113 protein-coding genes, 2 tRNA genes, 1 other RNA gene and 4 other annotated features (2 of these 120 only partly in view) are annotated in these 115,343 nt (G+C 37.9%); of the genes, 20 read left to right on the top strand and 96 right to left on the bottom strand.

Translation table 11 applies throughout. The annotated features are described in order from the left end of the window. A protein-coding gene (locus NST46_RS17305; protein WP_341137513.1) for a replication-associated recombination protein A crosses the window boundary here: on the top strand, positions 1–236 show its 3' end. The gene continues 1,042 nt to the left of window position 1, outside the view; 236 of the gene's 1,278 nt are visible here — the last part of the coding sequence; its start codon lies beyond the left edge, outside the window; the stop codon is at positions 234–236. Positions 237–550: 314 nt separating this feature from the next. After that, a complete protein-coding gene (locus NST46_RS17310; protein WP_340001869.1) occupies positions 551–1,216 on the top strand; it encodes an RsfA family transcriptional regulator in 666 nt (221 codons plus the stop codon). A 60-nt stretch (positions 1,217–1,276) separates the two neighbouring features. On the opposite strand, the gene ssrS is transcribed toward NST46_RS17310, so the two are convergent. From ssrS to NST46_RS17330, 4 genes are all read right to left on the bottom strand, one after another. Continuing rightward, positions 1,277–1,471, bottom strand: a non-coding RNA gene (ssrS, locus tag NST46_RS17315) — 6S RNA. Between the two features lie 192 nt (positions 1,472–1,663). Then, on the bottom strand, positions 1,664–3,439 hold the full coding sequence (gene aspS, locus NST46_RS17320) for an aspartate--tRNA ligase (protein ID WP_303447337.1): 1,776 nt from the start codon (positions 3,437–3,439) through the stop codon (positions 1,664–1,666). A 1-nt stretch (position 3,440) separates the two neighbouring features. Beyond that, the gene (gene hisS, locus NST46_RS17325) at positions 3,441–4,724 is read right to left on the bottom strand and encodes a histidine--tRNA ligase (RefSeq protein WP_118889094.1); all 1,284 of its coding nucleotides are present in this window, start codon (positions 4,722–4,724) and stop codon (positions 3,441–3,443) included. Positions 4,725–4,787: 63 nt separating this feature from the next. Next, positions 4,788–5,009, bottom strand: a binding site (T-box leader). Between the two features lie 46 nt (positions 5,010–5,055). After that, on the bottom strand, positions 5,056–5,229 hold the full coding sequence (locus tag NST46_RS17330; protein WP_158586224.1) for a hypothetical protein: 174 nt from the start codon (positions 5,227–5,229) through the stop codon (positions 5,056–5,058). Positions 5,230–5,343: 114 nt separating this feature from the next. Between NST46_RS17330 and NST46_RS17335 the strand changes: the two genes are divergently transcribed. After that, on the top strand, positions 5,344–6,399 hold the full coding sequence (locus NST46_RS17335; RefSeq protein WP_095307149.1) for an N-acetylmuramoyl-L-alanine amidase: 1,056 nt from the start codon (positions 5,344–5,346) through the stop codon (positions 6,397–6,399). A gap of 80 nt (positions 6,400–6,479) precedes the next feature. On the opposite strand, the gene dtd is transcribed toward NST46_RS17335, so the two are convergent. The 7 genes from dtd to NST46_RS17370 all read right to left on the bottom strand — a co-directional run bounded on the left by dtd (position 6,480) and on the right by NST46_RS17370 (position 15,270). After that, positions 6,480–6,926: a D-aminoacyl-tRNA deacylase gene (gene dtd / locus NST46_RS17340; protein WP_303447342.1), complete on the bottom strand. Its 447-nt coding sequence runs from the start codon at positions 6,924–6,926 to the stop codon at positions 6,480–6,482. A 37-nt stretch (positions 6,927–6,963) separates the two neighbouring features. Beyond that, positions 6,964–9,165 (bottom strand): RelA/SpoT family protein, encoded by a 2,202-nt coding sequence (locus NST46_RS17345; protein WP_095307151.1) that lies wholly within the window; start codon positions 9,163–9,165, stop codon positions 6,964–6,966. 181 nt (positions 9,166–9,346) lie between these two features. Next, positions 9,347–9,859, bottom strand: a complete 513-nt coding sequence (locus tag NST46_RS17350; RefSeq protein ID WP_095307153.1) for an adenine phosphoribosyltransferase — start codon at positions 9,857–9,859, stop codon at positions 9,347–9,349. Beyond that, on the bottom strand, positions 9,849–12,164 hold the full coding sequence (gene recJ / locus NST46_RS17355; protein WP_303447344.1) for a single-stranded-DNA-specific exonuclease RecJ: 2,316 nt from the start codon (positions 12,162–12,164) through the stop codon (positions 9,849–9,851). Before recJ ends, NST46_RS17350 begins: the two co-directional genes overlap by 11 nt. A 56-nt stretch (positions 12,165–12,220) precedes the next feature. Then, on the bottom strand, positions 12,221–12,538 hold the full coding sequence (locus tag NST46_RS17360; protein ID WP_341137514.1) for a LapA family protein: 318 nt from the start codon (positions 12,536–12,538) through the stop codon (positions 12,221–12,223). Between the two features lie 122 nt (positions 12,539–12,660). Continuing rightward, the gene (gene secDF / locus NST46_RS17365) at positions 12,661–14,913 is read right to left on the bottom strand and encodes a protein translocase subunit SecDF (protein WP_341137515.1); all 2,253 of its coding nucleotides are present in this window, start codon (positions 14,911–14,913) and stop codon (positions 12,661–12,663) included. A gap of 54 nt (positions 14,914–14,967) precedes the next feature. Next, positions 14,968–15,270 (bottom strand): post-transcriptional regulator, encoded by a 303-nt coding sequence (locus tag NST46_RS17370; protein ID WP_095307157.1) that lies wholly within the window; start codon positions 15,268–15,270, stop codon positions 14,968–14,970. A gap of 115 nt (positions 15,271–15,385) precedes the next feature. On the opposite strand from NST46_RS17370, the gene spoVB reads away from it, so the two are divergent. Beyond that, positions 15,386–16,936: a stage V sporulation protein B gene (gene spoVB / locus NST46_RS17375; RefSeq protein ID WP_095307159.1), complete on the top strand. Its 1,551-nt coding sequence runs from the start codon at positions 15,386–15,388 to the stop codon at positions 16,934–16,936. Positions 16,937–16,969: 33 nt separating this feature from the next. On the opposite strand, the gene NST46_RS17380 is transcribed toward spoVB, so the two are convergent. Continuing rightward, positions 16,970–18,262 (bottom strand): ArsB/NhaD family transporter, encoded by a 1,293-nt coding sequence (locus NST46_RS17380; protein ID WP_303447349.1) that lies wholly within the window; start codon positions 18,260–18,262, stop codon positions 16,970–16,972. A gap of 149 nt (positions 18,263–18,411) precedes the next feature. Here NST46_RS17380 and NST46_RS17385 point away from each other — a divergent pair, with 149 nt between their 5' ends. Beyond that, positions 18,412–18,792, top strand: a complete 381-nt coding sequence (locus tag NST46_RS17385) for a TIGR04086 family membrane protein (protein ID WP_095307161.1) — start codon at positions 18,412–18,414, stop codon at positions 18,790–18,792. Between the two features lie 172 nt (positions 18,793–18,964). On the opposite strand, the gene yajC is transcribed toward NST46_RS17385, so the two are convergent. The 26 genes from yajC to NST46_RS17515 all read right to left on the bottom strand — a co-directional run bounded on the left by yajC (position 18,965) and on the right by NST46_RS17515 (position 40,349). Then, on the bottom strand, positions 18,965–19,225 hold the full coding sequence (gene yajC, locus NST46_RS17390) for a preprotein translocase subunit YajC (RefSeq protein ID WP_095307162.1): 261 nt from the start codon (positions 19,223–19,225) through the stop codon (positions 18,965–18,967). 29 nt (positions 19,226–19,254) lie between these two features. Then, positions 19,255–20,394 (bottom strand): tRNA guanosine(34) transglycosylase Tgt, encoded by a 1,140-nt coding sequence (gene tgt, locus NST46_RS17395; protein ID WP_341137516.1) that lies wholly within the window; start codon positions 20,392–20,394, stop codon positions 19,255–19,257. Positions 20,395–20,410: 16 nt separating this feature from the next. Continuing rightward, positions 20,411–21,439 carry a tRNA preQ1(34) S-adenosylmethionine ribosyltransferase-isomerase QueA gene (gene queA / locus NST46_RS17400; protein ID WP_341137517.1) on the bottom strand — a complete coding sequence of 343 codons (1,029 nt, stop codon included), beginning with the start codon at positions 21,437–21,439 and terminating at the stop codon, positions 20,411–20,413. 21 nt (positions 21,440–21,460) lie between these two features. Further along, positions 21,461–21,661 (bottom strand): DUF2905 domain-containing protein, encoded by a 201-nt coding sequence (locus tag NST46_RS17405; protein ID WP_168927290.1) that lies wholly within the window; start codon positions 21,659–21,661, stop codon positions 21,461–21,463. Continuing rightward, positions 21,658–22,659, bottom strand: coding sequence for a Holliday junction branch migration DNA helicase RuvB (ruvB, locus tag NST46_RS17410; RefSeq protein WP_341137518.1), 1,002 nt, complete (start codon positions 22,657–22,659; stop codon positions 21,658–21,660). Before ruvB ends, NST46_RS17405 begins: the two co-directional genes overlap by 4 nt. A gap of 17 nt (positions 22,660–22,676) precedes the next feature. Next, positions 22,677–23,282, bottom strand: a complete 606-nt coding sequence (gene ruvA, locus NST46_RS17415; RefSeq protein WP_095307168.1) for a Holliday junction branch migration protein RuvA — start codon at positions 23,280–23,282, stop codon at positions 22,677–22,679. A gap of 161 nt (positions 23,283–23,443) precedes the next feature. Continuing rightward, positions 23,444–24,175 (bottom strand): YebC/PmpR family DNA-binding transcriptional regulator, encoded by a 732-nt coding sequence (locus tag NST46_RS17420; RefSeq protein ID WP_095307169.1) that lies wholly within the window; start codon positions 24,173–24,175, stop codon positions 23,444–23,446. A gap of 115 nt (positions 24,176–24,290) precedes the next feature. Beyond that, positions 24,291–24,848, bottom strand: a complete 558-nt coding sequence (locus NST46_RS17425; RefSeq protein WP_095307170.1) for a YhcN/YlaJ family sporulation lipoprotein — start codon at positions 24,846–24,848, stop codon at positions 24,291–24,293. 67 nt (positions 24,849–24,915) lie between these two features. Further along, positions 24,916–25,656, bottom strand: a complete 741-nt coding sequence (gene nadE, locus NST46_RS17430) for an NAD(+) synthase (RefSeq protein ID WP_341137519.1) — start codon at positions 25,654–25,656, stop codon at positions 24,916–24,918. A 176-nt stretch (positions 25,657–25,832) separates the two neighbouring features. Further along, complete coding sequence (gene safA / locus NST46_RS17435; RefSeq protein WP_118889091.1) at positions 25,833–26,780, bottom strand: SafA/ExsA family spore coat assembly protein; 948 nt, start codon at positions 26,778–26,780, stop codon at positions 25,833–25,835. A 237-nt stretch (positions 26,781–27,017) separates the two neighbouring features. Beyond that, entirely contained in the window at positions 27,018–27,869 is an 852-nt protein-coding gene (pheA, locus tag NST46_RS17440; RefSeq protein WP_095307174.1) for a prephenate dehydratase, read from the bottom strand. 33 nt (positions 27,870–27,902) lie between these two features. After that, positions 27,903–29,183 carry a GTPase ObgE gene (obgE, locus tag NST46_RS17445; RefSeq protein ID WP_341137520.1) on the bottom strand — a complete coding sequence of 427 codons (1,281 nt, stop codon included), beginning with the start codon at positions 29,181–29,183 and terminating at the stop codon, positions 27,903–27,905. 17 nt (positions 29,184–29,200) lie between these two features. Continuing rightward, positions 29,201–29,734, bottom strand: a complete 534-nt coding sequence (locus tag NST46_RS17450) for a Spo0B domain-containing protein (protein ID WP_158586223.1) — start codon at positions 29,732–29,734, stop codon at positions 29,201–29,203. 219 nt (positions 29,735–29,953) lie between these two features. Continuing rightward, a complete protein-coding gene (gene rpmA / locus NST46_RS17455; protein WP_095307178.1) occupies positions 29,954–30,244 on the bottom strand; it encodes a 50S ribosomal protein L27 in 291 nt (96 codons plus the stop codon). 13 nt (positions 30,245–30,257) lie between these two features. Continuing rightward, positions 30,258–30,587: a ribosomal-processing cysteine protease Prp gene (locus NST46_RS17460; RefSeq protein ID WP_118889089.1), complete on the bottom strand. Its 330-nt coding sequence runs from the start codon at positions 30,585–30,587 to the stop codon at positions 30,258–30,260. An 11-nt stretch (positions 30,588–30,598) separates the two neighbouring features. Further along, complete coding sequence (gene rplU / locus NST46_RS17465) at positions 30,599–30,907, bottom strand: 50S ribosomal protein L21 (protein WP_095307180.1); 309 nt, start codon at positions 30,905–30,907, stop codon at positions 30,599–30,601. Positions 30,908–30,920: 13 nt separating this feature from the next. Beyond that, positions 30,921–30,991, bottom strand: a sequence feature (ribosomal protein L21 leader region). Positions 30,992–31,168: 177 nt separating this feature from the next. Continuing rightward, complete coding sequence (locus NST46_RS17470; protein ID WP_095307181.1) at positions 31,169–32,029, bottom strand: M50 family metallopeptidase; 861 nt, start codon at positions 32,027–32,029, stop codon at positions 31,169–31,171. Further along, positions 32,016–32,786, bottom strand: coding sequence for a M23 family metallopeptidase (locus NST46_RS17475; RefSeq protein ID WP_095307183.1), 771 nt, complete (start codon positions 32,784–32,786; stop codon positions 32,016–32,018). The genes NST46_RS17470 and NST46_RS17475 overlap by 14 nt, the downstream gene beginning before the upstream one ends. A gap of 163 nt (positions 32,787–32,949) precedes the next feature. Continuing rightward, on the bottom strand, positions 32,950–33,750 hold the full coding sequence (minD, locus tag NST46_RS17480; RefSeq protein ID WP_095307184.1) for a septum site-determining protein MinD: 801 nt from the start codon (positions 33,748–33,750) through the stop codon (positions 32,950–32,952). Next, the gene (gene minC, locus NST46_RS17485) at positions 33,743–34,429 is read right to left on the bottom strand and encodes a septum site-determining protein MinC (protein ID WP_341137521.1); all 687 of its coding nucleotides are present in this window, start codon (positions 34,427–34,429) and stop codon (positions 33,743–33,745) included. The genes minD and minC overlap by 8 nt, the downstream gene beginning before the upstream one ends. A gap of 70 nt (positions 34,430–34,499) precedes the next feature. Next, positions 34,500–35,039 carry a rod shape-determining protein MreD gene (mreD, locus tag NST46_RS17490; RefSeq protein WP_187393142.1) on the bottom strand — a complete coding sequence of 180 codons (540 nt, stop codon included), beginning with the start codon at positions 35,037–35,039 and terminating at the stop codon, positions 34,500–34,502. Continuing rightward, complete coding sequence (gene mreC, locus NST46_RS17495) at positions 35,039–35,920, bottom strand: rod shape-determining protein MreC (RefSeq protein ID WP_118889088.1); 882 nt, start codon at positions 35,918–35,920, stop codon at positions 35,039–35,041. The genes mreD and mreC overlap by 1 nt, the downstream gene beginning before the upstream one ends. A 16-nt stretch (positions 35,921–35,936) precedes the next feature. Next, on the bottom strand, positions 35,937–36,974 hold the full coding sequence (locus tag NST46_RS17500; RefSeq protein WP_095307189.1) for a rod shape-determining protein: 1,038 nt from the start codon (positions 36,972–36,974) through the stop codon (positions 35,937–35,939). Between the two features lie 224 nt (positions 36,975–37,198). Next, a complete protein-coding gene (gene radC, locus NST46_RS17505) occupies positions 37,199–37,882 on the bottom strand; it encodes a RadC family protein (RefSeq protein WP_095307212.1) in 684 nt (227 codons plus the stop codon). Between the two features lie 203 nt (positions 37,883–38,085). Then, positions 38,086–38,952 (bottom strand): SPOR domain-containing protein, encoded by an 867-nt coding sequence (locus NST46_RS17510; protein WP_095307190.1) that lies wholly within the window; start codon positions 38,950–38,952, stop codon positions 38,086–38,088. Positions 38,953–39,077: 125 nt separating this feature from the next. Beyond that, positions 39,078–40,349, bottom strand: a complete 1,272-nt coding sequence (locus tag NST46_RS17515) for a bifunctional folylpolyglutamate synthase/dihydrofolate synthase (RefSeq protein WP_341137522.1) — start codon at positions 40,347–40,349, stop codon at positions 39,078–39,080. A gap of 56 nt (positions 40,350–40,405) precedes the next feature. Between NST46_RS17515 and NST46_RS17520 the strand changes: the two genes are divergently transcribed. After that, positions 40,406–41,296, top strand: coding sequence for an ATP-grasp domain-containing protein (locus tag NST46_RS17520; protein WP_303447363.1), 891 nt, complete (start codon positions 40,406–40,408; stop codon positions 41,294–41,296). Continuing rightward, complete coding sequence (locus tag NST46_RS17525) at positions 41,293–42,144, top strand: ATP-grasp domain-containing protein (protein ID WP_340001862.1); 852 nt, start codon at positions 41,293–41,295, stop codon at positions 42,142–42,144. Before NST46_RS17520 ends, NST46_RS17525 begins: the two co-directional genes overlap by 4 nt. Before the next feature lie 48 nt (positions 42,145–42,192). Here the strand turns inward: NST46_RS17525 and NST46_RS17530 are convergent, their stop codons facing one another. Next, a complete protein-coding gene (locus NST46_RS17530) occupies positions 42,193–44,838 on the bottom strand; it encodes a valine--tRNA ligase (protein WP_118889083.1) in 2,646 nt (881 codons plus the stop codon). A gap of 60 nt (positions 44,839–44,898) precedes the next feature. After that, positions 44,899–45,133, bottom strand: a binding site (T-box leader). A gap of 120 nt (positions 45,134–45,253) precedes the next feature. Here NST46_RS17530 and NST46_RS17535 point away from each other — a divergent pair. Continuing rightward, entirely contained in the window at positions 45,254–45,472 is a 219-nt protein-coding gene (locus NST46_RS17535; protein ID WP_251659056.1) for a hypothetical protein, read from the top strand. Here the strand turns inward: NST46_RS17535 and NST46_RS17540 are convergent. From NST46_RS17540 to hemA, 8 genes are all read right to left on the bottom strand, one after another. Further along, entirely contained in the window at positions 45,469–46,476 is a 1,008-nt protein-coding gene (locus NST46_RS17540) for a phosphotransferase (protein WP_118889082.1), read from the bottom strand. The genes NST46_RS17535 and NST46_RS17540 overlap by 4 nt on opposite strands. Before the next feature lie 64 nt (positions 46,477–46,540). Next, a complete protein-coding gene (gene spoVID / locus NST46_RS17545; RefSeq protein WP_341137523.1) occupies positions 46,541–47,686 on the bottom strand; it encodes a stage VI sporulation protein D in 1,146 nt (381 codons plus the stop codon). A gap of 301 nt (positions 47,687–47,987) precedes the next feature. After that, a complete protein-coding gene (gene hemL / locus NST46_RS17550; RefSeq protein WP_341137524.1) occupies positions 47,988–49,277 on the bottom strand; it encodes a glutamate-1-semialdehyde 2,1-aminomutase in 1,290 nt (429 codons plus the stop codon). A 15-nt stretch (positions 49,278–49,292) separates the two neighbouring features. Next, positions 49,293–50,279 (bottom strand): porphobilinogen synthase, encoded by a 987-nt coding sequence (hemB, locus tag NST46_RS17555; protein WP_095307201.1) that lies wholly within the window; start codon positions 50,277–50,279, stop codon positions 49,293–49,295. Between the two features lie 6 nt (positions 50,280–50,285). Then, positions 50,286–51,041 (bottom strand): uroporphyrinogen-III synthase, encoded by a 756-nt coding sequence (locus NST46_RS17560; RefSeq protein ID WP_303447370.1) that lies wholly within the window; start codon positions 51,039–51,041, stop codon positions 50,286–50,288. Then, a complete protein-coding gene (gene hemC / locus NST46_RS17565) occupies positions 51,041–51,970 on the bottom strand; it encodes a hydroxymethylbilane synthase (protein ID WP_095307203.1) in 930 nt (309 codons plus the stop codon). The genes NST46_RS17560 and hemC overlap by 1 nt, the downstream gene beginning before the upstream one ends. A 31-nt stretch (positions 51,971–52,001) precedes the next feature. Further along, positions 52,002–52,811, bottom strand: a complete 810-nt coding sequence (locus tag NST46_RS17570) for a cytochrome c biogenesis protein (protein WP_303447372.1) — start codon at positions 52,809–52,811, stop codon at positions 52,002–52,004. A 110-nt stretch (positions 52,812–52,921) separates the two neighbouring features. Continuing rightward, positions 52,922–54,295: a glutamyl-tRNA reductase gene (hemA, locus tag NST46_RS17575; RefSeq protein WP_303447374.1), complete on the bottom strand. Its 1,374-nt coding sequence runs from the start codon at positions 54,293–54,295 to the stop codon at positions 52,922–52,924. A gap of 498 nt (positions 54,296–54,793) precedes the next feature. Between hemA and NST46_RS17580 the strand changes: the two genes are divergently transcribed. Beyond that, positions 54,794–55,279, top strand: a complete 486-nt coding sequence (locus NST46_RS17580) for a LiaI-LiaF-like domain-containing protein (RefSeq protein ID WP_285844516.1) — start codon at positions 54,794–54,796, stop codon at positions 55,277–55,279. 34 nt (positions 55,280–55,313) lie between these two features. Here the strand turns inward: NST46_RS17580 and NST46_RS17585 are convergent, their stop codons facing one another. The 17 genes from NST46_RS17585 to NST46_RS17665 form a co-directional block, all read right to left on the bottom strand. After that, a complete protein-coding gene (locus NST46_RS17585) occupies positions 55,314–56,054 on the bottom strand; it encodes an amino acid ABC transporter ATP-binding protein (RefSeq protein ID WP_303447375.1) in 741 nt (246 codons plus the stop codon). Positions 56,055–56,071: 17 nt separating this feature from the next. Beyond that, positions 56,072–56,734, bottom strand: a complete 663-nt coding sequence (locus NST46_RS17590; RefSeq protein WP_303447376.1) for an amino acid ABC transporter permease — start codon at positions 56,732–56,734, stop codon at positions 56,072–56,074. Between the two features lie 61 nt (positions 56,735–56,795). Continuing rightward, on the bottom strand, positions 56,796–57,605 hold the full coding sequence (locus tag NST46_RS17595) for a transporter substrate-binding domain-containing protein (RefSeq protein ID WP_187393139.1): 810 nt from the start codon (positions 57,603–57,605) through the stop codon (positions 56,796–56,798). A 513-nt stretch (positions 57,606–58,118) separates the two neighbouring features. After that, positions 58,119–58,706, bottom strand: a complete 588-nt coding sequence (gene yihA, locus NST46_RS17600) for a ribosome biogenesis GTP-binding protein YihA/YsxC (RefSeq protein WP_303447378.1) — start codon at positions 58,704–58,706, stop codon at positions 58,119–58,121. Beyond that, positions 58,693–61,023 carry an endopeptidase La gene (lon, locus tag NST46_RS17605; RefSeq protein ID WP_341137525.1) on the bottom strand — a complete coding sequence of 777 codons (2,331 nt, stop codon included), beginning with the start codon at positions 61,021–61,023 and terminating at the stop codon, positions 58,693–58,695. Before lon ends, yihA begins: the two co-directional genes overlap by 14 nt. A 532-nt stretch (positions 61,024–61,555) precedes the next feature. Beyond that, positions 61,556–62,833, bottom strand: a complete 1,278-nt coding sequence (clpX, locus tag NST46_RS17610) for an ATP-dependent protease ATP-binding subunit ClpX (protein WP_095307219.1) — start codon at positions 62,831–62,833, stop codon at positions 61,556–61,558. A 488-nt stretch (positions 62,834–63,321) separates the two neighbouring features. Continuing rightward, a complete protein-coding gene (tig, locus tag NST46_RS17615; RefSeq protein WP_095307220.1) occupies positions 63,322–64,611 on the bottom strand; it encodes a trigger factor in 1,290 nt (429 codons plus the stop codon). 135 nt (positions 64,612–64,746) lie between these two features. Next, positions 64,747–65,727 (bottom strand): tetratricopeptide repeat protein, encoded by a 981-nt coding sequence (locus NST46_RS17620; protein WP_095307221.1) that lies wholly within the window; start codon positions 65,725–65,727, stop codon positions 64,747–64,749. Between the two features lie 1,042 nt (positions 65,728–66,769). Then, positions 66,770–67,774, bottom strand: coding sequence for a metal-binding protein ZinT (locus tag NST46_RS17625; RefSeq protein ID WP_341137526.1), 1,005 nt, complete (start codon positions 67,772–67,774; stop codon positions 66,770–66,772). A 354-nt stretch (positions 67,775–68,128) separates the two neighbouring features. After that, positions 68,129–68,202, bottom strand: a tRNA-Arg gene (locus NST46_RS17630). Positions 68,203–68,212: 10 nt separating this feature from the next. Beyond that, positions 68,213–68,286: transfer RNA gene (locus NST46_RS17635), tRNA-Gly, on the bottom strand. A gap of 185 nt (positions 68,287–68,471) precedes the next feature. Next, positions 68,472–68,981: a metallophosphoesterase gene (locus NST46_RS17640; RefSeq protein WP_095307224.1), complete on the bottom strand. Its 510-nt coding sequence runs from the start codon at positions 68,979–68,981 to the stop codon at positions 68,472–68,474. Positions 68,982–69,020: 39 nt separating this feature from the next. Further along, on the bottom strand, positions 69,021–69,614 hold the full coding sequence (locus NST46_RS17645; RefSeq protein WP_095307225.1) for an XTP/dITP diphosphatase: 594 nt from the start codon (positions 69,612–69,614) through the stop codon (positions 69,021–69,023). A gap of 13 nt (positions 69,615–69,627) precedes the next feature. Next, the gene (gene rph, locus NST46_RS17650) at positions 69,628–70,383 is read right to left on the bottom strand and encodes a ribonuclease PH (RefSeq protein ID WP_095307229.1); all 756 of its coding nucleotides are present in this window, start codon (positions 70,381–70,383) and stop codon (positions 69,628–69,630) included. A 185-nt stretch (positions 70,384–70,568) separates the two neighbouring features. Continuing rightward, the gene (locus NST46_RS17655) at positions 70,569–71,636 is read right to left on the bottom strand and encodes a GerMN domain-containing protein (RefSeq protein WP_095307230.1); all 1,068 of its coding nucleotides are present in this window, start codon (positions 71,634–71,636) and stop codon (positions 70,569–70,571) included. A gap of 165 nt (positions 71,637–71,801) precedes the next feature. Next, positions 71,802–72,626: a glutamate racemase gene (gene racE / locus NST46_RS17660; protein WP_095307232.1), complete on the bottom strand. Its 825-nt coding sequence runs from the start codon at positions 72,624–72,626 to the stop codon at positions 71,802–71,804. Positions 72,627–72,647: 21 nt separating this feature from the next. Then, positions 72,648–73,064, bottom strand: a complete 417-nt coding sequence (locus tag NST46_RS17665; protein WP_445321743.1) for a MarR family winged helix-turn-helix transcriptional regulator — start codon at positions 73,062–73,064, stop codon at positions 72,648–72,650. A gap of 456 nt (positions 73,065–73,520) precedes the next feature. On the opposite strand from NST46_RS17665, the gene NST46_RS17670 reads away from it, so the two are divergent. Further along, positions 73,521–73,745 carry a helix-turn-helix domain-containing protein gene (locus tag NST46_RS17670; protein WP_010651078.1) on the top strand — a complete coding sequence of 75 codons (225 nt, stop codon included), beginning with the start codon at positions 73,521–73,523 and terminating at the stop codon, positions 73,743–73,745. Between the two features lie 59 nt (positions 73,746–73,804). Here NST46_RS17670 and NST46_RS17675 read toward each other — a convergent pair whose 3' ends face one another. The 4 genes from NST46_RS17675 to NST46_RS17690 all read right to left on the bottom strand — a co-directional run bounded on the left by NST46_RS17675 (position 73,805) and on the right by NST46_RS17690 (position 78,163). After that, complete coding sequence (locus NST46_RS17675; RefSeq protein ID WP_251661408.1) at positions 73,805–74,272, bottom strand: acyl-CoA thioesterase; 468 nt, start codon at positions 74,270–74,272, stop codon at positions 73,805–73,807. 696 nt (positions 74,273–74,968) lie between these two features. Then, a complete protein-coding gene (sdhB, locus tag NST46_RS17680) occupies positions 74,969–75,733 on the bottom strand; it encodes a succinate dehydrogenase iron-sulfur subunit (RefSeq protein ID WP_095307236.1) in 765 nt (254 codons plus the stop codon). Between the two features lie 16 nt (positions 75,734–75,749). Then, a complete protein-coding gene (gene sdhA, locus NST46_RS17685) occupies positions 75,750–77,501 on the bottom strand; it encodes a succinate dehydrogenase flavoprotein subunit (protein WP_095307238.1) in 1,752 nt (583 codons plus the stop codon). Between the two features lie 41 nt (positions 77,502–77,542). Beyond that, positions 77,543–78,163, bottom strand: a complete 621-nt coding sequence (locus NST46_RS17690; RefSeq protein ID WP_095307239.1) for a succinate dehydrogenase cytochrome b558 subunit — start codon at positions 78,161–78,163, stop codon at positions 77,543–77,545. A 385-nt stretch (positions 78,164–78,548) separates the two neighbouring features. On the opposite strand from NST46_RS17690, the gene NST46_RS17695 reads away from it, so the two are divergent. Then, positions 78,549–78,986, top strand: a complete 438-nt coding sequence (locus NST46_RS17695; protein ID WP_095307241.1) for a YslB family protein — start codon at positions 78,549–78,551, stop codon at positions 78,984–78,986. 86 nt (positions 78,987–79,072) lie between these two features. Here the strand turns inward: NST46_RS17695 and uvrC are convergent, their stop codons facing one another. The 12 genes from uvrC to zapA all read right to left on the bottom strand — a co-directional run bounded on the left by uvrC (position 79,073) and on the right by zapA (position 92,759). After that, complete coding sequence (uvrC, locus tag NST46_RS17700; protein ID WP_341137528.1) at positions 79,073–80,851, bottom strand: excinuclease ABC subunit UvrC; 1,779 nt, start codon at positions 80,849–80,851, stop codon at positions 79,073–79,075. Between the two features lie 96 nt (positions 80,852–80,947). Continuing rightward, positions 80,948–81,262, bottom strand: coding sequence for a thioredoxin (gene trxA, locus NST46_RS17705; protein WP_095307243.1), 315 nt, complete (start codon positions 81,260–81,262; stop codon positions 80,948–80,950). A gap of 252 nt (positions 81,263–81,514) precedes the next feature. Continuing rightward, complete coding sequence (locus NST46_RS17710) at positions 81,515–82,486, bottom strand: electron transfer flavoprotein subunit alpha/FixB family protein (RefSeq protein ID WP_340001856.1); 972 nt, start codon at positions 82,484–82,486, stop codon at positions 81,515–81,517. A gap of 217 nt (positions 82,487–82,703) precedes the next feature. Continuing rightward, positions 82,704–83,477: an electron transfer flavoprotein subunit beta/FixA family protein gene (locus tag NST46_RS17715; protein ID WP_095307246.1), complete on the bottom strand. Its 774-nt coding sequence runs from the start codon at positions 83,475–83,477 to the stop codon at positions 82,704–82,706. A gap of 32 nt (positions 83,478–83,509) precedes the next feature. Next, complete coding sequence (locus NST46_RS17720) at positions 83,510–84,283, bottom strand: enoyl-CoA hydratase (RefSeq protein ID WP_095307247.1); 774 nt, start codon at positions 84,281–84,283, stop codon at positions 83,510–83,512. Positions 84,284–84,330: 47 nt separating this feature from the next. After that, positions 84,331–84,915, bottom strand: a complete 585-nt coding sequence (locus NST46_RS17725) for a TetR/AcrR family transcriptional regulator (protein ID WP_095307249.1) — start codon at positions 84,913–84,915, stop codon at positions 84,331–84,333. A gap of 135 nt (positions 84,916–85,050) precedes the next feature. Beyond that, the gene (locus tag NST46_RS17730) at positions 85,051–86,754 is read right to left on the bottom strand and encodes an AMP-binding protein (protein WP_340001853.1); all 1,704 of its coding nucleotides are present in this window, start codon (positions 86,752–86,754) and stop codon (positions 85,051–85,053) included. A 241-nt stretch (positions 86,755–86,995) separates the two neighbouring features. After that, a complete protein-coding gene (locus NST46_RS17735) occupies positions 86,996–87,403 on the bottom strand; it encodes a DUF350 domain-containing protein (RefSeq protein ID WP_095307254.1) in 408 nt (135 codons plus the stop codon). 127 nt (positions 87,404–87,530) lie between these two features. Then, the gene (locus NST46_RS17740) at positions 87,531–89,876 is read right to left on the bottom strand and encodes an endonuclease MutS2 (protein ID WP_341137529.1); all 2,346 of its coding nucleotides are present in this window, start codon (positions 89,874–89,876) and stop codon (positions 87,531–87,533) included. 194 nt (positions 89,877–90,070) lie between these two features. Continuing rightward, positions 90,071–91,789 carry a DNA polymerase/3'-5' exonuclease PolX gene (gene polX / locus NST46_RS17745; protein WP_095307256.1) on the bottom strand — a complete coding sequence of 573 codons (1,719 nt, stop codon included), beginning with the start codon at positions 91,787–91,789 and terminating at the stop codon, positions 90,071–90,073. 151 nt (positions 91,790–91,940) lie between these two features. Next, positions 91,941–92,492: a CvpA family protein gene (locus NST46_RS17750; RefSeq protein ID WP_251661400.1), complete on the bottom strand. Its 552-nt coding sequence runs from the start codon at positions 92,490–92,492 to the stop codon at positions 91,941–91,943. Between the two features lie 3 nt (positions 92,493–92,495). Next, positions 92,496–92,759 carry a cell division protein ZapA gene (gene zapA / locus NST46_RS17755; protein ID WP_095307258.1) on the bottom strand — a complete coding sequence of 88 codons (264 nt, stop codon included), beginning with the start codon at positions 92,757–92,759 and terminating at the stop codon, positions 92,496–92,498. A 128-nt stretch (positions 92,760–92,887) separates the two neighbouring features. On the opposite strand from zapA, the gene rnhC reads away from it, so the two are divergent. Both rnhC and NST46_RS17765 read left to right on the top strand, forming a co-directional pair. Next, positions 92,888–93,829, top strand: coding sequence for a ribonuclease HIII (gene rnhC, locus NST46_RS17760; protein WP_341137530.1), 942 nt, complete (start codon positions 92,888–92,890; stop codon positions 93,827–93,829). 23 nt (positions 93,830–93,852) lie between these two features. After that, positions 93,853–94,548 (top strand): uracil-DNA glycosylase, encoded by a 696-nt coding sequence (locus NST46_RS17765; protein WP_303447387.1) that lies wholly within the window; start codon positions 93,853–93,855, stop codon positions 94,546–94,548. Positions 94,549–94,755: 207 nt separating this feature from the next. Here the strand turns inward: NST46_RS17765 and pheT are convergent, their stop codons facing one another. The 3 genes from pheT to NST46_RS17780 all read right to left on the bottom strand — a co-directional run bounded on the left by pheT (position 94,756) and on the right by NST46_RS17780 (position 99,390). After that, positions 94,756–97,185 carry a phenylalanine--tRNA ligase subunit beta gene (gene pheT / locus NST46_RS17770; RefSeq protein WP_303447388.1) on the bottom strand — a complete coding sequence of 810 codons (2,430 nt, stop codon included), beginning with the start codon at positions 97,183–97,185 and terminating at the stop codon, positions 94,756–94,758. Between the two features lie 26 nt (positions 97,186–97,211). Continuing rightward, positions 97,212–98,246, bottom strand: a complete 1,035-nt coding sequence (gene pheS, locus NST46_RS17775; RefSeq protein ID WP_095307264.1) for a phenylalanine--tRNA ligase subunit alpha — start codon at positions 98,244–98,246, stop codon at positions 97,212–97,214. A gap of 406 nt (positions 98,247–98,652) precedes the next feature. After that, positions 98,653–99,390: a TrmH family RNA methyltransferase gene (locus NST46_RS17780; RefSeq protein ID WP_341137531.1), complete on the bottom strand. Its 738-nt coding sequence runs from the start codon at positions 99,388–99,390 to the stop codon at positions 98,653–98,655. A gap of 96 nt (positions 99,391–99,486) precedes the next feature. Here NST46_RS17780 and sspI point away from each other — a divergent pair, with 96 nt between their 5' ends. The 6 genes from sspI to NST46_RS17810 all read left to right on the top strand — a co-directional run bounded on the left by sspI (position 99,487) and on the right by NST46_RS17810 (position 105,482). Beyond that, a complete protein-coding gene (sspI, locus tag NST46_RS17785) occupies positions 99,487–99,714 on the top strand; it encodes a small acid-soluble spore protein SspI (RefSeq protein ID WP_095307266.1) in 228 nt (75 codons plus the stop codon). A gap of 397 nt (positions 99,715–100,111) precedes the next feature. After that, positions 100,112–101,695: a DUF6583 family protein gene (locus NST46_RS17790; protein WP_340001848.1), complete on the top strand. Its 1,584-nt coding sequence runs from the start codon at positions 100,112–100,114 to the stop codon at positions 101,693–101,695. Between the two features lie 104 nt (positions 101,696–101,799). Next, on the top strand, positions 101,800–102,978 hold the full coding sequence (locus NST46_RS17795) for an ABC transporter permease (protein WP_341137758.1): 1,179 nt from the start codon (positions 101,800–101,802) through the stop codon (positions 102,976–102,978). Next, entirely contained in the window at positions 102,975–104,108 is a 1,134-nt protein-coding gene (locus NST46_RS17800; protein WP_303447394.1) for an ABC transporter permease, read from the top strand. The genes NST46_RS17795 and NST46_RS17800 overlap by 4 nt, the downstream gene beginning before the upstream one ends. Then, positions 104,101–104,772, top strand: a complete 672-nt coding sequence (locus NST46_RS17805) for an ABC transporter ATP-binding protein (protein WP_303447395.1) — start codon at positions 104,101–104,103, stop codon at positions 104,770–104,772. The genes NST46_RS17800 and NST46_RS17805 overlap by 8 nt, the downstream gene beginning before the upstream one ends. Positions 104,773–104,837: 65 nt before the next feature. Beyond that, positions 104,838–105,482, top strand: a complete 645-nt coding sequence (locus tag NST46_RS17810) for a lytic transglycosylase domain-containing protein (protein ID WP_118889058.1) — start codon at positions 104,838–104,840, stop codon at positions 105,480–105,482. Between the two features lie 201 nt (positions 105,483–105,683). Here the strand turns inward: NST46_RS17810 and NST46_RS17815 are convergent, their stop codons facing one another. From NST46_RS17815 to dut, 7 genes are all read right to left on the bottom strand, one after another. Further along, positions 105,684–105,878, bottom strand: a complete 195-nt coding sequence (locus tag NST46_RS17815; protein WP_095307273.1) for a hypothetical protein — start codon at positions 105,876–105,878, stop codon at positions 105,684–105,686. Positions 105,879–106,173: 295 nt separating this feature from the next. Continuing rightward, complete coding sequence (locus NST46_RS17820; protein WP_303447397.1) at positions 106,174–107,127, bottom strand: calcium/sodium antiporter; 954 nt, start codon at positions 107,125–107,127, stop codon at positions 106,174–106,176. Between the two features lie 299 nt (positions 107,128–107,426). Further along, positions 107,427–107,603, bottom strand: coding sequence for a hypothetical protein (locus NST46_RS17825; protein ID WP_341137532.1), 177 nt, complete (start codon positions 107,601–107,603; stop codon positions 107,427–107,429). Beyond that, on the bottom strand, positions 107,579–107,824 hold the full coding sequence (locus NST46_RS17830) for a hypothetical protein (RefSeq protein ID WP_341137533.1): 246 nt from the start codon (positions 107,822–107,824) through the stop codon (positions 107,579–107,581). The genes NST46_RS17825 and NST46_RS17830 overlap by 25 nt, the downstream gene beginning before the upstream one ends. A gap of 220 nt (positions 107,825–108,044) precedes the next feature. Beyond that, complete coding sequence (locus NST46_RS17835; protein ID WP_118889055.1) at positions 108,045–109,028, bottom strand: ring-cleaving dioxygenase; 984 nt, start codon at positions 109,026–109,028, stop codon at positions 108,045–108,047. Positions 109,029–109,237: 209 nt separating this feature from the next. After that, positions 109,238–110,323 (bottom strand): M42 family metallopeptidase, encoded by a 1,086-nt coding sequence (locus NST46_RS17840; protein ID WP_341137534.1) that lies wholly within the window; start codon positions 110,321–110,323, stop codon positions 109,238–109,240. 169 nt (positions 110,324–110,492) lie between these two features. Then, complete coding sequence (dut, locus tag NST46_RS17845) at positions 110,493–110,930, bottom strand: dUTP diphosphatase (protein WP_303447402.1); 438 nt, start codon at positions 110,928–110,930, stop codon at positions 110,493–110,495. A 244-nt stretch (positions 110,931–111,174) separates the two neighbouring features. On the opposite strand from dut, the gene NST46_RS17850 reads away from it, so the two are divergent. Further along, positions 111,175–111,570, top strand: a complete 396-nt coding sequence (locus tag NST46_RS17850; protein WP_095307282.1) for a sigma-w pathway protein ysdB — start codon at positions 111,175–111,177, stop codon at positions 111,568–111,570. Positions 111,571–111,633: 63 nt separating this feature from the next. On the opposite strand, the gene NST46_RS17855 is transcribed toward NST46_RS17850, so the two are convergent. The 6 genes from NST46_RS17855 to thrS form a co-directional block, all read right to left on the bottom strand. After that, positions 111,634–112,233 carry a TVP38/TMEM64 family protein gene (locus tag NST46_RS17855; protein ID WP_341137535.1) on the bottom strand — a complete coding sequence of 200 codons (600 nt, stop codon included), beginning with the start codon at positions 112,231–112,233 and terminating at the stop codon, positions 111,634–111,636. 93 nt (positions 112,234–112,326) lie between these two features. After that, positions 112,327–112,605, bottom strand: coding sequence for a DUF1294 domain-containing protein (locus NST46_RS17860; RefSeq protein ID WP_251661378.1), 279 nt, complete (start codon positions 112,603–112,605; stop codon positions 112,327–112,329). Positions 112,606–112,706: 101 nt separating this feature from the next. Then, entirely contained in the window at positions 112,707–113,063 is a 357-nt protein-coding gene (gene rplT / locus NST46_RS17865; RefSeq protein ID WP_095307286.1) for a 50S ribosomal protein L20, read from the bottom strand. Between the two features lie 64 nt (positions 113,064–113,127). Continuing rightward, positions 113,128–113,322: a 50S ribosomal protein L35 gene (gene rpmI, locus NST46_RS17870; RefSeq protein ID WP_095307287.1), complete on the bottom strand. Its 195-nt coding sequence runs from the start codon at positions 113,320–113,322 to the stop codon at positions 113,128–113,130. A 77-nt stretch (positions 113,323–113,399) separates the two neighbouring features. Next, positions 113,400–113,903, bottom strand: coding sequence for a translation initiation factor IF-3 (infC, locus tag NST46_RS17875; protein WP_118889054.1), 504 nt, complete (start codon positions 113,901–113,903; stop codon positions 113,400–113,402). Positions 113,904–113,967: 64 nt separating this feature from the next. Continuing rightward, positions 113,968–114,096, bottom strand: a sequence feature (ribosomal protein L20 leader region). A 157-nt stretch (positions 114,097–114,253) separates the two neighbouring features. After that, positions 114,254–115,343: the 3' portion of a threonine--tRNA ligase gene (gene thrS, locus NST46_RS17880; RefSeq protein WP_341137536.1), read on the bottom strand. Its footprint extends 854 nt past the window's final position; only the last 1,090 of its 1,944 coding nucleotides appear in the window; its start codon lies beyond the right edge, outside the window; its stop codon occupies positions 114,254–114,256.

A 115,343-nucleotide genomic window follows, 5' to 3' on the forward strand; every position in this document is an offset into this window, starting at 1 on the left:
GAAAAAGCGGTGATATCCCAGCACACTTAAAAGATGCACATTATACTGGCGCAGCAAAGCTTGGTCGAGGGATTGATTATAAATATCCACATAATTACGATGGGGCTTGGGTTCAGCAGCAGTATTTACCTGACTCTATCAAAAATAAAAACTACTACCAACCAAAAAATAGTGGTAAATTCGAACAAGCATTAAAGCAGGTTCATGATAAAATTCAGAGTGAGAGTAAAAAATAACCTATAAGTGCGTATTCAAAAGAAGGATGAAAAGTACGCTGCAGTTCGACCGGTGTAGCTTTGAGCAGACAATCTGACACAGGTAAAGAAAGCCAACGACCTTCCGCAAAATGTGGTAACTTCAACGTTCGACAAAGGACGTCTCGGGAGTTAGTCGAAGATCCTCTGTTCTCGAAGCGTCATTTTCACCGGACTTTTTGAACGACCTCTATAAGAGATTTTCCCAATATGTATAATTCCTTTTTTATGCGGTAATAATAGACTTAAAACATGCAATCTATTGTTGTACTACTATGAAAAAGGAGTTGAATATATTGGTTAAAGTTAGACAAGACGCTTGGTCACATGAAGATGATTTACTACTTGCAGAAACAGTGCTGCGCCATATTAGAGAGGGCAGTACACAATTAAATGCATTTGATGAGGTTGGAGACCATTTAAATCGCACATCTGCAGCTTGCGGTTTCCGCTGGAACGCCGAAGTAAGGTCAAAATATGAGAGTGCTATCGATCTTGCAAAAAGACAACGAAAAGAAAAGAAAAGAGCATTAAATACTTCGACAAAGAAAACAAGAGTACCTGCCATTTCATTGTCTCCAGTAACAGAAGTGGTAGAAACTAATCTTAATACGCATTCTATTGTTGCAGCAGAAGCACCAAGCTTAAACATTGATATGGTGATTCAGTACTTAAGAGAATTAAAAAAGGAATCGAATGCTTCCTCTCAATCAAAAGCAGTATCAGAGGCACTTGAAAAAGAAAATAACCTGTTAAAATCGAAAGTTCAAGAACTAGAAAAACAGCTTTCATCTACAGAGGATCAACTGGTCTCAATTCAAGAAGATTACCAGACTTTCATTCAAATTATGGACAGAGCCCGAAAAATGACTGTACTCGATGATAAAGAAAGTCGTACAGCTCCCACCTTCCGAATGGATAAGAATGGTAACTTAGAACAATTAGCTCATGGATCAAATTAATATAAACGAGAAAGGAAAAAGGACCCTTTGGTCCTTTTTCCTTTCTCGTTTATGTATTCGGTCAATCCCGATTGTGCCGTTCTATCTTGAGCTTTGATCCCGCTTCAGACAGGTGGGTGCCCAGTTTTATAGATATCATGCTTCCAGGAATGAATAATCATAAAGGCATGCATTCACTACAAAAACAAGAACGAGCTCCCAAGTATACAATTGTTCGGTCAAAATACTTATAATAGACGAACACATCAGGATTGAAATGAAATTTGCTGATTTGTAAATTTATCTTAACATACCAGATGATTTTTTTCAATATTTACAACTATTAAATTTGAACTCATCATTTCTTCCTTCCTAGTTTGAAAATGACTTGTTAGCCATGGTCAATCTAGGAAGGATTGCTTAATTGCTTTCCGTAATATCCGTACTCATTGTAAAAGTGCTTGTAAATTATTTAGTTGCACTTTTCTCTGAAAGCTTGATAGCAAGTTCATCTAGCTGTGCATGACTAACTTCACTTGGTGCATTTGTCATTAAATCAGATGCAGAGGCAGTTTTCGGGAAAAGAATTGTATCCCGCAGGTTCGATCTACCAGCAAGCAGCATGATAATCCGATCAAGACCAAGCGCTATGCCACCATGTGGTGGTGCTCCATACTCTAAAGCTTCAAGCAGGAACCCAAATTGTTCTTGAGCTTCTTCTTCTGTAAAACCTAACACGTTAAACATATGGTCTTGCTGTTCTTTCTGATAGATACGAATCGATCCTCCGCCTAGCTCATAACCGTTCAACACAAGATCATACGCATTTGCTTTAACATTAGCTGGGTCAGTTTCTAATTTACCTAGGTCTTCCTCAACTGGCGATGTAAATGGATGATGTGCCGCAAAATATCTGCCTAATTCCTCATCATACTCAAGTAACGGCCAATCTGTTACCCAGAGAAAGTTGAATTTTGATTCATCGATAAGCTCAAGCTGTTTAGCTAGCTTCAGGCGTAGTGCTCCAAGGCTGTCATATACGACAGAGGTTTTATCTGCTACAAATAAAAGCAAATCTCCATCTGTTGCTTCCGCTTTTTCCAAAAGACTTGATTTTTCATTCTCCGTGATGAATTTAGCAATAGGTCCTTTTAATTCGTCTCCTTCTACCTTCACCCAAGCAAGTCCTTTGGCACCATACACCTTTACAAAGTCCGTTAATTTGTCAATATCTTTACGAGAGAAGGTAGCAGCCTTACCTTTTACATTTAAGAGTGCAACCTTCCCACCTGATTCAATTGCCCCTTGGAACACTTTGAACGTTGAGTCCGCTAAAACATCCGATACTTGGACTAATTCAAGTCCAAATCTTGTATCCGGCTTATCAGAACCAAAACGCTCCATCGCCTCATCATATGGCAATCGAGGCAAAGGAAGTTCAATATCAATGCCTTTTACTTCCTTAACAACCTTCTGCATCATGCTTTCCGTCATTTCCATGATTTCGTCACTCGTCAGGAAGGAGGTTTCAATATCAATTTGTGTAAATTCAGGCTGGCGATCTGCCCGTAAGTCTTCATCTCGGAAGCATCTAGCAATTTGATAATACTTTTCAAATCCACTTACCATAATGAGCTGTTTAAATAACTGTGGTGATTGTGGTAATGCATAAAATTCACCTGAATGCACGCGACTAGGTACGAGATAATCCCTCGCTCCTTCTGGAGTGCTCTTTGTCAATATTGGTGTTTCCATTTCTAAAAATTCATGGTCATTCAAGAAGTTCCGAATGATTTGGGTTGTTTTGTGACGCAGCTTGAACGTTTCCTGTAATTCATTTCTTCTAAGATCTAAGTAACGGTATTTTAACCTTACATCCTCGGAAACATCAGTCTCATCTTGGATTGCAAATGGTGGTGTTTTCGCTTTATTCAAAATCGTCACGGATGAAGCAACAACCTCAATGTTTCCGGTCTTCATATTCGGATTTATTGTTGATTCATCACGTTTAACAACTGTTCCTCGTACTTCTACAACATACTCCGAACGAATCCGCTCCGCAATTTCTAATGCTTCCTGTGAGTTATCTGGATTAAAGACAACTTGAACTAGTCCTGATTTATCACGTAAATCAATAAAAATTAAACCACCTAAATCACGTCTCTTCTGTGTCCATCCTTTTAGGAGTACTTCCTGGTCTATCATTGCTTCTGTTAATTTTTCTGTATAAATTCTTTCATTCATTCTATTTTCCTCCTAAAAGCCTTTTTCGCAATTCTTCAATTAGATTCTCTACTGGCACTTCTAATTGTTGTCCGGTTTCCATTTCTTTCAAATTAATGGTTTTCTTTTCAAGTTCTTCATCTCCAAGTACTAAAACATATTTCGATTGGAAACGGTCAGCAGCTTTGAATTGTGCTTTCATTTTTCGACCTTGATAATCTTTATCCACTTGGATTCCGTTCGTTCTTAGTTCATGTACGAGTCGTGTTGCTTCTTTTTCAACTTCACCTGATCCGGTTGCAACAACAAAGCAGTCAAGACTCTCATCAATTGGAATTTCAATGTTTTCTGCCTCAAGTGCCATAAGTAGACGTTCAAATCCCATACCAAACCCTATTCCAGGGGTTTCTGGTCCTCCAAGATCCTCGATTAAACCATTGTATCGCCCACCACCTGCAAGCGTTGTAATAGCACCAAAACCCTCTGCTTCACTCATAATTTCAAATGCAGTATGGTTATAATAGTCAAGTCCACGAACAAGATTTGGATCAACTACAAAATCGATATTCATTATCGTTAAATATTCTTGAACTTGCTCAAAATAGGTTTTCGATGCCTCATTTAGATAGTCAAGAATTGAAGGAGCTGTTTTCATTGTTGGGTGATCACGATCTTTTTTACAATCGAGCACACGAAGTGGATTTTGCGATAATCGTTTTTGACAATCCGAACAAAGCTCTTCTTTATATGGTTCAAAGTGATTGACAAGCGCTTGTCTGTGGTTATCTCTACTTTCTTTATCTCCAAGTGAATTAATCACTAATTTTAATGATGTTAATCCGAGCTCTTTATATACTGTCATCGCAAGGTCGATTACTTCTGCATCAACTGCTGGATCAGCACTACCAAGTACCTCTACACCAAATTGATTCAATTGACGCATACGCCCTTTTTGGGGACGCTCATAACGAAACATTTGAGCAAAATAGTATAGTTTAACTGGCTGATTTGGATCCCCGAACAATTTATTTTCAACAAATGCCCGTGATACGGATGCAGTGCCTTCTGGGCGTAATGTAAGACTTCTTCCTCCACGATCTTCAAAAGTATACATTTCTTTCTGAACGATATCTGTAGAATCTCCAACTCCGCGTTGAAATACTTCCGTATGTTCAAATAAAGGGGTGCGGATTTCTTTAAAATGGAATCGACCACACACATCTTTAATTTTATTTTCTGCATATTGCCATTTGGCTGCGTCTTTTGGTAAGATATCCACCGTTCCTCTTGGTGCCTTCATACTCATCTCAAAACCCCCTGTTTCCTTATTAATTGTAATAAATTAGAAAAATCCCGTCCCTTATATAAAATAAGGGACGGGATTTTTCCCGCGTTGCCACCCTAGTTGATGCTAAAATAACAGCACCCGCTCTTCACAGTTAACGCCTGCAAAACGTTCATACCTACTCTATTTCGATATAAAACCTCAGGAGTGTCTTTCATTAAGCCATCTGGGAAAATGCTCACAGCCATTGACATTTTCTCTCTACACCAGTGGTACTTCAATTACTTTTTCCTTCAACGGTATTTAATATATATTGGAATGTCTATTATATTAAGCGGAACCGAAATGATTGTCAAGCACGATTCAGTTTTTTCTTTAATAATTTGACATCTTCGATTGCAATTCCTAACTCACTTGCTATTTCCAGATTGGTTCCCCTTCCTTCTAATTCGGTAAATCGATGTAAATCTGGAGATAAAATATCCTTTTGATTTCCAATGTTCCATTGTTTTTCATTCATTCGCACGGACGAACTCCTCCTTATAATTGTACATCACTTTACCTCTAGCTTTGCCTTTAAATGAGATTTTTATTATACTTAGTAAATGAAATAAACTACTTAAGGTTAGGGAGGAACGTCGTGCATTCAAGAAAAATTATATTATTTTTATTTATAGCGGTATTTTTCTTGCTATCGGAACCATTTAACGTTCGTGCAGCTGAAGCTACCATAAATGTTTCAAATTTAAATGTCCGTAGTGGACCAGGTACAGACTATGAAAGCATTGGAAAACTTGATTCTGGTCAAACATTTACCGTCACTGGCCAAGAAAACGATTGGGTAGAAATTAATTTAGAAGATGAAACCGGCTGGGTTGCATTGGAATTCGTTACGCTTTCCGAACCTCAATCGAATGAAACAGAGGAAGGCGAAGTACATAGTGATATGGATAGCATCATTATCCAGCATGATAATACACAGCTTCGTGAAGGGCCTTCTACGGATTATGCCATTGTACATTTTGCTGAAAAAGATACTAAATTAGAAGTTATTTCGGCTACAAATAATTGGTATGAAGTTGCAAATGATGAGATTACTGGCTTTGTTAAGAAAAGTCTTGTCGAATCTAAAGACACTAAATCAAACAGTAATATATGGAAAAATAAAACGATTGTTATCGATGCTGGTCATGGCGGACGTGATGTGGGTGCGATTGGCGCATCCGAATCTTATGAAAAAGATATCGCTTATTTAACTGCACATGAACTCGAGAAAGAACTTTTAGCACTAGGGGCAAATGTACTTCTCACTAGGAAGGAAGATGAATTCATTTCACTAGCTAGCAGGATCACCTACTCCAACATTCTCGACACGGATGCATTTTTAAGTATCCATTATAACAGCATCCCTGAATTCCCAAATGTTTCTGGTATCGAAACCTTCTATTACACAGATCAGGGTGAAAATCTAGCAGAAAAAGTTCAACAGGGCATAATTGAAGAAAGTGGAGAACGAGACAGAGGTATACATGAGGGTGACTTATATGTAATTCGTCAAAACCTTAAACCCTCAGTGTTGCTAGAACTTGGTTTTATATCTAATCCTGAAAAAGAGGCACAGCTACAAACACAAACTTATCAGCAACAGCTTGTACACGGTATTATGCAGGGTCTAGCTAAATACCTTGCAGAATAACAGCATTAAAAAATTCAGTTTAATGAATTCCCTAATAAAAAAATAAGGGATGGCAGATTAGATTGCCTCCCTTATTTTTTCTATTTATCCTTGCTATCAATAATTAGTGTAACAGGTCCAACATTTGTTAATTGTACATCCATCATTGCACCAAATTCACCTGTCTCCACAGGAATTCCTTGCTCTTTAATCGATGCGTTAAAAGACATGTACAGTTCATTTGCAAAATCTGGTTTCGCAGCTTGTATAAAGCTTGGCCTTCTTCCTTTTCGTGTATCACCGTACAGCGTGAACTGGGAAATCGACAAGATACTTCCACCAATGTCTTTTAATGATAAATTCATTTTTTCATTCTCATCCTCAAAGACACGCAAATGAACAATTTTATTTACAAGATACTGAACATCTTCAATGGTATCATCATGTGTCACCCCAAGTAACACGACAAATCCATCGGTTATTTCACCTATAACTTCACCCTTTACCGTTACACTGGCATCTTTTGCTCGTTGTATTACTGCCTTCATTATCAAAAACTCCCTTAATCCAATCAATCAGCACAATTTATTGAACAGTTCGTGTTACTGTATATACATCTCTAATTTGCTTAATGCGTTCAACAACCTTACGTAAATGTCCTGTATTATGAATGAGTATTGTAATTTGTATAACGACAATTCGATTGCGATCAGACTTACCATTTACATGTGTCATATTCGTTTTCATCTCATTGACAACCTGAAGGACTTCGTTAAGCAGACCTCTCCGATCATATCCTGTAATTTGAATATCCACGTGGTATTGTTTACGATCTGAGTTGCCTTCTTCCCATTCTACATGCAAATAGCGTTCCTTTGCTTCCTGTGTTTGTACGTTAGGACAGTCTGAACGGTGTACCGATACACCTCTACCTTTCGTAATATACCCAAGAATATCGTCACCAGGAACCGGGTTGCAGCATTTCGCGAGTCGAACTAGAAGATTATCAACACCTTCAACTTTTACACCAGAATCCCGTTTATGCGAACGCTGTGTTTTAGTTTCCGTTTTAACTTCTTCGAGCGTTGTTTCTAAATCTTGTACCTTCTGCTTTGTCTGTCTGATTTTTTCTGTCAGCCTGGTAGCGATTAATGCAGCTGTAATTCCTTGGTAACCGACTGCTGCATACATATCTTCCTCGCCAGTAAAATTGAATTTATCAAACACGCGCTGCATATTCTCAGGAACAAGTACTTCCTTCGGTTCAATATTCAATGCCCGAATTTCTTTTTCAACAGCTTCTTTTCCTTTAATTACATTCTCTTCTCGACGCTGTTTCTTAAAAAATTGTTTAATTTTACTCTTCGCTTGCGAAGTTTGCGTCATCTTCAGCCAATCTTGAGAAGGTCCATAAGAATGCTTTGATGTCATAACCTCCACAATATCGCCATTTTCCAACTTGTAATCCAGTGGTTCCATTTTTCCATTGATTTTAGCACCAATCGTTTTATTTCCGATTTCAGTATGGATTTTATAAGCAAAATCAAGTGGAATGGAACCGGAAGGAAGTTCGATTACCTCGCCTTTTGGTGTGAAGACATAGACCATATCGGAAAATAAATCGATCTTTAAAGATTCAATAAATTCTTCTGCATCATGGGTGTCATTTTGCCAATCAAGAATTTCTCTAAACCACGTTAATTTTTCCTCAAATGATTTCTTCCCACTCTTCACTTGCTTTCCTTCTTTATATGCCCAATGAGCAGCAATTCCGTACTCTGCGATTTCATGCATTTCTTTTGTGCGAATTTGCACCTCGAGTGGATCACCCTTCGGCCCAATCACAGTCGTGTGAAGTGATTGATATAAATTTTGCTTTGGCATTGCGATATAATCTTTAAACCTTCCAGGCATTGGCTTCCAGTTTGTGTGGATAATTCCCAGAACTGCATAACAATCTTTAATGCTTTCCACTATAATCCGAACGGCTAATAAATCATATATTTCATTGAATTGTTTATTTTGCTTGACCATTTTTTGATAAATACTATATAAATGTTTTGGGCGACCAGACATCTCTGCTTCAATATTGACATCATTCAATTCGACAGCTAATTCCTGAATTACTTCTTTAATATATGATTCCCGTTCTTCACGTTTTTGCTTCATTAATTGAACAATACGATAATATTGCTGTGGATTTAAGTAGCGTAGAGCGGTATCTTCCAATTCCCATTTAATAGTTGAAATTCCCAGTCGATGAGCTAACGGCGCAAAAATCTCCAGTGTTTCATTAGAAATTCGACGTTGCTTTTCTGGAGGAAGGTGCTTCAATGTCCGCATATTATGCAGTCTATCTGCAAGTTTAATCAAAATTACGCGAATATCTTTCGCCATTGCCACAAACATTTTTCGATGATTTTCAGCTTGTTGAACTTCCTTCGACTCGTATTTAATTTTTCCGAGTTTTGTGACACCATCTACAAGCATGGCTACCTCAACATTAAATGCTTGCTCTAAATCGGCAAGAGTTACTTCCGTGTCCTCCACAACATCATGCAAAAATCCGCCTGCGATTGTTTCTGCATCCATTTCGAGTTGAGTAAGAATACCTGCTACTTGCACTGGATGAATAATATATGGCTCGCCAGATTTTCGAAATTGATTATGGTGTGCCTCGTTTGCAAAGTCATAAGCGCGTTTAATTAACGCCACATCCTCAGTAGCTAGATACTTTGTTGCCATATTGATAATGTCATTAATTGTTACATTTTCGTCTTTTGCCATGAAATCACCTTTACTAGCCGTCTGCATTATTTAATAATTGATATTCTTCAACAATTGTAGCACATAGAATACGAAACCCTTAAATATTTTTAATTATATGCTTTTCCGTATAATGTGTCCATTGTAAAATCTCTATAATAAGAGGTCTGACGAGAAATAGACGTCAGACCTTATAAAAAATTTAATATGTCATTAATGTTAATACATCATAGTCTTTTAGCTTTTCTTTACCGTTTAAGTAGCCGAGTTCAACTAAGAAAGCACAGCCGACAACGATACCGCCGAGCTCTTCCACTAACTTTATCGTAGCTTCAATTGTTCCGCCAGTTGCCAGCAGATCATCCGTAATCAAAACCCGTTGTCCCGGTTTGATTGCATCTCTATGAATGGTCAGTACATTCGTACCATATTCGAGACCATAATCTACTTTAATTACTTCACGCGGCAACTTGCCTTCCTTTCGAACAGGAGCAAAGCCTATTTCGAGTGCATAGGAAACTGGACACCCTACAATAAACCCTCTAGCTTCGGGTCCAACAACAATATCGATCTGCTTTTCTTTCGCATATGTTACGATTTCATCTACTGCTGCTTTATATGCTTTTCCATCCGCCATTAATGGTGTAATATCTTTAAATTTAATTCCTTCTTTTGGCCAATCTTCAACAATTTTTATATGTTGCTTATAATCCATTTACTACTTCCTCCTCGGGGATATTCAAGTAATCCATACAGCTTTCCATCCACATTTTCAATTCTTCATAATTCGAATAATAAAGCTGTTTCTCAATATCCGCTCTATTCAACCGTTCTTGATATAGCTTCGAGTCACTTAAATCCTTTTTCTCCGGATTTGTCTCCAACTCAATAACTCCATTTTCTATTTTAACAAATCCCAGTTCAAAAAACACGTTTGAAATAAAGATAATTCGATCCTTACTCCAGCCTTTATGGTTCATAATAGTCTGTAGCTCTGTTTTTAAATCAAGCACTTTTCGTTTTCGAACAAGTGCGTAGAACCAAACGAACTCTTCCCTAGATGGAAAAGCTGATAGATACGCACTGTCTTCAATATGATAACACGCAACTATATTAACCGGCTTTGTTTGCTTTATAATAGCCTTTAGCTGTGCAAGGTTAGCCGGCAGGTCATAAATATACAGTGTTTGCTTTTCCTCCAAAGCATGAATTGATGTATCATAGTTAATTTGCTCAACATCTGCATAAACAGGTTCACTGGACGTGGTAATTACAAATGCGTTATTTGTATCTAAGTGCACGTTGCGATTTTTCTTTCCCCTATAATCAAATAACTGCCATTCATCAATCTTCATATCCTCAATAAGAAACTGTGCTTTACGATGACCATTCCACTCGTTGATTCCAAGCTCTCCAACTAATGATAATACTGCACTTGGAGAAATATGCTCGTACAATTCCCCCATACCAAAGCCTATACTATCTAGTGTTTGGTCATTTTTTTTGAATAGAAGCTTCAGATGGTTCTTTGCACTACCAATCTTCCTGGCATCAGCCGGTGCTTCCTTCAATTCAAAGACTGGTTTAGGGTTCTTCATACCAAATGGTGCGAGTCTATCGATTTCTTGGACAAGTTCTTCATCGATTTCTTCCACTTTTAGCTGTGCACTAATTTCAATTACCTGTTTAAAATCTGATTCTGTAAGCTCTTCTCGAATAAACGTATCTAACTTTTCTTGTACAAGTGGTAGATTATCAAGTGGGAATGTCATTCCTGCAGCCTGTGCATGTCCTCCAAAATGTGTAAATAACTCTCTAATCCGCATCCCATTTTTGAAAAAATCAAAAGCAGGTATGCTTCTTGCTGAACCTTTAACAGTATTCAATTCTGGTTTAATTGTTAAGACAATTGCAGGGCGATCATATTTTCGAACTAATTTGGACGCAACAATTCCAAGCACGCCTTCATTCCATCCTTCTTTTGCAACGATAATTACATCGTGTGTTGCAGAGGATTCCACGATTTGCTGTGCCTCTTGAAAAATGTTATTTACAATCTTTTTGCGTTCGTCATTTATCACATTAATTTCTTCTGCCATTTCCTGTGCAATTTCATCGTCATCTGTTAATAACAATTGAACTGCTAAATCAGCGTTTTCCAGTCGGCCCACGGCATTTATTCTTGGGCCGATCAAGAAACCGACATCTTCTTCCGTCACATTGCCCTCAACTTTACAAACCCGTTTAAGGGCTTTAATTCCTGGGTTTTGCGATATCGTTAATGCATGCAATCCATAAAATGCGAGTACTCTATTTTCATCCACGAGTGGAACGAGGTCTGCTATTGTTCCAATTGCAGCAAACTCTAGCAAGTGCTTCGGAAAATAGCCGAGTAGACTTTGGGCAAATTTAAATGCTACACCGACACCTGCAAGCTCTTGGAATGGATAACCTTCTGAGCATTTTGGATGAATGATGGCAAAGCAATCCGGTAATTCTTCTTGCGGCTCATGGTGATCTGTAATGATTAAATCAATTCCTAATTCCTTCGCCACATGCGCCTCATAAACTGACGCAATGCCTGTATCTACTGTAATAATTAATGTGAATCCATTTTCTGCTGCTGCTCGAAAAGCAGCTTCGTTCGGCCCGTATCCTTCTGTAAATCGGTTTGGTATATAGAAATCACAATTCGCCCCAAGCTCTTCCAAAGCTTTTATTAAAACTGTAGTTGAACTGACACCATCCGCATCATAATCTCCATAAATTAAGATTTTTTCATCATTATCTATCGCTTTATGTACACGTCCTGCTGCTCTTTCAATTGAATCAATTTTAAGCGGACTGTGTAAATTTTTAATATCAGGTGATAAAAATTGTCTTGCTTCTTCAATACTCGTTATTCCTCTTTGCTGCAATAGTTGTTTGACAATTGGAGATAATGCAACTGCATCGTCTTCCCAATCTACTGCTGCTTCTTGTAGTGACGTATATTTCCAATTTGCTTTACTTTGTAACATGATTTCACCCCTGACTAATCTATTATACTAGAGACAGGCAGGGGTAGCAATTAGAATTATTTTGTTTTCGTTAAATCACTTCTTTTTTTTCGCTCAGCCGTTTGACCGTTCTCTTCTGATTTAGCAAGCAGTTTCGTATTTTCGGCCTTTAATCGCTTGAGTTCCCTTTGTATACGATAAAATCGTATTGCGCCCACAGAAGCTGTTATAATCCCACCCATTAACACCGAAAATAGAATAACAAGTATTAATGGGGATTCCTGCGTCCAGAATAAATAGTTCACCTCGACTGCATCCACATTTGTAACAGCAAAAACAGCTACAATAATAACGAAAATAATGGATAAAATAACGTAGGTTTGTCCTTTTGTCATAACTATTCTCCCTTCTTGTGTCTATCTATTTTGTTAGATTACCCTTTCTTGGTAAACTTCAATCAACTTAAAGCAAAAATCCCTTGTCTATTAACTCTAAAGACAAGGGATTCTCCGTCTAATTATACCTGTGGTCCTTCTGCCGCTTTTTTCTTCGTGAAATCTAATGGTTTTTCTTTTACTGATTTACCACGCCATACGAGCCATAACTGGGAAGCTAACAATAAGGAAGAATAAGTTCCTGCAACAAGCCCAATTGTTAATGCAAATGCGAAGCTTGTGATAGAAGAAGCTCCGAGTATTAGGAATGCGATTACGGCAACAATTGTAGTAATTGATGTATTCATTGTTCTTGTAAAGGATTGGATAATGCTTGTATTCACAATAGTTGTAAGTTCCTTAAACGATTTGACACGTTTCTTCTTACGTATGTTCTCTCGAATTCGATCGAAGATAACGATCGTATTGTTAATGGAATAACCCACAATTGTTAGGATTGCCGCAACAATGGTAATATCGAATTCAATTTGTGCAACACTGAATATAGCCAGCATAAAAAACACATCATGCAGAAGTGTCAATAATGCTGTTATTGCAAAGAAAAATTCAAAACGGAATGTGACATAAATAATCATGAAGATCGCTGCAATTCCAACTGCGTAGATAGCATTCTTTACGAGTTCCTGCCCTACAATTGGCGAAACGACACTGACACTAGGCTCATGTCCATATCGTTCATTAAAATAAACGCGAACCTCTTCCACCTCGGTATCCGATAAAACACCATCAAATCTTGCTACTGCAAGCTCACTATTTTCACCGGACAGGACGATTGATTTAACCTCATGTCCTAGCTCTTCAAATCCAGATTCTACCTCTTCTGCAGTCAAGCTGCTTTCCGAAACAACTTCAACTCTGGAACCACTTGTAAAATCAATTCCGGGATTAATCTGAAATATTAAGATAGAAATGGCACCTAGGATAACAAGCACAGATGTTCCAATGAAAAATTTATTACGGTGTTGAACGAAATTAACTTTTCGATTGAACAGTCTAGGTTCTTTTTCTTCTTCTGTAATATCTCTTATCTGATCCTTTTTCACACCAAACCATGTTTTTCGTTTTGTAAGGAATCCGCTTTGCACCCAGAGTCCAAGAAGTATTCTTGTTCCTAAGACAGCCGTTAAAAAGCTAATCAAAATACTGATGATTAACATCGTTGCAAACCCTTTAACAGAGCTTGTCCCAAAAATAAATAATACGACTGCAGCAATAATTGTTGTTAGGTTTGCATCCAGGATGGTCATAAAGGAACTTTTATTTCCTGCTTTGAATGCTGCTTTAACAGATTTTCCAATTCGTAATTCCTCTTTAATACGCTCAAATGTAATAACATTCGCATCAACAGCCATACCAACCCCTAATATAAGGGCTGCAATTCCGGATAATGTTAAGACACCATTTAAGAGCTGAAATACTAATATAACCAAATAAATATAGAAGGCTAAATTAATGGTTGCAATGAAGCCTGAGAATCGATAGAAAACTAACATGAACAATACAATTAAACCAATCCCTATAGCTCCAGCAAAAATCATTTGATTTAACGCTTGCTCTCCAAATTGCGCACCAACTGAAGTTGAGAATATTTCTGTCATATGCACTGGCAATGAACCAGAATTAATAATATCCGCTAATTGTTTCGCAGATTCAACTGTAAAATCACCACTGATCATTACATTTGTTGTATGTAACGGTTCACTAACATTTGGTGCAGATACAAACTTTGGCTCACTCTTAGAAGCTTCTTCTTCATACGAATCCCCCTCTTGGAAATCCATCCATATGACAAGCTTGTTGTCAGGGATATTCATTTGGCTGATTTGTGTTGTCACTTCTCCAAACTTTGCTGCATCTTTTAATTCTAAAGTTACAATTGGAGCATTTGTATTTGGATCGAAATCCTGCTTTGCGCTGCCTTCTTTTACATCCGTACCATCTAATAGCTCTTGATCGTTCACATCTCGAAAGGACAGTTGAGCAGAGGTGGACAGCATATCTCTTGCCTCTGACTGGTTTTCAATTCCTGCGAGCTGGACACGAATTCGATCTTCACCCTCAATATCGATAACCGCTTCACTTATTCCTAAACGATTCACGCGATCATTTAATGTTTGAACCGTCCCTTCCATTAAACCTCTCGTTACTTCCTGACTGCTATCAACAGGTTCCACTTCGTAGAGGACCTCAAATCCACCTTGAAGATCCAAACCAAGATTAATATTTTTTGTAATTCCTGGTACCGTTGTTCCAATCGTCACTGCTAAAGCAATAACTACTAGAAAAAAGGCAACAATTCTGCCTCTTTTTTTCATTAATTTGGTGCCTCCTTTTATACCAATAACTATTACGATATGTATATGTAAATTTTATTCTTTTATCGTCTCTCCTGCTCCAGTTAGTGCGGCAATTGAAGCCATCAAATCTTCGTTTTGGTATGAGCTTATTGTTAAATAGCTTAAATACGTGTTGGATGCCATATGAAAAATATCCTGTATAACTTCATGAATTCGTTTATCCGGTTCGCCTTTCCATACTTTTTGTACGAGACAATTCCAAACATCATCAGGTGTTGCCTGCGAATAACCCATCATTTCCAGTTCATCCGCTTTACTTTCCAAAGCCGGTTGAACGACCTGCTTCCACTCGTTAACGCCCTGTATAATTTCCATGTTATCCCACCAATTCCTATCGTATACTTTTTTAGCTTGTCATGCTTTGTCCACTATTTAGCATATATATCATTGTATAGTAATTTTTATTATTTGAGAAGGCGGGTCGAATAAAATGACCAAACAAACATTTCTACAAGGGGCAATCATCTTAATCGTTGCTGGAATGATTACTCGTTTTATGGGGTTCATTAATCGAATTGTTGTGGCAAGGCTAATGGGAGAAGAAGGTATTGGCTTATATATGATGGCTCTCCCAACACTCTTTTTAGTAATGACATTAACACAACTTGGTTTACCGGTTGCAATATCCAAAAGAGTAGCCGAGGCAGACGCTGCTAATGACCAAGCAAAAGTAAAAAAGATTGTTGTAATATCTCTCATGATTACCTTTATCTCAAGTATTGTATTTACCATTGTAATGGCTGTTGGCGCTCCATACATCGCTTCTACTTTGTTAACCGATAGTCGGGCAATGCTCCCTATTCTTGCAATTAGCCCAATTATCCCGATTACTGCAATTGCAGCTGTGCTAAGAGGCTATTTCCAAGGAAAGCAAAACATGAAGCCGCAAAGCTATGCACAAGTGATTGAGCAGCTTGTAAGAATTACCTGTGTTGCATTTTTCGTAAATCTTTTACTTCCATATGGCATTGAATACGCTGCTGCTGGAGCAATGATAAGTGTCATCATTGGAGAATTTATATCCCTAATGTATATGATTTATACATTCAAGCGAAAGAAAACCTTACGATTAAGACATCGTTTTTTCTCTTATTTGAAATCAAGTAGAAATGTTGTCAGAGAACTGCTATCCATTGCCCTTCCAAGCATGGGAAGCAGAATGATTGGGTCTATTTCGAACTTTCTAGAACCAATACTCGTTGTCCAAAGCTTGGCAATTGCCGGGGTTGCAAGTGCTGTCGCTACGAAGCAATATGGAGAACTAACTGGCTATGTGATGCCATTACTTTTTCTCCCAACTTTTATTACCCATTCCCTTGCTGTTGCACTCGTACCATCTATTGCGGAAGCAGAAGCAAAGAAAAATATAGCCTTAATTCATTACCGGATTCACCAATCAATCCGTATCTCATTTGCATCTGGAGGTATTTCAACTGTAGTCCTCTCGATATTCGCCGTACAATTACTTACGTATATGTATGGAACAGGAGATGCAAGCCATTATTTAGTGCTGATGGCTCCATTCTTTTTACTGCATTACATTCAGTCACCGCTTCAAGCTGCACTGCAGGCCCTCGACCTTGCAAAGCCTGCCATGTGGAATAGTCTCTTTGGTGTTGCACTAAAGTCCGTTGTATTAGTTATACTTGCCTCCAACCCAAATTTTGGAATTATGGGGGCAGCAATTGGATTATGTACAGGGGTTGTCCTGGTTACATTATTACATTTGGCAGTACTGAGAAAAGTAATTGGGTATTCTATCCCTTTTCTAGATATTTGTAAAATGATTGTTCTTCTTGCTTTCACTTGGTTGTTTGGTAGTTTTCTGAAACGTATCTATGAAACGATGGAACCACATGTAATTCTTTTTCTATCTGTTTTAGTTATACTTGGAGCCATCTATATCATTCTTTTGTTTGCTTTAAAATTTATTACGAAAGATGAGCTTAGACAAATACCATTTTTCAATAAGAAGAAATAAAAAAATGACACTTGAATAACAGGTGTCATTTTCTTATCCCATGTAAGGAATCAAATAGCGAATATATATATACACTGTTGAAACGATTAAAGATAATACGACAATCACAATTCCATATTTCATAAAACGCAGAAAGGAAATTCTCTGATTATCAGCTTCTGCTAATCCAGCAACAACTACATTTGCTGATGCACCTAAAAGCGTTGCATTTCCCCCTAAACAGGATCCTAGCGCTAACGCCCACCAAATCGGGTCTAAATATACCATGCCATATGTTTCAAACTCTTGGATAACTGGTATCATCGCGGCAACAAATGGAATATTATCGATAAAGCCGGAAGCAAAGCCGGATATCCATAAAATGAGTAATGTTGTTTTCACATAATCCCCTTCTGTTGAAACAACAATTAATCTAGCTATTTCATCAATAACACCTGTATGCTGCAGACCTCCAACAATTGTGAATAAACCAATAAAAAAGAATAGCGTTACCCATTCTACCTTAGATAAGATTTCTTCTGTTTTCACATCTTTTTCTGTTAGCAATAATAATAAAATTGCTCCTGTTAAAGCGATTGTGGTCATTTCAACATGTACTGCAGCGTGTAGAAGAAAGCCTGTAACGGTCATAATTAGGACTGTGACCGATTTATATAATATAGTGGACTCTACCAGGTTTTCTTTTGCATCAATGGAGAGAAGTTCGCTTAGGTTTGGCTGATACGTTTTTAATCTTTTTTGGAATAAAAGATAACTAATCAAGATAAGTAGAATTAACAAAAATAGTGCTACTGGTGCAGTATGTGCGAGAAAGGTTAAGAATGTAAAATGCTCTACCGCCTGTCCAATCATGATATTCGGTGGATCACCAATCAGTGTTGCCGTCCCTCCAATATTCGAACTGAAAATAATCATTAATAAGTAAGGAAATGCCGGAAGCTTCAGAAGCTTTGTGATTTTTAGCATGACTGGAACAAAAATTAAAACCGTTGTTACATTATCCAAAAAAGCAGACCCTATTGCGGTGAGTACTATCGAACCGATTAATAAGAACATAGGGTCTCCTCGTACACTTTGCGCAAAGCGAATAGCAATAAACGTAAATAGACCTGTCTTTTCTGTAATTGATATGATCACCATCATGGAAAACAATAATGCAATCGTATTCCAATCAATATAGTGGAAAAATATATCCTCTGTTGTATAGATCCCTGTTAATAGTAAGAGCGTTCCACCAAATAGTGCAGCTGTTGCACGATTAATTCGTTCGGTCATAATAAAAAAATAGCTGACGATAAATATTACTATTGCTAGTATGACATCCATATTAGCCCTCTTTCAACATAATTTGTTCGCATTTGGAGATCTGGGTACTAATATTGTATGCTTGGAAAATTATAAATATTTTCTTCTAAATACAATTTGTCCGAATAAAATGGACATAAGCAGACAATCATGAGAGAGGAGAATGGAATATGCAAAAAAATCAATTAACTGCATTGTTGTATGGCTGGATTGTAGTACTTGGTATTATTTTATTGTCTAGTGTAGTTTTAGCACTTGTCTTACAGTTTACAGCTTTTGATGAACCAGGATTAAAGTGGACTACATTAATTATTGGTATACTCGCTTTATTTCTAGGCGGAATTACCGCAGGAGCAAAAGGGAAATCAAAAGGATGGTTAATCGGTACAACCATTGGGCTAGGCTTTACATTACTGATTTTTTTAGTGCAATATTTAGGATACCAGCAAGGTTTTTCATTAGAGCAGTCAATCCATCATCTTGGCTTTCTAGCTGCTGCATTAGTAGGCGGGATTATTGGAGTCAATCTTATTGGCGGTCAAGTTGAATAGGTACGCTACACAATTAAATCCATATAAAAAGAAGTTAATGCAAATTGCACTAACTTCTTTTTATTTTTAACTGCCTGCTGAGTATTTTGTTTATTCTATGTACGTTCATACATAATACATGTATCTGTATAAGCCAAAGACCAACGTTCCTTAGCTTATAACATGGATACACTTACCCTTGTTTTACTTCACGAATTGCAGAGCGGTCATACGTAAGCTTGGCACCATCATTTGTGATAAGAACAACTGTTCCTTCATCTAGTGCATGAACCTTTGCATGAAGCCCACCAATTGTTACGATATCATCGCCTTTTTGTAAATCGCTTTGCATTTCTCTAACTTGCTTTTGACGCTTTTGCTGTGGTCTGATAAGCAGGAAATAGAAAATAACAAACATCAAAATAATCGGTGATAATGAAACGAGCATTTCCATGAACATTCACCCCTTTCTATTCTTAAGCATTAAAAGTTCTTTGCATTCGGTTTATTTAAACCATATTGCTCAAAGAAGGACTCCTTGAAGTCTCCAAGACGATCTTCTTTTATAGCAGCTCGAACTTGCTCCATTAATTTTAACAGAAAATGCAGGTTATGATAAGTCGTAAGTCTGAATCCGAACGTTTCATTGCATTTTATTAAATGACGGATATATGCACGTGTATAATTTTTACATACATGACAATCACAATTTTCATCAATTGGACCAAAATCGCGTGCATATTTCGCATTCCGAACAACTAATCGCCCATTTGAAGTCATGCATGTACCATTTCGTGCAATTCGGGTTGGCAGCACACAGTCAAACATATCAATTCCACGAATTGCTCCATCAATCAATGAGTCTGGTGAACCTACCCCCATCAAGTAACGTGGTTTATTTGCAGGCATTAATGGTGTCGTTAATTCGAGCACGCGGTTCATAATATCCTTTGGCTCACCTACAGATAAACCACCGATCGCATAACCAGGGAAATCTAACGATACTAGGTCCTGAGCACTTTGCTTTCGGAGATCCTCATATTCGCCACCTTGAATAATGCCGAATAAGCCTTGTACATCTTTTCGCTCATGCGCTTCTAGGCAACGCTCTGCCCAGCGAGATGTCCGCTCAACAGAAGCTTTCATATATTCATGAGAAGCTGGATATGGTGGACACTCATCAAATGCCATCATAATATCAGACCCAAGTGCGTTTTGGATCTGCATTGCCTTTTCTGGAGATAAAAAGAGCTTGTCCCCATTTAAATGACTTCGGAAGTGGACACCCTCTTCCGTGATTTCACGCATATCACTCAAACTAAACACTTGGAAACCACCGGAATCCGTTAAAATCGCTCCATCCCAGTTCATGAATTTATGAAGTCCACCTGCTTCACGGATAATATCTTCCCCAGGCCGTAACCATAGATGGTATGTGTTTGACAAGATAATATTCGCATTCATTTGCTGCAACTCTTCAGGGCTCATTGTTTTTACTGTTGCAAGTGTTCCTACCGGCATAAATGTTGGTGTATCAAATGAACCATGTGGGGTATGAACTCGACCAAGCCGAGCACCTGTCTGTTTATCTGTTTTAATTAATTCATATGTTATTGGTGTCATTTTATTCTTACCTCTTTTATAAAATTAACATCGCATCTCCAAAGCTGAAGAATCGATATTGCTCTCTAACCGCTTCTCGATAAGCATGTAAAACTGTTTCCCTATCTGCAAGTGCACTAACTAACATAATTAATGTTGACTTTGGGAGATGGAAATTTGTTATTAATCCATTGATTGCTTTAAATTGATAAGGTGGATAAATAAAGATATCTGTCCAACCACTGCTTGCTACAAACTTGCCGTCATTGTCCCTGGCGATTGTCTCTAACGTTCTTGTTGATGTAGTACCCACAGATATGATTCGACCGCCATTTGCTTTTATTTCATTCAATGTTGCAGCTGTTTCTTCTGTCATCTGATAGAATTCAGAATGCATCTCGTGTTCATCAATATCATCGACGCTAACAGGTCTGAATGTACCTAAACCAACATGTAACGTGATAAAAGCGATGTTTACACCAAGCTCTTTAATTTCTTCTAAAAGCTCGGTTGTAAAATGAAGCCCTGCCGTCGGTGCTGCAGCTGATCCTTCTTCCTTTGCATAAACAGTTTGATAACGTTCTTTTTCTGGAAGCTGTTCTTTAATATAAGGCGGAAGCGGCATTTCACCAAGCTCATCGAGCACTTCATAAAAAATACCATCATAAGAAAATTTCATTTCTCTTCCACCATGCTCTTTTAATCCAGTACAGGTCGCTTTCAGCTTTCCATCACCAAAGATTAACTCTGTGCCTACTTTCACCTTTTTAGCTGGCTTGGTAAGTACTTCCCATGTATCCTGTTCTTCTTGATGCAATAAAAGGACCTCAATATTAGCACCCGTATCTTTTTTAACACCATATAGCCTTGCAGGCAGTACGCGAGTATCATTTAGTACGAGGCAATCCCCTTTTTTAAAATAATTTTTGATATCTGCAAAATGCTGATGTGTTATTTCCTTCGTCGCCGGATTCAACACAAGCAATCGGGATGCCGTACGATCCTTCAATGGTGTTTGTGCGATTAACGATTCAGGTAAATCAAAATCAAAGTCTTCAATATTCATAATGAAACTCCTTACTGTATCTTAACGGAATCGACCGAAGATGAAAAATATAATGGATAAAATAATACTAATCACGATTGATGTCACAATCGGAAAGTACATTGTAAAATTCCCTTTTTTAATTACGATGTCCCCCGGTAATTTCCCAATAAACGTCCAGACTAACCCGATAATGACAAATAAAATACCGATTACGATAAAAAGCTTACCCAATTTTATCATTCCTCATGCTTTGTTATGCCAAAATGCTGGTATGCTTTAGCCGTTACAATTCTTCCTCTTGGTGTTCGTTGAATAAATCCAATTTGCAGTAAATATGGTTCGTAGACATCCTCAATCGTTTGTGATTCTTCACCAATCGTTGCAGCAATTGTATCTAATCCAACTGGCCCACCTTGGAACCCATCAATTATACCTTTTAATAACTTATGGTCAATATGATCAAGTCCGGCATCATCTACTTGAAGCATGCCAAGTGCCTGATCTGTTGTTTCAAGCGAAATTTCCTCTTCCCCTTTTACTTGGGAAATATCTCGTATTCGCTTTAGCAATCTGTTTGCAATTCGCGGTGTGCCCCTTGATCTCCGTGCAACCTCGATTGCACCTTCCTTTGTTATGGTTGTATGGAAAATTTCAGCTGTTCGTTCCACAATCGCGCATAAATCTTTTGCTTCATAGAATTCCAGCCTGCTTAACACACCAAAACGATCACGGAGTGGTGCTGTCAGCAATCCTGCTCGTGTTGTCGCTCCGACAAGTGTAAATGGTGGTAAATCAATTTTAACCGATCGTGCGCTAGGTCCGGTTCCAATTACGATATCAAGAAAGAAATCCTCCATTGCAGAGTACAATACTTCTTCCACCGAACGTGGCAGGCGATGCACCTCATCAATAAATAAAACATCGCCAGGCTCAAGGGAAGACAAGATTGCTGCTAAATCTCCCGCCCGTTCGATAGCTGGTCCTGATGTCGATCGAAAATTAACCCCCATCTCATTTGCAATAATTGCTGCAAGGGTAGTTTTTCCAAGACCAGGAGGTCCATATAACAATACATGATCAAGTGGTTCATTCCGCATTTTTGCAGCTTGAATAAAAATGCTCAGATTCTCTTTTACTTTATCTTGTCCAATATATTGCTTTAAACTTTCAGGACGAAGACTCAATTCAATCGACGTATCATCTTCTTGTAATTCACCAGTTACCATCCGACCCTCCATCTTCCGTCCCACCTTTCCTAATTTCTAACAAGTAACCCTAGTGCTTTCCGAATAATTTCATCTGTATTGGAGATATTTTCTTTTCTTAGCAATGGAATTACAGCTTTTAATTCTCGGTCTGTATAGCCTAGCGCTTGCAATGCTTCTTCTGCTTCCTTGTAGACTGCAGCATTCGAGTCTGCTGAAGCTGTAACTTGTTCAATCTCAACTTGAATCGAGAATACGGAAGTTAGTTTTCCTTTCAAATCGAGAATCATTTGACGGGCAGTTTTTTTTCCGACCCCAGGAAAGCTTGTCAAAAATTTATCGTCTTCCCTTTCAACAGCAGCTACAAATTCAGAAATATCGACACCTGCAAGAATCGCTAAGGCACCCTTTGGGCCAATACCAGAGACCGATATAAGTTTAATAAACAAATATTTTTCATCTTCATTTTTAAATCCATATAAGATTTGACTATCTTCACGGACATGATGGTATGTATGTATAAGTAATTCTTTGTTTAATGCAGATTGAAATGCAAATGGATTGGCACAAATTATTTCATAACCTATCCCATGTACGTCAACGACAACCGACTCATTTAAAACAGACACAAGCTGCCCCTTAATATACGCTATCATGTAATCATTCCTTCACTTATTTTAACATAAAAGTTCATTCATTGGAGAGGTTACCTTCTTACTTACCGAATGTTGTCACCCTATGACTTAAGGTCATAAGCAGAATTCATAACACAAAGATAAACTTCTATTCCTAATCGAAATAGAAGTTTATCACAGATTTAATCGGACGTTTCCAAATTGTGATGGATATCCTGGACGTCCTCACTCTCTTCTAATGTATCAAGAAGTGTCATCATCTTTTCTTCATCTTCAGTTGAAAGCTTGTTATAATTTTGTGGAATTAACGTTACCTCACTATCCGCAATTTCATAACCATTTTGCATAAGGTGATCGACCACTTCTTGGTATTCATCTGGTGTAGTATAAATCTCAAATGCATCCTCATGGGATTCGATATCTTCTGCGCCCGCTTCAAGTACAGCTAAAGTTAATTCATCTTCTTCGATGGAACCGTCTGTGTTAGAAATAACAATGTAGCCTTTTCGGTCGAACATAAAGGCTACACTTCCACTTTCACCTAAGTTCCCGCCATTCTTTTTAAACGCATGCCTCACTTCTGCAGCTGTACGGTTTTTATTGTCCGTCAATACATGAACAATAACAGCTACACCACCCGGACCATAACCCTCATACGTAATTTCTTCATAATTTGCTCCATCAAGTGTTCCCGTAGCCTTTTTAATATTACGCTCAATATTATCATTCGGCATATTATCAGCTTTCGCTTTTTCAACTGCCATTCGAAGCCCGGCATTTGTATCCAAGTCTGATCCACCTTGTTTTGCCGCTATATAAATATCTTTAGCATGACGCATAAAGATTTTTCCTTTTTTTGCATCCTGTGCATTTTTTCTTTTCTGTATATTTTTCCATTTAGAATGACCAGCCACTCGGATATTCTCCTCTCTAGAAATTCTTTCCTTACTATATCAAAAAAAGCAGTGCAGGAAAAGAATAAACCATATAGAGGATATTTCAAGGTTAGTATATAGGTCGGTTCATTAGTTAGTCTTTTAATTGAAAAAGGTCTTCAATAAACGTTTCTAGATCATCTCCATTATTCTTCGCCCGTAATCTTGCGTCCAGGTTTTTCATACGGTCCCATTCAATATCATCAGTATATACAATAACTTGCTTGTCAGTATTTGGTATAATTTCTCTAACCTCTTGTTTGATATTTTGTGTAACATCATGGTTAAAGTGTTCGCGAAGTATGACGGCAACCACAATACGATCTTCTGTCGATGCAACCTGTGCTTGTATAATATCCTTTTGTTTGCTTAACTCTTCTGTTATACGAGCTGACTCTTCGTTCGTAAAGGCATCCGAGTAATGAGTAAAGTCAGAGGCGTTAACACCCTCCTGCTTACTTTGTGGATATCCACCCCGCTCGCCAATGGATGGCTGTTTGGATTCATAACGATTATTTGCATCCGTCTTAGGCTCAAAATGGATTGGTTGAACGACGTCATCCTTTCGCTGCTCAGATGTTTCATTTTCTGCATTACAGCCGATGAGAAGCATAAACAGCAGAATGAAGCATATCGATTTTCTTCTATTCATAAACATAGACCTCCTTACAGGTAGTTTGTATAATGGAGGTCTATTTACACAGTTAAATTAAGGAAAACTAGTTTCGATTATATTTCGGTAAGCTTGTACGTTTATGTTCACTTCGCTCGTGCATTCTTTCAATTGTTGCTTTATCTTCAGCCGAGATTTCTTCACCTTTCAAATAAGCGTCGATGACATCGTAAGCGACTCCCATTTCCTTCTCATCTGTCTGATTTTCCCATAAATCAGCACTTGGCTTCTTTGTAACCACTTGTTCAGGAACACCAAGAAATGCAGCCATTTCTCTAACTTCTGTTTTTGTAAAATCAACGATCGGCAGTATATCTACGCCACCATCACCATACTTTGTAAAGTAACCAGTATACCATTCCGCTGCATTATCAGTACCTACAACTAAATAATTATAGTTAGTAGCAATGGTATATAATGTACTCATACGAAGTCTTGCTCTGAGATTTGCACCCGCAAGCTGATCATTCGCTTTATTGAACTGTCCCTTTTCTTTAAGACGGTTCTGAATTTGGTCGTACATTACGTGATGTGTATCCGTTAAATCAACGATTAGTGAATCAATGGATGCTTGTTCAATAACATCTCGCGCATCATAAAGATTTGAATCTGATGTATAAATTGGCATCATTACACCAAGAGAGTTATCTGGACAAGCGCGCTTAATTAAATTCGCAACCACAGCTGAATCAAGCCCGCCACTTACTCCCACAAGTAATCCGTCTACTTGAGCCTGTTTTACTTGCTCCTGTAACCACTTAACAATTTTATTTACTTCATTTTCCATGCTAATCTCTCCTTGCAAATTGCCTGTTTATCATTTATTTTATCACTAATTTAACTTTTTTCAATTTAAAGGATGCTGTTCCATGAAGACAAATGAGCATTCAAAATACTGCAGCAAAAAAGACGCAAAACAAAAGAGACGAACTGCATTCGTCTCGTTAGAAAATATAATTATGATTATTCACTTTCATGGTTATTATTTGTTGAATTAAACTGCGGGAACATTGGTGGTTTCGGGTAAGTAATACCATCTGTCTTCTGTCTCTCAAATTGTGGTGGATACGTTTGGCCAGTCGTTAACGGTTGGATTGGCTTAAAACGTTCTTCTCCAGAAATGTCAGCTGTATTTGCTGGATAGTAATCCACCAACTCCCTTGATCCACATCCGCAATCTGACATATCAGCTGCATACTGTCCACCTTGATGAGGAGGCATAAATTGAGGTGCCATAAACCCTCCATGAGGATGTGCCCCGTGATGATGATGATGACAAGGTGAAGGCGGACAAGGATGGATAAAAATCGGGATCATTGGAGGGCAACACGGTTGAATGGGATGATGATACATTGGCATTTGATAATGCATTGGTTCCATCATAGGCTGATGCATCGGCTCCATAACTGGTTTCTGTTCAGGAATCGGTTGCTTTACTTCTTTTTTAACCTCCTTCTTTATTTCCTGTTTAGGTGGTTTCATTTCTTGCTTTGGTTTAATCTCCTGCTTTGGTTTTCCTTCAGGTGCTTTCATGGGATAAGGCATCTGCTGAAAGTTTATTGTCGTATATTGATTTATATCCTGATCCATAATTGGCATTTGCGGCAGTGATGGAACAGGCATTTCTGGTTTTACAACTTGGTGCAATTTCGTATCGTCTTCTTTAATTACTGGCATCGGCTTTGGTGACATGTCGACATACGGCTGCTTAACTTCTTCTTTTTTGACTTGCTTTACTGTTTCTTTTTTAACAGATTTTGCATCTCCTGGAATTTTTATTTTCATTCCTGGCATAATCATATCTGGACTTGATAACTGTGAGTTCATTGCTTTTAACTCTTCAAAATCAACGCCATACTTTTTGGATAGTTCCCACAAAGTGTCTCCTTTTTGTACAATGTGTATTTTCAAAATGAACCATACTCCTTTCATTGCTTTAGAATCTGGGCTAATTACTCTATATCAGCATATGCACTACTTGAATAAAAGTTGCCCATGAATTATGACAGTCTTTTGCAGGAAATCATTTAAATAAGTAAGCTATTTTTACAAAAGAGATAGAAAAGCGATTCCCTAAAATTAAATCAATCAAGGTCATTCTGTAAAATAAAACACTAAAAAAGCCAGGCTTTTCGACCTGACTTTTTTCTAAATATTCATATGGTAAACTGGATATGTACCGAGAATGGTTACTTCACAACCTAATGCTTCCAATTCTGCCTTCACACCTGGGAATAGTACATTATCGTACGGTTGGTCAACATCTATAATAAAGAAATAATTTCCAAGTCCTGTTTTCGTTGGACGTGATTCGATTTTTGATAGATTCATTTTACGCCAAGAAAATGCAGATAGTATTTGATGTAACGCTCCCGGCTTATCACTTGGTAATCCAATTAGTAAGCTTGTGCGCTCCAAATGGGCTTCATGCTTAATTTGCACCAAATCTCTGTCCTTTGTAAGCACTAAAAAGCGCGTGTGATTATTTGGATAATCATGTATGTTAGCCTTATATATTTGTAAGCCATACTCACTAGCGGCAAGCTTATTTCCTATTGCAGCGATCGGTTCGTTTTGCTCGCTTACAATCTCAGCTGCTTTCCCTGTAGAAGTTGAGAAAACAGTGCTGGCATGTGGCAAATTTTGATGTAAAAATTGATGGCACTGCGCTATCGCATGACTATGCGAATGCACTTCTTGAATATCCGATAGTTTTCCATTAAAATCTTTTCGTACTAACAAATGCTGTTGAATTGGTACAACGATTTCAGCAACCACTGGAAGCCTTACCTGATGAATTAAATAATCAACCGTAATCTGCACTGTTCCCTCTATCGCATTTTCCAGGGGAACAACACCAATATCAATGGCGCCATTATCGACAGCATCAATACATTCCGGTATCGTTTGAAAGCTTTGCTTCACTTCATCGCCAAAAGCAGTATCAACTGCTAATTTTGTAAATGTCCCTTTTGGTCCTAAATAGCCTATCTCCGTCAAAAACAGTTCCTCCCCCTAAAAGCAAAACTATGCTTATTCAATGAATTCAAATTCAAAATCTAATAAGCGAATCGTATCGCCATCTTTTGCACCTTTTTCCCTTAATGCCTTGTCTACACCCATGCCACGCAGTTGTCTTGCAAAGCGTTGTGTAGCTTCATCTCGCTGAAAATCTGTCATTTTAAATAGCTTTTCAATTTTATTTCCGTAAAGTACAAAGGCACCGTCTGGATCTCTTGTAATATGGAATGGTTCTTCTTCTTTCTGATAACGGTAAACAACCGTTTCATCGATATCCTCGATTTCTGTCTTATTTTTAGGTATCGTTTCCAAGAGGTCAGCGATTGCAAATAGAATGTCTCTTAATCCTTCTCTTGTCAATGCCGAAATTTCATAAATAGGTAAACCTTCCCCTAATTGTTCTTTAAATCTCTCTAGATTTTCTGCTGCTCCAGGCATGTCCATTTTGTTAGCCGCAATAAGCTGCGGTCGTTTTGATAAGTTCGCGTCATACGCTTCTAATTCTTGATTAATCTTCAAATAGTCATCATATGGGTCTCTGCCTTCAATACTTGCCATATCAATAACATGAACAATTACACGTGTTCGTTCCACATGCCTAAGGAACTGATGGCCAAGGCCAACGCCAACCGATGCACCTTCAATTAACCCTGGAAGATCCGCTAAAACAAAGCTTCGCTGATCACCTGTGTCAACAACACCTAGGTTTGGTGACAGTGTTGTGAAATGATAATCCGCAATTTTAGGTTTAGCTGCACTTACTACTGACAAGAAGGTAGATTTTCCAACACTTGGAAACCCAACGAGTCCAACGTCCGCAATTAGCTTTAACTCCACTTTAATGTTTCTTTCCTGTCCTGGCTCTCCGTTTTCAGCCATATCTGGCGCTGGATTTCTCGGTGTTGCAAAACGCGTGTTCCCACGTCCGCCTCTCCCACCACGAACGATGACAGCTTGCTGGTTATGCACCGTTAAGTCAGCAATTACTTCCTCAGTATCTTCATCAAGAACTGTCGTGCCTGGGGGAACAGGTAGAATTAGAGGCGCAGCATTTTTGCCATGCTGTGTCTTACTCATTCCATTTTCTCCGCGCTTTCCTTTAAAGTGGCGGTTATATCTAAAGTCCATTAACGTGTTAAGTCCTTCATCCACTTTAAATATAATATCTGCACCGTTACCGCCATCGCCGCCGGCAGGACCGCCCATCGGTACATATTTCTCTCTTCGATAAGCTACAAGACCATTACCACCGTCTCCAGCTTTCACGTATACACTGACTTGATCTACAAACATTGTGATTCACCTCATTATTACTGCGAAATAATTAAACCAAAGCATAGTCCAACCATCGTTTTAGCAATCACTATTTCCGCAGCTCCATCTCTTTGCATTTTCTTGATGCTTTCCATTAATTGTTCTGCTTCATCCGTTTCGCAAGGGATTGAAAGCATTATTTTCATGCTTGTATCCGAGCTTTCTTCTATGACTAGAGTAACCTCATAAAGCTCTTCTGGATTAAGAATATCCACACATCGTTCCATAAAATCCTGAAACTGTTTTACAAGTATAGAATCCGATACATGCAGGTTTTTATACTCCGAATGAACTTTATATGTTAGTCGTAAATTTTCATAACGCACATTAAATTGGATAATCCAAATCATAAATTCTGGCATATTCAAACTCATTAGTTTCCGTTCTTCATTGTAATAATCTACAATTTCGCCAAGTTTCTTCTCAGCTTTCTCTATGTTTCTCATCCCAACATATCCTTGGACAATTTGCAAATGATTCATTAAATCATGACGATAATGCTGTAAGATTTGTACAACCCGCTCCCCCATCATGCTCTCCCCCCATTATTATGAAAGTATAGCAGAAATAAACCAAAAGCGGAAGCAAGCCAATAAAGCTTCCACCTATTTCTTTTCAGAAGAAAAATTGCAGTCCAAAAATTTTTAGTATATTTTACGCAACATAGCATTGGTGAGATAAAGATGTTAGATATTATCGATAAACAAAAACTCCAGCCAAAATGATTGACTGGAGTTTGATGAATTTCATTAAGCTTCTTGAGCAACCGGATATACACTTACTTTTTTGCGGTCTCTACCATAGCGTTCGAATTTAACAACGCCATCGACTTTAGCAAAAAGTGTGTCGTCACCACCACGGCCAACGTTTTCACCTGGGTAGATTTTTGTACCGCGTTGACGGTATAAAATTGAACCACCAGTTACAAACTGACCATCTGCACGTTTTGCGCCAAGTCGTTTAGATTCAGAATCACGACCGTTTTTCGTACTACCTGCACCTTTTTTCGTTGCGAAAAATTGTAAATCTAGACGGATCATGGACTGCACCTCCTTACTTGTTCTCGATTTTTATAAATTGACTATATTCAAGTTCAATCGATTTCAGTGAAATAAGCATTCCCTTGAATAAGAGCTGGACTTTTTCCATTTGTTCAAATGGTAGCCTTTTCGGTAATGTTACGTGTAAGTAACCACCTTCTGCTCCTTGTTCAATTTCCAGATTTGTATCACATAATTCCATTACTGCATTTACTGCACCAATTGATACAGCAGATACACCTGCACATACAAGATCATAACCATATGGACCACTCTCCGCATGACCAGATAATTCAAAAGCAGTAATTTGCTTGTCTGTTTGAAATACAGTAACATGAATCATATTCAAAACCCTTATGCGTTAATTTTTTCGATTACTAGTTTCGTATAAGGCTGACGATGACCTTGTTTACGATGATAGTTTTTTCTGCGTTTGTATTTATAAACAATAACCTTCTTTTGACGGCCTTGTTTTTCAACTTTAGCAGTAACTGTTGCACCTTCAACGAATGGAGCACCAACTTTAACATCATCTCCACCAACGAAAAGAACCTTATCAAACGTAACAGTCTCATTTGCATCAGCTGCAACTTTTTCTACGTAGATTTCTTGTCCTTCTACAACTTTAACTTGTTTTCCACCTGTTTCAATAATTGCGTACATACTTGCACCTCCTTAATAGTCTCAGACTCGCCATACAGGTACTTCAAAAAGTTTAAAACCTGTTCTGCGCGGTTGTAGCACGGGTGCTACGATCAATAACGTATTGATGTTATCATGTATTGACACTGTTTGTCAAGAACTTGCTTATAATTACATACTAAGATTTTAGCATCTTATATTTATGATACAACGCAATTCATAATAACACTATCTTACATCATAAAAAGACTCCAAAGCAAGGAGTCTTCTGTTTCAGAACAATTATTTATATAAAAATGCATCTCCAATGGATTGGTTATATTCTCTTTCATAAAAATAGCTTTGCAAACAATCTGATTCATCAACAGATTTTCGATTATTTTCAGCGTACACAATATAAATCGGATGTTTCTTTTCCCTTCTAAAACGTGAGAATAAGTCAAGAAAGGAGATGTCAGAAGGAACTGTAAGCGGGAGAACTCCTTTAACTGCTGCATCACCTTCATACCGCCTTAATAAAAAGCGCATAAAGACATACGAACGCTGCTTCCAATCACTTCTATTTTCCATAAAAAGAAAGACCCATATAAAAAATACACTTAACGTAAATGGGAAAAATAAAAGTTGAAGTATAAGTACTATTGTAATAAAGACCATTGAAAATATGAGCGTAAATTGGTACGCTTTTTTGTAAGGAAAAAAATATGAAACAGCAAGTAAAAGCAGTTTCCCTCCGTCCAATGGCCATACTGGTATTAAATTAAAAAGAAGGAGTATTGTATTGTAGTATAATATCAATTCTAGTATTGATGCCGGCATAAGCTGAAAGGTCTCGACAAGAAAGCAGAGAAAATAAACGACAAGATGTTGATAAGGACCAGCAAGTGTTACAAACGCCTCCTCCCTCATCGTTTTATTTCCATGCTCTTCCGTGTCCATAACCCCTCCGAATGCCCAAAGTACAATATATCTGATTCGCCACTTCATCATCCTTGCTGCAATATAATGTCCAAGCTCATGGAACAATACTAAAGCAAAGATAATAAATAATTCCAGAAATGTACCTGTCAAAAAAGAAATGACAATAAATATAAATAAGATCGGATGGATATGAATTTTCGGGAGATAGTTAAGGAAGCTCATCAACCTGAATCACCTGGACTGGATCGACATAATCGTTATTTTTTTCAATGGAGAAAAACACCGTCTCATTGTCTGCTTCCGGAGTAAAGCTCCCTATTTGTTGATTACCTGCAATAAATTGATAGAGATGTACATCAATAGAACTAAGATTTCCATAGTTGGTCACAGTTCCATCCGCATGCTGTATTGTTATCGTTTTATTGGTTTCTCTGTCATTCCCTGCAAAAATAACAACACCTTCCTGAATGGAAGTTACATTGGTTGTTTCTTCAGGGGTGATCATAATTCCTGTCCCATTTGTTTGAAATGTTTCCGTAATGTTACCATTTACAGGGAGCGCCATTGACTGGTCTTCATTCGTTTCTAAAACTGGTTGTGGTGAAAGAGATAAAGGTCTTCCAAACGTTTCTTTGTACCATACATTTACCTTTGCAAAAGGAAATTCATTCTTCATAACTTGGCTTGTCCATTCTCTAGGCTTCTCCAGTAATGTTGTATCAGTCTGCCACAGCAAGGCTGTTCCAAAGAAAAGCATGGCTGATAATATTCCCTTCATTGCCATACTCGTCACAACACGATTATTACGACTAGACACTTCTTCATGATGAGTGAACATCGAGTAGTAACCATGCTTTTCTTCCTCTCCTGGAATGGATGGAAGTAATTGCTTTGTTGTTCCTCCAGAAGGAAGTCCTCGCATTTTTTTTCGTTGTTCAATCGCCTTGCGAACCTTTTTGATATCTTTATCTTTGTCCATTTTCCTCACATTCCTTCAAAGTCATTTGTACATGTATATGTACATTAGGAATGCAGTATGAACAAAAAAGCTGGAATGAAAATTAATGTTTTCATTCCAGCTTTTATTTCACATTTCGTCAATTAGGTATAATAATTTGCTTCATTTTATGCTGATGGTTCATTTATGCACGCATGCCGAAGAACTTTTTAAAACGCTGAAACACACCTTTTTCATCCTCGAGAGATTGTAAAGGTACTGTCTCACCAAGTATTCTTCTAGCAATGTTACGATAGGCAATAGACGCCTTTGAATTAGGGTTCATTGCAATTGGTTCTCCCTTGTTTGATGCTTTTATCACTTCATCATCATCAATAACCACACCAATCAAATCAATGGATAGCAATTGTACGATATCTTCAATATCAATCATATCCCCGTTCTTCATCATATGGTTTCGAATTCGATTAATAATTAAACGGGGCGATTCACTCATATCCTCTTTTTCTAGTAATCCGACGATTCGATCGGCATCACGTACACTAGATTTCTCAGGAGTTGTTACAACGATTGCTCGATCCGCGCCTGAAACAGCATTTTGAAATCCTTGCTCAATTCCAGCAGGGCAATCGATAATGATATAATCATATTCTTGCTTCAGTTCAGCTACGATTTCTTTCATTCCGCTTGTAGTAACAGCCGTTTTATCACTTGTTTGTGCTGCAGGCAATAATGATAGATAATCAAATCGCTTGTCCTTAATCAATGCTTGTTTAAGCTTACAACGCCCTTCAATTACATCAACGATATCATAAATAATTCGGTTTTCCAGCCCCATAATGACATCTAAATTTCTTAAACCAATATCTGTATCTATTAAACAAACTTTTTTTTCCATTAGTGCCAAAGCGGTTCCGATATTAGCTGATGTCGTTGTCTTACCGACACCACCTTTCCCAGATGTAATAACGATTGCCTCACCCATTATTTATTCTCCTTTCAAATCCGCTTATTTCCTTACGCTTACGGGAAAGAACCTTTAACGAATCAATGATGATCTTATCTTGTTCTTCATCGATAATTCCACACTCCATGTACACACCATCCGATTCATAATCAGGGGCTCGACTTATATAATCAGCGATCCGAAGTTGTGTCGGCTTCATATAAGAAGCCGTTATGAAAGCTTCCCGGTCTCCCATTACACCAGCATGAGCAATTCCATATAAATTGCCCATAATATATATATTACCTGTAGAAATTACCTTTCCACCAGGATTGACATCTCCAACTAATAGGAGGTCTCCCTCAACTTCCAATATTTGACCAGATCTTACAATTCGATTAATGGCTTTTATTTCACTTTCTTCCCGCCATTTTAAAGCATCTTCTCTACTTATTAAATCAGATTCAATCGCAGTAATTTCAAAACGATTATCAACACTTATAATGTTTCTTAATGCTATTTCTTGTTCCTCATTTAAAAGTCGATTGCCTAATTTAACCTTTACAGAAACAATTGGTTCATTTTCCTTTGGCTTGCTTGCCATAATCTTATCTTTTAGTTCTTTTATGACATCATGGAAGGATGCTGATTCATCTATAAATAAACTCAATCCTTCTCTCGTACCTTTAATTAATATTATTTGCTTCTTGTCAAGCACAGCAAGTTCACCTCGTTACAAAATAGCCTGCGGTAGTTTCATATGTAAACACACAGGTAAGTTTTTTCACTCACAGTGTGCTACTTCCAGTTAACTGTTCTCTTCCCCATCTAGCAAGCCGTTTTGCTATGAAAGGATAAACAATTAGTAAAAACACTAAATTTGAAGCGCCTGTTGGCAGAAGACGTCCTGTTAAATAGTTCTCCCAGACCATATCTGTTAATCCTACAACCATGTAAATAACATAAATAGAAAGATCTACTAGAATAAATCCAACGGCTCCGAGTAACAATAAAACATAAAAATTCCCCTGGAGCATTTTCTTAAGGCCATGAATTATATAAATTATTAATGCATACGTAAACATGTAAATACCGAGTATTCCCGTATATACAATATCAATTAATAATCCAAAAAGTAATGCATAGACGACAGAATGATACGTATTATCATTGTCATAGAAAACTGCCATATATACTAGAAACGCAAAAACCCAATGCGGTACCATAAGCATATCGCTCATTATAAGTTCAGATGGCAAGAGATCTAGTGCAACACCCTCTAAAATAGTTAACAGAAAAAGTATGAGAGGAATGTATAGTCGTTTCATCACTCAACTTCCTCCTCATCATTGCTTCCCTCTGCTGACTCCAAAGCACGGTCAACAACGATGACGTGACCTAATTCGTATAAATCAGCAGCTGGCTCAACCATCGCAATACGGGTTAATCCATATTGATCAGATACAACTTCCTTGACCTTCCCAATAGGAAGCCCAGCAGGAAATTCTCCGCCTAGCTCAGAAGAAACAACAAGTTCTCCTTCTTCTAAATTTTTGTCTGACTCTTCAATGATCCGGAACAGCAATGAATTTGTTTCTTCTTCAAATCCTTCAATCATTCCAAAGATATTTTTCTCATCGTCACCTCTAGAGATTGTTGCAGAAATACGATTAAACTGATCAAATCCAGTTAAAAGCTGCACTGTTGAAGTAAATTCGGAAGCACTTTGAATTTTGCCTACCATACCTTCTGCGGTGATAACAACCATATTATTGGCTACACCGTCCTGTCTACCTTTATTGATTGTCACCTGCTCAACCCAACGTTCAGGAGACCTAGAGATAACCGTTGCTTGAATCGGATTATAATCTCTAGCTGAGTCCTCAATTTCCAATAAAGCCATGAGCTCTTCATTTTCCTTTTTGATTTCTTGAACTTCATAAGTCAATGTTTGATATTGTGACAGCTGTTCTTTCAATAATTGATTTTCTTCATATGTGTTTTTAAAATCATTAATATTTGAAACAATATTCGTAATGAATTTGACTGGAGTATGAATCACTTCCTGTGTCCACCCAACCGCATCATTAATAAATTTTACGGGAGTACTTAAATTTTCCCGATTATTTAGTGAATAGCCTATCAAAGCTACCAAAACTATAAAACCAATTAATAGAATAAAAAGTCGTTTATTACGAAAAAATTGCACCTAAGACACCTACTTATTAATTTAAAGGACGAGATGAGACATTTGGGCTAGAGCGGAACTGCTGAATATAGTCCAGTGATTTGCCCGTACCAATTGCCACACTTTCCAAAGGTTCCTCTGTAACAAAAACAGGGATTTTCGTCTCGTCACTTATTACTTGATCTAAATTTTTGAGTAATGCTCCTCCACCAGATAGGACAATGCCACGATCCATTACATCAGCTGCAAGTTCAGGTGGTGTTCGTTCCAGTGTAACTTTTACTGCATCAACAATGGCATCAACTGTATCATCCAAAGCGAGGGAAATTTCTTCCGCTGTTACCGTAACGGTTTTCGGTAAACCTGTCAATAAATCCCGCCCACGAATATCCATTTCAACATCGGGATCTGCTTTACGAGCCATCCCAATATCCATCTTAATCGATTCTGCGGAACGCTCACCAATAAGCAAGCTATATTTTTTACGTATGTGACTTATAATGGACTCGTCCATATTGTCACCTGCAATACGAATTGATTGACTCGTTACAATTCCACCTAGTGAGATGACAGCTACTTCTGCTGTACCCCCACCAATATCAACTATCATACTCCCAGTCGGTTCCCAAACCGGCAACCCTGCTCCAATCGCTGCCGCAAACGGTTCTGAGATTGGAAAAGCGTCTCTTGCCCCCGCCTGTTTTGTAGCATCAATAACTGCACGCTCTTCAACCATCGTAATACCGGATGGTACACAAATCATAACATTCGGCTTTTTTGCAAACATGGAACGATTTTTCATTGCCTTTTTAATATAATATTTCATCATCGCTGCTGTCGTATCGTAATCTGCAATAACACCATCCTTCATCGGGCGTATAACAGAAATATTGCCAGGTGTTCTTCCAATCATGTTCTTTGCTGCACTGCCTACTGCTTCGATCTGGCCAGTTTCTGTATTACGAGCAACAACTGACGGCTCACGCACAACAATACCTTTTCCTTTTACATAAACCAATGTATTAGCTGTACCCAAATCGATTCCAAAGTCCTGTGAAAAACTAAAAATGCCCAATAAAATCTTCCTCTCCGAATCACCTTTCGCTTTACATATGTAGTCTAACTATATCGATTCATCTTATCCGTTGCAACCTATCATCCAATCCACATTAAAAAACTGACATACCTTGCACTCATCTCGTAATCATAAGAAGCGCCACTTTCATTCTAATCTTGAAAAATGGCGCTGCTAGTAAATCCTTCTATAATTATACGAAAAAATCCACAAAATAGATAGTGTTATAAGTAGCCTTTTTCTTTTAATGATACAAATTTTCGATCTCCAATAATTAAATGATCCAAAAGATCGATTCCAATCATTTTTCCTGATTCAACTAATCGTCTTGTTACATGAATGTCTTCTTGAGATGGTTCGGGGTCTCCACTAGGGTGATTATGGGCAACGATAATTGATGCGGCTGATCGTTTAACAGCTTCTCGATAGATCTCACGGGGATGTACAATTGCTGCATTCAGACTCCCTATAAAAATTGTTTGCCTGTGAATAATTTGATTTTTTGTATTCAAAAATAAGGCTACGAAGTGCTCTTGATTTAAACTCCGCATTTCCTCCATAATGTAATCTGCACCGTCCTCTGGTGAACGAATAACATATTTATCAATTGACTTATATGCATGCATTCGTCTACCAAGTTCGATTGCTGATAAAATCAGTAATCCCTTCGCTGTACCAATACCTTTAATTGAAGTTAGTTCCTCAATCGTAGCTCCTCTTAATAGCTTTAACCCTTCAAAATGCATAAGTACACGATTGGCAACTGACATGACGGATTCATCTCTCGTGCCGCTGCCAATAAGAATAGATAGTAATTCTTGATTGGATAGTGGCTCAGCTCCATGACTTAGCAATCGTTCCCGTGGTCGTTCTTCTTTTGGTACATCTTTTATCATAATTTCTTGCATATTCAATATGGCTCCTCCTCTCTTTATGATTAGGATTATCATATCTTCTTCTAGACAAGCCAACAACTTACTAAAAATCTATTTTAATAAGGAAAGCAGCCTACAAAATCTTATTTTCCCAAATAGAAAACAATTCTTTCACTAGTGAATACGATTAAAAAAATAAAAAACAGGTAATTTTTCACCTGTTTTTTGACTTCAGATTATTGTTTAAGTTGTTCATAATAATACATCATCTGCAACAGTTGTGTTGCTTGTTCATCTGGGTCTTTAATAGCCGACAATAGCGGTGTTAACGTTTCAGAGTTCTCAGGGGCAGTACCAGCTAGTTCATTCCAGGTCTCTGCTGACAAGGTTTGTTCTCCAGTCCAACCAGCTAAAGCGTTATTCCAAACCTCCTGAAATTTAAGAATCCACTCTTGTTCACTTTCTGTTAGTCGAACTTCTCCAGTTGATGTACTCCATTCCTTCACATAGATTTCAATTGAACCCTTTGCCTTCAAACTATCTGCCAGCTGTGCCGCCTCTTCCTTTGTAGCCGCAATTCCAGCTAGAAGAAAATACTGATCATCCTTCTCCCAAATCATGGTTGGAACCCCTTTTGCTAGATAGCTGTCCGCCCATTCAACTGCATTGGCTTCTTCCGAAAAAATACCAGCCTGTAAAACATGCGCTTGTAACGAGTCCAGTTGGACATCGGTAGATTCCGCAGCAGGAGCGTTATTTTCAGCTAATGCTGCACTAGGTACATGGTCTGTCGCTTCGCCTGCTATTTGTCCTTCTACATCAACAAATAAGCGAAGCAAGAAGAATCCAAGTGCAGACCCTATAATAAGTGCAGATATAATTGCAACTATTAGTGGTTTAAATGTGTGAAAGTTCCCAGGTCTCTTTTTACTAAAAGCATTTTTTGATTTACTAGACCCGGTTAATACAGGAATTGATTTATCAGAATCTTCGACGGAAGCTGCTGTTTGTTTAGTTGTTGTAGAAGAGTGTTTTTTATCATGCAGCTTGTATTTAAGCTGATCACCATTTTTTTCTACAAGAATTGCCTTATGTTTTCCCACAATTTCCCCTCCTGTGACCGGTTATGGATTGTTTCTATAACTCTAGCACAGGATTTTTAAAAAGTAAGACGAAAAATGACAATCAATTAAAAAATCGTTCAACATAATTTGGCTTTTTCCTTTGTTTAATTTCTCGAAAAAATATATTCTCTAACAAGCGAAATAAAGTTGAGAGAACCTGTAATAAACCACACGCCGTTACCCTTGCCTTGTAGTATTTGATTTACTTCCTGTTTCCAATCAGCAGCAATGCGCTTTTGTTTTGCAGGGGCTAAGCGATATAGGTCCACTGCCTTTGCTGCACGTGGATGCTGAAAGGTCGTTAGCGTAATTGACGTAAACGAAGTACTCAGTTGCTCAAGCATGGCATCAAGCTCTTTATCTTTAAATACAGCAACTAATAATTGCTTATCCTTTTCCGCAAAGTGTTCATTAACGGTTTTTATAAACGCAGCAACTCCAGCAGGATTATGGGCGCCATCAAGAATTATTAGCGGGTTCTTATTTACGATCTCAAATCTTCCCGCTAGCCTAGTTTGTTCTATTGCTGGTGATGCTTTAGAAAAGGAAATTTGATAACCAGCATCATTGAGCTTTTCGAGTGCCATTAGAGCAAGCGCCGCATTTTGGAACTGGTAGTCACCATACATCAGCAGCTTTAAATGTACCGTTCTCTCTTTACTATACCATGTCATGCTTTGACCTTGATTGTGATTATAAATAACATCTTTCCCCAATTGATAGACAGGTGTATAATGTTTCTCAGCTTCCGCTTTAATCACTGTAAATGCTTCCGTTTCTAAATGGCCAACAACAACAGGAGCACCCGTTTTAATGATTCCTGCTTTTTGATAGGCAATTTCAGAAATAGAATTCCCCAGAAAAGCTGTATGGTCTTTTGCAACATTTGTTATAATGGACAGGATTGGTTGGAAACAGTTTGTTGTATCCTCTCTTCCGCCCATCCCTGCCTCAATCAGAGCAATATCAACGCGTTCTGAAAAATAAAGAAAAGCCAGCGCGGTAATCATTTCAAATTCCGTGGGAGGATCATTTTCTTGGTCAAGCTGAATTACATGAGGATACAGTTCATTACATAGATCAACAAATAGCTGCTCCGTTATTTCAGAATCATTTAGCTTCATATGCCCAGTTAATCCAGTTAAGCTTGGTGATGTAAAAACACCTACCTTGTAACCATTTGCTTGTAAAGCATTTTTTATAAATTGAATTGTCGAGCCTTTCCCGTTTGTGCCCGCCACATGAATAGCAGGCGCGCTCTTTTCTGGATGATCTAATAATGCAAGCAGCCGATGAATTCGATCTATGCCAGGCTTAATACCAAAAGCTTTTCGGCTATTGAAAAAATCTTCAATTTCTGGAAATGTCGTAAACATAATTACACCACTTTCGATAAGAAGTAACGTTATTATAGCAGAAAGGATAGAATCAAATGAAACCAAATGGATGGATTATTTACAATGGAAACCTGCCAGGAAATAAATTTCTTGATTATGCGGAAATGATTCAAGAGTCTGCAACAAAACAAGGCATTGACATGAAAATTTTAAAAAACAATGCATTACTCAGTCTATTAGCTACAGATCAGCTTGGAATTGTTCAACTAGATAAAGCAGAGCTTCCAGATTTTGTCGTTTTTGCTGATAAAGATATTTATTTGGCAAGACAGCTTGAATTACTAGGGATAACAGTTTTTAACAGCTCAAAAGCAATTGAAATTAGCGATGATAAAATCGCTTCCTATCAATACATGGCAACTCACAACATCCCGATGCCTAAAACAATTGTTGCACCGAAAATCTTCACAACCGGAAACATTGATCATAAATTAGTCGAGAAAGCTATCGAACAATTAGGTCTACCGTTAATTATTAAAGAAGCCTTTGGGTCCTTTGGAGAACAGGTCTATTTATTACATAGTCTAGAAGAGATTATTACTAAAATCGATGCCATCCAAGGCAAACCTTATTTATTCCAACAATTTATTCCCTCCAGTTACGGAAAGGATTTACGCCTACAAGTCGTTGGCAACCAAGTTGTTGCAGCGATGGAGCGAGTTAATATAAATGATTTTCGCGCGAATGTGACATCTGGAGGGGCAATGAGCATGTATACGCCTACGAAGGAAGAAGCAGTGCTAGCCGTTGCCGCAACGAAAGCAATTAATGCAGATTTTGCAGGAGTCGATTTATTAATTGGTCCAGATGATAAACGGCTTGTTTGTGAAATTAACTCGAATGCACATATCCGAAACTTACTAGACTGTACTGGTATTAATGCAGCCGACTACATCATGGAACATATTTTGGGGGTATTATCATGAAAACTGGTTGGCTCATTTATCAGGAAGAAGATGCCATCCGAAACAAAGCATTTATTGAGTGGTTTATCGAGGAAGCAAGTTTACAAGAATTGTCGTTACAGCTTGTTCACCGAGAAGATCTGACAATCGGAATCATGCAAAATAAACAGCAAGCGCTTATTCATAACGAGCCCGTACAGCTGCCGGATTTCGCTATCGTTAGGACAATCGAGCCTTTATTGAACCTTCATTTGGAGACAAAGGGTGTTACCGTTTTTAATTCCTCTACCGTAGCTACGATCTGTAATGATAAGGCGCTTACGCATCATCATATCAATCAGCTTGGATTACCGATGGTTGATACGATATACAGTAAAAAAGAGTTAATGCAGGACATTCCGTCACTTGACTATCCATTTATTGTGAAAGAAGTGAGTGGCAGAGGCGGCAAGCAGGTTTTTTATATAACGAACAAGCAGGATTGGCTGACATGCAGAAAGTCAATCCAGGGCAACATTATCATGCAACCAACAGCCGTTCAGATGGGGAAAGATCTTCGTGTGTTTGTCGTTGGGAAAGAAATTATTGGTGCAGTATTACGCGAAAGCACGACCGATTTTCGAGCCAATTTTACATTAGGTGGAGACGCGAGACTCTATTCACTAAATGACTCGGAGGGAAAACTGATCCATAAAATTATCGATCACTTTGACTTCGGTATGGTTGGGATAGACTTTTTAATTGGACATGATGGTAAGCTTCTGTTCAACGAGATTGAGGATGTTGTCGGCTCGAGAACATTAAGTGCGTGTAGTGATATAAATATCCTTGAGACATATGTTGGTCATATAAAACAGCGCATTAGATAAAAATCGAAAGTCCTCAAATTGGACTTCCGATTTTTGCATTAGTTTGATTTAACCCTTTAACTCCTCAAGTCTTGCTTTCACTTTTGCTTGTTTATCAAGATAATCTGCTTCTTTTTGCTTTTCTTCCTCCACAACTGCGGCTGGTGCTTTGCTAACGAATCCTTGATTGGAAAGCTTCTTCTGAACCCGCTCCACTTCTTTCGTCCATTTTGTAAGCTCTTTCTCTAACCGTTCAATTTCCTTATCGAAATCAATCAGCCCTTCTAAAGGAAGGAATATTTCAGCGCCAGTTACGACAGAAGCCATCGCTTTTTCTGGAACATCAAGGTTAACAGAAATTGTTAGTTCGCTTGGGTTACAAAAACGCTCTAAATAACCACGATTTCCTTCTAATTCTTGCATTACGGCTTCATTTTCAGCTTGGATTAGCATTTGAATTTGCTTCGACATCGGTGTATCTACCTCTGCACGGCTATTACGAACCGATTTTATGATTGCTACGAGCCGTTTCATTTCAGCAGCTGCTGTTTCATCATGATACTTCTCTTCAACTACTGGCCAATTTGCTATCGTAATTGAGTCCCCTTGATGTGGAAGCTGCTGCCAGATTTCTTCTGTAATAAATGGCATATATGGGTGCAGCATCCGCATTGTCTGATCAAGAACGTGTGCAAGTACAGATCTGGTTGTGTTTTTCTTCGCTTCATCGTCACCATATAATGGAAGTTTTGCCATTTCAATATACCAATCACAAAGCTCATCCCAAATAAAGTTATATAAATGACGACCAGCTTCACCAAACTCATATTTCGCTGTGTTTTTCGTCACATGATCAATCGTTTCATTTAAACGCGTTAAAATCCATTTATCTGCTAGTGTTAGCTCTCCAGTTAAATCAATATCTTCATAGGTGAAGCCTTCCATGTTCATTAAGGAGAAGCGAGATGCATTCCATACTTTATTCGCAAAGTTCCACGTTGACTCCACTTTTTCCCAATGGAAGCGTAAATCTTGACCAGGTGTTGATCCAGTTAACAAGAAATAACGTAATGAATCGGCACCATATTTCTCAATAACATCCATCGGGTCAACACCATTTCCTAGTGACTTACTCATTTTCCGACCTTCTGCATCGCGGATTAATCCATGAATAAGTACATCCTTGAACGGTTTTTCACCAGTAAATTCCTTCGATTGGAAAATCATCCGCGCTACCCAGAAAAAGATAATGTCATAACCTGTTACAAGTACATCGGTTGGGAAGTAGCGTTTAAACTCTGCAGATTCTTCATTCGGCCAGCCCATCGTTGAAAATGGCCATAATGCAGAGGAGAACCATGTATCCAGTACATCTTCGTCCTGCTCCCAATTTTCGATGTCAGCCGGTGCTTCTTTTCCAACATATATTTCTTTTGTTTCTTTATGGTACCAAGCTGGAATGCGATGTCCCCACCAAAGCTGACGAGAAATACACCAATCACGGATATTTTCCATCCAGTTAAAGTACGTACGCTCAAAGCGTTCTGGTACAAAATTAACTTTACCTTCTTCATGTTGTAAATCCAGCGCCTCTTTAGCCAATGGTTCCATTTTAACGAACCATTGTGTTGACAAGTATGGCTCAACAACTGCACCACTGCGCTCCGAGTGTCCAACTTGATGGATATGGTCCTCAATTTCAAATAGAACGCCCTGTTCCTGCAAATCTTTCACTATTTGCTTACGGCATTCAAAACGATCCAACCCTTGATATTTACCGGCGTTCTCATTCATGGAGCCATCTTCATGCATAACGAGAACGCGTTCTAGATTATGACGGTTACCAATTTCAAAGTCATTCGGGTCATGGGCCGGTGTAATTTTAACCGCTCCTGAGCCAAATTCCATATCTACATAATCGTCTGCAACAATTTCAATTTCACGACCAACTATTGGCAACACTACTTTTTTGCCGATTAAATGCTTATAACGCTCATCTTTCGGATGTACAGCAACTGCGGTGTCACCAAGCATTGTTTCTGGACGTGTTGTCGCAATTTCAATTGTTTCATCACTATCTTTAATTGGATAACGCATATGATAAAACTTACCTTGGACCTCTTCATAAATTACTTCAATATCGGATAGGGCAGTTTTTGTTTGCGGATCCCAGTTAATAATGTATTCTCCACGATAAATAAGACCCTTTTCATATAGTTTAATGAATACTTCCTTTACCGCATCAGACAAACCTTCATCCAGCGTAAAACGCTCACGTGAATAGTCCAGTCCTAGACCTAGCTTTTCCCATTGAGAACGGATAAAGTCTGCATATTCTTCTTTCCACTCCCAAGATTTTTCCAGGAATTTCTCACGTCCTAATTCATAACGATTTGTTCCTTGCTCCTTTAATTTCGCTTCTACCTTCGCCTGTGTTGCGATTCCAGCATGGTCCATACCGGGTAACCATAATACATCATAGCCCTGCATACGCTTCATGCGAGAAATAGTATCCTGCATTGTTGTATCCCATGCATGACCTAAATGCAGCTTACCTGTAACGTTTGGTGGCGGAATAACAATCGAGAATGGCTCCTTATCTGGATCACCAGTAGCTTCAAAATATTTCCCTTCTAACCAAAATTGATAACGACCTTTTTCCACTTCCTCCGGATTGTATTTCGACGGAAGGGACGTTTGTTCATTTGTGCTCATTGCTTTACCTCCTATTTTTAACAGTCACTAAAAATCAAAAAACCCTTTTCATCCTTAAAAATAAAGGACGAAAAGGGTTAGATTCCGTGGTACCACCTTTGTTTACAAACCAAAATTGTTTGTACACTTCATTGATTGATAACGGTCAATACCGGCTTCTTCTACTTTAAATTTTAATTTCAAAGAAACTGCATCAAGGGCGACCTTCCAAAACAATCTACCTAGGAAATTTTCAGCTCATGATTTCCCTCTCTAAAGGCGTTTATTTTGTACTCTTCCCTATCATCGCGTTTACGTTATAATTTCACATAATTATATATATTATTTTATAGCTTACTTAGAGTATCGTCAACTATTATTATTGTTATCCGCACCAATTTGGTGTATTCATACATAGTATAGAAAAAGAGCGTAAATGTGCTTAGAAAGGAAAGAGGTGCTACCTGTGGCAAGATTTTATCGTTACAAACTTCCACCATGGGCAAGACAATGCCTTTTTGTCTTCGAGAGAATTCTTTTACCGATCACGATATTCCAGTTAATCCGCACGTTGTTAATCCCAACGACTTTTGATGTGCTTTTATTAGGTGTATTAATTGGACTATTAATCGCTTTTTATTTGGAATGGATTTAATTTGACAGATCATCAAAATTTATTGTTTCATATTCTTCTTTTATAAAATCTGTCCATTTTAATGCAAAAATAAGCTTGCGATATTGTTTCTGTAATGCACTGACTTGATAAGTCAGTGGTTTTTCTTTTGTACTTTTCACATAATCTCGGATGATCGTCATATAATCAGCTGGATTAAGTAAATAAATGGATAGTAATTTCATATCAAACATTTCAAGATCATACTTTCGTTTATATACTTTGAAACCTTCCATTATTAACTCATTTGGTTGATCGTATTCACCGGTTAACTGATGGAAGTAGTTTGTTAAATCCACTGCGACATGATCATAACGCGCTTGCTCCCAATTAATAATATGGTTGTTCAAAACATGATCAAGCGCGAGATTTCCATGGCAAAGGGAAAGATTCCATGTTATTTCTTCTTCTGACTGATCAAGAAATTCACTTACCTCTCCATTTATCCGGTTTAATGCAGTTTCTATATCTCGATAATGCGTGCAAACCTGCAATTCAAACGGAGACATGTAGGCTTGTTGTTCAAAGCGAAGCACATAGGAATATAATTCATTTGGAAGCTGCTCACAGAACGTTTGGTATGTATGAAAGTTTTTATTTAAGCTGGATTTTGAAATCCGTTGACTTTGCTGTGTTCTGTCATGGATATGTGCTAATAGTCCCATCGTTCGCTCAATCGATGTTTCACTGCTTGAACGAGGCGCAAAAAGCAGCCAAGGGCTAAGGTAGTAAACGAAACCATCTACATCTTCATATAGCTTGCCATCTTTTGTTAGATAAACGGGCACAATTTCTGACAGATTTTTCTCATTTGCTACATAATAAACATGTTCCCATGCAGCAATATCCTCTTGCTTCAATGTACTTTTCTTTAAGGCATAGTCACGACGACTGTCTTTAATGTGATAGAGACGATCGGTAACCTTTTCGATTTCAGTTGGAAAGATTCGATAAGCCTGCAGTATGTCTTTCACTACTTCCATCATTTATCACCACCTACTAAAGGAGATACCCCCTTGTTTCGTAAGTGTCAGGGGGCATTTTCGATTATTAATTGACAGGTATATACAACAACTGTCCCTCATGGACCTCAAAGTCATCCTCAAGCTGGTTTTGTTTTATCAATTGGAGTGGGCTTACGGAAAATCGTTCAGCAATTGTTTCTATTGTGTCTTGATTTTGTACAATACAAAGTCTCATTTTCGTAAACTGCTCTTCTTTTGCTTCTCTAAAAATATCCGATAATAAACTTGCATCTTCTGGTACACGCTCTTCATAATTATCTGTTTCATTAACTTCAGCTGCAACAATATCCTCTTCAGTGACCAACTCTTCTGTCTCTTCTGCTTCTAAATCCGTTGTCTCCGCCTCTTCATCTGACAATTGTTTGAAAAATTCTGCTAATGTTTGTGATTTCTTTTTCCATCGGTCTGGATCATGATCTTCTTGTTCCGCTTCTTCTGACCTAATCTCCCCGGTATTCTCCACTGTTTCTGCTGCTTCCTCTGTTTCTTCTACTTGAACGAAATCCTTCTCTTCTCTTGTTTGTATTTCTTCTTTTTCAACAGTTTTTTGTTCATCTAATGGTCCTGCATCAAGCTCTGTCTCCGATAAATCGGTAAGAGCTAGTTCCTCTTCTTGTGGTTTTCTTAATTCAAATTCGAATGAGTCTAATTCAGAGACAGAATTACCCTCCACCACTGTATCTACTTCTTTTTCTTCTGTATCCTTAACTTCCTTCGTTTCTTGACGCTGGTGCTCTACTTCACTATTAATCCCGTGTATTTCAATGGTTGCGTACAACTTTAAGTGACTTGGTTCTGGTATTTCATAATCAAAAGAATCTACATGTACCGTAACCTCATTCAAGTCTGCTACACGATAAGGCGGGACAGAAATTTCTACCGGAAACCGATGAGAAAATGCAGCTAATCCTTCCTCATCTATTACCTTTTCTACATAACGTTTCGCTTGAAAGTCTTCAAAATCCAGTGAGCGATCATCTTGCTCAGACTCTACTTTTTCGTATTCTCCTTGAAGCTCAATATTCCCGCGAATCGAAATATATTCCTCATAGGGCTGGATAGATATTTCAGGTTCTAATGCTATTCCTCTTAACTCCGCAACTTCCTGTCCCTTTTCAAAATAGAGTGATTCCTCTAGATCAAAAGTGAATGCTTTGGAATCGCCTGCCAAATGAATTCCCTCCTCTTTAAAAAACTTGGCATTCGTTAATATCCTTGAGCGAACGCCTTCGCCTGCACTTTTGCAAAAAGGAAAGTTTTATACTTTCTTTTCTGCCAACATATAACCAATATGCCGATATGTCTTTATAATCTATATGAATCCACCTACAGAGATATGCATGAAAAAAGCCATTCCAATCTGGAACAATCCTAATATAAGGATGTCCCCATTGGAATGGCTTATTTTTTCTCAATGTGAACGCCACGTCCAGTCCGCATGTCACTAGCCGGGAGTTTTCACGATTGAGTTTTTACTTTTCAATTTTAGAAAAAGCTGTTCGGATTGCTTGGATTGTTTTTTCAATATCTTCATCGGTATGCGCAGTTGATAGGAATAATCCTTCAAATTGCGATGGCGGCAGGAAAATTCCCTCTTCCATCATGGCACGATAATATTGGGCAAAGTAATCCAAGTTTGATTGCTGAGCTGTTTCAAAGTTGATGACTTCTTTATTTGTAAAAAACACACCAAACATTGAACCTGCTCGATTAACATGTAAAGGAATATCATATTCCGCCGCAGCTTGCTTGAATCCTTCTACAAGTCGATCTATTTTCTTGCTTATTTCCTCATATGATTCCTCTGTCAATGCAGATAAGGTTTCATAACCTGCTGTCATTGCAAGTGGATTTCCTGACAAGGTTCCTGCTTGGTAAATGGAACCTGCAGGAGCAATGCTTTCCATAATTTCGCGTTTACCACCATAAGCTCCAACAGGTAATCCCCCACCAATAACCTTACCAAGACAAGTCAGGTCTGGCGTAACATCAAAGTGTCCTTGTGCACAGTGGTAACCAACACGGAATCCAGTCATGACTTCATCAAAAATAAGGAGTGTACCATTTTGCTCTGTGATTTGTCGCAAGTTTTGCAGAAAATCATTTTTAGGTGGTACAACACCCATATTCCCTGATACTGGTTCAACGATAACTGCTGCAATATCTTTCCCGTACTTTTCAAAGGCAAGTTTAACACTTTCTACATCGTTATATGGAACCGTAATCGTATTCTGAGCAATGGACGCTGGAACTCCCGGGCTATCTGGTAATCCAAGTGTTGCAACACCTGAGCCAGCTTTAATTAATAACGAATCTCCATGCCCATGGTAGTTCCCTTCAAATTTAAGAATAATATTTCTGCCAGTATACCCTCTAGCAAGACGAATCGCACTCATTGTTGCTTCCGTTCCTGAGTTTACCATTCGAACCATTTCAATTGAAGGAACACGATCAATCACTAATTTCGCTAGCTTGTTTTCAAGCAGCGTCGGTGCACCAAAGCTTGTCCCTTTTTCAGCGACTTCCTTTAGCTTTGTTACAACATGGTCGGGAGCATGGCCTAAAATTAATGGCCCCCAGCTTAACACATAATCAATATATTCATTGCCATCAATGTCATAAATCTTAGATCCTTTACCAGACTCCATGAATACTGGTGACATGCCAACAGACTTAAATGCACGTACAGGAGAGTTCACCCCGCCCGGCATTAGATCAACTGCTTCTTTGTACGCATCTACAGATTGATTATATCTTACCACTTTAGTCCGCCTCCTCTAGTTATCTTCTTTAAGCCATTTCGCAACATCTTTTGCAAAATAGGTAATAATTAAATCTGCTCCGGCACGCTTCATGGATGTTAGCTTCTCCATTACTAATGCTTTCTCATCAATCCAGCCATTCTGAGCTGCAGCTTTGACCATGGAATATTCACCACTGACATTGTAAGCAACTACTGGCAAATTAAAATTGTCACGTACTTCGCGCACAATATCCAGGTATGACATAGCTGGTTTTACAATTAAGAAATCCGCACCTTCCGCGACATCTGATTCCGCTTCTCGAAGGGCTTCCAGTCGATTTGCTGGATCCATTTGATATGTTTTGCGATCACCAAATTGTGGTGTGCTGTCTGCCGCATCACGGAAAGGACCATAGTAAGCTGAAGCATATTTGACAGCATAGGACATAATCGGAATGTGTGAATAACCCGCTTCATCAAGCGCCTGTCGAATAACAGCTACAAATCCATCCATCATATTAGAAGGTGCGATAATATCGGCTCCCGCTTCTGCCTGTGAGACAGCTGTTTTTGCTAAAAGCTGCAAGGATTCATCGTTGTCGACGTCATGATTATGGATAACGCCACAATGACCATGTGAAGTATATTCACAAAGACATGTATCTGCAACAACAAGCAATTCTGGAAATTCCTTTTTAACTAGTCTTGTTGCCTGTTGAATGATACCATCTTCAGCAAAAGCTCCCGTTCCTATCTCATCCTTCTCTGATACTACGCCAAAGAATATTACTGAACGTATACCGAGTTCAAAAACTTCTTTTACCTCATCAAGCAGCAAATCAAAAGAAAGCTGATAAACTCCAGGCATGGAAGGAACTTCGCTCTTAATATTTTCACCTTCAATAACAAAAATCGGGTAAATAAAATCCTCTGTTCTCAGATGGTGTTCGCGCACCATCGAACGCATCGCATTTGAAGAGCGTAACCGTCGATGACGTTTAAAATTGATTGATTGTGACATCGTAATCTATCCTTTCTTTATGTAGTTACATATCGTTTCCAGCATCGCTTCAATTGTAAATTCCTTAGGCGGTGTGATAGATTGGATTCCGAGTTCAGTCGCACGCTGCTCGGTTGTTGTTCCAATACAAATATAGTTTTTCTTTGGAATCGTATCAACCATTTTGACAAACGCCTCAACTGTTGAAGGACTTGTAAAAGTAATAAAATCGATCAAGTCTTCCGTTAACAGTTCGTTTAATCGACCTTTCATTGCATAATTATATCCTGTTTCATAAACCTCCAACAAAACATGTGGCACGTTGTGCTTTGTAAATTCCACTGGAAGCGTATCACGCGAAAGATTCCCTCGAACCAGCAAAATTTTCCCCGCCTTAGGGAACTGCTGCAGAAACTCCTCTGCCATTGCCTCAGCATGATATGTTGTCGGAATAAACTCCGCTTGATAGCCATATTTTTTAAGTGCTAAATCTGTCTTATGACCAACAGCAGCTAATCGTTGCCCTTGAAGCTGTTTCATATTATATTTCTTCGCAAGGGTAAAAAAACAATGGACCCCATTTGCACTTGTAAAAAAAATCCACTTGAATTCACCCATTTTGGAAAAGATGTGCTGGGATGCTTCTGTATCTTTACATGAAATCGCAAGCAAAGGAACCTCAATCGGTATACCACCAAGCTCTCGTACCTTTTTCGAGAATTCTTTTGCTTGGCTTGCTTCTCTCGTTATTAGAATTTTGCTTTCATGTAAGGTTTGCTCCATTACTTGTCGAGCTCCTCTTTTACGCGATTTACAATTTCCTTAGCACCCTGGCTGATTAAAGCCTCCGCAGCTTCTTTTCCAACAGCTTTCGGATCTGTTCCTCGCACCGTTTCTTTTAAAATCGTTTTACCGTCTGGTGTTCCTACGAGTGCTGTTAATATGACTTCATCTTCTTCCAGGTAGGCATAGCCTCCAATAGGCACTTGACAGCCACCCTCGAGTAAATGTAGAAACGTTCGTTCAGCAGTAACCGTTCTCGTTGTCAAATCATCATTAATAGCTTGCAGGATTCCCTGAATCTCTTCGTCATCTGCTCGACTTTCAATTGCGAGCGCCCCTTGTCCAACAGCTGGAACAACGATTTCCGGATCAAGGTATTCTGTAATCAACTCTTCACTTAAACCAACACGTTTCAATCCAGATACAGCAAGAATAATCGCGTCATAGTCTTCTTCGTTCAGTTTGCGAAGTCTCGTTTCAATATTTCCGCGGATCCACTTGATCGAAATATCTGGACGCTCTGCAAGAATTTGGGCTGAGCGACGTAAGCTACTTGTACCTATTATGGCGCCTTTTGGTAGATCAGTTAGCTTCACATTGTTTTTAGAAATAAAAGCATCTCGATGATCTTCTCTTATCGGGATTGATGAAATCATTAAGCCTTCCGGTAACTCTGATGGCATGTCCTTCATGCTATGTACTGCTAAATCAATTTCTTTATCATACATAGCTTGCTCAATCTCTTTGACAAAAAGACCCTTTCCACCTACTTTGGATAATGTTACATCCAAAATTCGATCACCTTTTGTAACAATTTCCTTGATTTCAAATTCATTTTTAACACCAGCTGCCTTCAACTGATCAATCACCCATTTTGTCTGTGTTAAAGCTAAATTACTTTTTCTTGAACCAACGATAATTTTCCGCATTCGTTGTGTACCTCCTTAACATACTTGTTCTTTAAAAGTGAAAATTCGATAACGTGCTGAATAGAAAGAAATTCACTAACAATATTAAAAATGCTCCAGTATTGTAGGTTGCTAACGGCTTTCCAACATATCCTACAACGAGGCGCAAAACCAAATATCCGACATACACAATTAGAACAAGCAGTGAGCCAATTGTTTTCATGTCAAACCAATAAAATTCAGAGGCAGAAAAATAAGCCCAAACTACCCCTAAAATAATCGCAATTAATAATAGCGGTACCCCAATCGAGATGGCTATAAAACTATAACGATCCAATTGCTTCAAATCTCCTAATTGCCACATCCATTTTAACCCTTTTTTCCTTTTTAGGAAACGATATTGAATTAAATACATAATAGAGAGTAAAAATGCAACCGTAAAGAAACCATAGGAAACAATTGCAAGCGTAATATGTGCAATTAATATTTCATGGACAAATTGAATCGAGTCATTCAATTGGTTATGCGTGGTGCTCGCAGCAAAATATAATAATAATATAAAAAAGCCGAATACTTGAATGAAAAACACAATAAACCGGATTTTGAAAAGCTTATTGATGATTATGGATAGTGTAATCAATACCCAAGAATAGAAAAATAGACTATCCACTAGATTCGTAACAGGAAAGCCTTTCTCACCAAATACTTCATAAAAGAAAAAAACGGTTTGCAATAACCAAACCATACAAATCAACCAGAAAGCAATTTTATTTGCTTTCCGGTTGTGATGTATAAAATCGATAAAAAAACCAATTAAACTAAGGCTAAATAGAATCAAAATTATTTCGTAGATCCACTTCATCTCATGTAATAATCCTTTCTGCGAAGATAGAATTGTTTATAATTTTGAAGGATTAACGTCCACGAAGCATAAAATCCCTATACAACCGCCAGAACGATTGCTATGATTTTCTACGCCGTTGTAAACTTATTTTGAGCCGAAAAGGAGGACTTCTCTTCTTTTGATATTAACTCCATTGTTTCATTTTTTTTTGCCTGTTTTTCAAATTCTGCTTTTACTTCTTCTTCAATACCAAAAATATCGATGAATAACTGTAAGGACTGATCGGCATTATCGGTTCCTGCAAGCTCTTTCGCCTGTGTTACAGGTTCTTTCAGCAGCTGATTAATAATACTTTTTGTATGCTTGCTGATTACTTTCTTTTCTCTCACCGTCAAATCCGGGATTTTTCTTTCGATACTTTTCATTGTTTCAGATTGAATAGATAGCGCCTTTTGACGTAGAGCCGAAATAACCGGAACAACACCAAGCGTTTTCAGCCATTCCTTGAACAGCACGATTTCTTCTTCCATCAAAATTTCAATTTGTTCTGCAGCTGCTTTTCTTGTTTCTAAATTTTCATCCACTATATGATTTAAATTATCAATGTCATATAAAAAGACATTGTCTAAATTGCTAATGTCTGGATCAATATCTCTAGGTACAGCAATGTCCACAAGGAACAAAGCTTTTCCCTTACGCTTTTTCTGAATTGGTTCAAGCATGTCTTTCGTTAGTACGATTGAATCTGACCCTGTAGAACTAATTAAAATATCCGCTTCTTGGATAACAGGTAATAAATTATCCATACTCTCTGCTTTGGCTTGGAATTTCGCAGCTAAGTCTTTAGCGTTTGCTAATGTACGATTAATAACAGTTATTTTAGTTGCTCCAGACCCTTGCAGGTTCTTAGCGGCAAGTTCGCCCATTTTACCGGCTCCAAGAATAGCTACGTGCTTATTTTGTAAGTCTCCAAATATTTTTTTAGCCAGTTCGACAGCAGCATAACTAATGGAGACTGCATGTTCACCGATTGCCGTTTCTTTATGAGCGCGTTTCCCAAAAGTGATTGCCTGTTTAAATAATTCATTAAATACAGTTCCAGTTGCTTTCATTTCTTGTGATGTTAAAAATGCCTGTTTCACTTGACCGAGAATTTGGGTTTCTCCCAGTACCATCGAATCAAGACCTGTAGTTACACGGAAAAGATGCTCCATGGCGCCATCATCTTCCGTTATCCGTAAATAGGAGGAGAATTCTTCCTTATCAAGATGGAACCAATCAGCCAAAAATTGTTTAATATAGTAACGGCCAGTATGCAATTGATCAACAACCGCATATATTTCTGTACGGTTACATGTCGAAACGATCACATTTTCCAGAATGCTTTTTCGTTTTTTTAATTCAGTCATCGCCTCGTGAAGCGATTGCTCTGAAAATGTAAGCTTTTCCCTAACTTCTACAGGGGCTGTTTTATAATTGAAGCCAACTTTTAAAATATGCAATTTGTCTACCCCCAAAATAATTTACACGGTTTAAATCCTAGTTCAAAAAGGAGGATAAAAAAGACCGAGAAGTTCGAAGCGGCGTAGCTTCCCGTAACGGGCTTCCACAGGATGTGGTGACTTCTGTGTTGTCCACAGGACGTGGACGGTTTTAACAGAAGTTCATTGAATATCCCTTAATACGTGAGGAACGGAAAAGTAAGCCAACGAAGAAATTCGATGTGTCATTTTTACCGGACTTGTTGAATTTCCTTAATAAACGATTGTATATGCTATATAATAACTCACCTACCATTATAACATGCATTCCCTTTTCCATTTTCTGAAATTGTGAACAGAAAAGGAAACAATATGTTAGTATAGAAAGGTATTAAAGAAATGTTTCTTTCAAAATATAGCATTAAAATAGTTTCTACATAATAATTATTATAACTAGTGTGTACTTTACCATACTGCACACAGATAATCAAGAATTCAACACAGGTGTAGAGGGGTTTTATGAAAGTGAAAAAACAACATTCATTGCTTGCTTATTTACTAATTGGTATCGGGATTTATTTTCTGCTTCGCGAATTAAAAATACCTATCTTAACAAATTTTTATTCATGGCAAACCTTACTTATTATTATAGGTCTTGCATTATTGATTCATGGATACAGCTCAAAATATTACCAAAATTTACTGGCAGGTACAATTGTACTTGGAATTGGCATTCATTTACATGGTGTCCAGCACTATTCCTTTTGGATTGATCATTGGGCTGTTTACATACTGATTGTCGGGATTGCCTTTCTTGTCCGATTTATTAAAACAAAGAAAGGGTTATTTACTGGTCTAATTCTTATCACGCTAGCTGTATTTTTAATTTTTTCTGTCAATCTACCAATCTATTTTGATTGGCTGTATACTGTTATCGATTTATTGGAACGCTTTTGGCCAGTACTCCTAATTATAATCGGCTTTTTCTTATTAAAACGTAAATAAAAAATCCCGGGGATTGAAGAGACCCCGGGATTTTTTACAATACAGAACTCAGAAAATCCCGAGTTCGCTGTTCTTTCGGCTTATTAAAAATTTCATCTGGATGACCATACTCTACAATTCTTCCTTCATGCATATATACCAACCAATCCGCAACTTCACGAGCGAACCCCATTTCATGTGTCACCACAACCATCGTCATGCCCTCTTCTGCCAATCCCTTCATCGTTGCAAGCACTTCATTGACAAGCTCTGGGTCAAGCGCTGAAGTTGGTTCATCAAAAAGCATCACATCGGGATTCATCGCTAACGCACGTGCAATGGCTACACGCTGTTTTTGCCCACCGGATAATTTAGATGGATACACATCATATTTATCTCCTAGTCCGACCTTATCAAGCAATATCTTTCCTTCTTTTATTGCTTCGCTTTTTTTCACACCTTTAACTTGTGTCGGTGCTTCAATTACGTTTTCAAGCACTGTCATATGAGGAAATAAATTAAAATGCTGGAATACCATCCCAACTTTTTGCCTGATTTTATTTAAGTCATGTGATTTTTTTTCAATTTGTTCTCCATCAATAGTAATACTTCCGCTATTTTTTATTTCTAAAAAGTTAAGGCAGCGCAGCAACGTACTCTTACCAGAACCACTAGCTCCAATTAATACAACAACATCGCTTTCTTTTACAGTTAGATCGATATCCTTTAAAACATGCAGTTCACCAAATGACTTGTTTAACTGCTCTACACGAATCATTTCTCTTTCTTCACTCATTTAGGTTCCCCTCTTTCTTAATCACTAACTGCTAATCGTTTTTCGATCTTATTCACGATAAACGTCAATACAAGTACGATTAGTAAATAATAAACGGCTACCGTCATGTAGTAAGGCAAATAGTCAAAGGTGTTCGAGCCCATTGTGCTTGCTACACCAAATAAATCTTGCATGCCAATAAAGGAAACTAAGGATGAATCCTTAATTCCAATAATAAATTGATTTCCCAATGATGGAACCGCTCTTCGGAATGCCTGGGGCAAAATAATTCGTTTCATCGTCAAACCTTTATTCATCCCAAGTGATAAACCTGCTTCTCGCTGACCTTTATCTATTGATTGGATGGCTCCGCGAATAATCTCCGCAATATAAGCTCCACTATGAAAAGCTAATCCTGCAGCACCAGCCCAGAACATCGGAATTAATAAAATATCTGTTAAACCATAATATAGGATAAAAATTTGTACGATTAATGGTGTTCCACGAACAATCCATATGTAAGCGTCGGCAATCCATTCAAAAATTTTTATGTTTGATATTTTAAGCAATGCTACAAATAATCCAATAACGATGGCAATTAATAAGGATACAACAGATAGCTTCACCGTAATCCATAAACCATCGAGAAATACATCATAACTACCAATGAAAACTTCAAAAAAATGCAGTATGTCTTCCAAGTGCTTCAACTCCCCTTTAGATAAGAATGTGCGCATGCTCGGATGCGCACATTCACATGTTTTATTCTTCTATCTCAGGCTCTTCGGTAATGTCACCGCCAATCCATTCTTCAGATAAGGCGGCAAGCTCGCCGCTTTCTCTCATCTCCTCAAGGGCCTCATTTACAGCTTCAAGCAATGCAGTGTTATCCTTTTTTACCGCTACTGCTTGCTCGGCGACATCAAGCTGAAATTTCCCTTCAATTTCTAATCCTGCATCAATGGCTGTAAATCCTGTCACATCATCCGTGATTACGGCATCGTGATGACCACTTGCTAACGATTGAAGAGCAACTACATCGCTATCTACTTGAGGTATGCTTGAAGTATATTGCTCTGCCACTTCAAGATATGTTGTACCTCTGGCCACAGAAATCTCTTTTCCTTCTAAGTCGTCTTCTGTCTGTATATTACTATCAGGCCTAGTATAAATAACCGGTCCGGAATAGTAATAAGGCTCAGAGAAATTTACCTGCTGCAAACGTTCTTCTGTTATTGTATGACTTGCAACTGCGATATCATAACGACCTTCCGTTACTCCAGTAACAATGCCTGAAAATTTTGCCCGCTGCGGATTCGGCTCAAGGCCAAGTTTTTCAGCGATCGCTTCTCCAACAGCTACATCATAACCAACCATATCACTGCCTTCCATATAGCTAAATGGTTTGAATTCACCAGAAGCTGCAAATGTTAACTTGCCATCTTCAACTAAATTATATGCAGCACCATCACCAGCTGCATTTGAATCTCCATTAGCAGATTCGCTATTTCCACAAGCTGCTAGTAAGATCATAGATACCATCAAAAATAACGCAATTTTCAGTTTTTTCACCTTTCTCCACATCCCCTTTTTCATTTAAATAACAGCTATCATCTCTGATCTGTAAGTTGAAATAGTATCAGCCACCACCATTCCACTTTTACCATGTATTAAAGTATAGCAATAATTGAAATAGCACACGAACTGGCTATAATACGATATCCATCAGTATATGTACATTTACAGATCCTACTGCATAATAACTCCCTTCAGCATACATATACCCATCTTTTCTAAAATATACTCCTGTTTTCTAAAAAATCTTTCTAATCAAGAAGTTTTCAGGACTGTCACTAATATGTGGTTGGCAATTCGAGAATGTGCAACAGAATGTTAATATTCTGTGATCGGTTACTAGGTGTGAGATGCGTTACCAAGGTTGAGGCAATAAGATCTGGATAAAATACGATTGTTTATTTCCTAAATCTGATCGATAATATGACAAAGATCATGAACAATACAGTTCTAGGCTGAACGACAAAAAACCTTGTCAGAGATTGATCCCAGACAAGGTATTTTTTTTCATTAGTTTTTCAAATAATGGGTAATGACAGACCATGATTCGTCCTTCCCTTCACCTGTTTCAGCTGAAAATGGAATGACAATATCATCTGGTGCTACTTCGAATGTTTGTTTTGTTCGTTTTACATGCTGTGCTCGTTTATTCTTTGGTATTTTATCAAGCTTCGTTGCGATGATAATTACTGGAAGCTCATGATATTTAAGAAAATTATACATTTGCAAATCATCTTTTGTTGGTTCATGACGAAGGTCGGTGACAAGGATAGCGGCTTTTAATGTTTCTCTTGTCGTAAAGTACTCCTCCATCATACCTCCCCATTTTTCACGTTCCTTTTTTGAAACCTTCGCATAACCATAGCCCGGTACATCCACGAAATAAAAGGCTTCATTAATCTTATAAAAATTTAAAGTTTGTGTCTTCCCCGGCTTTGATGAAGTACGGGCTAAATTTTTCCGATTAATTAGCTTGTTTATAAATGACGATTTCCCTACATTTGAGCGTCCTGCTAATGCTATTTCTGGTAGCATATCACCTGGATATTGCTTCTTGCTAACGGCACTAATGACGATTTCGGCGTTAGTTACTTTCATTTTTCTCCTCCACGAGTGCGTGCTCAAGTACTTGATCAAGGTGATTCACCGTGATAAAAGTTAAGTCATTTCGAACACTTTCTGGTATATTTTCTATATCTTTTTCATTTTCTTCTGGGATAATCAAGGTTGTTAATCCAGCTCGATGTGCACTCAATGATTTCTCTTTTAAACCTCCAATTGGCAACACACGTCCACGGAGTGTAATTTCCCCAGTCATCCCTACTTCTTTCCTAATTGCCCTGCCTGTTAAAGATGATACAAGAGCTGTTGCTATTGTTATTCCAGCAGACGGTCCATCCTTTGGCGTTGCGCCTGCTGGTACGTGAATATGAATATCATATTTCTCGTAAAAGTTGGACTCTATATTAAATTCCTTTGTTCTGGAACGTACATAGCTAAATGCAGCTTGGGCAGATTCTTGCATTACGCCGCCCAATTTCCCTGTGAGCGTTAATTTGCCTTTACCAGGATAATGGGTTACTTCAATGGAAAGAATATCACCACCTGCAGATGTATATGCTAAGCCTGTTGCTGTTCCTACTTGATCCTCTTGCTCCATTAGGCCATAGCGAAAAACTGGCTTCCCTAGTAAATCTTCCAGGCTTTTTTCGGTTACAATTACTTTTTCCTTTTCCTTGGAAATAATAATTTTGGCTGCTTTTCTGCATAGTTTTGCCAGCTGTCTTTCTAACCCACGAACTCCAGCTTCTCTTGTATATCTGCGAATCAGCTTAAGAATTGCGTTTTCCCGGATTTGTAAATTAGCTTTTTTCAATCCATTTTCCTTCAATTGCTTTGGCAGTATATGCTGTTTTGCAATATGCAGCTTCTCTACCTCCGTATAACCCGCAATGGAGATAAGCTCCATACGATCCAATAAGGGACCAGGTATACTGTTTACGTTATTTGCAGTAGCAATAAAAAGCACATTAGATAAGTCATAGTTTTCTTCAATAAAATGGTCACTGAACGAACTATTTTGTTCTGGATCCAACACCTCAAGCATCGCGGAAGACGGGTCCCCGCGAAAATCATTTGACATTTTATCGATTTCATCCAGTAAGAATACTGGATTAACCGTTCCAGCTTTCTTCATTCCTTGAATAATACGACCCGGCATTGCTCCAATATAGGTTCTGCGATGTCCGCGTATCTCTGCTTCGTCCCGAACTCCTCCTAATGAAATACGTACGAAATTTCGATTAATCGCCTTGGAGATTGATTTTGCTAAAGAAGTTTTTCCTACTCCCGGAGGTCCTACAAGGCAAAGTATCGGTCCTTTTATTGTATTGGTTAGCTTTTGTACAGCTAAATACTCTAAAATTCGTTCCTTTACTTTTTCGAGACCATAATGATCATGATTTAACACTTTCTCTGCACGTTTAATTTCAATTGTATCTTGTGTTTTTTTTGTCCAAGGTAAGAGAATTAGCCATTCCAAGTAATTACGAATAACAGAGCTTTCAGCAGAACTTTGTGGTACTTTTTCATATCTTCCTAACTCTTTTAAAGCAACCTTCAAGATATGCTCCGGCATATCGGAGTTTTCAATCTTCTCCCTTAATTGATCTACTTCACTCGTTTTGCCGTCTTTATCGCCAAGCTCCTTTTGAATCGCTTTTAGTTGTTCACGAAGATAATATTCCTTTTGTGTTTTTTCCATGGAGTTTTTTACACGTTGTCCAATTTTCTTTTCTAAATCCAAAACCTTTTTTTCGTTGGAGATAACTTTAATGAGATGCTTCATTCGAACAGCCACATTTATCATCTCTAAAATTTGCTGTTTGTCCTTTATTTTCAACGTTAAATGAGATGCGACGAGATCTGCGAGTCTACCTGGTTCCTCGATATCAGAAACCGTTGCATAGGTCTCATCTGTTAACTTCCTGGAAAGCTTTATGTATTGCTTAAATTGCTCAAGCAGGGAACGCATTAACGCTTCTTCTTCATGCTTTTCGCCATGCGTTTCCTCCAAATTTTCGATTTCAACTAAAAATTCATCTTGAGATTCCGTATATCGGAGAATTTCTCCACGCGAAATTCCCTCAACAAGCACACGCATCGTACCATTTGGAAGCTTTAACATCTGTTTTACTTTTGCCAATGTACCAACATTAAAAATATCGCTTGGTTCCGGATCATCTAAGCTCACTTTTTTCTGGGTTGCCAGGAAAATATGCTGATTGTCCATCATTGCCTTTTCCAATGCAGCAATCGATTTATCTCTACCTACGTCCAAGTGTAGAACCATTGATGGAAACACGAGTAGTCCACGTAAAGGAAGGAGGGGGACTTGAATGTTTTCTTTCGTCATTATTTGTACCTCCATAAAATATGTATTTAATTAGTTATCTTAAACCATTCGTGTTAAAAAATTCATTATGTATTTCTTCAGTTTATAGAAAAATCTTCCTATTGTAAATGGTTTCATTTCTAAATCTGTATTCTATTTATTTCAACGTTATTTACAGGCAATAAAACAAGAATACAAAGGTTATCGTAACTCCCGGAACAGCCACATCCAGCTTCAGCGCCCAACGACTAGCGAGACTTCCCTCACCTCCGTACGATAAGTCAACATCGACTCCCTACGGTCGCCGTGTTTCCTTTATCTCCTACGGCTCAGTCCAGTCCGTAAGTCGCTAACCGGACGCTTCCGCTTTTGTGCTTATTATTACCTAAGTTTATAATTATAAACAAAAAGGAGCTGACTGAGTCAGTTCCTTTTAGGCAGTTAAGTAATAGTAAAAAAACTAACTGCATAAGTGCAACTAAGGCACTCCCAAAAATTCTGGCGAATGCCCTAGTTTTTCTAACAATGTAGTACCTGCTCAACCAGCCTCAGCTTATGCACTTTCTTTCGGATGCTTTTCATTTCCTTCTTTAACGGTTCCATCATGGAAAACCAACTTAGGGCTCCCGTTTTCGTCAGTAACTGTTTCTTTCGTAATGATGCATTTTTCCACATCTTCACGAGAAGGCAGATCAAACATTACGTCAACAATAATCCCTTCGATAATGGAGCGTAATCCACGGGCACCTGTTTTGCGCTCAATTGCTTTTTTAGCAATTTCAATAAGTGCATCATCTTCGAATTCTAAATCCACATTATCCATATCAAATAACTTTTGATATTGTTTAACGAGTGCATTTTTCGGCTTAGTTAAAATTTCAATTAGCGCATCCTCGTCCAATGGCGTCAAGCTTCCGATTACTGGAATACGCCCGATAAATTCTGGAATTAAGCCGTAGCGTAATAAATCCTCCGGTAATACTTTGGAAAGCAGCTCACCCATATCCAGATCTTCCTGCTTCTCGTTCGAGCCAAAACCGATTACTTTCTTACCTAGACGACGTTTAATTACTTGGTCAATTCCATCGAATGCTCCACCAACGATAAATAGAATATTTGTCGTATCAATTTGAATAAATTCTTGATGCGGATGCTTACGTCCTCCTTGTGGTGGTACACTTGCAACTGTACCTTCAAGGATTTTCAGCAACGCTTGCTGTACACCCTCACCCGATACATCTCTTGTTATCGAAGGGTTTTCCGATTTACGAGCGACTTTATCTATTTCGTCTATATAAATAATTCCTTTTTCTGCCTTTTCAACATCATAGTCTGCAGACTGAATGAGTTTGAGTAAAATATTCTCGACATCTTCTCCAACATATCCTGCTTCTGTTAATGAAGTCGCATCTGCCATCGCAAACGGAACATTAATAATACGAGCAAGCGTTTGAGCAAGCAATGTTTTACCACTACCTGTTGGTCCAATCATTGCAATATTACTTTTTGATATTTCTACATCATCTGTGCTCTTGGTTGAGTTAATTCGTTTGTAATGATTATATACTGCAACTGCAAGGTTACGTTTCGCTTTATCCTGGCCAATGACATAATCATCAAGAATATTACAGATTTCCTTTGGCTTTGGAATTTCATTCATTTCCATATCCTCGTCTGTACCTAGTTCTTCTTCAACGATTTCTGTACAAAGTTCAATACATTCATCACATATATAAACACCAGGTCCGGCGACTAATTTACGTACTTGTTCTTGACTCTTACCACAAAATGAACATTTCAATTGTCCTTTTTCTTCATTAAATTTAAACATACCATTTCACCCCTAAACGAGCTAAATAAATTCAGCTTTCAACTTTTATAGTCATCATATCAGATACAATTTAAAAAACAAAACAATATACTTTTTCCATCAAGCTAAATACGGTAAATCGACGATTCTATTTTCAAAAACAACAAACTAAAAATAAATTTACCTTGTTTTATCTATTATGGATATTTAACAGAAAAAGTCAATAAATTTAACTTCAGCATTTTGGTTATTGTTACTATATGATGTAGACACAAGATAAATTTCACTTATTTACAGAGGTTACACAGAAATCTCAGTGAAGATGACACTTTGCCATGTCAACGGACGGCTGACAATCAAAGTGCGGGATTCTCGAAGTCACATCGCAACATGCGAAAGTCTCACTGGACCTACTTATCCACCTTTTTTAAACGTACAATTACATCTCTAATAATGTAAAACAAGGTGCGATATGAATCGCACCTTGTTTTACTAATAATTTGATGTTATTACTTTGCAACCTTACTGTTGTCCACAAGGAAATCAATTGCCGCTCTAATTTTTAAGTCGTTTTTAATTGTTTCATTGCTTCCACCTAGCATTTGTACTAATTGATCAGCTTCAACGCCATACATAGATGCCATTTTTTCAAGCTCTGCATTTACATCTTCATCAGATGCTTCAATGTTTTCAGCTTTCACGATTGCTTCTAGTGTAAGATTTGTTTTAACACGTTTTGCTGCATCTTCTTTCATTTGCTCTTTTAATGCATCTTTATCTTGTCCAGAGAATTGAGCGTACATTTCAAGTGTCATACCTTGCATTTGTAATTGCTGTTCAAATTCTCTCAGCATTTGATCAAGTTCTGTCTCAACCATTGCATCTGGAATATCAACTTCCGTATTATCTGATGCTTGCCCGATTAAAGCTTCGCGTTTTTTATTATCTGCATCCTGTTTTCTTTGTGATTCAAGCTCTTCACGTTTTTTCTTTTTCAATTCATCAAGTGTTTCCACTTCGTCATCAACATCTTTAGCGAACTCATCATCAAGTTCTGGAAGTTCTTTTGATTTTATTTCATGGATCTTAACTTTAAATACAGCATCTTTACCAGCTAAGTTTTCTGCATGGTATTCTTCAGGGAAAGTAATTTCGATTTCTGTTTCTTCTCCTGCTTCTTTACCAATTAATTTTTCTTCAAATCCTGGAATAAATGAACCTGAACCAATTTCTAGTGAATGATTTTCACCTTTACCGCCTTCGAATGCTTCACCATCTAAGAATCCTTCAAAGTCGATAACTGCTGTATCGCCATCTTCTACTTTTCCATCTTCTTTCACAACAAGTTCAGCGTGACGCTCACGGATCGTATTAATTTCGTTTTCAACATCTTCATCTGTAACTTCTACAGACTCTTCTTCTACTTCAAGTCCTTTATAGTCACCTAACGTAACTTCTGGTTTCACTTCAACAATCGCAGTGAATACCAAATCTTTACCTTTTTCGATTTGCTCAATGTCTACTTCTGGTTGTGCAATTGGGAAAATATCTGTTTCGTCAATTGCTTTTGAATATGCCTCAGGTAATACGATATCTACCGCATCCTGATAAAGTGACTCTACACCAAAACGTTTTTCAAACATTCCGCGTGGAATTTTCCCTTTACGGAAACCAGGAATTTGTACATCCTTAGATACTTTTTTAAACGCTTTGTCCAATGCTAGATTAAATTCCTCAGCAGGTACTTCAAACGTTAACTGTCCTTTGTTACCTTCTTGTTTTTCCCATTTTGCTGTCATTCAAAATCCCTCCAAAATCTATTGTATCAATCAATTTTCATAATCTAATGTGTGAATGATAGTTATATTCGAATTTGCAACCATCTCATTATAACATAATTCGTACGGCTTTCAAGCATTTACTGCTTCGTTAATCTATTCTTCGATTATACTTAAGTATAAAGAATCACACATACTAATCTCTTTCATAATTCGTGCTATTGCTTCTGATACTTCTTCGTCACTATTTGTAGGTATATGTAAATACTGCTTTCCTATTTTCTTAATCGCTTCTGCAATTTCGTCAACTTCTTCAAAGGGCGGCATAAACGGGTAAATAACATAAACATAGCGGTAGAGAAGCTGCTTCAATAATTGAAAAAGTGTCGGGTTTTCCTGCTCCATATCCCGTAAAATAAATAGGATTTTGTTATAGATGTCATTGTCCTTCATGTCTTCTAAATCAAAAGGTACTATACCCATGCTTAAACTAAATTTATGTATTTCTATTTCGTCAGATACATTATTTTCCTTCAACCATATTAGAAGAGACGTTTTAATTACAGGATGAACATGTTCATTTGTTAAAAGTAATGAAACATCCCGATCAGGCTGCACTTTCATAGTCCGCATTCGATCTACAATACGCCATTGTTCTAAATGATTATCCTGATTAATAGCTTCATACAATTCTTCTATGATAGATCCTTTATTCTCTACTGCTAAATCCATTTTCATTTTTTCACTCATATCGTACAACTGCCTAAATTGCTCCTCAAGCAAGTCAGGAATCTCGCCACTCTCAAATTCATATTCTACCTGCTCCATTAACAAATCATATTGATTCGTCTGAAAAAGGATCGTTAAGTAAATATGTACATAGTGATAATAATCTTCATTCCTGAATTGAAGCAATTCTTCGCATAGATCTTGTGCTTCCGCTGTTCGACCTAGCTCCATTAGACAAATTAGCTTTCCGATTAGAATTTCGTGATTATCGATATGGTAGCTTAACAGAAGATTTAGCTTACTTAAAGCCTCTTCATAGCGTTTCTCTTGTAAAGCAAATAAACTTTCTTCCTCAAGTCTTTTCTGAAGCTTCGGAAAGAGTATTACATTTTCTGATCTCGAACTCATTGATTCACCTCTTTTCTCTATAGTATATAGTATATGAATTTCTTTAATTTGTATAAATACCCAAACTGAAAGAAATTAAACACAACAATATAGAAAGAGAAACCTAATTGCAATGATAGGTTTCTCTTTAGCAGCATTTTAATTAAGCAATAAAACTCTAGATGCCCAATTGTAAGCGCTACTATTATACTCGATTTTTAAAAAATCAGCTCCGAAGCTTAATAATTTTACTCATTTAAGTATAAATGAATATGTGAATGATTGCAATTTTCAAAGAAAAGGTTTGAGGTGGAATAACCATTGTTGTTCTATAGAAGCTCGTCGAACGGCGCGTATTGTGAAAGAGGGATCGTTATTAAAATCGATTCGTACTTTTTGAACCTATAGACACTATAGATTTAGTCCATCTTCAAATTCCTCAACTCTTATCTTTACTTATATTATATCATACGGAAAAAATTCAGAAAAAGTATATACGTACGAAGTAGCACTTTTTGAATAAATTTTAGTAAAAGTCCCCCGCCGAGTTTGGCGAGGGTTCGATCAAATACATTAAGAGATGTGGGGGGTGACTGTTTTGCTCTATACAATATCCAAATGTGAAGAAAGTATGGTCTAACGTTTATAACGATAGGATTCTAAAATCCTCCACATCTTCGAGAACGTCTACGGCTATTGCGCCTGCATCCATCTCGTCTATCACGGTCCCTGTCACGGTTCCGATCACGATCTCCCCTCAATTCTCGGCATTCGCAAACAAATCTTGAGCGATTACGGTCACGATCTCTGCGACCTCTTACATCTCCGAAAAAGAAATTATCGAAAAAACACATACTTTTCCCTCCCTCATAACGTATAAATCGGCCGGCCATACTAATAATATATTGCTATATGGAGTTGTTTGATTGTACAAACCGTCTGGTATAAATGAACATTTTACTGGGTATGGGAGTTAAATTAATACGGGAACTATAAAACTAAATAAGGATTGGTGCGTATAATTCCAATTCAACGCACCAATCCTTCTATTCCATTTTATCCTCTAATGCGCAATCATTTCGTGCACGATACTAGCTCCATCCATATCTTTTGGATAGTAAGTGGGCCAGTTTTCTACTTCATCTAATAATGCTTCACGATCATTTCCCCAATACAGATGATAGTGTCCAGCATCTGTAGGATAAATATTATGATCACTGAATTGGATGAATTGAGGGAGCTCATCACTATCTTCTGCTAATTTAAAAATATATCGAACCCCTCTATTTCCTGCTTCATATGTTAAAATCTCATAACCATCGTAGGCATATTCACCTGTTAACTCTTTGTCACTTTTTAAGAATGTTACAGTATCCTCTTCTATGATGATACGATCAACATCTGTTTCGTATCCTTGTGCGTAATATTGCTTATATTCTTCAGCAGTTCTATCTCCATTATGTTCTGATTTATAAGTAAACACTTCATCTAATGTACCATCTTTTAGATATGGATATACAGATTGCCAGTCTCCTTCCCAATCAGAGAGTTCTCGATCTTTAACTTGGCTGTCTTCAAAATAGCCATTGTAGATTTGTTCATCATGTGGATGATGACCATGACTACCATGGTCATCAATGACAATTTCTATCGGTACTGATTGTACATAGGCTTCATGTTCATCATTATATAGAACTGCCTTTATCTGCTGACCATTACGATTTGCCTCGCCTTTAAAACTGCTGCCTTTTTGTTCTGTGATAAGATTCCATTCAGCATCCTGATTATCTCTTATGTACCAGTGCCAATGATCAGACTCGCTTTCTTCTTCAAATACAGCTGTTAATTCAACAATATCACCTGTATGATAATGATCTGCTACCCCCTGGACGTCAACATCCTCGGCTACTTGATGATCGTTACTGCTGTTATGATCATGCAATGCACTTGAGGATGTATCCATATGCCCTTCTGCAACTCCTTCTTGCGGTTCAGCTTCCTGACAACCAACCAATACTAGTAGACTGAGTGTTAGTATACCTAACCCTTTTGAAAATGAAGTTCTCATTCCTAACACGCTCCTTTTCAACTTAACTTATTCGTAATCATTACTATTCGTAATGTTTACGATTTAGATTATACACAGTTCGATTGAGGTGCGTCAATATAAATATTTAAATATAATTGAAATATTTATTAGATAAGAAGATTGAATCTAGTAGATTCTCAGCAAAACGTTGAAGTTAATATTACTGATGATAGAGAATGAACAATGCTGCTTTTTAAGTTTTAGTATAGGAAAGTCGTTAATTATTTACGGGAGATATTAATTGATACCTAATCAGTAGCTTAAACTGTTCTCTATGCAATTTTTAAAATAAAAAAAGCCTTGTAAACAAATGTTTACAAGGCTTTTAAGAAGCGTCCCAGGCAGGATTCGAACCTGCGACCCACAGCTTAGAAGGCTGTTGCTCTATCCAGCTGAGCTACTGGGACAATTATGTTTTGGAGCGGGTGAAGGGAATCGAACCCTCATCATCAGCTTGGAAGGCTGAGGTTTTACCACTAAACTACACCCGCATCTTTTTTCTGTAAGTATGAATATGTTGTGAAAGTATGCACTACTTAACTGTATATGTAAAATAATATAGATTGTTCTCGCTGTTTTTAGCGGACAAGAATTATTATAGGCAGGAATCAATCTTTTGTCAACACTTTCCACCTAAAAATTTCAGGAAGTGTCTAGACACTTCCTGAAAATAATTTTATAATGATGCACTTTGTTTTAAATCTTCCACATGTTCCCCATCTAAATTATAAAAATGAATTGTTATATCAGAAGGGTCATCCCATTGCATAATGGCATACGTTTTTTCCATTCTATTTTTAGGTAATCGGACACTTCCTGGATTGATAAAAAGCTTATGATCAACTTGTTCTGCTCCAGCGATATGTGAATGACCAAAGCAAACTACTTGCGCTCTCTCTTCTTCCGCTCGGTACGATAAACGAATAAGGTTCATTTTCACATCGTATAGATGTCCATGTGTAATATAAAAAGTTAAGCCATCAAGCTCAATTGTTTGTTCATCTGGGTACCGAACATCGAAATCGCAATTACCGCCCACTCGGTAAAATCCTTGCAGTTCCTCTGAATCAAATTCCAGCTCTGAGTCACCACAATGAATTAACCATTTCACATCGTGTCTTTCTTTTATAGCAACAACTTCATTTGTCAGACCATGGCTATCACTTAAAATTAATACTTCTGCCAAATCATCACCTCCAGTTTAAAGGCAAGCATATAAAACTACTTATAACGTATGTATCCATTTTTCCAACTGAATAATCGCATTTCTACGGTGACTGATTTGATTTTTCACTTCCGGATTCAATTCTGCCATTGTTACTTCATATCCATCTGGTATGAAAATCGGGTCATATCCGAAGCCATTTTCTCCCTTTTCCGAAAAGGTTATTTTGCCTTCACAATATCCGGTCCGGAAGGTTGTTGCTTCACCAGGAATAGCAACAGCTAACACACAAATAAACCGCGCAGTGCGTTTGTCTTCACTTACTTCTTTCAATTCTTCTAGAACTTTATTAATGTTTGCCTTGTCGTCTTTCGGCTCTCCAGCATATCTGGCAGAAAAAAGACCAGGACGCCCATCCAGTGCATCAATCATTAAACCCGAATCATCAGCAAGTACTGGTATGTCTAATAGTGTAGCAATTTGCTCCGCTTTTAAGGCAGCATTCTCCTCAAAAGTTGATCCCGTTTCCTCCACATCTGGGGTCGATTGGTCTAAATCAAGTAATGATAATGCTTCGATTGATTTCTTAGCAAAAAAATCCTTGAATTCTTTTGCTTTTCCTTGGTTTTTTGTCGCAATTATAATTTGTTTCATCATTGATCTCCTATTATTTTGCAGGATTTGTTTCTCCTATACGATCTGCTAAATTACCAATTAGTTCTTTCTGAACTTCAACGATTTGCTGGAGCCCTTCTTCAGCAAGTCCTAGCATCGCCTGTAACTGCTTATTTGAAAAAGTTGCTTCCTCTCCAGTTCCTTGGATCTCTACAAATTCACCAGAGCCAGTCATAACAATATTCATATCAACATGTGCTTGGAAATCTTCCTCATAATTTAAATCTAATATTTCCTTACCATCCGGTAAAACCCCTACAGAAATTGCTGCTAAGTAGTCACGTACTGGCATTTTTGAGATTGCTTTTGTTTCCAGAAGCTTTCCAAAAGCAAGCACAACTGCAATAAATGCTCCTGTAATCGATGCCGTTCGTGTACCTCCATCTGCTTGAATAACATCACAGTCTACCCATACTGTTCGTTCACCAATTTTATCTAAATCCACAACTGCACGTAACGCTCGACCAATTAATCGTTGGATTTCCATCGTTCTTCCGCTTACCTTCCCTTTTGAAGATTCACGAATATTACGTTGGGCAGTTGCTCGCGGCAGCATCGCATATTCTGCAGTAATCCATCCTTTACCTTGTCCTCGCATAAACGGAGGAACACGGTCTTCAATACTGGCATTACAAATTACCTTCGTATTTCCAACCTCTATTAAGACAGAACCCTCAGGATGACTAATATAGTTTTTCGTAATCTTTATTGGCCTTAAATTATTCACTTCTCGTTGATCATTTCTCATAAATATTCCTCCTCTTACAACAATAGCTTATCATATTTTTTGCAAAAGCAACACGTTGATACACTTAATATTACTTACTCTTATTGAATCATAAAACATGTTTAAGCTTCAGCTTTTTGCATGTTGAATCTAAAAATCTCCCATCATTTATGAAAGAGGCTTGCAAAAGTTGCAGCCTCTTTCGATTAAAGTTTCTCTGTTGGAGTAAATGCTTGCTTAGTTACTGGTTCCGTATACTCTTCACCATTTTCATTAACGAGCTGGTCCACATCTTCCACTTTCACATCAACTGCCTCGACGTTCTCCTGTTCTGTTAATGTCCTTACCAACGTTTCCATTACTTCATCAGCAATTACAGCTTGTTCCGAATCCTGTAAAATATCTTTGCTAAAAACAAGCTCGAGTATACCATCATTTAAATCAGGCGAATTTGTTAATAGTGTATCCGGGTTAAAAACATGAACAACATTTGTCTTATAACCTGGTCCATCAATAAGCGCTTGAACGATCGAGCTATATTCATTTTCCTCCGTTACTTCGATATGTTGTGTGACTGGTACGTAATAGCGATTCTCGCCATGTTCTGAAGGATAGTACATTGTAACAGCTCTGCTTTCAAGTAAATCTAATGTGTCTGTGTCTGCAATGTTAATACCATTTGTCCGCGAATATCCTTCACCAATTGGCGTACCGTTTACTGGCATTTCTGTTTGTGGATGTCCGTTTATCCAAAGCTTCACTTTTGATACATTTTCAAATTGTGTCAATGTGTGGGTAATTGATTCTAATATTTTCAGCTCATCCGCTGCCTCATATGCCTTAAATTCTTCTGATACATCTACAATCATTGTGCCATCTTCTTGAAGATTTATCCCCAGCACCTCTGTTCCCTCAGGTAACACAGCTTGAAAACCATTCGGTAACATCTCGGTCACGGGACCACCTTTAACAAGGTATTCAACCACCTGGGTAGCAACTTGTTTTGTGTTTGGCAATTCAATTGTTTGAGGTGCCACCATTCCATTTGCATCAATTAAAAATAATTGTCTTGCAACTGTTTCTTCCGGATCGACTTCTCCTTCAGCATTTTCTTCATTCATAACGTCTTCCTCAGATATATTTTCCAAATTATCAACTGCCTCAGCATTCGGAGGTGGGTCCATCTCTTCCATCGATTGTTCTCCCTGAAAACAGCCAGATAGAATCACCGAAATACTAATCGTACCAATCAAAAGCTTTGCTCGCTTATGCATGCCATTACCTCCTACGATGGTTTGTACTATTATATATACGAGCCCTCAACGAAAATAGACCAATCAATAACAGAAAAAATATATTCGGGTAGATGACAAATCGCATTCTACACAAATGAAAATATGATATTTTCTTCTTCAAAAAAAAATCAGGCTCTGATTTTTTCAGAATACCTGATTTTTACTAAGGTTCGCTTTTTTGATTGTAAGCATTTGGAAGTTTGAATCCTTAAAAATACTTTTCGAAATTTCGATAAAAATTTCCAAGTCACCAGTTGCATAAAATTGATGAACAGGTGATTGTTCATCTTTATTCAACAAATGATGAACATCTAAAATGGTACTTGTTTCTCTAGCAGTCTCTTCACTTGAAGAAATAACGGTTACATGATTTCCAATCACTTCTTGTATCGTATTTTTTAATAGTGGGTAATGGGTACACCCTAAAATCAATACATCCATTTCTTTACCATGTTTTAGTGGAACCAGCGATTCTTCCACCACTTCTCTTGCCTGGTTCCCTGCAAGAACTCCTTTTTCTACCATCGGGACAAATAAAGGGCAGGCTAGTGCAGTTACATGAATATCAGATTTAATTTTCTTTAAAGCTAGCTCATATGCACCACTTTTTACAGTGCCTTCCGTTCCAATAATCCCGACTTGATTATTTTCTGTAAATTTAATTGCTGCCCTTGCACCAGGCTTAATCACACCAATAACAGGAATATCCAATTTTTCCTTAAGATCTTTCAATGTAAATGCCGTTGCTGTATTACATGCAATTACCAGCATTTTAATATTTTTTGTTAATAAAAATTCTACCATTTCCCAAGTGAATTGCTTTACTTCCTTTTCAGACCTTGGCCCATATGGGCATCTTGCCGTATCCCCTAAATAAATTAACTTCTCCTTTGGCAGCTGACGCATGAGCTCATGAACTACTGTTAAGCCACCAACTCCGGAGTCGATTACACCAATTGCTCTATCCAAAATTGTTTCTCCTCTTTGTTGTTATTTCTCATTCACTATTTTCATTTCCTGATAGAGGAAATCTAACAATTGATTTAGTGAATTTTTCTCATCTTCGCTGAATTTATTGAGAACTTTGCCTAAATAATCCTGCCTTTCCAGAATTACTTCACGAATAATTGTTTTCCCTTTTTCTAATAAATGTATTCGAACTACCCTTCTATCGTTAGTATCACGTACCCTTTCAACAAGTTCATTTTTCTCCATGCGATCAACCAAATCTGTCGTTGTACTAAAGGCTAGACTAATCTTGTTGGATAGCTCTCCAATCGTTAAATCACCTTCTTCTAACAGCCATTGCAAAGCAACGAATTGTGGTGATGTGATTGGATAATTATTTAAGATTTTCCGACCATTCTGTTTGATCATTCCAGATATATAACGGAGCTGCTTCTCCATTTTTTTTATCGATTCAGCTGGTTCTAATACTTCTTTTTCCAAAGTTTTACCCCCCAGATTTTTCCTTAACGAATAGTTTATCACATGATGTCCCTAAATAAGGGATATATTCTTTGCATAGTATATTCAAAACGAAATAATTTTGCCTATCATAGGAAAATGCCTACTTGTCCAAGAAACCGTCAGTTAATCAAAAAACACTTTTTATGGATTACTTTATTATATATTAAACGATATCCGCTAAATTGGGAACTAATCATTACTTTTTCAATAAAAAAGCATATATATGGTAACGTTATCTTTTTTCGCCTTTAATTGTTTAAAACCGGTCATTATATTTTAATTCGATATTTCCATTAAATGTACGCACCGATTCTGACGGTCTTCATAAGCTATTATTGACTAAATAATTTCCCTTCATAACTGTAGCTCTATAGAGCAAGGAGGGGGTAACATTTGAAGGACAACGAGTATAAACCGAAGCAATTACTGACCAAACGCGAAAAAGAAGTGTTTGAACTATTAGTGCAGGATAAGACAACAAAAGAAATAGCACAAGAATTGTTTATTTCCGAAAAAACTGTCCGGAACCATATTTCAAATGCTATGCAGAAACTGGGAGTTAAGGGGCGGTCTCAAGCCGTAGTTGAACTTCTTCGCATGGGGGAATTAAAGCTTTGAAAAAATCGACTTCCCTTTTACAGGGGAGTCGATTTTGTTTGGCAAATAAGAAAGAAAACTTACTTATTTGCATAAGCGCAATTAGGACATTCACCTAAAAGCTTTTTCATTTCGTCAGGCATTGGAGTGGGACGACCTTTCTGCGGATTAATGTAAACGATTCGTCCTCGTCCAGTTAGAGCAATTTCTTCGTTGTCTTTTACAGCCATGTAATGTACATCGAACGAAGTATTACCAATCGTTGCTACTTTTACATACATTTTAAGACGCTCATCGAAGTACATTTGCTGCAAGTAATCACATTGCAAATCTGCTACTATAATTGCCTCTTCTTCGCTCTTGAGATTGTTAAAAATACCCAGCGAATTAAGATAGTCGACTCGCGCTTCTTCAAAATAAATAAATGCTGAAACATTATTTACATGTCCATACATATCCGTTTCTGAAAAACGTACTTTTATAGGTGTAAAAAAGCTAAATTCAGAACGCCATTGATCCATATTATCAATATAATTAACCGATTTCATACGATCCCCTCCAAGCTGGTTACTATCAAAATTCTATATACACATAAGTAGAATAAAGAGTAGGTAGTTACTTAACTTACACATATTTTTAGTTACAAATTGATATAAACTATGGATTAGTGTATTTAAATGGATTGCGCGTCTACCCGCTCCGGAAATATAATTCGCGCATCCAAAGGGGGGCTGGTGAGCCTCCTTGTTCTGCCGCACTGCGTAGTCTCACCGATGCTCTTCTTCCCACAGGAGTCTACGTATATTTCCTCCGCTAGTATATGCTCACCAATTATTACTTGTGGAATTAATAAAAACGATATCGATGCGCTACCAGTCCAGGTGAGCACAGGGCGGTGACTCCTCGAAAATAAAAACCAATTTTATTCGTGCGATGTAAAAGCTGTCGAAGCATTCCTTGTCCTGTGTGGGAACAGCACGTGTCTGAAGTCTCGCAGGACGTGGTTTTCTTCCGAAGAGGCTGAAGCCATGCCCACGGATAGCATCCGCCCGGAGCGATCCCGGACGGCGATTGTTCCACAGATTAAGCAAATAATCATTTTGGAGTTTCTTTCAATTGCGCTGCAACATACACGTAAAAAAGTCTTGTCATCTAAATGTACCTAGAGTCAAATCCGCGTGGTTAAACAAATGACCCTCACCACCAATACGGAGAGGGTCATTTATAATCTATCAACCTAGTAATTAATGTGCGTTGTCACTTCCAAAGAAATTTTTGAACGCTTGAATGTTTGTCGCACGGTTCATTGCTGCAATAGATGTTGTTAATGGAATACCTTTTGGACAAACCTGTACACAGTTTTGTGAGTTTCCACAGCCGTCAATACCGCCATCCTCCATTAATCCATTCAAACGATCACTTTGATTCATTTCACCAGTTGGGTGCGCATTGAATAAGCGAGCTTGAGAGATTGCAGCAGGCCCAATGAAATTTGATTTGTCATTAACATTCGGGCAAGCCTCTAAGCAAACCCCACACGTCATACATTTAGAAAGCTCATAAGCCCATTGGCGTTTCTTTTCAGGCATTCTTGGTCCAGGACCTAAATCATGTGTACCATCAATTGGAATCCAAGCTTTTACTTGTTTTAGTGCATCAAACATCCGTTCCCGGTCAACAATCAAATCACGAATAACTGGGAATGTTGACATCGGCTCGAGACGAATCGGTTGTTCGAGCTGATCCACTAAAGCTGCACACGATTGCCTGGCCGTTCCATTGATAACCATGGAACATGCCCCGCAAACTTCTTCCAGACAGTTCATATCCCACATAACAGGCGTTGATTTTTCCCCTTTTGCGTTCACTGGATTTTGTCTTATCTCCATGAGTCCGGATATAACGTTCATATTTTTCCGGTAAGGTATTTCAAACGTTTCCTCATAAGGAGCAGAATCCGGGCCGTCTTGTCTAGTTATAATAAATGTAACTGTACTTTGTTCAGCCATTACTACTTACTCCCCCTTAGTGTTTTGTAGTGTAGTCACGTTTACGAGGTTTAATCAACGATACATCGACTTCCTCGTAGCTGAATTCCGGTGACTTGGTCTCTGCGTTAAATTCAGCAATTGTTGTTTTTAGCCATTCCTCATCATTACGTTCCGGAAATTCCGGCTTGTAGTGTGCACCACGACTCTCATTACGATTTAAAGCACCGATCGTAATAACACGAGCAAGATGAAGCATATGTTTCAACTGACGTGTAAACATAACGCCCTGGTTACTCCAACGAGATGTATCATTGATATTAATATTATTCCAGCGCTTGAGCAGCTCTTTTATTTTCTCGTCAGTTTTCTCGAGCTTCGCATTTTCCCGAACTACTGTTACATTATCTGTCATCAATTCACCGAGTTCCTTATGAATTTGATAAGCATTTTCTGTACCTTCCATATTCATAAGCTCTTCAAAATTAGCTTTTTCTTCACTTTCATAGGAAGCATACATTTCTTCAGATAAATCATCGACATGGACATCAAGTTTATCAATATATTCGATTGACTTCGGTCCAGCAACCATTCCCCCGAAGATAGCAGACAAGAGGGAGTTTGCTCCAAGTCGGTTTCCACCGTGCTGTGAATAATCACATTCTCCTGCAGCGAATATTCCTGGAATACTTGTCATTTGATCATAGTCAACCCATAAACCACCCATAGAATAATGAACTGCTGGGAAGATTTTCATCGGTACTTTACGTGGATCCTCTCCAACAAACTTCTCATAGATTTCAATAATTCCGCCTAGTTTAATATCCAATTCTTTTGGATCCTTATGCGATAAATCCAAATAAACCATATTTTCGCCATTAATACCGAGTTTTTGGTTTACACATACATCAAATATTTCACGTGTTGCAATATCTCTTGGCACAAGGTTTCCATATGCTGGATATTTTTCTTCAAGGAAATACCATGGTTCACCATCTTTATATGTCCAAACTCGACCACCTTCACCACGGGCAGATTCACTCATCAAGCGAAGCTTATCATCACCAGGTATTGCAGTCGGATGAATTTGAATAAATTCACCATTTGCATATTTAGCTCCTTGTTGATATAAAATACTTGCTGCAGATCCTGTATTAATCATGGAATTTGTTGATTTACCAAAGATAATTCCTGGTCCCCCAGTAGCAAAAATCGTTGCATCCGACCGAAACGCTTTAATTTCATGTGTCTTAATATCCTGAGCCACTAGCCCTCTACTTACACCGTTCTCATCAAGTATTGCTTTTACGAACTCCCAGCCTTCGTATTTCGTTACAAGGCCTTCTACTTCAAAGCGACGAACTTGCTCATCAAGCGCATATAATAACTGCTGCCCTGTTGTTGCACCTGCATATGCTGTTCTGTGATGCTGTGTACCACCGAATCGTCTAAAATCTAGTAACCCCTCTGGTGTACGATTAAACATAACTCCCATACGATCGAGCATATGTATAATTCCAGGTGCTGCCTCACACATTGCTTTTACTGGTGGCTGGTTTGCTAGAAAATCCCCACCATAAATACTGTCGTCAAAGTGGATCATCGGAGAATCTCCTTCTCCCTTCGTATTAACAGCGCCATTAATACCACCTTGAGCACACACAGAGTGAGAGCGTTTAACAGGAACGATAGAAAATACATCTACTTTTACGCCTGCCTCGGCTGCTTTTATGGTAGCCATTAATCCAGCTAATCCACCGCCGACAACAGCGACTTTACGATTATTCATTTTGTTAGCTCACTCCTATTCTCTTTCTAGAGGTTGTTCTATTAAACTCCGTACGCAAATTGAATCAATGTTCTAACACCGAGATAGCTGATTGCAAAAAAGACAACAATTACTGCATATGTAGCAATCTTCTGCGATTTTGGTGACTGCGTAATGCCCCATGTAACCAAAAAGCTCCATAAACCATTAGCAAAGTGAAATACTGCGGAAACTACACCAATAACGTAGAACCAAAACATGAATGGATTTGTTAAAATCCCTTCCATCAAGCTGTAATCAAGGTCTACATTACCTAAGCCGATTTGCACTCGTGTTTCCCATACATGCCATGCAATGAAAACAAGTGTTACAATACCAGTGATTCGCTGTAGCCTAAACATCCAGTTACGGAAGAAGCCATAAGTTCTCGTATTGTTTCGTGCAACAAAAACAATATATACCCCTAAGATTGCGTGAAACAAAATTGGTAGATAAATGACAAATATCTCCAAAAGCAATACAAATGGAAGCCCTGCCATAAATCCTGCTGCCCGATTAAAACTCTCTTCTCCATACACAGCAAAATGATTGATTACTAAATGCTGAACCATAAAAAGGCCGATTGGAACAACACCTAATAACGAATGCAATCTTCTGTAAAAAAACTCACGATGCTCTGCCATGTTTACCCCCCTTAGTCTCGTTCAATAATATAAGATAATATGTAGCTATCCACAAAGTAATGAAGCGCTTTTATTTGAAAAAGGCAGACTTTATAAAATAGCACAAATTCGTAACACATTTATTGTACTTCTAACTACAAAAAGCGTCAAGAAAACTAGATTCTCAATTAGAATAGAATAGAAACCCAGACTTCTAGTTAAATAAGTTTACATATCCTTAATAAAACAAAGGAAAGATCCTTGTTTTTTTAATTGAGAATAAGAAAAAAATGAATGACATGACTTGTTTTTTTATCAATTTAAATAGATAATATGAGTAGTTCTTCTGATCGTACTTTATGTGAGAAAGGAAACTATTTTGGATTTGTTGGAAAGGATGAAAAGGATGTCAAACAAGCATCAACCATTAAATTTGTCACATCTTGAAGAATTAAACACACCAGGGGCTGGCTACGACATCCTAAGATATGTAAGCTTACCTGATTTACTTGGACAAGATACAGAACCAATACTATATTTTATGGGAAGAAATCTCGCACGTAAGTTTGAAATAACGACACTTGATGACATTGTATACTTGTTCGACAAGCTTGGCTGGGGAACATTGGATCTCATGAAACAAAATAAAAAAGTATTTGTATTCCACTTACTATCCGACTCCGTTGTTTTACGGTTAAATGCACCTTTCAATGTGGACTTTCGCTTTGAAGCTGGATTTTTGGCAGAAGCCATTCAACAAGTAGAAGGAATTGAGTGCGAATGTGTGGAAGAGATTAACAAACGTATTCACCAAATTGAATTTTCTGTTTTTATAACAAACTAGACTACATAAAATATAATTTTACCAGCATTGTGTGGATCCACAAAAGAAAGGCAGGAGCATTTACGAAACATGCTCCTGCCTTTCTTTTAATCTTCTTTATTCAAGTGATTAATTACGATTTCTGCTATGTTGCTAGGTATGCCAAGTTTTGTAATATCCATTATTTTCGCGTTCCGAATTTCATTCACCGATTTAAAATGCGTTAGCAATAACTTTCTTCGCTTCTCTCCAACTCCAGGTATTTTATCTAGCTCCGATTGGAATAAGTTTTTACCACGAAGCTGGCGATGGAATGTGATAGCAAACCGGTGCACTTCATCTTGAATACGCTGCACAAGGTAGAATTCCTGAGATTGACGTTCCAGCGGTACCATAATTGGAGGATCTCCGTAAAGCAATTCACTTGTTTTATGCTTATCATCCTTAGCTAGTCCTGCGAGCGGTATATCAAGACCAAGCTCATTTTCCAGTACATCCAGAGCTGCTGACATTTGACCCTTTCCACCGTCAACAATCACCAAATCGGGCAGTGGCAGGTTTTCTTTCAGTACTCTTGTATACCTTCTTCGGATTACTTCTCGCATTGTTTCATAATCGTCTGGACCTTTTACATCTCTAATTTTATATTTGCGATACGCTTTTTTATTTGGTTTTCCATCTTCAAACACGATCATCGCTGATACTGGATCTGTCCCTTGAATATTGGAATTATCAAAAGCTTCAATACGACGCGGCGTTTCAATGTGAAGTCTCTCCCCTAACTTCTCAACCGCCTGAATCGTTCTTTCTTCATCCTGTTCAATTAATAGAAATTTTTCCTCTAGCGCAATTTCTGCATTTTTCATAGCTAGCTGCACCAGTTCTTTTTTTCTTCCACGCAATGGGGTATGCACGTCGATTTCAAGTAGCTTATGCAGTAGTTCATCTTGTGTACCAATAGGCACTAGTATTTGCTTTGGTTTTAAATGGTTTTCATGTAGATAAAATCTACCAACAAAGCTAATGAAAGTCTCCTCATGTTCATCAAAGAATGGGAAAATCGTCACATCTCTTTCAAGCAGCTTTCCTTGTCTCACAAAAAATACTTGAATGCACATCCAGCCTTTGTTATAGCTGTATCCAAAAACATCTCGATCAACTTGATCATTCATTGTCATTTTCTGTTGTTCCATTACGACTTCAATATGCTGAATTTGATCACGCAGTTCCTTTGCACGTTCAAACTGAAGCTGTTCACTAGCCTCATACATCTTCGCCATTATGTTTGATTTAATTTCTTTGTATCCCCCTTGCAGAAAGGAAGCAATTTCTTGAACAATGGACTGATATTCCTCTTTTGACGGGGGGTTCTCGCTGCACGCCTTGCATTGGTGCATATGATAATATAAACAAGGGCGTCCTGGTGGGTTATTACATTTTCTTAACGGATAAAGTCGATCCAGTAATTTCTTTGTTTCTCTTGCTGCCAAAACATTTGGATACGGTCCGAAATACTTGCCTTTATCCTTTTTAACTTTACGTGTAATGAGCAAGCGCGGATGTCTTTCCGATGTGATTTTCAAATATGGATAAGATTTATCATCCTTTAGCATCACATTATATTTTGGGTCATATTTTTTAATCAAGTTCATCTCTAGTATAAGTGCTTCGATCTCAGAAGAAGTTACAAAGTACTCAAAATCCTCTATTTCTTGTACAAGACGTTGTGTTTTCTGGTCATTCGCACCTCTGAAATAAGAGCGAACACGATTTTTCAACATCTTTGACTTTCCAACATAAATAATGATTCCATGCCTATCCTTCATCAAATAACAACCCGGCTGTGCTGGCAATATAGCCAATTTACCCTTTATTGTCTCATTCATCTGCATTCAAATCCTTTAAGTATCCCCTTTTTCTTTAGAACAAATCCCTTGTCACATTCGTAACAAGGGATTTGTTCTAATTTCATTATACACGTTTTACGCGTGTTTGTTAATTAAGTCTACTAAAGCTTCTTTTGGTTGGAAACCTACTACTTGGTCCACTACGTTGCCATCTTTGAACAGTAATAGTGTAGGGATACTCATTACACCGAATTTACCAGCAGTCTCTTGGTTTTCGTCCACATCAAGCTTAACGATTTGTACTTTTTCTTCCATTTCTCCATCTATTTCTTCCAGAACTGGAGCGATCATTTTACACGGTCCACACCATGGTGCCCAAAAGTCAGCTAAAACAAGCCCCTTAGAAGTTTCTTGTGCGAAGTTCTGATCTGATACATTTTTAATTGCCATTATTATATACCTCCTAATAAAAACTCAAGATTGAATAAATCTTATTATGAGTATATCACCTGATGTATATACTTCCTAATAGTTTGCTTCATATTATAACGTGAAACTTCATTCATTAGGGATTTACGGATTGTTTCCTCCCTCTTTCACTACTTTTGGATTCCGTTACGTATAGAAATGGGGGGTATTACAGCCTCTTAATACGTGATAAAAAATAGGGACCTGATGAATATTATCACCAGATCCAATTGATTATTTCACTTTCTTAAATTCCTCAATCAGTAACGGAATAACTTCAAATAGATCACCAACAATTCCATAGTCAGCAATATTGAAGATATTTGCTTCTGGATCTTTGTTAATTGCTACAATTACTTTGGAGTTAGACATCCCGGCTAGATGCTGGATAGCGCCTGAAATTCCAACTGCAATATAGAGATCTGGTGTTACAACTTTTCCAGTCTGCCCAATTTGTAAAGCGTAATCACAATACTCTGCATCACATGCCCCACGTGATGCACCGACTGCTCCACCTAACACCTCTGCAAGCTCATATAATGGCTTAAATCCATCTTCGCTTTTAACACCCCGGCCGCCAGCAATAATTACATTTGCTTCTGATAAGTCTACTCCCTTAGAAGCTTTACGAACGACATCTTTTACGATGGTTCGGATATCTGCTATATCAACGTTTTTTGTCTCTATATCTCCTGAACGGGATTCATCTTTTTCTAATGCGGAAATATTATTCGGTCGAATCGTCACAAAAGTAATTCCGTTTGTAATAATCTTCTTTTCAAAAGCTTTCCCTGAATAAATTGGACGAATAAATACAGGCTGATCATCGTCCTTTTCAATTGCAACAGCATCTGAAATAAGTCCTGTCTCTAATTTGCTCGCTAATTTCGGTGATAAATCCTTCCCAATCGAAGTATGCCCCATAATGATACCGGTTGGATTTTCATCATTAATAATTGCCATTATCGACTGCCCATAGCCTTCAGATGTATACGTTTTCAGTTTTTCATGAGAAACACTTATTACTCGATCTGCACCATAATAAATAAGTTCTTTTGCCAAACTTTCCAAACTTCCATCACCAACAACTACACCAACGATTTCAGCATCAGCATTAATTTCTTTCGCTGCCGCAATTGCTTCAAATGATACATGACGCAATTCTCCATCTCTCACTTCACTAATTACTATATATTTATCACTCATGTCATTTCCCCTTTCATCCATAAAGGAAGTTGTTCAAAAAGTCCTGTAAATTAACACATCTGCACAAGAGATTTTCGACTAAGAACCGATACGTCCCTGTTAAACGTCGAAGTCATCACGTCCAGTGTAAATCGGGCTGAGTAATCTCAGTCCAATGACGTTTCAAATTTAGCAGACCTCGGTCCATTTTATCGTTTTTAAACTCGTTATTTTTTCTTTACAGCACTTTCTTTTCGTTTTTAAGTAAGGAAACTAATTCACTAACTTGATCTGAGATTTCGCCTTCTAGTACTCTTCCAGCTTCCTTTTCAGGTGGTAAATAGATATCGATTGTTTTCGTTTTCGCTTCCACATCTTCTTCATCTAAATCTAAATCATCAATTTCAAGCTCTTCCAACGGCTTTTTCTTTGCTTTCATAATTCCTGGAAGTGATGGATAGCGAGGTTCGTTTAAGCCTTGCTGACAAGTTACTAATAAAGGCAAGCTTGTTTCAATAATCTCTACATCACCCTCTACATCTTTTTCAATCGTAACTGTTTCATCTTTGATATCCAAATTAGTAATGGTTGTAACATATGGAAACCCAAGTAATTCAGCTAATCGTGGACCAACCTGTCCACTTGCTTCATCAATTGCCACGTTTCCTGCTAAAATTAAATCTACTTCTTTATCTTCAAAGTACGCCTCTAAAATTTTAACAGTTGTAAAAGAATCTCCTTCATCCAAGTCTTCTTCTGTATTAATTAGTACTGCTTTGTCTGCTCCCATCGCTAAGGCTGTGCGTAACTGTTTTTCAGAGTCTTCATCTCCGACTGTCACAACAGTTACTTCCCCTCCATGAGCATCACGCTGTGTAATTGCCTCTTCAACCGCATACTCATCGTAAGGGTTAATAATGAATTCAGCACCTTCATCTTCAATTGTTCCGCCAGCTACACTAATTTTTTCTTCAGTATCGAAGGTCTTCTTTAAAAGTACGTAAATATTCATCTAGTATCCTCCTAATCAATTTAAATATTATCTTATTTATCTTTAAAATTAGCTTGACGCTTTTCTAAAAATGCTTGAATCCCTTCTCGCGCATCCTCATTTCCAAAAACTTGCGAAAAAGCATTAGCTTCTTCTTCTTCCCCTTTGGAAAATGCCTCTGTTTTAGCTACGGAAACAAGATGCATGATATGCTGAATAGCTGGTTTACTTTTAGCCGCAATCTTGTTTGCTAGTTTCGTAGCTTCACTTAAAAGCTCTTCTTCAGCGACAACGCTATTCGCGAGACCCCATGCAGCTGCCTGACTTCCACTAATTGGTTCACCAGTAAGTATCATTTCATATGCTTTTGCTGCACCTACATATCTAGGCAATCGCTGTGTACCTGCAAAACCAGGTATAATCCCAAGGTTCACTTCAGGTAACCCAAGTTTCGTATTTTCTGTTACAATACGGATATGGCAAGCCATTGCCAGTTCTAACCCTCCACCTAATGCAGCACCATGAATAGCAGCAATAATCGGTACAGGGAACTGTTCCATTCGACTGAAGACACGCTGACCATTTGTTGCAAGTGATGCATAATCGGATGCGTTCTGTAAATCGGTAAATTCCTTAATATCAGCTCCCGCGGAGAAAAACCTACCATCCCCTTTTAACACAACAGCTTTTACACGATTTTCTTGTTCGATTCGGTTAAGCTGTTCACTTAGGTCTTTTAGAAGACCCCGTGATAATGCATTTGCGGGTGGACTTTTAATGGTTAAATACGCTACATTTCCTTCAACTTCATACATAATCATCGTCAATTTAATTATATCCTCCTTCTATATACTTAGATTTAATCTGATTCGATTCAATCTACCGAAAGCCCTTTCATTAACAAGTCATGAACAGCTGGAACTTGTTTATTCAGGTCATATTTTTGCTCATTCATAACCCAATTCGTTACGATTTCATCTAAAGTACCAAAAATCATCTGGCGTACCAACGGAATCGTTAGATCATCACGAAATAGTTGTTGCTGTATTCCTTCTTTCAGGATATTATCCAATACAGTTAAATATCGCTTTAAAACATTATTGATTTGAATGCGAAGGTCGTAATTAGATTGTCTTAATTCCAGCTGGGTAACAATCGCTAAATGATAATCGGCAGAAAGCTGTTCAAAATGCATTTTAATTAGTGTAAATAATTTCTCATTTGCATTTTGCTTTTGATTAGTTGATTCTTCGATTTGCTTAATAAATTCACCCATCTTCTCTTCAAAAACAGATACAAGCACATCTTCTTTGTTCTTAAAATAAAGATAGATTGTACCATCCGCAACACCAGCTGCTTTAGCAATTTTAGATACTTGCGATCCATGATAGCCGTTCTCTGCAATGACTTTTACTGCCGCTTCTATAATTTGGTTATATTTGGGTTTGTTATTTTTCATGCGTCTTCTCCTAAGATGTGTTTCACTTTGCATACTGAGTGAATAGTCATTCATAATTTCATTTTAACTGCTACAGACTATTCTGTCAATAATATACCTTGTCCATAATCAAATAAAGAAAGAAGAGCACAAGGCTCAAATAGATGTTACAGACTCTTCTGTCTGTCTGGCTACCTCTTCGTCAACTAACTTCCTTCTTAATATCTTACCAACTGCAGTTTTAGGTAGTTCTTTGCGGAATTCATATATTCTCGGAACCTTGTATGCTGCAAGATGCTTTCTGCAATATTCGTTTAACGCATCTTCAGTGATACTGTAATCTTGCTTAAGAACAATATAGGCCTTGACTGTTTCTCCACGATAAGCGTCTGGTATACCAGCTACCACCGCTTCCTGAATGCCTTCATGCTCATAAAGAACCTCTTCTACTTCACGTGGATAAATATTATATCCCCCTGCAATAATCATATCCTTTTTCCGATCAACAATATAAAAGTAGCCTTGTTCATTCATATAACCTAAATCACCTGTAAATAACCATCCGTTTTTTAATACATTATTCGTCTCTTCTTCGTTATTCCAGTAACCTTTCATGATCTGCGGCCCTTTTACCGCAATCTCTCCAACTTCCCCAACTTCTGCTTCTTCATCGATTGCATCCATCTTAAAAATCTTACAATCTGTGTCTGGCCATGGTACACCGATACTACCATTCACTCGGTTTTCCCAGACAAAGTTCGCGTGTGTTACTGGTGACGATTCTGTTAATCCATAGCCTTCAACTAATTTCCCATTCGTTATTTTCTCGAACTGTTCCTGAACCTCAGTTGGTAATGGAGCTGAGCCGCTAATACATGCTTTAATCGATGAAAGATCATATTTCTTCAAATCTGGATGGTTCAGTAAAGCAACATAGATGGTCGGCGCACCGGGAAATAAGGTCGGCCTTTGTTTATCAATTGCTTTAAGTACGTCTAATGCATTGAATTTTGGCATCAGAATCATTTTTGAACCTTGCTTAATCGAGAGATTCATGACGGTGGTCATTCCATATACATGGAAAAACGGAAGCACACCCATCACAATTTCTCTTCCATTTTCTGTTTTATATAACCAGCTTTCACACATCTCGACATTCGATGTAAGGTTATAATGGGTAAGCATAACACCCTTTGGATGACCAGTTGTACCGCCTGTATATTGTAATAATGCTAAGTCCTCAACTGGATCTATTTCAGGCTCCAAATATTCCGCCGGTGTCTTTTCCATCATTAATTGCCATACATGCGTATCTATACTTTGTTCTACTTTAACAACCATGTTATACTCTCGTTTCTGGATAAACGGATAAATCAGGTTTTTCGGAAATGGCAAGTAATCTTTAATTCCTGTAACAATTGTATGTTTTAATTCTGTGTTTCCTTTTACTTTTGTAACTCGAGGAAGCAAGATATCTAAACAAACAATTACCGAAGTGCCAGAATCATTTAGCTGATATTCCAATTCACGTTCTGTATACAGTGGATTTGTCTGAACCACCGTTCCGCCCGCCATCAGAATACCATAATAGCTTATAACAGCCTGCGGACAGTTCGGTAACATTATAGCTACTTTATCCCCCTTCCTCACTCCTAGAGACTGTAAATAATTCGCCATTTGCTTTGATTTCAAAAACAATTCATGATAGGAAAGTTCCTTCCCCATAAAATAAAGCGCTTTCTTTTCTTTGTACGCTTTTGCACTTTCTTCCAAGTATACATGTAAGGCTTTTTTCTCATACTTCAGTGACGTAGGTATTTCAGACGGGTAATGTTCATGCCATTTTCGGTTAGGTTTCATTTTTCACTCCCCTTTATACTATACTATAACCATTATACCGATTAATTTCTATTTTTTGAAATCTTTTTAATTAATTTTTGATTTTTTATTATGTAACAAAATAAAAGAGGAGTGAATAAGAAGCTGGTCATATAATAACCACTTATATTAAGTAAAATATACCTACTACTACAAAAATCACTGCCACAACAATTAATATTTTTGCTAAACGATCTAATACCACTGTTGATCTCCCCTCTCTTTATCCAATGCTGGCTCCGATTACAAATGCTAATCCCGCGGATATAATCATGGAAATGAAGCCAACAGCCTTATTTCCATTCCCGATTTCCTCATCTACTTTCATAAGCGGGGTAAGAAATTCAAACATGAGATAACCCATTAATAATAAAACAAAACCAAAAACACCCCATCCAACTGACTGCAAAAGAGAATCATTATGTTCAATTGAATAGCGAAAAATCGTTGCAATCCCAAATAGCTTTCCTCCCGTTGCCATCGCAACAGCAAGATTGCCTTTTCTTATTTCTTCCCAATTTTTATAAGATGTTACAAGTTCAAAAATTGCTAAGAAGACAAGTGTACATAAGACAAATACACTGTAGCGGGCTGCTGTAACTACGATGATATGTTCCCAAAATCCTTCCATAACAGTCGACCTCTCCTACTTCTCTAGAAATTTGCCATACCATTTAGCAACGCATCAATTGTAGATGCAGTTAGGAAAGTAAGATACTTTCCTAACTAAAATAGTAACAAGCACAGATATCCGCTTATTAAAATTCAAGAACAGTTACACCACTGCCACCTTCGCCACTTCCTCCTGGCTGCGCATTCTTAATTTGAGAATGTCGCTTCACGAATTCCTGTACTCCTTTTCTTAAAGCACCGGTACCTTTACCATGAATAATATAGGCTTTTGGATAGCCAGCTAACAAAACATCATCAATATATTTCTCTAGTTTCAGTAAGGCATCCTCATAGCGTTCCCCACGCAAATCCAGCTCTGTACTTACATGATAATTCGATCCTTTTATCGTTGCTATTGGTTTTTCCATTGTTTGCTTTGGTTTACCAAGAAACTGTAATTCATGTCGTTTCACTTTAACCTTCATGATTCCGACCTGCACTAAAAATTCATTATCATTTACTTTTTCTAAAACTTCACCTTTCTGATTTACAGTTAGCAACTTAATTTCATCACCAGGTTGAAGTACTCTTTGTTCAGCAGCTTTTTTGTCTGGCTGTCTATTTTGCTTTTGGGTCAAATGTGGCTGAGCTTCCTCAAGCATTTTCTTAGCCTCAATCCACTCATGCTCCTTTAGTGAGACATTTGTTTTCATTTGACGGATTTCGTTTACAATTCGTTCCGCCTCTTCTCGAGCTTTCGTCAGGGCTTTTTCTGCCTTTTCTTCAGCTTTTTTATACAGCTCTTCCTTCTTTTGCTCTAATTGCTTCCATTCTTTTGTGATGTCTTCACGTAATTTCTCACTTTCAAGTAATACTGCATGTGCTTTTTCATAATCCCGTTCCGCCTCTAAATGCGATTTTTCCAATGAAGCGATCATTGTTTCAACGCTTTTCGAATCAACACCTACAAGTCCTTTAGCTCTTTCAATTATATGATTATTCAAGCCTAATCGGTTCGATATTTCAAATGCATTACTTCGACCAGGCACTCCGATAAGCAACCGGTAGGTAGGCTGCAAGGTTTCGACATTGAATTCAACCGATGCGTTCACAACATTGCTGCGATTGTATCCATATGCCTTTAACTCTGGATAATGTGTTGTTGCAATTACCCGTGCATTGCGAGAAACAACTTCATCAAGAATGGCCATCGCTAGTGCAGCACCTTCCTGTGGATCTGTGCCTGAACCAAGCTCATCAAAAAGCACAAGTGAATGATCATTTACTTCCTTAATGATTTCTACTATATTTGTCATGTGTGAAGAAAATGTACTTAAATTTTGTTCAATCGATTGTTCGTCCCCAATATCAGCAAACACTTCCTTGAACACTGCGAGCTCGCAGCCATCTAGTGCGGGAACTTGTAAACCGGACTGCGCCATTAATGTACAAAGACCCACCATTTTCAGTGTAACGGTCTTTCCTCCTGTATTCGGACCTGTTATTACAATCGAGGTATACGTTTTTCCAATCTCCACATCATTAGCAACCACTTCATCAATTGGAATTAATGGATGTCTTGCTTGCTTCATTTGAATGAACCCTCGGTCATTCATTTTTGGTCGGGCTGCTTTCATTTCTTGACCTAATTTAGCACGTGCAGATATGAAATCAATTTGACCAAGCAGCATGACATTTTGGTCCAAATCATGTTCTTCTACTGCAATGGATTGGCTTAATTCTTTTAAAATCCGATCTATTTCCTGTTTTTCCTTTGTAATCACTCCATGCAATTGATTATTTAAGTCTACAATAGCTTTAGGCTCCATAAACAAGGTTTGACCTGATGACGACTGATCATGAACAATCCCACCAATTGCCCCTCTATATTCTTGTTTAACTGGGAGCACATAGCGATCATTTCGGATCGTTATAATTGCATCAGAAAGCATACTGCTATTATTTCTTGTGTAGCTCTCTAATCTTTCTCGAATCCGATTCTCAAACGTCCGGATGGAGCTTCTAATACTGCGTAAGCTTGCTGATGCGCTGTCTATTACGTGGCCGCGGTCATCAATACAATTTTTTATCTCCATCTCCAGTTCACGAAGTGGTGTTATTCGTTCCACCAATCCTTCAAGAATTGGTATTTCTTCTTCAAGCTCGAGTTGATCAAAAAACAACTTTACCTGCCTTCCACCATAAATCGTATTGGCAACATCAAGACATTCATGTGTTGAAAGCACACCACCGATGGCACTTCGTTTCAAGCTAGGGCGAATATCTGTGACGCCCCCTAACGGAATAGTTCTGTTCAAACGAGCAATTTGGCTCGCTTCGTCTGTTTCATTCTGCAGCTCGATAACCTGTTTTAATTCTGTCGCAGGCTTTAACTTAGATACAAAATCCTTTCCTAATGTTGTAGCTGCGTGCATGGATAGATTTTCTATTATTTTTTTAAATTCGAGTACACGGAGAATTCGTTCGTTCATGCTTAATTACTCCTTTAAATAGGCTTCTTATTTAAATATCACATGTTCAAAAAGAACCGATGAGTTCAATCAGCTTAGCTCTCCGCGCCCGGTAACCACAAGACGCGCTGTTTTCGAAATTGACCACAGAACGGAGCCGCTGTTAGCTGAACTGATTCCTACTTGTCATTTTAAAAGGATTTTTCAAAATTCCTTTATTTATTACGATTAAAATAATCCATGAGTTTCTTTTTAGACCACGTGTTCATAACGGTATCCTTCTCAAGCCATCCTCTTCTAGCTACTCCTACTCCGTATGCCATATGGTCGAGCATTTGGTAGCTATGAGCGTCTGTGTTGATTGCGATTGTTACACCCGTTTCCTGAGCTTTACGCACCCAATCAGCAGATAAATCAAGTCTGTTCGGATTGGCATTGATTTCTAATGCTGTATTTGTTTCTTTTGCCTTCTCAATCAATTTCTCTACATTAACATTGTAACCTGCTCGTCTTCCAATGAGCCTGCCAGTAGGGTGGGCGATCAATGATACATATGGATTTTCTAATGCTGAATATAGTCGCTTCATTATTTTTTCTTGTGATTGGTTGAAGCTAGAATGAATGGCACCAATTACATAATCCATTTCACGAAGAAACGCATCAGAGAAGTCAAGTGAGCCATCTGGTAGAATATCCATTTCTACCCCTGCGAAAATATGAAAATCTGTCCACTTTTCATTTAAAGCTGCAATTTCCTCTCTCTGCTTGCGCAAGCGCGATTCATCTAGCCCATTTGCTACGCGGAGGTATTTGGAATGATCGGTAATTGCCATATAGGCATACCCCATGGCACGAACATGGCTCGCCATTTCTTCCAGTGATTGCGCACCATCGCTCCAGGTTGTATGCATATGTAAATCGCCTTTTATATCAGCAAGCTCAATCAATCTTTTTTCTTCTTTAAATGCTTCCACTTCCCCCGTGTTCTCTCTTACCTCTGGCGGAATAAATTGGAGTCCAAAATAGCGAAAGAACTCTGCTTCATTTGAAAATGTCCGTACTTCGTTTGTTTCCTCTACTTCTACTCCATATTCGCTAATTTTCTCTCCTCTTGATTTAGCAAGCTGTCTTAATGCAACATTATGATCTTTTGAGCCAGTAAAGTGATGCAAGGTCGTTGCAAACTCTGTCTTTGAAACCAACCTGAAATCGACATTGATATCATACACATCCTCCAATGTTACCGATACCTTTGTATCTCCTTTAGCGATGACTTCCTTTAAATTCGGGATGACAAGTAGTGCCTCTCTTACAGCGGATGGATTGGAAGTTGCAATGATGAAATCAAGGTCCTTTATTGTTTCCCGCATTCTGCGAAGACTTCCAGCCCGTGAAAAGGATTCAATTTCTTCAATTTCAGTTAAATATGCTTCAATTCTCTCTGCTAATGGAAGCATGATCGCTATTGGCAGTCTTTCTGGACGTTTCCCTGACTCCTCTAATGCAGCGACAATTTTCTCTGCTGACTTTTTGCCAAATCCTGCAAGATTTTCTACTTTCCCGCTTAGACAAGCCTCTTTTAATGTATCCGCATCAATAACTCCAAGCTCTTGATAAAGCTTAGACAATTTTTTGCCACCAAGGCCTGGCAGATTTAGTAGCGGAATTAATCCAGGCGGTACTTGCTCAGCTAGTTCCTTCAAAGCTTGAGATTCACCCTGCTCAATAAATTCTACAATGACATTGCTTGTACCTTTACCAATTCCTTTGATTTTTGTAAAATCCTCAATGTCAGCTAATGACCGATCATCTTGTTCTAAGCCTTGAGCTGCCTTTCGATATGCCGATATTTTAAATGGATTTTCTCCTTTTAGCTCCAAGTAAATGGCTATTCTCTCTAATAATTGAATAACATCTTTTTTATTAATTGCCACAACTATCACCTATTCCATAAGTATTCATATAAAACTGCAACCTCTAAAAAAAGACTGATTCTATTTAGTTCATACCACCTGCTCCGAACTTACAAGCGTATCCCTAATACGATGAATCAGTCTCCGGTAATCAAATCATAACGATTTAAATTTAACTTGCTTCCCCACCTGTATAGGTAAACCAAAGCTCTAGTAGCTTTTCTGAGAAATAAGGCGTTTTCTCAATAATGAAAACTGCTATTGAAGAGTTGCTAATCCAATTCTGGATTGTCTCAACTGGTGTTAACGCCAGAATATACAGCAAGATGAATATAATTAAATATACTTCTAAAAACCCCAGAACGGAGCCTAGAATTTTATTAACGGATTTAATAATGGGTATGGATGCTACAAAGTCGAGCATGGAAGCTATGATTTGCAATGCAATTTTAACCGCGAAAAAGATAATCGCAAACGCAATTGCATTATAAAAAGCTGTCTCAAGTGGTAACGACTGCAGAAAGACTGCCCATGCACTTTCCTCCGACAGTTCTGGATATGGAATCCAAAGTGATAGCTTTGGACCTAATACATCATAATACTTCACTGCCACAATAAATGCGATAATATATCCAGTTAAGTGGAGTAATTGTAATATAAATCCTCTTTTCAAGCCCATAAAAAACCCGAAAAGCAACATAATGAATAATATAAAGTCTAACATAACTTACTTATCCTCTTTCTTTCTAAGCGACCCCAATAAGGTTGCGTAATCTTCTTTCAGTTTTTGGTAATCATTCATTGTATTTACAGCAGTTAAGACTGCTAATCTTGTTGTATCTAATTGCCGGTTCATTTCATGCAGCTCTTTCATTTTCTGATCGACAAGACCTGCGACTAATCGAACATGACTTTCTGACTCTGGTCCCACTATTGTATATGTTCTATTATATATATCAACTGTAATACGTTGCTTTTCGCCCTCGTCCATGTGGTGTTACCTCCTGCAAACAAAAAATTCTTCACTTAATATTAACACGAAGTACTTTTAAAAAGAAGTATTTCATTATGAAAGCTATTTTGCTATAGTCAATATATGCAAGGATTGGAGAGATGTAGATGGGACAAGAGGTACATGTATTACCAATAGATACAATAAATGAAATGAAATTACATTATAAAAGCGCTTTGACACAAACCCCACCTGGAGCTGTCTTTCGTGCGAAAACAAGCGCTGCTGTCATAACAGCCTATAAATCTGGCAAGGTTCTATTCCAAGGGAGTGCACCTGAATTAGAGGCAGGAAAATGGCAGACAAACTCGAGTACCTCAGCAACTAAAACAGTAAAAAAGACGAGCCAAAATCAAATCAAAACACGATATACGCCGGATACCAGCTTATTTACAAGTAGTCACATTGGTTCGGATGAAGCTGGAACTGGTGACTATTTCGGTCCAATAACCGTTGCTGCAGCATATGTGAACAAAAGTCAGTTTGCCACTCTAAAAGAGCTTGGAGTAAAGGACTCGAAAAACCTTACAGATCCGATTATTTCTAAATTAGCAAAGGATATCGTCAAGCTTCAAATTCCATACTCGTTGCTTGTTTTACATAATGAAAAGTACAATAGGCTACAGAAAAAAGGCTGGTCACAAGGAAAAATGAAGGCCATGCTTCACCATCACGCAATTACAAATTTATTAAATAAAATTGGTAAGGTTGAACTTGATGGCATCCTGATTGACCAATTTTGTGAACCAGCTGTCTATAGTAGACATATCGGCACAGAACAACAACAGCTGCCGGAAAAGACATATTTTATTACAAAAGCCGAAAGCCATTCAATCGCCGTTGCTACAGCATCTATTATTGCCAGAACAAGCTTTGTGAAAGAAATGGATAAGCTTTCTGAGGCCATTGGTATCCCGCTTCCTAAAGGAGCCTCTGCTAAAGTGGATCAAACAATCGCAAAGGTTATCAATACAAAAGGTGCTGCCATATTAGATAAATACGCCAAGACACATTTTGCCAACACAAAAAAAGCTCAGCGTTATTTATAGACTTATATAGGAAGGGTTTTATAATGAAGCAAAACATTTTACAAAACGACTGGGAACCCTTACTTGCAAGTGAGTTCCAAAAACCATATTATCTGCAATTACGAGCATTTTTGAAAACAGAATATGAAACACATACGATTTACCCAAAGATGCAAAATATTTTTAATGCATTACATTACACCCCGTTTAGTCAGGTAAAAGTTGTGATTCTTGGACAAGATCCGTATCACGGGCCAAATCAAGCCCACGGGCTTAGTTTTTCTGTACAGCCTGAGGTGAAAATTCCACCATCATTACGTAATATATTCAAGGAATTACACGCTGATCTTGGTCTGCCACCCCCTGCACACGGTTATCTGGTTGAATGGGCAATGCAAGGGGTACTTCTTTTAAATACAGTTCTAACTGTGAGGTCTGGTGAAGCCCATTCACACCGAGGCAAGGGATGGGAGACGTTCACTGACCGTGTAATTGATGTGTTAAACACAAAAAAAGATCCTGTTATTTATATCCTTTGGGGAAGTGCAGCACAAAGTAAAACAAAACTAATCGATACAAACAAGCATTACATTATTCGTGCACCACACCCTAGTCCATTATCTGCACATAGGGGCTTTTTCGGGAGCAAGCCGTTTTCAAAAACGAACGCTATCTTGCAAGAAAACGGACTGGATGAAATTAGTTGGGAATTACCACCTAAAAAGAATTATAACGATTGATAATTACTGCATGTATTGGTGTAGTATAATGAATTGGAGCATTCCAGTGCTGTCTGGTATGCTCTATTTTTTGTAGCGTGTTTTGAGTTGGTTGGGTAGCGTGTTGGAGCAGCAACGATCGCTTTGATACTTCCCGGTGCTTGTTTTTATTTAAACCTGAAAAAAGCTTTCCCACTACAACGAGTAGCAGGAAAGCCTTTTATCTGTTTAAGATCTTACATAGGCGTTGAATTTTTCGTTAACGGCTGCGATTATTTTTTGGTAAGATTCTTCTACTTCCTCATCCTTCAACGTTTTTTCTGGATGTTGATAAAGTAGGCTGTACGCTATGGATTTCTTACCTTTTTCCAAGTTGTCACCTTGATACAGGTCAAAGATATCTACACGATTAACAAGTGGTGCGCCAACTTCCTCAATAACCTTTTTCACGTCTCCAGCATGTACATTCTTGTCTAAAATAAACGCAATGTCCCTAGCAATGGAAGGATACTTCGGAATTGCAGTAAAGGATGGTACAGCATCATATGCCGCAAAGACTTCTTCCAGATTTAAATCAAATACATACGTTTCTTTTAAGTCAAGTTGTTTTTGAAGTGTTGGGTGCAGCTGACCAATGAACCCAACAGTTTTATCAGCAACTTTTACTACCGCACATCTTCCTGGATGCATATCAGTCACCTTGGTTTGACTATATGTTACTGGGATTTGCAGAAAATCAAATAATCCTTCAACAATTCCTTTCACAACATAAAAATCAACCTCTTTTTTCTCTTGCTGCCAAGCTTGCTCCGACCATATGCCAGTTAGAGCTCCGGAGATACGAAGTTGTTCATCTGGCTGTTCTGATAGTTCATTTTGTCCCGAAATAAAAATACTTCCCATTTCATAATAGCCAAGGTTTACTTGACTACGGGCGCGGTTATAGGATAGAACGTTTAATAGTTCCGGTAAAATACTAAGACGAAGATATTTGTGATCCTCGCTCATTGGCATTGCCAAAGCAACAGGCGACGCAGCTGAACTTGCAACCTCTGGGCTGATTAGACGTTTTACATCCCGCTCATTTGTTAAAGAATAGGTTAATGTTTCCATTAAACCTGCACCTTGAACAAAGTTTTTAACCCGGCGCTTTAATTGCTGTCTTACGGTCAAGCCTCCAGACTGTCCAGCACCTTCTGGCAATGTAAATGGAAGATTATCGTACCCGTAAATTCGAGCAACCTCTTCAAGCATATCTTCAAATAGTGTAATATCACCACGACGAGTAGGTACGTGAACCGTGAAATGATCGTCATCTTGCTTATAGTCAAATTGCAGTCGCTTAAGGATAGAAGCAATATCATCCGTTGTCATTTCTGTTCCTAGTCGATTGTTAATATGTGGTGTATCAATTTCGACGACTTTTTCTGTTCGGTCTAACCTATCAAATTCAGCAGTCCCAGCTATTACTTTACCACCAGCATATTGCTGCAGCAGTAAACATGCACGAGCTCCTGCTTTACGGACACGGTTTGGATCGACTCCTTTTTCAAACCTGGTACTGGACTCACTGCGCAGACCAGTTTGTTTTACCGTCTTTCTAACTGTAATGGCATCAAAATAAGCAGCTTCCAGTAAAACATTCGTTGTCTCACTCGCAACCTCTGAATCCAATCCGCCCATAACACCAGCTAATGCTACAGGTTCCTTACCATTTGTGATTACAAGATTCTCGTCAGTTAATATTCGCTCTTGTCCGTCCAATGTTGTTAGAGTCTCATCATGTTTCGCCCGGCGTACAACAATTTTTTCAGAGCCAAATCTATCATAATCAAACGCATGTAATGGCTGGCCATATTCGAGGAGTACATAATTTGTAATGTCAACAACATTATTAATTGGACGAATGCCAGCTGCCATTAAGTAATTTCTCATCCATAATGGAGATGGTTTGATTTCCACATCCTTTATCATAAATGCCCCGTAATAGGGATTTAATTCTGCTGCTTCGACTTCAACGGAAACATAATTAGCTACTGTTGCTGATTCTTCCACTTGAACTGCCTCATCTGGCAGTTTTACCGGCTGATCAAGTATTGCTGCAACCTCATATGCAATACCAAGCATGCTTAAAGCATCTGCACGATTTGCTAAAACATCCAATTCAAGGACAGCGTCATTTAAGTTGAGCAGCTCATCAACAGGTTCTCCGACTGTTGCCTCTTCTGGAAATACAAATATACCATCTGCAATATCGGTTGGGATATATTTTTCTTCGATACCCAGCTCTTTTAAGGAACAAATCATACCATTCGATTCAATTCCACGAAGCTTCACTTTTTTTATTTTGAAATTACCTGGAAGAACTGCTCCCGGCTTTGCTACAGCAACCTTTTGACCTTGTGCCACATTCGGTGCTCCACAAATAATTTGTAATTTCTCTTCACCTACATCAACTTGGCATAGGTTCAACTTATCTGCATCGGGATGTTTTTCACATGACTCTACATAGCCGACTACAACATTGGTACTCTTTTCTGCCACATATTCGACACCCTCTACTTCAATCCCTGACTTCGTAATTTTTGCGGCAAGCTCTTCAGGCGTTAAATTTCCTAAATCAACGTATTTTTTTAACCAGTTATATGATACTAACAATTGTTTTACCTCCTTCGTGATCTCACTTATGCTTTATGGTACTGTTTTAAGAATCGGATATCATTTGCATAGAAGTTCCGGATATCATTCACACCGTACTTCAGCATGGCAATTCGTTCAGGTCCCATTCCAAATGCAAATCCGCTGTATACTTCTGGGTCATATCCGCCCATTTCAAGTACTTTAGGGTGAACCATTCCTCCACCAAGAATCTCAATCCATCCAGTACCTTTGCACACACTGCATCCTTTTCCATCACACACCTTACAAGAAATATCCATCTCTACGGAAGGCTCTGTAAACGGGAAAAAACTAGGACGCAAACGGATTTCACGGTCTTCACCAAACATTTTCTTAGCGAATTTATCCAACGTACCTTTTAAATCACTCATTCGCACATTTTTGTCTACATAAAGCCCTTCAATTTGTGTAAATTGATGAGAGTGTGTTGCATCATCTGTGTCCCGGCGATACACTTTTCCAGGACAAATCATTTTAAAAGGCTTTTCACCGTTATATTCCTGCATCGTACGTGCTTGAACTGGTGATGTATGGGTACGAAGCAATAATTCATTCGTAATATAGAACGAATCCTGCATATCACGCGCTGGGTGATTCTTCGGTAAATTCAATGCTTCAAAATTAAAGTAGTCTGTCTCGACTTCCGGGCCTTCTCTTACTTCGTAGCCCATGCCAATAAACAAATCCTCAATCTCTTGAACGATATTCGTTAATAAGTGAGGACCACCTACCTTCACTGGACGGCCAGGTAATGTAACATCAATTGTCTCTTCTTCAAGTTGTTTCTCCAGTTCCGCTTGTTCTAGCTTTTCTGTTTTTTCTTCAAGTGCCGTTGTGATTGCAGTTCTTACATGGTTAGCAATTTCCCCGACAACTGGACGCTCTTCCTTCGAAAGCTTGCCCATTCCGCGAAGAACTCCCGTTAAGGATCCCTTTTTCCCTAGATACGCAACTTTAATATCTTGTAATTCTCGAATTGTCTCCGTTGCGGCAATTCTTTGCAATGCATCAGCCTGTAGAGCCTCTAATTGTTCTTTCATTGATAATTACCTCCTTGAATATGTGATTTTAAAAACTTGGCAAGTCGACCACGCCATCTAAGTGGAATACCTGTTGCTTTTGTACAAATAAAAAAAGCCTTCATCCCAAAAAGGGACGAGGCTATTATTTCGCGGTACCACCCTTGTTGACAGAATATATGTATGAAAAGCATACGTTTGCTGCCCAACTTAAACTTGATAACGGATTTATATCCGGAACACCTTTACTTCAGATTGAAGGTCCAAGTGCCAGCTCCAGAGTGAATTGTTCGTATTATTGCGATAGAAATGCTCCCAGTCTTAGGCATTTCCTCCCTGAATCACATTCTAAATAGGAACGAGCTCCTTCTTTGCTTACATATTGAGATTACATTCATTATAAATAATTTCGAACCCACTTGCAAGATTATCTTTTTAGGTGATACATAAGAATTCCTGCTGCAATACTTACATTTAATGATTCCGCTTGGCCATAGATTGGGATCTTTACCGACCTGTCTGCTTGCTCAATCAAATCAGCTTGTACTCCAGCCCCTTCATTACCTAATATAATCGCCATTTTATTACCTGGGATTATATCATTATAATTGGACGCATTTTCTAAAGCTGTTGCCCATATTGCAAAGCCTTCTTCTTTTAATGCTGAAACCATCTCTCCCAGGTTTGCATGAATAATTGGGATATGAAAAATAGAACCTTGCGTTGAACGAATGACCTTATCATTATAAAGATCGACTGTTCCATCTCCAAGCATAATCCCATCCATCCCTGCAGCATCTGCAGTTCGAATAATTGTTCCTAAATTTCCAGGATCCTGTATCGAATCAATAAGGAGTAAATGATTGCCACTGCGCAGTGTCTGTTGTCGACTTTCAATAACAGCAATAATTCCTTGTGGTGCCGCAGTTTGGGAGATGTATGCCATCACATTGTCGCTAATTGAAACGACTGGATAGTTGTCTGTCCAGCTTGGCAGCTCGACCCCCTCCTGTATAATAACTTCACGAACCGTCCAATTACTCTTTACCGCTTCCTCCACTAAATGGAATCCCTCTACAAGAAACGCACCAGCCTGTGTTCTTTCTTTTCGCTTATGGAGTTTTTTCCATTGTTTTACTTTTTCATTTTTTACTGACGTAATCATTGGTTTCATCCTTCTTATTATTTCTTTATCCATCATACATATTTTTATATACGTTGGTCAAACTATCCATAATTTGAAAAGTGGAGGAGTGTCTATATGAATTTAAATTTACGAAAAGCAATTCTGTCTAATATCGCAACCAACGATCAGCAGCAACTGGAGTCAACGATTGTTGACGCTATACAAAACGGTGAAGAAAAAATGCTTCCCGGTCTTGGTGTGCTATTTGAATTAATTTGGAATCAATCGGAAGAGCAAGATAAAAAAGAAATGGTTGATGCATTAGAACAAGGTGTTAAAGCCGCCACACAAAATTTACAATAAGAAACTATTCGGTGGAGGTTGTCTATCGCCTCCCCCTCCTTTATAAAATCCATCATATTCCCTTGAACATCCTCAACTGTGACTTTTTCTTTAAACTGTAAAATCAAATAAAAATAAGTATTTTTACCTAACCAGTGGTAAGATTCCTATAATTACTTCTAGTTTTACAGATTGTTTTTTACTTTTTATACCATTTCAATAAGTTGAATTACCTACTAAATTATCTTGAATTTAAAACGATCAAAAGCCTTTTGGATTACGATGTTTCGTATTTTTTTTAGCACCATTTGACTAGTTTGTTTTTAAATGATATAAAAAGTTGAAACAGTTTGTTATTATATGTTTCAGAGATTCATAATAAACTAAGTAAGAGGAAGGAAAAGAAAGGGGTAAGTTTGTGGAAGGTACAACGAATGAACAGCAGAAAAAAGGAATTTCCAAAGGGTTAATTGCACTTATTGTCGGTATTGTCGTATTAGCCGGAGGAACAGCCTTAGCATTTATGCTAATTAAGGATTCTCCGAAAAATGCATATTTTCTAGCTGAAAAAGATACGTGGGAATACATGGTGGAACGAGCGGAGGAACGTTATCAACCGGAATTTGACTGGTATGAAAAAACGCAAACTGACAAAACTGCTTCATCACTTGAATTAACTGCTGAATACAATGATCCAGCAGCAGGAAGCATGGGATACGGCATGGATCCTGCAACATTAATCAACAACTCTAGTATAAAGCTTGATTCTCAAACCGATATGGAAAACAAACAAGTTTATACTGGGATTTCAGCTAATATCGCTGGGATGGAGATAAATGATCTTCAAGTTTTTGTAACAGATGAGAAAGTTATGGTTGGGGTGCCTTTCTTAGAAGAAGTTTTACAATTAAATGATCAAGATTTTGGTCCACTCCTTCATGAAGTAGATCCAGCAACATTTACTGGTGAAGAAACACTTGGGTTAGATACGCTGTTTGAAAGTGCAGGAGAAATCTTCCCTGAAGAATACAAAACACATATAGAAGATGAATACTTCAAATTGATTTATGATGAATTGCCAGATGACGCATTTACAAGCAGCGATGAAACGGTAGAAGTTAATGGCGAATCTATTAATTCCGAAAAAATTGAGTTACACCTTACTGAGCAGCAATTTAAAGACATCTTAACTACTGTATTGGATAAGATGGAAAAGGATGATAAACTAAAAGAAATCATCAAGGAACAAATGGTTGCCCAGCAGTTTGGCGGTATCTATATGGAAGATGAATTGGATACATTTACTGAAGATTTTGAAGCTAGTATCACAGAAGCAAAAGATGGTATAGAAGAATTGCAGATTCCAAATGGATTAACATCATCACTATGGATTGCTGACAATAAGATTGTCCAACGTGAATTCGTTCTTGAAATGGGAACGAATGCTGAGGAACTAGCGAAAATTTCTATTACTGGTTCACAATTGTTAACAGATGAAAATCAATTCTTTGATTATGACGTTGCATTCTCAGATGCATACGAAGAAGGAACAATGAATATTACAGGTGATTTGAACTGGAAGGGTAACGAAGCTACAGATTCTATCAACCTAACAGTTGAAGATTTTGTTCTATCCTATGACGGAACAGAAACACTTGCAGATGGTACACGTGAATTTAATCGTGTGTTCACTGTTGAAGACCCTGCTAGCGGCGGCGGAAGCTTGCATTGGACAGGAGATGCAACATATGAAGCTGATAAAATGAATGCAGCACATCAAATTTCTTTAGAGACTCCAGACTTAAGTCAAGATATGTTCACATTAAATATGAATACAGAAGGCCAAACAATTGATTCTGTTGAAACATTGAGTGAAGATAATGTGAAGGATTTAGGTAGCATGTCTACTACAGAACTACAGGAATACTTTGAAAACGATGTAGCACCAAGCTTCCAGCAATGGCTGTTCGGCCTTATGTCTAGTGGCGGAATGGGATTCTAATTAGTTCTAACGGCTTTTAAACTACCTTTAATTTATAAACACGAAACGAGCGTGCCACAATGCATTACATGAGACACATACAATTATTTATAAAAAATCATTTAATGCAGCTAAGGAGGAAGTGGTCATCACTTCCTCTTCTTTTCATGTTTCCGGTTATTATTGTCGGGTTAGCTGCTGCAATTATAATTACATATTTTATACCTTCAGAGAATGAAACCGTTCAAGTAGGCTTAGTCAATTTAGATGAAAATGAACAAACTGAGCTGATCGTCCAGCTTATCGAACATTCTTCCCAACTGGGATCATTTATAGAAATACATAGTATGACTGAAAATGAAGCTAAAATAGCCATAGAAAATAATGAAATCAGTGCTTACATTACGTTTCCGGATAATTTCACAAGCCATCTAATGCAAGGGCAATCAGTGGAGATTCCTGTAACCGGAAATGCAAAGCAACATGCAGAAAGCTTTATGGTAAACGAGCTTATTGAAAGTGTTTCCCGTCACATACGTGCCTCACAAGCAAATATTCTTGCAATTAATTCCTATGCACGGGAATTCAATATGGATGATGAAGAGCGAAATGATTTTGTTTTCGAGCAATTTAAGGAGTTTTTATTCTATACAGTTGGACGTGACCGCGTTTTAATGGAACGAGAAATCACAAACCTAGCAACGTCGTCTCCCATTCAATATTTCACTGTCGGAAGCTGGTTTATTCTTGTTTCGATTTGGCTCTTAGCCATTTATATTTTTTTTACAAAAGAAAATCCAACACGTCTAAAAAATCGGATGCGACTTTATGGTGTACTCGAAATTCAGCAGACAATCGCAAAAATGTTTATTACCATCATCGTTACAGCATCCTTTGCTGGGCTATCTTTTATCGCTTTAGAAACTATCTTGGTGGAAACCGTTATTCTGGAGGATTACATTCGAATTACGTTACTCACATTGTTATATAGTGGAATTTTCGTGCAATGTCTTGCCATTATCGAATCACTTACCCAGTCACATAAGCTTCGATTACTCGTACAATCCGTATTCACGTTTGTGTCCATTATCATAAGCGGTGCGATTATTCCAGTTATTTACTATCCATTGTGGATTCAAAATCTGCTGCCCTATTTATTTTCATATGAAGCTTTAAGCTGGATACAAGATATTTTATTAAACAACCGACTCTATGCAGATTATATTCCCCTCCTTCTAATGAACGCTGCTGCAGCATTCATATTGACTAGTATTTCAATTTGGAAGGAGCGTGTTGCCATATGATGTCAATCATCCATACTCGATTGATGCACTGGAAGAAACACTGGATTTCCCATCTATTTTGGTTTCTCCTTCCAATACTTGCGACTGTTTGTATGATACAAATTACAAATGTAGTACAGGAGGATAGTAAAATCCCGATTGGTATGGTAGTTAAAGAAGATAGCGAGCTTGCAAATTCATTACTTGAAACAATGAAATCTTCCCCTCTTCTACGCGTCTATGAATTGAGCGAATCAGAAGCGCGCAGTCAGATCGAAAGTCATGAATTGGATAGTGCATTTATAATAGAAGACGGATATGAAGCAAAGATTTTACGCGGCAGTCGTAATCGCCTTATAACGAGCTATCAATCCAACCTTTCTTTTGCCTATACACCAATTCGAGAAATGCTTATTTCCTATGTGCAGCAGGACACGGGAAAAGTGAAAGCAGCTCATACCATTACCGATTTGCAAGAAAGGTTACAACCTGAAGCAATGGTTTCTTTTGATGAAATTATTGCGAAAACAAATGAAATTCAAGCACAGGAAAATTTACTTGCCACGACATTTTCTTTTTATAATGATGAAGGCGTAGGAATGAAGAATGACATCTCCATTTTAAATACATGGGGACTGTGGGCGATTTTCAGCATTTTATCCACGCTTTTATTGACCGATTGGCTGATTAAAGAGCGGCGTCCAGGACTTATGCCGCGTTTTGCTTTTATGCGTTTTACGTATAAAAATTATGCAATCCAAAATCTTGGATTTTATGTAATAGCTTTCTTGTTATTTGACGGTTTAAGTATCGTTGTTTTTAAACAATTGCTCAGTGAAAGTATCGATTTCAACCTGATTGGCGCAATTATTTCATTTAGAATTCTTATCAGTACAAGTGCTTTTTTACTAGCATTACTGTTTAAAAACAGCTACTTCTATTACAGTGTTTCATTTATTCTAGTCTTATTCTTAATTATTTTAAGCGGGGCTATACTTCCTATCGATGGACTGACAAAACGTTTTCCCTGGTTGTTAGATGTTAACCCGATTCAACCGTTCTTGGATCAAACATTCTGGAATCCATGGCTTTTAGTCCCCCTTGCCCTAGTTAGTATCTGGATTGCAAAAGGAGAGAAATTAAATGCTTGAAGTACAATCGATTACAAAATCCTATGGAAAAAAACTAATTTTAAACCAAATCTCCTTTTCCGTGCAGCCCGGTGAAATTATTGGTCTTGTTGGAGAAAATGGCGCGGGTAAGTCTACGTTATTAAACATTCTGGCTACCCTAGCAAGTCCTACAAACGGTAATATTGTACTTTATGAAAAGTCATACCGTGAAAAACGAAAAGAGGTACGTAAGCAGATTGGTTATGTTCCTCAGGATATTGCAATTTGGGAAGAGTTTTCCGTCGAAGAAAACATGGTCTTTTTTGAAAAGCTTTCATGGAAAAGAAGGTCGAAACAAGAATTACAACAGCTTTGTCTGGATATGGAGCTGGATAAATGGAAAGAACCTGTTAAAACGTTATCCGGTGGAATGAAACGGAAGCTGAACATGGCGATTAGTTTAATCCATGATCCCGACCTGTTGCTTCTTGATGAGCCAACCGTTGGCATCGATTTGAAATCCAGAAAGGAAATTGGTAATCACCTGAAAAATCTCGCGATAAAGGAAAATAAAATGATTATGTATACTTCTCATGATATGGATGAGATCAGCACGCTTTGTGATAGCATTATTTGTATTGGAGAAGATCCATTTTATAAGAATCTGCTTAAGGAAGCAAATAAACAAATTGTCACATTTTAGTATTGCTAAACCTGTCCACTAATCGTAAAATAATAGATAGAAGGATTGGAAAGGAGTGATTCCCGATGGAAATACGAGATTTACAGCAAATGATACAATATCAAGCACTATCGATTATGTCAGGTAATTCTGCTGCAACGTTATCAGAACCCAGCCAAACGTCGGCGATACCCTTTCAACAGTTATTATTAGAGAAAATAAATCAAGCGCAACGACTGAATAGCATACCTACAGATTATCGAAACAACATGCCATATAATATATACAATGCAAAACCAGATATTAGTTATAACGTTGTGGCTGCTGCACCAAACTATAGTAATCAGCCAGGTCCTACGAATTATCAAGCGCATATAACCGAAGCAGCACAAAAATATGGGGTTGATGAAAACCTGATCCACGCTGTTATTAAGCATGAGTCCAATTACAATGCGATGGCAAAAAGTTCTGCTGGCGCCCAAGGATTGATGCAGCTCATGCCAGGAACAGCAGCAGGCTTAGGTGTAACGAATTCCTATGACGCACGCCAGAACATTGATGGTGGTACAAAGTATTTAAGCCAAATGCTTACACGTTATAACGGAAACATTGAACTTGCTTTAGCAGCTTATAATGCTGGCCCAGGAAATGTAGAAAAATATCAAGGTATTCCACCGTTTAATGAAACACAAAATTACGTTCGAAAAGTTATGGGGAGTTATCTTGCTTAGATTTATTTTAAAGGAAATTCCGATGATTTGGAGTTTCCTTTTTTATGTTGCCGAGAATCGGTTTTGTATTATGGGGAGATGCTTTCGAGTATAAACCTTCCTGTAGAGCAAGCATTTCAAATGGTAGTTGGGTGGCCGTTCTTTAAGAACGCTCATAGCTCCTCCTATTAGTGTGAGTTAACATTTATAAGAAATGAGTAGTTATGGTGTAGAACTTGTGAGGTACGATAACATGTAGGTTATTGCTGCTAGAATTAAAAAAGCAGAAAACAATAACCCTTTTTGAAACTTGGTCCAATTCTTCGTCCAACTCCAACGTTTTCCTTCCCTATCCAACCAAAAGTAATCGAAGACCACTGCTATTACAATAATTAAGAAAACTAATAATTTATCCAAGGGCTTTCTCCTCCTTTGAATATCACTATACTATCTAAAAAGCCTAATCAACACTATAGATTTCCTCTTGTGTCGGTGTCGTATTCAACTCTTCTGCCCACTAGTAAGATAACTCCTTTTGTAATAATAGCATACTATTCAAACAATAATCCTCGAAGAAAAAAGCGACTGTTTTAATATTCGCTTCGTTTAACTTTTGCGTCCGTTTGTATTATATAAGTATATTATCCGGGTAAGCTAACAATCTTGCATGTATATCAAGAACTACGCCTATAAAAAATGAACGGCTATTTCATTAATTCCGTAATATAATATACACTAAGTAAATAATGTAGGCGGCGACAAGCACTAATCCTTCCCGCTTTCCAACTTTGAAGCTGGTTCTTGAGAATACCAATAATATAATAGTCAGTGCAATCATAAGAATGACATCAATAAACATTTTATCATTTGCCGCTAATGGAGAGATAGAAGCCGAGGCACCAAGCACAAATAAGATATTAAAAATATTACTCCCGACAATATTGCCGAGTGCGATTTCACTTTCTTTTTTCAGTGCTGCAGAGACGGAAGTAACAAGTTCAGGAAGGGATGTTCCAATTGCAATAATCGTTAACCCCACCAATGTTTCACTCATGCCAAGAGAGTAAGCAATTTCTGTACCGTTAGCTACTACCAGATCCCCCCCAAATATAATTGCAGCCAACCCTAATATGGTAATTAATATATTTTTACCCCAGCTGATCTCCTCAGTGACTGGTTCGTCTGCTGTATCTTTTCGGCTTTTAAGTCCAATTTCAATTACATAGTACATAAAGATGGATAAGAACAATAAAAAGATAAATCCATCATTGCGTGTCAGCAAGTTGCTACCAGATCCTTGCAATGCAATATCACTCATAAGAATTAGCAATGCCGCACTTGCGAGTAAGGTAAATGGGATTTCTTTTCTAATAGTCTCATTTTCAACTCTCAAAGGATATAAGAAAGCTGCCACGCCAGCAACAAGGGTAATGTTAAAAATATTGCTTCCAACTACGTTCCCCAGTGCAACATCTGCATTTCCTTCCAGTGCTGCAATAATACTGACAGTTGCTTCCGGTGAACTGGTTCCAAAAGCCACAATGGTTAAGCCGATTAAAATAGACGGAACCCGTAACAGTTTAGCAATATTGGAAGATCCGTCAACAAAAAGGTCAGCACCTTTTATCAACAATGCAAAGCCAATAATTAATAAAATATAAGCCATATATTTGTTCTCCCTATCTCGTTCAGTTTGTATTTTTTCTAATTACTATAAATACATACCCTATTATTACGGAATTAAAAATGATAATGTAAAACTACTTCTAAAAGGACGCACTAATTCAGGGGCACAGGCTATTGCAGTACAATCTTTTCTGATGTTAGCTGGTATAGTGGAACGGCGTCAATACCTTGATTATTACTTCTATTTTTTTAAAAATAAATCGGATTAGCCCATAACCAAATTGCTACACCAGCAAAAACCAAGTCTTGCTTCACTCTTGCACCCGTTAGTGAAACAATCTATTCGATATCATCTATATGGTTTCCCTCCTCATCGATTTGGAAACTACCTCCACCAAAACTCCAACCTCTATTTTCAACAAATTCAATAAACGCATCTAAAAATTCTTCTTGTGTTAAATCGTCACTGTTATTTGCATAAATACTGCCCTCTATCTGAACTCTAATTGCTCCCATACAGAATTATCTACTTCATTCACCGATAGACTTACCCAATCTTCCATTTTTTCAAAAATAGTCTGATTATTATAATCTTGAATTTCATCTGGTATTATAAAAGGTTTGGATGACGCTAAAAATGTAATTCCAGACATTTCTTTATTACCTCCAATAACTACTGTAAAAAATATATTTCCATGTTCAACTCTTCTCTCCGTTAATTTAAGTAGATTTTTCACACACCTCCATACATCATTCCTATATAAATTCAGTTTACATTAAACTACTTATTTAAGAAAATCCTTTAAAAGATTTACTAAATGCTCGTTTTCTAATAAAAAATGCTAAGTTGAACAGGAATTTTTGTTAATCTTTACAATTCATTATCAGCTATACTGACTTTAAAAATTATAAATTAGATCGTAAAAAGCACGGCTGCATCACAGCCGTGCTCAACTCTTATTCATATTCTTTTTCAATTTGAATGGTGCTTCTCACTGTATCAATTGGACGCACCATTTTTTCGATCTGTTCACGTTTCTTCTCAAGGAATGGCGGCAATGATAATTTTTCACCAAGTGTTTCATATGGCTCATCGCCCATGAATCCAGGTCCCTTTGTTGCAAATTCAAATAAAATTTGTGGTGCAACACGAGCATAAAGCGATCCAAAGAAGAAACGGTCAACAAAGCCTGACGTCTGGAAGCCAAATCCCTGCATGCGTTTGTTCCATTCATCGAGTTCAGCGCGATCTTCTACTGCGAAGGCAGCGTGGTGTACTGTACCATAGCCTTGACGAGCAACCGGAAGCACGGTATTATGTTCAACAACTACTTGTGCTCCATTTCCACCCTCTCCAACTTCAAATAGATGAAAATCTTTCTCTTGTGCAATTTCTTTAAACCCGAATACTTTTTCAAGCACCTCTTTAAAATAATCAAATTGAGCAATTCGGACAAAAATTGGTCCTAATCCGGTAATTGCATACTCTAATGGAATTGGCCCATTTTTCCAAGGAGTACCTGAAGCAATCCCTGCATTATGTTCATCAGAAATTAACTGGTAGTGCTGTTCATCAAAATCAATAAATGATAATGTCTTTTTACCGAATTGTTCTTTAATACCTGTGTGCTTCACTTCTAAACGATCGAAACGTTTTACCCAATATTCTAATGCTGCATCGCTCGGCACGCGGAAGGATGTTTTAGCTATCTCATTTGTTCCATGAACTCCTTTTGGTATTCCTGGAAAATCAAAGAACGTCATATCTGTTCCAGCATTTCCTTCATCATCTGCGAAGAATAAATGATAGGTTTGAATGTCATCCTGGTTAACTGTCTTTTTAACAAGACGCATTCCTAATGTAAAAGTAAAAAATTCATAGTTCTTTTCCGCACTGCTTGTAATGGCAGTAACATGGTGCATTCCTTGTAACTGGTTCATTTATAATTCCTCCATGTAGTTAAGAATATATCGTAATTAAAACATCTTTAATTAAATATAAATATAACATGTACATTTCTTACTGTCAATAGTTACAAATTATAACTAACGAGTAATTTGCTAATAAAAAACCCGGAACCTGGCTTAAATCTGCCTGTTCCGAGTTTACAAAAGTCAAAAAGCATGTGTATATAAAAAAGTCCATCTATTTATGCTAATGCAAGCTCTCTAACCGTGGTTGCATCTAATTTCTTAATCACTTCCACAATTAATTTTACTGCGTTTTCGAAGTCATCTCGATGTAAAATGCCAGCATGGGAATGAATATAACGTGTTGCAATCGTAATAGATAGGGATGGTACTCCGTGTCCTGTTAAATGAATGGATCCGGAATCGGTGCCCCCACCTGCCATCGATGTAAATTGATATGGAATATTCTTCTCATCAGCAGTTTTCACAACAAGATCACGCAAGCCTTTATGGGATACCATGGAAGCATCATATAAGACAATTTGTGGACCCTTTCCGAGTTTACTATCTGCATCACTCTCTTTAATTCCAGGAGTATCTCCGGCAATTCCTACATCAACACCAAAGCCGATATCGGGTTGAATTGCATGAGCTGAAGTCTTTGCTCCACGTAAGCCTACCTCTTCCTGAATCGTACCTACACCATAGACAACATTCGGATGTTCTCCATCTTTTAATCGCTTCAATACTTCGATGGCAATTGCAAGTCCAATTCGATTGTCCCATGCTTTTGCAAGCAATAATTTTTCATTTTTCATTGGTGTAAATTCAAAATAAGGTACAACCGAATCGCCTGGCTTCACACCAAATTCTGTTACTTCCTCTTTGCTGGATGCCCCAATATCAATAAACATATCTTTAATTTCGTATGGCTTCTTACGTGCTTCTGCACTTAGAATATGCGGAGGTTTTGAGCCGATAACACCTGTTATATCTCCTTTACTTCCCATAATGGTAACACGCTGTGCTAGCATAACTTGATTCCACCAGCCTCCAACCGTTTGAAAGTAAACGAAACCATTATCATCAATGCGCGTAACCATAAAGCCAATTTCATCCAAGTGACCCGCAACCATAATTTTCGGGCCATCCGCTTTGCCAACTTTTTTAGCAATCGAGCTTCCAAGATTATCTACTGTTACCTCATCAGCAAGTGGACGAATATAGGATTCAAATACGTCCCTCACTTCTTTTTCATTACCCGGAATGCCATTTGCATCCGTTAAGGCTTTAAGCATGGATAGCGTTTCATCTAACTTGGTCATATGTAAAAAAACCTCCCGTGTTTAGTTTATGTACTACTCATTATACGCTTCATAAAGAAAACCACAAACCTGAATATGTTTTATCTACTTCTACTAATGTATCTCTTTTTTAAAAAAGTATGTATCAAACGAACAACGTCAAATAGGGGTATCTTTATTAGCTTTACTTTTATACACCAGAAGAACCAAAACCTCCGCTGTCTCGATCAGAGCTAGATAATGCATCCTCCTCTTGAACTAGTTTTACTTTTAAGACCGGAGCAATAACCATCTGAGCTATTCTCATTTGTTTTTCTACTTTAAAATCTTCTTTTCCATGGTTAATTAAAATAATCTTGATTTCTCCTCGATATCCTTCATCAATTGTTCCTGGGCTATTCAATACCGTGATAGCATGTTTTAAAGCTAACCCACTTCTCGGTCTAACCTGTGCTTCTGTCCCCTTCGGCAATTCCATCTGGATTCCTGTACGTATTAATGCAGTTTCTCCAGCTTTGATAATTTCTTCCTCTATTGAAAATAAATCTAAGCCCGCATCGCCTTCATTCGCGCGGTATGGCATTTTCGCATCTTCATGGATTAGCTTAATTTTTAATGTATGTGTCATTTCTATCCCCCATTTTATTCATATTTTATGCCAGTCAATTATATATAACGTGTTATGTTATTTCATATATGTATACTGGTAAGATTTTTTAAAGAAGAAAGTCCTGATTCAAGCTAGATTTAGTACGCTTCCATATTGTATCATGTTTTTTTAAAATAAGTGAAACCTATCTCGACCTTAGTTCGTATGAACATCTAAAAGGCTTTTTATGTATCTAAAAGTAAAAACAGGGAGACGATGTGACATGGTTGTAGTTCTTTTATTCCGCGTTTTAATTGTAATTGCCTTAGTTCTCCTCGTCTATACGTGGATTCAATATATTCGTAATCCTGAAAGAAGGGTGCGGATCGCTAAGGAATCCAATGACTTCTTTTTCCACGATGATACGTATGATAACAAGAGAAACTTGCAGCTTGTTTATAAAGGCTGCCTATTTGATGGTGAAAAATATCTTGGAACAACAGAAGATTCTTTTGAAGTAGTTGATATCCATATTACTGTACGGGATCCAATCGAGCTACGTGGTTTTACAAGAGATGATTTATATTTTTTAGAGAAAGAAATCCTGATTCATTATCCATATGCAAAAATCACGTGGAAACATCCAATCAATGAATTAATTTTGACACCGATTGAATAAAGTGAAACTTCATTCATTGGGGTTATTACAGATCGTTTATGCATGGCAAAAAAAATCACTCACCTATATTTTAATAGATGAGTGATTTTCATGTTCGGATATCGGGAAGAAATCCTGCCATTTAATAATAATTTCTTTGCTCCTTAAAATATACAGCAGTGGTAATAAGGCTACTAAAAATACGAAGAGATGAAGTGGAGTTAGGTTGGACAACCAACCACCGATAAAGGTATAAATCGCTGCTAAAGGAATATTGGATAATAAGGATGATTTCATATACCCTTTGAAACTTGAGGAAACCTCAATAAGGCAAAGTGACAACAGATGGAAATGGATAAACGGTATGAGCCGAAGTAAGGTAACCTGTGACGTGTTCAATTCTCCATGCTTTCCCAATAGCTTCTGTTTGACACGAATTAGCCGATCTAATGATTTCGGCATGCGGTCAATCATTAGATAGAAAAACATGCTAGATAACGTAATGCCTATAATGGAGTAAACGGTACCTGCCATCGGGCCAAATAATACACCACCAGAGATACAAATAAATACGACTGGCAGGAAAAACAATGGCCGAAGTAAATGGAATAAAATAAAGAAAAGCGGTGCGAATAAACCTCCCATCTCAACAAAAGCCAGTACGTAGTTCCCAAATAACTCCATAAACAACCTCCTTGGTCTTGCACCAACCTGAAACCAAATCATGCCCGGCACCATCCCCGCTTACAGTACATGTATATGACAAGAGACGAGCCTTTATGACATAAAGAAGAAAATATAGATACAGCAAACGATATTCACAATGAATAAAAATGGCATACCAATCATAAAGGAGCGATGTTTTGTTTTATGACGGAATAATTTCATACCGATATATGTTCCAAGTGCGCTACCAAGAATAGCCAATGCCCAAAACGTTCGCTCTGGAATGCGATATTGCTTTTTCATCGCCTTTCGTTTATCAATATACATTAGGATAAAGCCTATGATATTGACACTAATTAGATACATAATAAACGAGCTATGTTCTTCCATTCTCGTTCCTCCTTGATATTCGAGTTTTTGTCTATGTATTCTGTTATAAAGAGAAAAAGGCCAAATCCAAGCATAATTCGGATTTGGCCCCTTTAATATCATTATTTTAAAGCGTCTTTTGCTTGACTTACTAATTGTGCGAATGCTTTTTCATCATTAATAGCAAGCTCTGACAACATTTTACGGTTTACTTCAATTCCTGCTAATTTAAGACCGTGCATTAATTTGCTGTAAGAAATATCATTCAAACGAGCAGCAGCATTAATACGTGCGATCCATAATTTACGGAAATCACGTTTTTTCTGTCTGCGGTCACGATAAGCGTATTGACCTGATTTCATTACTTGTTGTTTTGCAACTCTAAATAAAGTACTCTTTGCTCCATAATAACCTTTAGCTAATTTAAGGACGCGTTTACGACGTCTGCGTGTTACTGTTCCACCTTTTACACGTGGCATAATAATTCCCTCCTAGTACAATTGTAAAACAATATATATTCAATCGTTTCGTTTATTTTTTAACTTATTTAGGTATCATTGCTTTGATACGTTTGAAATCTCCTGAAGAAACCACTGCACTTTTACGCAATTTACGCTTCTGTTTTTGAGATTTGTTTGCAAACATATGGCTTGTATATGCATGAGATCTTTTTAATTTTCCAGAACCTGTACGTTTGAAACGTTTCGCTGTTCCGCTATGAGTTTTCATTTTAGGCATAATAATTTCCTCCTTGAATTGGTTCAAGCACCTCAGCTTAAAAAGATTTTAACTTGAACACTTTACTATAAGCTAGATTATTTTTCAGCTAATGGCGCAACCATCATGAACATGTTACGACCTTCCATTTTCGGTTTCGTTTCAATTGTAGCAATATCTTTAACTTCCTCTGCAAAGCGATCTAACACTTCACGACCAAGTTCTTTATGCGTAATTGCACGCCCACGAAAACGAACTGCTGCTTTCACTTTGTCCCCTTTTTCCAAGAATTTACGAGCATTTTTCAACTTTGTTTCAAAGTCATGATCTCCGATTCCTGGAGTAAAGCGAACTTCTTTAATATTAATTACTTTTTGTTTCTTACGTGCTTCTTTTTCTTTCTTCTGTTGCTCAAATCGATATTTCCCGTAGTCCATGATACGACACACTGGTGGTTTTGCGTTTGGAGCAACAAGTACTAAGTCGAGATTGCGTGTTTGTGCAATTTCCAATGCTTCCTGACGTGTTTTAACTCCCAGCTGATCACCATTTGAATCGATAAGTCGTACTTCTCTCGCACGAATCTTCTCATTGACGTTCATATCCTTGCTAATAGCCAGCCACCTCCAAATATTTTTGTTACTGATCTATCTTGACAAGATTTTATGCATGAAAAAAGTGTGGGCACTTCATGCACCCACACGTCTCCAATAACTTTATAAAAAAGAGTTCGGAACCCGTCAACTACCATAACGGCGTCAATCAGGTGAGAAGCGGGTGCTTCTACTTGTCTTAAGATCATTCAATTTATCAACTTTGTTAGTGTATCATTATCTATCATTTATGTCAACTTTTTTTGAAGATACACATTTTCTATTAATTCTAGTATAGCATAGTGCAGGTACAATACAAAGAAATAGGTTTTCTACAGAACTTTTACGCTGAAAATACCTTACTTTCTTAATTTTTTCTCTGCAATCTCCTCTTTAATAAGTGCTTCAAAATCATCGTATGCAAGAGACTCTGTTTTTTGTTCTCCATAACGGCGATAGCTCACAGCATTTCCTTCAACTTCTTTATCGCCTAATACGAGGGCAAATGGAACTTTTTGTGTCTGTGCTTCGCGGATTTTATAGCCGATTTTCTCATCGCGTTCATCCAATTCGACCCGTACACCTTGTAATCTAAGTTTGTCTACAATATCTTTTGCGTAATCAAGATGTACTTGTGGAGAAACTGGGATAACCTTCACTTGAACAGGAGCAAGCCAAGTTGGGAATGCACCTTTATATTCCTCAATTAAGAATGCAACAAAACGTTCCATTGTAGAAACAACACCACGGTGGATAACGACTGGACGATGTTCTTTTCCATCTTCCCCAATATAAGTTAAATCAAAACGTTCTGGTAAGTGGAAGTCCAATTGAACCGTTGATAGTGTTTCATCTTTTCCAAGAGCAGTTTTTACCTGGATATCAAGCTTCGGACCATAGAACGCTGCTTCACCTTCTGCTTCCACATATTCAAGGTTCATATCATCCATTGTTTCTTTTAAAGTTGCTTGTGCTTTTTCCCACATTTCATCATTATCGATATATTTCTCTTTATCTTCCGGATCGCGATAAGAAAGTCGGAAATAGTAATTATCAATACCAAAGTCCTTGTATACTTTTTGAACTAATTCAACAACGCGGACAAATTCATCTTTCAACTGATCTGGACGGGCAAAAATATGCGCATCATTCAACGTCATTCCACGAACACGCTGAAGCCCTGCAAGTGCTCCACTCATTTCGTGACGATGCATTGTACCAAGCTCTGCAATACGAACAGGAAGTTGTCGGTAGCTCCATAAATTATTTTTAAATACCATCATATGATGCGGACAATTCATCGGACGAAGAATTAACGTTTCATTGTCCATCTCCATTGGCGGGAAAATATCATCCTGATAATGATCCCAGTGTCCACTTGTTTCATATAATGTTTTACTTCCCAGTACTGGAGTGTAGACATGATCATATCCTAAACGCTCCTCCAGA

Origin of the sequence: Oceanobacillus sp. FSL W7-1309 (genome assembly GCF_038002145.1) — a bacterium.
GTDB classification, from domain to species: Bacteria; Bacillota; Bacilli; order Bacillales; family Amphibacillaceae; genus Oceanobacillus; species Oceanobacillus profundus.

What these genes read in the sequence shown, in the direction of transcription:
- NST46_RS17560 (WP_303447370.1), bottom strand. Translation starts at nt 51,041, where the DNA reads ATGGAGCAAACCTTACATGAAAGCAAAATTCTAATAACGAGAGAAGCA.
- rplU (WP_095307180.1), bottom strand. Translation starts at nt 30,907, where the DNA reads ATGTACGCAATTATTGAAACAGGTGGAAAACAAGTTAAAGTTGTAGAA.
- NST46_RS17735 (WP_095307254.1), bottom strand. Translation starts at nt 87,403, where the DNA reads ATGGAAGGATTTTGGGAACATATCATCGTAGTTACAGCAGCCCGCTAC.
- dut (WP_303447402.1), bottom strand. Translation starts at nt 110,930, where the DNA reads ATGACACATACATTAAAAATTAAGCTAATCCATGAAGATGCGAAAATG.
- obgE (WP_341137520.1), bottom strand. Translation starts at nt 29,183, where the DNA reads ATGTTTGTAGATCAAGTCAGTGTATACGTGAAAGCTGGAGACGGTGGT.
- NST46_RS17530 (WP_118889083.1), bottom strand. Translation starts at nt 44,838, where the DNA reads ATGAGCACAAATGAACAAACGTCCCTTCCGTCGAAATACAATCCGGAG.
- NST46_RS17780 (WP_341137531.1), bottom strand. Translation starts at nt 99,390, where the DNA reads ATGATTACGTCAGTAAAAAATGAAAAAGTAAAACAATGGAAAAAACTC.
- NST46_RS17800 (WP_303447394.1), top strand. Translation starts at nt 102,975, where the DNA reads ATGATGTCAATCATCCATACTCGATTGATGCACTGGAAGAAACACTGG.
- infC (WP_118889054.1), bottom strand. Translation starts at nt 113,903, where the DNA reads ATGAACGTCAATGAGAAGATTCGTGCGAGAGAAGTACGACTTATCGAT.
- NST46_RS17405 (WP_168927290.1), bottom strand. Translation starts at nt 21,661, where the DNA reads ATGATAAAATTGGGTAAGCTTTTTATCGTAATCGGTATTTTATTTGTC.
- NST46_RS17380 (WP_303447349.1), bottom strand. Translation starts at nt 18,262, where the DNA reads ATGGATGTCATACTAGCAATAGTAATATTTATCGTCAGCTATTTTTTT.
- rplT (WP_095307286.1), bottom strand. Translation starts at nt 113,063, where the DNA reads ATGCCACGTGTAAAAGGTGGAACAGTAACACGCAGACGTCGTAAACGC.
- NST46_RS17655 (WP_095307230.1), bottom strand. Translation starts at nt 71,636, where the DNA reads ATGCATAAGCGAGCAAAGCTTTTGATTGGTACGATTAGTATTTCGGTG.
- NST46_RS17765 (WP_303447387.1), top strand. Translation starts at nt 93,853, where the DNA reads ATGAAGCAAAACATTTTACAAAACGACTGGGAACCCTTACTTGCAAGT.
- NST46_RS17690 (WP_095307239.1), bottom strand. Translation starts at nt 78,163, where the DNA reads ATGGCAGAGCATCGTGAGTTTTTTTACAGAAGATTGCATTCGTTATTA.
- NST46_RS17725 (WP_095307249.1), bottom strand. Translation starts at nt 84,915, where the DNA reads ATGAAAAATAACAAACCCAAATATAACCAAATTATAGAAGCGGCAGTA.
- lon (WP_341137525.1), bottom strand. Translation starts at nt 61,023, where the DNA reads ATGACGAAAGAAAACATTCAAGTCCCCCTCCTTCCTTTACGTGGACTA.
- secDF (WP_341137515.1), bottom strand. Translation starts at nt 14,913, where the DNA reads ATGAAAAAAAGAGGCAGAATTGTTGCCTTTTTTCTAGTAGTTATTGCT.
- NST46_RS17520 (WP_303447363.1), top strand. Translation starts at nt 40,406, where the DNA reads ATGAAACCAAATGGATGGATTATTTACAATGGAAACCTGCCAGGAAAT.
- NST46_RS17665 (WP_445321743.1), bottom strand. Translation starts at nt 73,064, where the DNA reads ATGGAGAAGCAGCTCCGTTATATATCTGGAATGATCAAACAGAATGGT.
- mreD (WP_187393142.1), bottom strand. Translation starts at nt 35,039, where the DNA reads ATGAAACGACTATACATTCCTCTCATACTTTTTCTGTTAACTATTTTA.
- hemC (WP_095307203.1), bottom strand. Translation starts at nt 51,970, where the DNA reads ATGCGGAAAATTATCGTTGGTTCAAGAAAAAGTAATTTAGCTTTAACA.
- NST46_RS17645 (WP_095307225.1), bottom strand. Translation starts at nt 69,614, where the DNA reads ATGAAACAAATTATAATTGCGACAAAAAACCAAGGAAAAGCAAAAGAA.
- tgt (WP_341137516.1), bottom strand. Translation starts at nt 20,394, where the DNA reads ATGACACCAATAACATATGAATTAATTAAAACAGATAAACAGACAGGT.
- NST46_RS17470 (WP_095307181.1), bottom strand. Translation starts at nt 32,029, where the DNA reads ATGAGCTTCCTTAACTATCTCCCGAAAATTCATATCCATCCGATCTTA.
- NST46_RS17740 (WP_341137529.1), bottom strand. Translation starts at nt 89,876, where the DNA reads ATGAACGAACGAATTCTCCGTGTACTCGAATTTAAAAAAATAATAGAA.
- NST46_RS17835 (WP_118889055.1), bottom strand. Translation starts at nt 109,028, where the DNA reads ATGAACCAGTTACAAGGAATGCACCATGTTACTGCCATTACAAGCAGT.
- NST46_RS17625 (WP_341137526.1), bottom strand. Translation starts at nt 67,774, where the DNA reads ATGAGAACTTCATTTTCAAAAGGGTTAGGTATACTAACACTCAGTCTA.
- NST46_RS17370 (WP_095307157.1), bottom strand. Translation starts at nt 15,270, where the DNA reads ATGGAAATTATACAGGGCGTTAACGAGTGGAAGCAGGTCGTTCAACCG.
- NST46_RS17345 (WP_095307151.1), bottom strand. Translation starts at nt 9,165, where the DNA reads ATGGCAAAAGACGAAAATGTAACAATTAATGACATTATCAATATGGCA.
- uvrC (WP_341137528.1), bottom strand. Translation starts at nt 80,851, where the DNA reads ATGAATGAGACAATAAAGGGTAAATTGGCTATATTGCCAGCACAGCCG.
- NST46_RS17585 (WP_303447375.1), bottom strand. Translation starts at nt 56,054, where the DNA reads ATGAGTGAAGAAAGAGAAATGATTCGTGTAGAGCAGTTAAACAAGTCA.
- NST46_RS17710 (WP_340001856.1), bottom strand. Translation starts at nt 82,486, where the DNA reads ATGAGTGATAAATATATAGTAATTAGTGAAGTGAGAGATGGAGAATTG.
- NST46_RS17750 (WP_251661400.1), bottom strand. Translation starts at nt 92,492, where the DNA reads ATGTTAGACTTTATATTATTCATTATGTTGCTTTTCGGGTTTTTTATG.
- queA (WP_341137517.1), bottom strand. Translation starts at nt 21,439, where the DNA reads ATGAATATTGAAGACTTTGATTTTGATTTACCTGAATCGTTAATCGCA.
- nadE (WP_341137519.1), bottom strand. Translation starts at nt 25,656, where the DNA reads ATGGAAAATGAAGTAAATAAAATTGTTAAGTGGTTACAGGAGCAAGTA.
- rnhC (WP_341137530.1), top strand. Translation starts at nt 92,888, where the DNA reads ATGGGACAAGAGGTACATGTATTACCAATAGATACAATAAATGAAATG.
- hisS (WP_118889094.1), bottom strand. Translation starts at nt 4,724, where the DNA reads ATGAGTATGAAGGCACCAAGAGGAACGGTGGATATCTTACCAAAAGAC.
- trxA (WP_095307243.1), bottom strand. Translation starts at nt 81,262, where the DNA reads ATGGCAATTAAAAATGTATCAGATCAGAACTTCGCACAAGAAACTTCT.
- sdhA (WP_095307238.1), bottom strand. Translation starts at nt 77,501, where the DNA reads ATGAATAATCGTAAAGTCGCTGTTGTCGGCGGTGGATTAGCTGGATTA.
- NST46_RS17730 (WP_340001853.1), bottom strand. Translation starts at nt 86,754, where the DNA reads ATGAAACCTAACCGAAAATGGCATGAACATTACCCGTCTGAAATACCT.
- NST46_RS17525 (WP_340001862.1), top strand. Translation starts at nt 41,293, where the DNA reads ATGAAAACTGGTTGGCTCATTTATCAGGAAGAAGATGCCATCCGAAAC.
- NST46_RS17860 (WP_251661378.1), bottom strand. Translation starts at nt 112,605, where the DNA reads ATGGAAGAACATAGCTCGTTTATTATGTATCTAATTAGTGTCAATATC.
- NST46_RS17840 (WP_341137534.1), bottom strand. Translation starts at nt 110,323, where the DNA reads ATGACCAAGTTAGATGAAACGCTATCCATGCTTAAAGCCTTAACGGAT.
- NST46_RS17475 (WP_095307183.1), bottom strand. Translation starts at nt 32,786, where the DNA reads ATGGACAAAGATAAAGATATCAAAAAGGTTCGCAAGGCGATTGAACAA.
- rph (WP_095307229.1), bottom strand. Translation starts at nt 70,383, where the DNA reads ATGAGAAATGATCAACGAGAAGTGAATAATTTAAGGCCAATAAAGATT.
- dtd (WP_303447342.1), bottom strand. Translation starts at nt 6,926, where the DNA reads ATGAAGGCAGTAATACAACGAGCAAAAGATGCCAGTGTAACGGTAAAG.
- NST46_RS17675 (WP_251661408.1), bottom strand. Translation starts at nt 74,272, where the DNA reads ATGAAATCGGTTAATTATATTGATAATATGGATCAATGGCGTTCTGAA.
- sdhB (WP_095307236.1), bottom strand. Translation starts at nt 75,733, where the DNA reads ATGGCTGAACAAAGTACAGTTACATTTATTATAACTAGACAAGACGGC.
- NST46_RS17805 (WP_303447395.1), top strand. Translation starts at nt 104,101, where the DNA reads ATGCTTGAAGTACAATCGATTACAAAATCCTATGGAAAAAAACTAATT.
- pheS (WP_095307264.1), bottom strand. Translation starts at nt 98,246, where the DNA reads ATGAAAGAACAATTAGAGGCTCTACAGGCTGATGCATTGCAAAGAATT.
- sspI (WP_095307266.1), top strand. Translation starts at nt 99,487, where the DNA reads ATGAATTTAAATTTACGAAAAGCAATTCTGTCTAATATCGCAACCAAC.
- tig (WP_095307220.1), bottom strand. Translation starts at nt 64,611, where the DNA reads ATGACAGCAAAATGGGAAAAACAAGAAGGTAACAAAGGACAGTTAACG.
- NST46_RS17825 (WP_341137532.1), bottom strand. Translation starts at nt 107,603, where the DNA reads ATGGGAGCAATTAGAGTTCAGATAGAGGGCAGTATTTATGCAAATAAC.
- NST46_RS17695 (WP_095307241.1), top strand. Translation starts at nt 78,549, where the DNA reads ATGTCAAACAAGCATCAACCATTAAATTTGTCACATCTTGAAGAATTA.
- NST46_RS17350 (WP_095307153.1), bottom strand. Translation starts at nt 9,859, where the DNA reads ATGGATTATAAGCAACATATAAAAATTGTTGAAGATTGGCCAAAAGAA.
- NST46_RS17820 (WP_303447397.1), bottom strand. Translation starts at nt 107,127, where the DNA reads ATGGCTTATATTTTATTAATTATTGGCTTTGCATTGTTGATAAAAGGT.
- NST46_RS17715 (WP_095307246.1), bottom strand. Translation starts at nt 83,477, where the DNA reads ATGAATATTTACGTACTTTTAAAGAAGACCTTCGATACTGAAGAAAAA.
- NST46_RS17450 (WP_158586223.1), bottom strand. Translation starts at nt 29,734, where the DNA reads ATGGGGGAGCGGGTTGTACAAATCTTACAGCATTATCGTCATGATTTA.
- aspS (WP_303447337.1), bottom strand. Translation starts at nt 3,439, where the DNA reads ATGAATGAAAGAATTTATACAGAAAAATTAACAGAAGCAATGATAGAC.
- ruvA (WP_095307168.1), bottom strand. Translation starts at nt 23,282, where the DNA reads ATGATAGCGTATATTAAGGGGCAGCTTGTGTCTGTTTTAAATGAGTCG.
- NST46_RS17810 (WP_118889058.1), top strand. Translation starts at nt 104,838, where the DNA reads ATGGAAATACGAGATTTACAGCAAATGATACAATATCAAGCACTATCG.
- radC (WP_095307212.1), bottom strand. Translation starts at nt 37,882, where the DNA reads ATGCAAGAAATTATGATAAAAGATGTACCAAAAGAAGAACGACCACGG.
- NST46_RS17580 (WP_285844516.1), top strand. Translation starts at nt 54,794, where the DNA reads ATGAAAGTGAAAAAACAACATTCATTGCTTGCTTATTTACTAATTGGT.
- rpmA (WP_095307178.1), bottom strand. Translation starts at nt 30,244, where the DNA reads ATGATCCGTCTAGATTTACAATTTTTCGCAACGAAAAAAGGTGCAGGT.
- NST46_RS17620 (WP_095307221.1), bottom strand. Translation starts at nt 65,727, where the DNA reads ATGAGTTCGAGATCAGAAAATGTAATACTCTTTCCGAAGCTTCAGAAA.
- NST46_RS17385 (WP_095307161.1), top strand. Translation starts at nt 18,412, where the DNA reads ATGCAAAAAAATCAATTAACTGCATTGTTGTATGGCTGGATTGTAGTA.
- recJ (WP_303447344.1), bottom strand. Translation starts at nt 12,164, where the DNA reads ATGTTACAAAGTAAAGCAAATTGGAAATATACGTCACTACAAGAAGCA.
- NST46_RS17795 (WP_341137758.1), top strand. Translation starts at nt 101,800, where the DNA reads ATGCAGCTAAGGAGGAAGTGGTCATCACTTCCTCTTCTTTTCATGTTT.
- minD (WP_095307184.1), bottom strand. Translation starts at nt 33,750, where the DNA reads ATGGGTGAGGCAATCGTTATTACATCTGGGAAAGGTGGTGTCGGTAAG.
- NST46_RS17425 (WP_095307170.1), bottom strand. Translation starts at nt 24,848, where the DNA reads ATGAATAGAAGAAAATCGATATGCTTCATTCTGCTGTTTATGCTTCTC.
- NST46_RS17855 (WP_341137535.1), bottom strand. Translation starts at nt 112,233, where the DNA reads ATGGAGTTATTTGGGAACTACGTACTGGCTTTTGTTGAGATGGGAGGT.
- NST46_RS17570 (WP_303447372.1), bottom strand. Translation starts at nt 52,811, where the DNA reads ATGAAGTGGATCTACGAAATAATTTTGATTCTATTTAGCCTTAGTTTA.
- NST46_RS17850 (WP_095307282.1), top strand. Translation starts at nt 111,175, where the DNA reads ATGGTTGTAGTTCTTTTATTCCGCGTTTTAATTGTAATTGCCTTAGTT.
- spoVB (WP_095307159.1), top strand. Translation starts at nt 15,386, where the DNA reads ATGACCAAACAAACATTTCTACAAGGGGCAATCATCTTAATCGTTGCT.
- clpX (WP_095307219.1), bottom strand. Translation starts at nt 62,833, where the DNA reads ATGTTTAAATTTAATGAAGAAAAAGGACAATTGAAATGTTCATTTTGT.
- NST46_RS17535 (WP_251659056.1), top strand. Translation starts at nt 45,254, where the DNA reads ATGTGCTTAGAAAGGAAAGAGGTGCTACCTGTGGCAAGATTTTATCGT.
- NST46_RS17360 (WP_341137514.1), bottom strand. Translation starts at nt 12,538, where the DNA reads ATGACAAAAGGACAAACCTACGTTATTTTATCCATTATTTTCGTTATT.
- NST46_RS17460 (WP_118889089.1), bottom strand. Translation starts at nt 30,587, where the DNA reads ATGATTCATGTTACTGTATTTCAAACAGACAAGCAAATTACTGCTTTT.
- zapA (WP_095307258.1), bottom strand. Translation starts at nt 92,759, where the DNA reads ATGGACGAGGGCGAAAAGCAACGTATTACAGTTGATATATATAATAGA.
- ruvB (WP_341137518.1), bottom strand. Translation starts at nt 22,659, where the DNA reads ATGGAGGGTCGGATGGTAACTGGTGAATTACAAGAAGATGATACGTCG.
- rpmI (WP_095307287.1), bottom strand. Translation starts at nt 113,322, where the DNA reads ATGCCTAAAATGAAAACTCATAGCGGAACAGCGAAACGTTTCAAACGT.
- hemB (WP_095307201.1), bottom strand. Translation starts at nt 50,279, where the DNA reads ATGTCACAATCAATCAATTTTAAACGTCATCGACGGTTACGCTCTTCA.
- NST46_RS17540 (WP_118889082.1), bottom strand. Translation starts at nt 46,476, where the DNA reads ATGATGGAAGTAGTGAAAGACATACTGCAGGCTTATCGAATCTTTCCA.
- yajC (WP_095307162.1), bottom strand. Translation starts at nt 19,225, where the DNA reads ATGGAAATGCTCGTTTCATTATCACCGATTATTTTGATGTTTGTTATT.
- NST46_RS17515 (WP_341137522.1), bottom strand. Translation starts at nt 40,349, where the DNA reads ATGTTTACGACATTTCCAGAAATTGAAGATTTTTTCAATAGCCGAAAA.
- yihA (WP_303447378.1), bottom strand. Translation starts at nt 58,706, where the DNA reads ATGAAAGTAACTAACGCCGAAATCGTCATTAGTGCCGTTAGCAAGAAG.